Source organism: Bacillus cereus group sp. MYBK220-1, assembly GCF_051916445.1.
In the GTDB taxonomy this organism is placed as follows: Bacteria; Bacillota; Bacilli; order Bacillales; family Bacillaceae_G; genus Bacillus_A; species Bacillus_A cereus.
The window spans coordinates 576,715-692,057 of sequence record NZ_JBQAGQ010000001.1 but is presented as its reverse complement, the minus strand read 5'-3'; the positions used below and the strand labels follow the sequence as shown (position 1 = coordinate 692,057).

Genomic DNA, 115,343 nt, shown 5'->3' with positions numbered 1-115,343 from the left:
CAACTAATCCGGAAATTGCAGATGCAATTGCAAAGGCAATTTATCATATAAATCCAAGTCTATTACTTTATGGATTAGCAAATAGCGGGGCGTTTATACAGGCTGCAGAAAAATACAAAGTAACTCTTGTACAAGAGGCTTTTGCGGATCGTACATATAAGCAAGATGGTACATTAACGAGCCGTACAGAAGAAAATGCGCTTATAAAAGATGAAGACGAAGCGATAAAGCAAGTACTTCAAATGGTGAAAGAAGGCTATGTAAATTCGGTGAATGGTGAGAAAGTAGCAGTTCAGGCGCAGACGATTTGTTTACACGGTGATGGGGAAAAAGCAGTACAATTTGCAGAAAGAATATACAGAACATTCAAACTCAATGGTATTTCTATTTGTGCACCGAAATAAAAAATAGGGGGAAGTGCTAGAAATGATTAAATTAATCGGAATACTACTTGTTGCAGTGGGCTTTTTATTTAGATTAAATACACTTTTAGTAGTTATGGTTGCAGGTATTGTTACTGGTATGGTTTCAGGATTAAGTTTTTATGATGTGATTAGCATGTTCGGTAAATTTTTCATAGAGAATAGATATATGTCTATGCCAATTATATTAACTTTACCGGTAATCGGAATTTTAGAGCGTTACGGTTTAAAAGAAAGAGCCGAAGCACTTATAACGAAATCAAAAGGAGCAACAACTGGAAGAGTATTAATGTCATATTTTACGATAAGAGAATCATCAGCAGCACTAGGGCTTAATATTGGTGGGCATGCGCAAACAGTAAGGCCGCTCGTTGCACCGATGGCAGAAGGGGCCGCGCAAGGTAAATACGGTAAACTTCCTGAAAAATTAAGAGAAAAGATTAAAGCAAACGCAGCGGCTGCGGAAAATACAGCTTGGTTTTTCGGAGAAGATATTTTCATCGCAACTGGTGCTATTTTATTAATGAAAGGATTCTTCGATTCAGTAGGTATGCATGTCGGTGTATGGGATATGGCACTTTGGGGCATTCCGACAGCAATATCTGCACTTATTGTAAGCTGGATTAGATTTAGAAGGTTTGATAAATATATAGAGAAAACAATGAAGGCAGAAGGAAAAGAAGAGAAGGAGGCAATCTAATATGAACATCATCACAATGGATACAATCTATTATGTATTAGGGATAATCGTTGCTTTTATCGCTGTTCGTATCGCATTCGATCGTAAACATCCAAACAGATTCGGTTCTAGTTTATTTTGGGCATTGTTTGCAGTTACATTTTTATTTGGAAATGTAATTCCTTCGTTTTACGTTGGCTGTATCGTGCTCGCTATGGTCGTTTTAGCCTCGCTAAATAAAGTAACAAAATCAGAGGAAAAAGAAGTTCCAGTACAAGAACGTGTGAAACATGCTGAGAAATTAAAAAATAAAATTTTTATGCCTGCACTATTAATTCCTATTTTTACAATTATCGGTACGTTGACCTTAGGGAAAATTAAATGGGGAAATGTCTCTCTTGTTGATCCAGATAAAGTAACATTAGTTGCACTAGCGTTTGGTGCATTACTCGCATTTGTTGCGGCGATGCGTATTACAAAATCAAAAATAACAACACCTGTACAAGAAGGAAGCAGGCTATTACAAGCTGTTGGCTGGGCTGTAATTTTACCACAAATGTTAGCAGCACTTGGCGGTATATTCGCGAAGTCTGGCGTTGGACAAGTTGTTTCAGACTTAGTCGGACAAGTGCTACCGACAGAGTATCCGTTCGTTGCCGTTATGGCGTACTGTTTAGGCATGATGCTATTTACAGTCGTAATGGGAAATGCATTCGCAGCGTTTGCTGTTATTACTGGCGGAATTGGATTACCTTTAATAGTTCAAATGCACGGCGGAAACCCAGCAATTATGGCAGCGCTCGGTATGTTTGCTGGATATTGCGGAACGCTGCTTACACCAATGGCAGCAAACTTTAATATCGTACCTGCGATGCTTTTAGAGCTAAAGGATAAAAATGCGGTTATTAAAGCGCAAGTACCAATTGCTCTTTCCATTTTCATTATTAATATGTTTATTATGTACGGCCTTGTATATCGTTTCTAATTAGGAGGAGAAAACTATGAAAACAGTATTATTAACAGGGTTTGATCCGTTTGGCGGAGAAAATATCAATCCAGCTTGGGAAGTAGCAAAAGGTTTGCATGAAAAAACAATTGGAGAATACAAGATAATAAGCAAACAAGTACCAACTGTATTTCATAAATCAATAAGCGTATTAAAAGAGTATATAGAAGAACTAGCGCCGGAAATTATTATATGCATTGGACAAGCTGGGGGCAGACCAGATATTACGATAGAACGTATCGCAATTAATATTGATGATGCAAGAATCGCTGACAATGAAGGGAATCAGCCGGTAGATGTACCGGTTGTAGAAGAAGGAGCGATTGCGTATTGGTCTACACTTCCGATGAAAGCAATCGTAAAAAAACTTCGCGAAGAGGGTATACCGTCATCTGTTTCACAGACGGCAGGCACATTCGTTTGTAATCACTTATTCTATGGACTTATGCATGAACTAGAGAAACATGATAAGAAAATAAAAGGCGGATTCATTCATATTCCGTTTTTACCAGAACAAGCGAGTAATTATCCAGGGCAACCGAGTATGTCACTTTCTACTATTCGTAAGGGGATAGAATTGGCAATCGAAGTAACGACGACAGTTAAAGTAGATATTGTAGAGGTTGGGGGCGCAACGCATTAAGTAAAATGAATTGTACAACACCTCCTGTAAACAACTGGTATAATAAGAATAGGAAAATACATAGAGGTGATTTTTGTGCAACAATTTGAAGAAGTACGTTCAATTTTAGAAAAAGCGAAGAAAATTACAGTATTAACAGGCGCTGGTGCAAGTACGGAAAGTGGTATTCCAGATTTTCGTTCAGCAAATGGATTGTATGCTGATGCGAATGTGGAGATGTACTTATCAAGAGGGTACTATAACCGAAGTCCGAAAGAATTTTGGAAGCATTATAAAGAAATCTTTCAAATTAATACGTTCCATCAATATAAACCAAATCGTGGCCATCGCTTTTTAGCTGAGCTAGAAGAACAAGGGAAAGATATTACGATTTTAACGCAAAATATTGACGGTTTACATCAATTAGGTGGTAGTAAACATGTTATTGATTTACATGGAACGCTTCAAACAGCACATTGTCCGAAGTGTAAAACGGGATATGATTTGCAGTATATGATTGATCATGAAGTACCGCGTTGTGAGAAGTGTAATTTCATTTTAAATCCAGATGTTGTTTTATACGGAGATACACTGCCGCAATATCAAAATGCGATGAAACGTTTATATGAAACAGGTGTACTTCTCGTTATGGGAACGTCATTAAAAGTACAACCTGTCGCTTCATTCCCGGAAATCGCAAAGAGGGAAGTAGGAGCAACAACTATTTTAGTAAATGAAGAGTTAACAGGACAGGAATATAACTTTGATTTTGTTTTTCAAAATAAGATTGGTGAGTTTGTTGAAGGGTTATCTTCAATGAAATAAGTTATCGAAAAAACTGAGGTATCTGCCTCAGTTTTTTATTTGAGTAATCACTGTTTTAAGCCATATGAAAACATTTTGATAATGTAGTAACAACATCTCTATAATTTATAAAAATCAATTTGCCCCATTTTTCTTTTAGAATAATATTCATGTTATTGTGCATTAAGGGAATGGTAATAAATAGGATATAAAAAACAAAAAACTGAAAATTAAATCTTTTATTTCTTTTATAATTAATATAAAATTCTATATATATCATATAAATAAATTTGATACATAATGATTTTGCGTAGAAATGTTAATAGAATGAAGCGAGGGAGCGAAATGAGACAGAAAAAGGAGCAGAAAAAACAATCGAAAAAGAAAAAGACTCATATTCCATTTCGGTTAAATGTACTATTTTTTATTGTCTTTCTTTTATTTTCAGCTATTATAATTCAATTAGGTAAAGTACAAATCATTGATGGAGAAACGTATAGAAATGAAGTAAATAAAAAGGAAGATGTAACGGTAAGCACTCCCGTTCCTAGAGGGAAAATGTTTGATCGGCAAGGTCATGTTATTGTAAATAATAAACCATTACGAACCGTTACATATACGAAAATGAGAGGAGTAGACTCGAAAGAAGTTTTACAAGTAGCAAGAGATTTAGCCAAGCTAATTGAAATGTCGCAAGAGGACATGGATAAGTTAACAGAGACAGATAAGAAAGATTTTTGGATGCAGTTAAATGAAAAACGGGCAGCGGCGAAAGTAACGAAAGAAGATGAGAGTAAATTTAGAAAGCAAGAAATAGAAGGAAAAGAGTTAGATAAAAAAGTAGAAGAACTGCGCCGGGAAAGAATTACACAAGAAGAATTGAATGAGCTTTCAAAGGAAGATATAGAAGTATTAGTAATTAAAAGCAAAATGAATGCGGGATATAAAATGACGCCGCAAATCGTTAAAAAAGATGTAAGTCAAAATGAATATGCTGTCGTTAGTGAAAGGTTGGCAAGCTTACCAGGGGTAGATACGACAGTAGATTGGGAACGTGAATACCCAAATGATAAAATACTGCGCTCTATACTAGGTAGCGTTTCTAATGAAAATGAAGGGTTGCCAAGAGAACACTTAGATTATTATTTAGTTCGTGATTATAATCGAAACGACCGTATTGGTAAAAGTTACATCGAAAAACAATACGAAGATGCACTACATGGAACGAAAGAACAGTCTAAAAATATTATGGATAAAGCAGGGAAGATTGTTCGAACAGAAAAAGTGACTGAAGGAAAAAGTGGAAATAACTTGATGTTAACAGTCGATATGGATTTACAGAAAAGAGTAGAGGGAAGCCTTGAAAAGAATTTACGAGCCTTTCATGCTGCAGAGCCGATGATGGATCGTGCGTTCGTAGTAATGATGAATCCGAAAAACGGTCAAATTTTATCAATGGCAGGAAAGAAAATTGTAAATAAAGATGGCGGTATGCAAATAGAAGATTATGCATTAGGAACGATGACAAGTTCTTATGAGTTAGGGTCAACTGTAAAAGGGGCTACTTTATTAACTGGATATCAAACAGAAGCGATTAAGCCGTATACACATTTCTTTGATGCGCCAATGTATTTTAAAGGAAGTTCTAAGCCGAAGAAATCGTGGAAAGAATTTGGGGATATTGATGATTTAAGAGCTTTGCAAGTGTCATCGAACGTTTATATGTTTAATACGGCTTTAAAAATGGCAGGCATTAATTATGTCCCAAACAATCCATTAGACATTAAACAAGAAACATTTAATAAAATGCGCTACTATTTTAGACAATTTGGCCTAGGTGTGTCGACTGGTATTGACCTGCCAAATGAATCAATTGGTCAAGTAGGTAGAACTGATAACATACCCGGATTTTTACTTGATTACGCGATTGGACAGTATGATACATATACGCCGCTTCAGCTTGCACAATATATTTCCACAATTGCAAATGGCGGTTACCGAATGAAACCACAAATTGTACAGGAAGTGAGAGAGCAACCGAATAGACCAGAGGATGTAGGAAAAGTCGTTCGGTCGATTGAACCAGTTGTATTAAATCGAGTGGATATGGACACTTCGTACATTAATCATGTAAAAGAAGGATTTAGAAGAGTTTTTCAAGAAGCTGACGGAACAGGTACCGGAACGTTTAAAGGTCTACCATATAAACCAGCGGGAAAAACAGGAACAGCTGAGACAGTATATGGTGGAGAAAGTGATATTGGAAGAGATGAGAACAACAACCGAAAAAAATGTTATAATTTAACTCTTGCCGGTTATGCACCATATGATGCTGATCCGGAAGTAGCTTTTTCAGTTGTTGTACCATGGGTGAATGATGATAAATCAGGAATTAATTCTGCGATTGGTAAAGAGATTTTGGATGCGTATTTTGAATTAAAAACAAATAGATCAAATACAAATTCAATTCCAGTAGAACAACCGAACAAGGCACAGTAAAAATAGTATCACTGCATGGAAACATATTGTGCAGTGATATATTTTTTGAGTTAAAAAGCGCTTTATAAGGTGGGAATGGATATGAAAAAGGAGATTAAGAGAGGCTGGGGAAAGTACATACTATTTATATTGGTGATAGTCATAGGCTACCATTCTTTTACTTTATGTAAGGTGGAAGGGGAATCGATGCAGCCGACTTTATATGAAGAAGACTACGTATTTGTAAATAAAGCGGTAGTACGTCTTTCTAATTTACAACATGGAGAAATTGTCATTATAAAAGAAGAGGATGAATCGAAATATTATGTGAAACGTGTAATAGGGCTTCCTGGTGATGTAATTAACATAACGAACGGAAAGGTATATGTAAACGATAAAAAGCAAGAAGAACCATATACAAACAAAGATTTATTTAACAACACACAAGTGTTTTATAATTTTCAAAAGACAAAAATTCCGCCAAATAAGTTATTTGTAATGGGAGATAACCGCGAAGTAAGTAGAGATAGTCGAAATGGCTTAGGATATATTGAAGAAGATAACATAATAGGCAAGGTGGAATTTGTATATTATCCTTTTTCAAAAATGAAAATGATAGAATAAGTGGGGGATGAGCAAAACCCCACTTATTAAAGTTTCACTTTATTTTCTTTAAAAAACCTTTTGGATTAAATGATATGAAAAATTTATGTTTAGACTCGTCGATTATGAAGTTATTGTTTTTAGTTAAAAACTCTTTCACAGCTTCCATCGGGCCAGGACCCCAATCGGGAAGAAGCGGATTTCCATTAATGGAGGTATCTTCTACAATTATATAACTGCCAGTAGTGACGATAGATTTATATAGTAAGAGTTCTTTGGATACATGTTCTTTACTATGATCAGAATCTAAAATAACTAAAATCACATCATCAGGTTTGCGCATGCTTACTATTGTTTGGATGGCCTGCACAGAAACAGAAGATGCTGTTAAATACGTAATCCGATTATGTGATGGCCGATTTGGCTGCGGAGTTATATCGATAGTAAGTACGTGACCTTTTCCAATTAAATCTAACATAGAAGCTAAATACAGTGCACTACCACCGTGAAAAGTCCCGCATTCAATAATTAAATCGGGCTTTAATTCATAAATGATTTCTTGATACAAAAAGAGATCAGAGGGAAGTTTACAGATTGGAACCCCGAACCAGTGTGTATCGTTTAACCATACGAGGCTGTTGTAATATTGGTTTAGAAATTCATTGCTTATAGTATCGATTTTAAATTCTCCTTTCTAAAAAGGATTCTCTCGTTTGACGTAAAGTGTTTACGCATGAAAGTTGTACTATATATTATGTAGTAAGGAATTGTAAGGCGAGTGTTTTTACTTGAAAATAAGCCAAATAACTCATGTGGAAAATGAAAGGAAATGATCGTATGTACAAATACACAATTTGCTTTATTAGAAAAAGCGATAAAATACTGCTATTAAATAGAAATAAAAAGCCGAATATGGGGATGTGGAATGGTGTTGGAGGAAAAATAGAAGAGAATGAAACGCCATACGAAGGAATAATTAGAGAAACGTTTGAGGAAACGGGTATAGAACTTTCAAGTGTAATGTATAAAGGGACTGTTGTTTTTAAAGGTAAAGATGAGCCCCAGGCTAGTGAAGGAATGTATGTGTTCGTTGCTGATTTGCCAGATGGAATGCAAATGAATACACCATTACGTACGGCTGAAGGATTATTAGAATGGAAAGAAATTGATTGGATATTAGATGGTGATAATAGAGGTGTAGTTAGCAACTTACCAAAATACTTACCGACAGTAATAACAGAAGAAAATAAGTTAAAACATATATTCACGTACGATAACCGGAATATTATTCATTACACAACTGCATGTTTGACAGAAGATGATGCGAACAAGCGATATGAAAAACAACTCATTTCTCAATAGAAGAGGATAGTGAAAAATCACGTTTTGTTCTCATTATATATACGAAGTGATTATATGTTTCAGAAATACAATTTATTGGTCAGAATTGTAATATGTATGATATAACCTTTCTTATGGTGAAAGCGTAGAGAACATACGTAAACGGAACAAAAAAGAGGTGGCTTTGCCGCCTCCTTTTTGTTAGCTGTGAATCGCCTTAATCATAAATCGATGTTGCTTCACATCAAAATATCCTTTTTGTAAGATAATTTCATGTATACGATATAAATCCTCATAATACCTTTCGACAGTAAAATCAGGAATTTGCCACGGAATCGCTTTTAAATAGTAGACGATAGCGCCAATATCATAAAAGCGTTGGAAAGGGAATTCTTCCTTTGCTTCTAAAATAGTAAATCCATTTTGCTTTAACTCACTGCATGCGATTTCGAGAGACCAACTTGCAAATTCGCTATTTAGTGGTGAGTCAAACTGCTCATTAAGTTCCGCACAATCGAGACCACCAACTTGTTGTGTAAGGAAAATCCCATTTGGAGAAAGGATTCTGTTTACCTCAGAGGCAGCATATGATTCATGTTGATTTATGATTAAATCAAACTGACCATCTTCAAATGGTAAAGCGGTATCATCCGTTACCTCTATAACTGTAACCCCTAAAGGTTCTAATTGCTTTCGAGCGATTGGCACGTTTGGAGCATAACCTTCAGTCGCAAAAATAGTTGGTGGGAATGGTTGTAACATAGATAAAAACTCTCCACCGCCAGTACCCATATCGAGCATTGATTTAGCGCGTTGCATAAGCTGGAAAGCAGTACTGCCGTACGACCATGATAAAGGCTCGCTCTTCATTCGGCCCGTTTCTGAAATGAAAGAAAAATCCCAACCGCTAAAATGTGTATTTGCACTTTCTAATAAAGTTACAAATAATGGATCACGTTTCATAATTGTATCCTCCTATTTTGTAAGTAAATGATATGGTGAGAAAAGAAAAAAGGAGGACCTCTTATGAAAGTGAAGCGGTTTTACGTTTCGTGCTCGAATAGATTCATATAAATTTGCTCCTTGTGAGAATGGTAATTTATATATTCGGGATAACCGAGTGGAAATCCTTTGAAGTTATGGGAGAATGTAGTTGTTTAATGAAAGATTGGATGGAGTGTACAGAAAAAGGGTGCACTCAAACTTTAGAAAAGGTATTTAATAAACTTAAATTTCCGCCCAGCCCTTTTATGAAATATGTGATATTTCTCACTACTATTAAGTAACAATAAAGTCGTACTGTTTATAAAAGAAGTGACGTTTTTGTATCCCTTTGGATTTACTTATCTATGGGATAAGTAAAGAAGTAGACATATAAACTGAATATAAAAACGTTTTAATTCTTTGAAAACATTCTATAATTTAGTATTGTTATATATGGAATAATTTATTTGTACGAAAAGAGGAATAAGATGTTTATACAAAATTATAAGGGTTTGATGCTAGGGGTAGTTGGTGCTGTATTAGGAGTAATATCCTTTGTTTATTTTAAAGATTTAGATTATATATAAGACGGGCCTTAAGTTATTATCTGTAACATTAATCATTATAGGTCGGGTTATTGCCTGTGATTCGACCCGTTTCAATAAAAAAAGAGAATAATAACGTATAAGATTATTATTATATAAATTTAGCTTGTTGAGCATGAGGAATACTAATCTTACAAAATTGTAAGATTAGAAGTCACATAGTTAGATAGAAGTCATTAACTTATGAAAAAAACTCATCTATAATCCAGATATAAATCATTTACTAAAGGAGTATTCTAATGAAAAAAATTATAAGTTATACGGTTGTTATTGCTATTTTTATAGGAATAGGATTAGGAGTAAAACGTTATGTGCAAGGTCCAGGACAACCAGTCGATGGGATTCTAGTTAGTGGTACTGCAACTGACGTAGAAAAAGTTAAACAGGAGTTTAAAGATGACACTAAACAATCAATAGACTATAAGGTAAAGTACGTCACAACAACAAAAAGGATTCCATTATCAGAAGAAGATAAGAAACAAAATGATACAAATGAAGAATTTGAAATCAACACTACAGAATATGCAGTTATTAATAGTTCTACCGCGGTAAAATTATTTAATAAGGGACTTCTAAGAGCTAGAAAAGATCCAAATTTAGCATCTATTATTTCTGAGAGGGTGAAAGATAAAAATAAAGTATCTAGTGATCAGAATCTATTATTTTCTTATGCGGGTGATAATTCAACGGTTGATAATTTTGAAAATAACCAGTTGAATTTGAACGGTAAGATGGTATCTGCCCAGTATGTTAAACAGCAAATTTGGATTGGGTATGCCCCAATGAACCTTGTTATTCTAAAAGACCAAGACTATAATGCAATTTCTGAATCAGAGTCAATAATGAAATTAATTCAATTTAAAAAACGTGATTTTGATTATAAAAACAAACAAGAAGTAGATAAAGTTTTACAACAGATTGATAAGGTCTCATCGAATAATCAGTATAAAATAAACTTTGTAGAGGTACAAGACTAACTTAAAATGATAAGAAGGTGATATAAATGGAAATCGTAAGAATAGAAAATGTAGTCAAAAGTTATGGTGAAGGAAATAGTAGGGTAGATGCTTTGAAGGGCATAAATCTTTCTATACAGCAAGGGGAATTTGTATCAATCGTAGGAGCTTCTGGCTCAGGTAAAAGTACATTGTTACATATTTTGGGAGGGTTGGACCGTCCGAGTTCAGGACAAGTATTTATCGGAGAGAACAATATTTATAATTATTTAGATAATGAACTTTCGATATTTAGAAGAAGAAAAGTTGGTTTTATATTTCAGTTCTTTAATTTAATTCCTGTATTGAATGTGCAAGAGAATATAGCTTTGCCCACTTTACTAGATAATGAACCTGTAGATAATCCTTATATGGACGAAATTATTGAAATTCTGGGACTTCATGAAAGACGAAATCATTTACCATCTGAATTATCAGGAGGTCAGCAACAACGGGTTTCGATTGGGAGGGCACTTATAAATCGCCCACATTTAATCTTAGCTGATGAACCTACAGGAAATCTGGATACTCAAAATACAAAAGAAGTCATGGATTTATTAAGATTGACAGCAAAAAAATATAATCAAACTATTGTATTGATTACTCACGATTTAAAAATTGCATCAACTTCTGACCGTATTATTACAATTGAAGATGGCCAAATCATTTCCGATCAGTGGCTATCCACGAATAAGCCTAAGACGGGAGGAAACTAATCTTGATTGGTAATTATAAACAATTAAGCAGGAGATACTTAAAGGGAAATAAGAAACGAACAATTTTAACTTTGATAGGAATCGTACTCTCTGTATCGTTAATTTCTACAATCGGCCTATTTATGAACGGTACTCAGATTTCTCAAATCGAGAATACGAAAAAGAGGCAAGGGTATTCTTTTCATGCCGTTGTATTAAATTACGATGAATCGATATTGAAAAAAATTAAATATAACCCGCAAATTGAATCATTTGGTTTAATGTCACAGGGAGAAACAGTCCAAGTTGGAGAGGCTGCTGTACAAATGAATTTTGCTGATGATAACGCCTTGGAATTTTTAAAATACAGTATTATTAAGGGCAGATTGCCATCTAATGATCAAGAAGTTGCTGTTGATCCCTGGGTATTACCTTATATAAAAGAAAATATTCAAATAGGTGATTCATTCGAATTAAATGAAAAAAAATACAAATTGGTTGGTTTTCTAAGTGATAGTACATATACACAGGAAAATAAGGTGGGACGGTTACTAACCTATAAGAGTAAGTTTAGCGCTGGTGAAGGAAAAATATTAGTTGGAATTAGCTCAAAAGCAAACTTTAATGAGGTTTTAGAGGGACTCAAGACCATTTCCGGAGAAAATAATATTAATATAAGTAATGAATTAATTCAATTAGAGAAACCAGGTTACAATAATTCGATTATGGCTACGCTAATTATTACAATCAGCATTGTTGTGATAGCGACAATTGTTGTGATTTACAACGCTTTTCAAATCAGTGTCGTAGAACGAACGAGGCAGTTTGGCTTGTTGAGAAGCATTGGTGCAACACGAAAACAAATTAGACAAATCGTGCTGAGAGAAGCTACTTTTCTAGCTGTTATCGCTATACCTATTGGAATTATATGCAGCCTAATAGCGCTTACCTCTCTTCAGTTCACTTTTTCACTTTTAATGGAAAATAGTAAAGCGGTCTCGATATTCCATGTTGATTGGAATATTTTACTAATCAGTTCGATTATTACCTTGCTTTCTGTAATAGCGTCAAGCTTGTACCCAGCTTATTTTGCAGGGAAAATCTCCCCTTTGTTGGCAATTAGTAGCAGGTTGTCAATTAAAAAGGAACAAATCAAAAAACAAAAGAATTCCATGGTGAAAAAACCTTTATCTATTCCTTTGAGCATGGCTATGAAAAATGTTAAGCGAAATAAAAATCGCTATACCATTACAATCTTATCAATTATTATAAGTAGTGTGTTATTTATTACTTTCTCGTATTTAATGAGTGTTGCATTTGCATCTAAATCTTTTGATAAGTTATCTGTTAAATCGGATATTACAATTAAGATAGTGGATAATAATCCAGATCATTTAGCTGAAAGTGAACAAGTTTTGCATCAATTGAAATCACTTGAAAATATATCTAAAGTATACGAAAAAAAGGAGAATAGCTTTGAAACTAAATTAAAGGATGTAACTCAATCTTCCGCGACAGTAAAGGAAATAGAAAACACGATTGGAAAAAGCTATTCCATTACAATCGTAAATAATTATCAAGAAAATAAAACAAAAAAAGAAGAAAAACTTACTTTACAAGTGCTTGCATATGGTTTCATCACAGTCATTTCTTTAATTAGTAGCGTTAATATCCTCAATACTATAACTATAAGTATCATGACTAGACGAAAAGAATTGGCCGCTTTGAAATCCATTGGTATGTCACAAAAGGATTTGAAAAAAATGATTACCTATGAAGCTTTGATTTACGGTTTTTCTGGAAGTTTACAAGGAATCTTTTTTGGCTGTATATTGTCTTATATTATATATTTAGCTATATCTGATATGTTGAAAATGACATGGACGATTCCCTATGAGGCTTGTATCATTACGTTTGTTTCAGCTTTAATAATTAGTTATTTATCAGTCTTAAATCCATTGAAAAAAATTCAACAAGATAATATTATTGATAATATCAGAGAACAATAATATTATAAGCCTGGCTAGATTATAGCCAGGCTATTGTAATTGGAGTATAAGCTAGGGGAAAAAAGGAGAGGGCATACTTGAATAAAAAAATATTACTAGTTGAAGATGATGAAGCTCTTGGCATAGCCATCGAATTTTCATTGAGAAATGAAGGTTATGAGGTGATTAGAGCGTCCAGTGTAAAAGAAGCTAAACACCAGTTTGTTCACAATACATTTGATTTGTCCATCCTTGATATCGGCCTACCAGATGGTAATGGTTATGACTTATGTTTGTATTTTAAAAAGAAAAACGAGAATTCGATTATTATTTTCTTAACTGCACTAGACGAAGAAGCAAATGTGGTAATGGGGCTGGATATAGGCGGTGATGATTATATAACCAAACCTTTTCGGGTTAGGGAACTCATGGCCAGAGTGAAAGTACAATTGCGTAAACAAGCGTCGCTAGAAACGCCATCTCAAATTTTAAGATCTGAGAATATAAGAATCGATACGAACCTAGTCAAGGTTTATAAAAATTGTGAAAGTATTACATTGACGAATTTAGAATACAAGCTGCTATTGAATTTCATGAAGAATTCTCACAAAGCATTAAAAAGAGATGAACTCCTACAACAAATAACAGAAGGAGAAAATGTTTTTTTTGATGAAAACACGTTATCTGTATACATAAAGCGTTTAAGAGCTAAAGTTGAAGACAATCCTCAAAAACCACAGTTTATCGTTACCGAAAGAGGATATGGTTATCGTTGGAGCAAGGACGTGATTGGGTGAGCAAGATAATGAAAAATACCGAGTTAAAAAGCTATATGACGATACTAGCCGTCCTTTTATCTATATTTGTGATTTACCAATTTATTATTCAACAATTATTTTATGATCATTTGAAAAGAGACTCTATTGCAACATGGGGGGAAATTACAGCTAGGTTGGTAGAGCAGAATCCAGAAAATGAAGCGGAAATTATGAAAGTCTTATCAAGTCATTCGTCTCACTCAAGTAAATATCAGGAAAAAGGGACAGAGATCCTAAAGCAATATGGATTATATGAAGACTTGGATTCAAAATTTTTTCCGCACTTAAATAATCTAATTATTAATCACAATCAATTTATGATGTGGGGATTAATTGCTTTTGGATTTTTACTTTTTGTTGCAAACTACATGCAACAAAAAATTATTTTCAATAAGATTAGCCAGCTTACTAGAGCTGCAAAAAAGATAATCGAGGGAGATTACTCGGTTGTCATCAATGAAAATAAAGAGGGGGATTTCGCGAAACTGGCGATTTCATTTCGTTCAATGAGGGATATCATTAGAAAAAATATGCATGATTTGCTTGAAGAGAAACGGTTTTTAGGAGAAATGTTGCAGGATATATCTCATCAGTTAAAAACGCCGCTTTCAACTATTTCTATCTATAATGAAATGTTGTTAAATGAGAAACTATCCCGAGAGCAACAAGCTCAATTACTACAAAATAATGATATTCAGATTTCTAGAATGAATGTCTTAATTCAGAATTTGTTAAAAGTAGCAAAAATTGATGCAAAAGCGATTTCGTTTGATAAAGAGCCAGGGAATTTAGTAGATACGACTGAGGAAGTACTAAATCGCTTGCAAAGCATGATAAGTGATAAAAATATTTTGATTGATTGGAATGCACCAAGAGAAATAGTCGTTATTCACGACAAATTATGGATGCAGGAAGCTTTGTTAAACCTGTTGAAGAATGCAATCGAACATTCTAAACCCGGTGGTAAAATAATGATTCAGGCCAAAAATTCTCCAATCTATACAGAACTAGTAATCCAAGACTTTGGAGAGGGAATTTCAGCTGAAGAATTACCTCATATTTTTGAACGATTCTATAAATCAAGTAGTTCTAAAAAGCACGGATCGACCGGAATTGGATTGGCACTTGTCAAAGCTATTATAGAGGCACATCACGCCTTAATTACAGTTGAAAGTGAAAAAAATGCTTATACAAAATTTACAATTATTTTTATGAAATTTTAATAACAGTTTGGTATATATTTTAATCTTTTTAATATAAAGGGGTTTTTTTATGTTTAATAGATTGAAGTGTTTTCTTTTATCTGAGAAAGAAATAGTTGATACTGTGAAAAAATACAAGGAGGAAAAAATACACGTTTCCATAATAAAAGATTTTTTAGGGGATTTAATCTTAATAAGAACTTTTACATTTTTAATGTTTGTTCCAGTATCAACTTTTATTTTTTCAGTTATAATTTATGGAGCTGTTTTCTTTTTATCAGGCATTAAGATTACTGTTTGGGGCATCACTATAATGTTATTAGTTCCAATAACATTACTTTTCTATATGAATATAACTAATACATCAATTATTATTACTGATTTAGTGAGAAAATTTTTATTAACCATAAAATATCTAAATCCATTTTACTCAATCATAAATAAACCTTGGCTCTTTATTTTTGAATTATTAATTGGTTTTTTATATGTATTTCTGCTATCTTTATTTTCTATTTGGATAGTATTACATTCATTAGAAATAGATTTTTCTGAATTTAGTTCGGAGGATAATCGAAGTTTTCAATTTTCAATTATTATTTTACATACAGCAATTTATTTGTTTATAAGAGTTCATGGCCAGTATTGTAAGACAACTAAGCAAAAAATTAAAAAGCTGAAAATGAAGTTTTATTTATGGTTTTGTTCTATGATTGCAAGTATTGTATATATATTTGAATCACTCTTTAATTATATGAATGGAATCCAAGCAATTTATTTTATTTTTGTTTTAATGATTGCTTTAGAAAGAACAGTGACACATTATAAGAAATTTATAGATTTTTTAGAATGTGAAAATTTGTATGAAAAATATTTTTAGAGAGAAAAGTCTTTTGAAATATAAAAAGTTATACCTACTAAATACTGGACGAGTAAAAAAACGCTATTCTTTTTCTAGAATCATAGGAAAAGATAGCGTTTTTGTTTAATATACTCAAAAACAAAAATCTTTTGGTAAAGTACCATTTTTAATAACTGTTCTTAACCCATGTTTTATAATCCAAGGATTAATAGGATGCTGTTTATCACGTAATTGCTGTAACCACTGAAAAACGAGTTCTTTATCTTCTTTCGTAATATCGTTAATATGATTGGCTACAGATTTTTGAACATATTTAGAAGAGTCATTCATTAATGGTTCAAGAAGCTGTAAATTGTACTTAAAATCATCTTTTAGAGCTCCTATTTTTTTAGCCCAAGGAAGCCTTGGTCTTGTACCTTCAGAAACTAATCTTCTAATGTGGCTGTTTTCGTCATAAATCCACTGTTGTAATATATTTAGTGTGTCTTCATGGTATGTTTCAAGAAAAGGCCGAATGGCATATTCAGCAGTATTTCATTTCGTTATTTCATACATGGCGTTGAATGAGGTTTCAAAGTCGTTAAGTCCATATTTTTCAACGTATTTTGCAAGAGGTATGTACATATATCCGTTTGTAAATGTGCCTACTTCTGTTGTATTTTCTGGGCCTAATGTTTTTAGTAATATATGTATTGCTGCATTAAAATCTTTTTGTAAAGCATTGTGTAATTCATCTGCTATTACTTCAATACGTTGTTTTAACTCTAAATTTTCAACTTTACAAGCTACAGAATCTACAAAGATGCTTTTAGAGAAACAAGGATCGTGTTTGCAAATAGAATCAGCTATTTTTTCTGCTAATTCTTCATTAAATAAAAATTTTAACGGAACATATTTACCCATTTTTTTCACCTCGGTGGTCAAATGAAAACAATTTTTATTTTTTAATCGACAATCCATAAACTAACGTCTCACTCGGAGTCGTAATACTAAAACCTGTCGTCTTATAATCAAGCTTCACTGTATCACCAGTGTAGTCTTTCGTAAATGAATCCATTTGTACGATAAGCTCTGCATCTTCATATACAACATCATCTGCGTTATATGTATCCCAAATTAAATCGACATCAACGAAAATACTACAAGAGTTCGTCATTGTTCCTCTAATGCGAACGATCTTTTTATCTTCAAGTTCTAATCTATGTATAGCTGCTTTTGCTTCATCAGTAATGCGAATGTTCATTGTATCCCAACCTTTATTTATATTTCTTTTATTATTGCAAAAACAGGAGCAATAGGGAAGTAAAGAGGTTTGCAACAAAAAACGAGCAAACAAATTTGTTTGCTCGTTTCACTTTATTTTAGTTCACATTTATCAAGTGGAATCACTTTTGTTTTTTTCGTAAATTTATATCCTAACCATAGTACTAAGAAGAGTGGTAAACCGATGTAAGAAACGAGTACGCCATTCCAATCGATTGATTCACCCATAAATGCGCCGTAGTTTTGTCCTAAAATTACGATGATACAAAGTGTAAATGCGAAGATTGGACCAAATGGGAACCATTTTGCTCTATATGGTAAGTCTTTCAAATCTTTTCCTTGTGCAATATATGCTTTACGGAAACGGTAATGACTAATTGCAATGCCGACCCAAGCGATAAAGCCAGACATTCCTGATGCATTTAATAACCAAATGTATACAACACCGTCACCGAATAAAGAAGCAATGAAAGCGATACTACCGACAATTGATGTTACGATTAATGCGTTAACAGGTACACCGCGGCTATCTAATTTACCAAGAAACTTTGGTGCTTTTCCTTGGCGAGCTAAATCCCAAAGCATACGAGTTGATGCATACATACCAGAGTTACCAGCAGATAGTACTGCCGTTAAAATAACAGCGTTCATAACAGAAGCAGCAAAGGCAACGCCCGCTTTTTCAAAAATAAGTGTAAACGGACTTACTGTAACATCACTTGCAGCAAGGCTTTCAGTTGTATAAGGAATTAATAAACCGATAACGAGAATTGCAAGGATATAGAATAAAAGAATACGCCAAAAGATTGAACGAATCGCTTTCGGAATATTACGCTCTGGATCAGAAGTTTCACCAGCAGCTACTCCTAATAGTTCAGTACCTTGGAATGAGAAACCAGCTGCCATAAACACACCGATAATTGCCATGATACCGCCGTTAAATGGTGCATCTGCAACAGTGAAGTTTTTAAATCCAACCGTTTCACCGCCCATAATTCCAAAAATCATCATAAAACCAACAATTAAAAAGATAATAATCGTAACTACTTTAATAAGTGCGAACCAATATTCAGATTCACCAAACCCTTTAACAGATAAATAGTTTAAAAGGAAAATAATAGCTAAACATAATCCACTCCAAATAAGAGAAGGGGTATCTGGGAACCAAAATTTCATAATTAATGTTACAGCAGCTAGTTCAGCAGCAATCGTAATTGCCCAGTTATACCAATAGTTCCATCCAAGTGCAAAGCCAAGTGATGGATCAACAAATTTTGTTGCGTACGTGCTAAAAGATCCAGTAACAGGCATGTAAGCTGCGAGTTCAGCTAAGCTTGTCATTAAGAAGTAAACCATAATTCCAATTGCGGCGTATGCAATTAATGCACCACCAGGTCCAGCTGAATGGATGACACCACCGCTGGCAAGAAATAGTCCGGTACCAATTGTACCACCGAGAGAAATCATCGTAAGGTGCCTTGATTTTAGACCGCGTCTTAATTCACCTTTTCCTTGTGTAGTTTCTGTTTTAGAGGTAGCTTGATTTGTTGCGCTATTCATGTTCAACACTCCTTTTCTTGTAGGTTAGGAAGGAGCGGGGGAGAAAAATACAAAAAACCGCCAAAGGAATTTGGCGGAACGTTTCACAAATAACCACCCCATCATACCCTTCCGTTAAGATAGCACCCCACGTTTACACGGTAATTTTGTAAACGTGACAGTTCTGTTCCTTTCGGAGACAGCCCCAGCTCATATTTCCAGAGAAGAAATATAAACTTCGGCAACTTTTCCTTTCAAACGGATTCGGTGACATTCTCTGTGTCTCGTCCGTCGTACTCTTAAAAGTCGCAACCTCTACCTCATCGGATTGATGAGGATTTATATATTGCTAAGATTTTTAATATATGGCAATTGTAATGACTTTCTGAATATATTGCAAGATATTTTGTTAGGAAAAGTCAAAAAATATCGGTTATTGTATAGGAAACGCTTGCAAAACTCCACCCGAACCTACTATTATGTAGCAATAAGCAAAGAAAAAATTGTTATACAAATGTTTCGCAAAAAATATTGAAAAACCCTCTAAATTAAAAGAAAATTCAGAAAAATATAATTCGACATTCATAATAAAGTCATATTATTTGTTATAATTAGAGTAACGTTTAAGCAAAAAGGGGAAATCAAAATGAAATTAGAAACAGAAAGGCTCTATATAGTGCCGTGTACAGAAGAGAGGATTCAAGTCGCTAACGAGCAAGGATATAATAGCGGTCCGCATATTGTAGGGCATGTAGAGAATGTGAAACAAGATGAGGCTTTATTACCATGGGGGGCGTGGTATGTTCTTCGAAAAGAAGACGATAGCGTTTTAGGTGATATTGGGTTTAAAGGGAAACCAAACGAGAATCAAACAGTAGAAATTGGCTATGGATTCATTGAGAAATATTGGAATCAGGGCTATGCAACAGAAGCTGTAAAAGAACTAATCGATTGGGCTTTCAAAACAGGTGAGGTAGAAACAATAATTGCAGAGACACTTCTAGATAATTATAGTTCGATGCGTGTTTTAGAAAAGTTACATATGAAGAGAGTAAATGCTACAGAAATGATGATTAATTGGAAAATAGAAAAATAAAAAATACCGCTCTAAATTGAGCGGTATTTTTTATAGTTATGGTAGCATTTGCTTCTGATCATTCGGATACTCAGCCGTTGACGTATTAGGACGATTGGAATGATTACGAACAGCAATGAAAATAGAAATAATAACGACAAGACCAACTGCAACGTAAGAAAGTGAAATAATAGTTGGATCCACTTTAAATGTAGTAAGCAGTGTACGAATGTTTGTAAAGATAATAAGACCACCAACTAATACGCCAAGTAAATGAGAAGGAACGATGCGAACTAGCCATGCCGCGATTGGTGCCGCTACGATACCACCGAGCATGAGAGAAAATACCCAAACCCAGCTTACTTGTTCCCAGCCAAGTGAGATGAAGAAGCCGATTGTTGCAGCGAGTGAAACAGGAAATTCACTCGTATCTACAGATCCAATAACTTTTCTAGCTTCATTTCCTCTTGCTAGAAGAACAGGTGTCGTAATCGGCCCCCAACCACCGCCACCAGTTGAATCAACGAATCCAGCGAATAAACCAAGCGGCACAAGTTGTTTTGCAGACATACGCTTATTTGAAGTGACAATTTGTTTTTGAATGATGAATCGTAATAAAATATAAACCCCTAAAGTAAATAAAAATACGGAAATGTACGGTTTGATTACATCTCCAGGCAAATTACTTAAAAAACATGCCCCAACAAATGCGCCGATTGCCCCAGGTAATGTAAGCCTGGAAACTGTATATTTATCAACGTTTCCAAATTTGATATGAGATGCGCCAGAAGCTGCAGTTGTAACGACTTCAGCTAAATGAACCGATGCGGAAGCTACAGCCGGTGCAATACCAAACATTAATAATAGTGAAGTAGACGTTACCCCATACGCCATTCCGAGTGCTCCATCGATCAGTTGAGCGAAAAATCCAATAATAGCAAAGACAATTAATTTCTGCATAAATAATCCCCCTGTAATAATAAATGAAAAAGACACTTTTCCCGTATGAGAAAAGTGCCTTTGGTTTTTCCAATCAGCAATAATTAAATTTGTTTCATTATAATACATATTAATCGTATAAATCAACTAGGTTTTAAAGTTTTTGAATTGAATGAAATAAAAATAAAATATACAATAAAAGGATGGAGAGAAAGGGGAGAAAGACATGTTACGATTTGATCATCTTGTTCACGCAGTTCATGGTACACCGGAGGAAGCGGCAAAACAAATGCAGGAACTTGGATTTCATACTGTATTAGGCGGAGAGCATACGAATTGGGGTACTTGGAATAGTTTAAGTTATTTTGATTTATCATATATAGAATTTTTAGCAGTTCAACATGAAGAAAAAGCGAAAGAAGCAGAAAATCCATTAGTACAAGAAACAGTGGTGAAACTACAAAATGGAGAAGGAATGCTACAAATCGCGATCCGAACAGATGCAATTGAGGAGCTAGCAGTTAACTTTAATAAGTACGGCTTACATACGATAGGGCCATTTGAAGGGAAACGCATGAGAAAAGATGGCCGGCTTTTAGAATGGAAAATGTTATTTGTTAGGCAAGAAGAGAACGGACCGAAATTACCTTTCTTTATACAGTGGAATGAAACGGACGAAGAAAGAAGAAACGATTTACGTAACAGTGGGACGATTACTGAACATAAAAACAAAGTGCAACAAATTGAAACGATTCATTATGCAGTAAAAAATGTTCGAGAAACAGTACGGAAATGGAAAGAAGTAATGGAGCTATCTACAAGTTCAGTTGTGAAAAATGAAAAATGGAATGCTGAGAGTCAAAGTGTAGTGTTTGGAAATATTCATGTGCAGTTTTGTGAACCGATTGGAGAAGGGCTAGTACTAGAACATTTGAATAAGAATGGCGAATATCCATTTGCAGTAGAGTTTAAAGGTGGAAATAAACGAGAGCATGAAGTGCTAGGTAGTTTGTACATATATTAATAGAGGTGAACGTTGTGGAAGAAATGCTTAGGGAGATAGAGAGAATACTAGAATGGCCTCGTATTGTAAAGTGTACAGCTATTTCAAAAGGTTTCTCACATGAAGAGAAACATAAAATAGAATTAGAAAACAAAGTAACATATTTTGTAAAAGTATGTGATACAGTTCATTTTGAACGTAAACAAGAAGAATATACGTATATGAAACAATTAGAGTCATTACATATTCCAACGCCTAAGTTAATTCATTTCATAAAACTTGAGGAATTAAATAAATGTGTTCAAGTATTTGAATGGACCCGAGGTATAAATGGTGAAGAAGGTTTAACGAAGTTATCGGTGGAAGAACAGTATAATGCAGGAAGAAAAGCAGGGGAAGTATTAAAGAGGATTCACTCAATTGAAAGAGAAAGTGCAAGTAATAAATGGGAAACATCTAGATGGAATAAATACGAAAGATACATAGAGGCACTAACAGATTACGAGGTGAATTTTCTGGATTTGAATCCAATATTAACCTTTGTAGAAAATCATAAAGATTTATTGAAAAATCGTCCAATAAGATTTTTACATGATGACTTCCATCCAGCAAATAGTATGATTCATAATAAGGAGTTTATCGTTATTGATTTTGGTGGATATGATTTTGGCGATCCAATACACGATTTTTATAATGTAGCGATTTTTACTACAAGAATAAGTAAACCATTTGCGGTTGGACAAGTTCACGGTTATTGCGGAGGCGAACCATCGCTTCATTTTTGGAAACTCTATACATTGTACGCCGCGATGACATTCCCAGCGGATATCGTTTGGACGAATCGAAGTACGCCGCATTTAGTAGATGATATGAAGGAAAGATTAAATGGAATAGTAGAAGATCATAATCATTTTTCATCTTATATTCCAAAATGGTACCAATCAAGTGAATGTAATAAATAGAGGAGGAATTCATATGGACAAAATAGCGGTAATTTCAGATATACATGGTAATATTCAAGCATTAGAATCCGTGTTGAATGATATTAAATTAAGAGGAATCGAGCGCATTATTTGTCTTGGAGATTTAGTAGGAAAAGGACCTCATTCCAGTGAAGCAATTGAAATCATTCGTAAAGAATGTGAAGTAGTCGTAATGGGAAACTGGGATGATTTTATTACAAAGCCGACTGAATTTGAAGCATTAAAATGGCATCAAAAACAATTATCGGAAGAACAAAATGATTATTTAAGAAGTTTACCATTTTCAATCGAATTTTTTATGAGTGGAAAACTCATTCGTATGTTTCACGCTTCACCGAGAAGTTTATATGAAAGAATTCAACCACACGCTTCAAGAGAAGAACGTATTAGTATGTTCGAAAATAGTGATCTGACAGAAAATATAGAAGGAGAAAGAAAACCAGATGTCGTTTGTTACGGCGATGTTCACCAAGCGTTCGTTCAAAATTTCAGAGGGAAAACGTTATGTAATGCCGGTAGCGTAGGAAACCCACTTGAAATAACGCAAGCTTCCTATTTAATATTTGAAGGAACATATAATGAAAAAGAAGCGGCGAGCTTTTCTATTCAACTTGTACGAGTACCGTATGATATTGAATTAGCTATCAGATTAGCAGAAGAACTCGAAATGCCAGAAATTGAAGAATACAAACAAGAATTACGGACTGCTTTATATCGAGGGTTTAAGGGGAAGTAAGCTAATAATATATCAACGATTTTTCAAATATATCTATCATAACTTAAAATATATCAACGATTCGACAAAGGATATCGATTTACCGACAAATAATGACATGAATTGTTACTTATAATTGCATTATGTAAACTAATTATAAAGGGAGATATCATGAACCGAAAACAACGAATCAAAGAAATTGCAGATCATATTGTAAAGCTAAACTTAACCTATCCAACAAGAGTTGGAGTAAGTGGTATTACAGCATCAGGAAAAACAACATTTGCAAACGAACTAGCGGAAGAAATAAAAAAACGAGGATTACCAGTAACACGCGCCAGCATTGATGATTTTCATAATCCAAGAGTGATTCGCTATGCAAAAGGAAAAGAATCTGCAAGAGGGTATTATGAAGATGCACACGATTATACAGCTTTCAAAGAAAGATTATTAATGCCTTTAGGACCTAACGGGAATTTACAATATGAAATGATTTCTCATAACTTAATAACGGATATGTCTGTACATAATGAGCCGCTATTGGCCACGCAAAATATGATATTAATAGTAGATGGAACGTTTCTATTGAAAAAAGACGTTGCGTATTTATTTGATTACAAAATCTTTGTAGATACAAATTTTGAGATTGCGAGAAAACGTGGTGCTAAGCGGGAAACTGAAGCTTTTGGAAGTTATGAAGAAGCAGAGAAGATGTTTTTGAACAGATATCATGCGGCCTGTAAGTTGTATATAGATGAGCATAATCCGAAAGAAATTGCAGATGTTTTATTTGAAAATAGTAAATTTGATGATCCAGTAGTTCTATTTAAAAGACATTAATACAGTTTATATAGGGGGAATGAACATTTGTTTAGATGGTTTCAAAAAAATAATAAAGTGAATGAAGAGAAGGATGGACAATATTTAGAAATCAAAAATGAACAGTTAAAACAAAAAATAATGGAACTAGAGAGTATAAGTGAAGACATTTGCAGTAAGTATCAAAAAATATATGAAGAACGTTTTGCGCAAAATGGTAAATTAAATTTGAAGCTGTCAATTAAAAGAGATATAGACGGTGATGAATTAGAAGAACTAACATCTAAGAATTGTTTAGAGTATGAATATAGATCAGAAATTAATTTTGAATATGATGCTTCAAAATCATGGGAAGTCTGTACTATTTCGCTTTGGTATTATTACCAAGGATATCGAAAAAGTAGTAGCATAGGAACACTTTATAGCGGAACGATTAATGAATTAGAAGAAGAAGTTAAAGCAACATTGGAAGAACTGTTACATAGTGAAGATAATTAATGATTCCATTTTATATTGCGTTAAGAATGGGTTTAATTTTATGATACTAATAGGGAATAATTTAGGAAGAGAAATTTAAAGGGGATAAAAAAATGACAGAAGTACTAGAACTAAAAGAAGAACTACTACAAATTAAAAATAATAATTATGCTGTACCAGAAGACGTAGATGCATATCCATATGCGCAGTGGATGCTAGATTATATCGGATCACCAGATGCTGAATTACGTGATGATTTAATTTATAGTACGCTTCATACATGGATTACAAATGATGTGTTTAGACAAAAAGAATTACGAGGGTTAATGCTACAAGCAATTAGTCCTGATTATTTATTTTATAAAATTGGTGAAAAGGGAACAGACTCTGTATTTAAACGTGCATTCTCCGTATTAATTCCACCACTTATTTTATCTGTTCATGAAAGAGAACCGTTGTTATCGGAAGAACAATTGTACAGTGTGGCAGAACAAGTGTTGGAATATGTATATTTAGAAGAAGATGTAAGGGGCTACGTAGAAGGAAAAGGCTGGGCACACTCTACTGCACATGCAGCAGATGCGCTCGATGCGTTAGCACGTACAATTCAAAATCGTGAGTTTTCATATGCGATTCTTGCGGCTGTTCGTCAGAAGGTTCGATTGAGTGATTACGTATATGTACACTTTGAGGATGAGAGATTAGTAAAGCCAATTATGTCGTTACATAACCAAAAGCTTTTAACTGAAGAAGAGTGGAACAATTGGCTACATAGTATAGCAACTGTTGAAGACATCCGACATCCGCAGCATGCTATTTTAGTACAAAATATTAGAGCTTTCTTAAGAAGTTTATATTTTAGAGTTTTAGAGACAGAGGGTAATACAGCCTTTACAGATGATGTATTGGAGACTTTGAAAGGGTTGCGTAGGTATTAAAATAATCCATAATTAGAAACAAAGAATACATGTTCATTTTGAAAAATTTATTAGAAATTTATTTTTACATTGTACCCTTTTAGTATAGGCTGAAAGGGGTGTCAAATGAAAAAATTATTAAAGTCAGTGAAAATAATATTTTTAATATGTATTAGTATGATTTTCTTTGGAACAGGAGCTGTATTTATATATCATAACTATCAATTAAAAATGGAATCGGAATTAATGAACAATGAAGGCGAACTTGTTAATTTCGATAATAAAAAATTGAATGTTTATAATGAGGGGAGCGGGGAGGATACGTTTGTATTTATGGCCGGATCTGGAATTGCCGCTCCTGTTTATGAATTGAAAGGCTTATATAGTAAATTTTCGAAAGAAAACAAGATTTCTGTAATTGAGAGAGCTGGTTATGGATACAGTGATGTTTTTCAAGATGAGAGAGATATTGATACGATATTAGAACAAACAAGAGAAGCGCTTATTCGAAGTGGAAATAAACCACCATACATCTTAGTACCACACTCTCTATCGGGTATAGAGGCTATTTATTGGGCACAAAAATATCCGGGTGAAGTAAAAGGGATTATTGCATTAGATATTGGTTTACCTAAACAGTACGTAACTCATAAAATAGGCATGGTGGATTCATTAAAAATAAAAGGGATGAATATTTTAACGAAAATTGGTTTTCAGAGATTAGCTCCCTCTATTACTTATAATCCCCAGGTCATTAAGCAATCCTTTTTAAACGAACAAGAAAAAGAAATTTATAAAGCGCTTACATACAAAAGGGCTTTTAATGATGATATGAAGCAAGAACTTTTACAAAGCTATAATAACAGTAAAAAATCAAATTCCTTATCAATCCCAAAAGAAACACCTATTTTATTTATAGATGCAATTGCTAGGCAAAATAAAGATTCAAAATATACAAAGCAAAAAAATAAAGATTATAAGGAGTTTGCTAGCGAGTTATTAAGAGCTGATGTGAAAATAATTGAAGGCACACATAGTATTTATTTATACGCTCCTGATGAAATATACAAATTTGCTATGGATTTTATTAATAATAAAGTAGTTAAGAACTAAGCTATTGCTATTATAGCGATGAAAGGTCTACATAATGAAAGTATATAACATATTAATTGTTGAAGACGATTTAATTATAGGGGATTTATTACAAAAAATTTTGCAGCGCGAGAAGTATAATGTGTATTGGGAGAAAGAGGGAAGGAAAGTTCTTGATGTAATTCATGAAATTGATTTAGTCATAATGGATGTTATGTTACCAGGCGAAGATGGTTATCAAATTACAAAGAAAATAAAAAATCTAGGATTAAATATTCCGATTATATTTCTATCAGCTCGGAGTGATATGGATAGTAAACTAAAAGGTTTGACTATTGGGGAAGAATACATGGTAAAACCTTTTGACCCTAGAGAGCTGTTGTTAAGGATTCAGAAAATGTTAGATAATCAATATGGTACCTTCACGCAAATTAACCATTTATTTATAGATGCAGAATATAAAAGAGTTTTTATAAATGGTTTGCGTAATGAAGTTGCTTTTACAGCAATTGAACGTAAAATATTCTTCTATTTATATGAAAATAGAGATAGAATTTTATCGAAAGAACATTTCTATGATTACCTATGGCAACTCGAAGATAGAAATCAAAATATCATGAACGTACATATAAAGAAAATTAGGACAAAAATTGATGATAAAACAGGTGATATTATACAGAACATATATGGAGAAGGGTATAGACTAAATACCTACATGAAGAAATGAACTTAAAGAAAAAATATCAGTTACTACTTTTCTCTGCTATTATTAGCGTACCACTGTTATTGTTGTCGATTAGTATCTTTGTATCAGTTATTTATAATGTTGTCTTTAAAACTAAAAATAAGAACATTCCTTTTCACGAATCCTATGCATATCCTACTATGTTAATCATATTTTTATTATCACTATTAGTATTAGCTTTTGTATTTTCAAAGTCGATTAACACCGTATTAAACAAAATTAATATATTAAATCAAACAATTCGAGATTTAGCTAGTGATAAAAAAATCCCTAATATAATAGATGTTAAAAGCGATGATGAAATGGGAGAACTGATTAAATCAGTAAACTTGCTTATAGAAAGAACAACTTATCGAGAATTGGAACTACAGCAACAGGAACAAATAAAAAAGGAACTATTAAATAAATTACGGCATGATATTAATACACCCTTAACAGCGGTCAGATTACAATTATATTATTTAGAAGGTGAGTACAAGGAACAAGTACCAGTAATTGAATCACTTTATGATCAGATACAATATATAAGTGATTTAACTAACGAATTTAATATTCAATCTACAGAAACCTTAGAGAATACTTATATTGTGCATGATGAAGTAAATATACACAATTTAATAGAAAATATGATTAAAAAATGGAGCTATTTGTATAGCATTCATAAAATTGAATTAGTATATAATCCACAAGATAAAGAGTTGATATGGAATAGTAATGAGTTATGGATTCAAAGGCTATTTGATAATATTTTTCAAAATGTCCTTAAACATTCAGAAGCTAAAAAACTCAAAATCATTATAGATGAAGATGTTGTTTCTTTTAGAGATAATGGGATTGGGTTTGATATAAATAGTAAAGGAACGGGACTTGGTTTGAAAAATATTAAAGATATATCAAAGATGTTCGATATAAAATACACTTTACAATCAAATAGTGAGGGGACAATGTTTTCATTTGAAAATACTAAAGTTTAGAGCAAATTACATAAAATCAACATCTCCCAACCATACTAATAAAATGTGTTGGAGGTGAGTTTAATGGACAAAAAAGACTTTGAAAAAGTATATAATGATTATTTACATCAAGGGGAAGAGCAAGCTCAATTTGAAATAGGCCATGAAGTCAATTCAGGAGCAGAACAAATTGTTGCTGTTCGTAAAAATGATGAAGGTGATTTAATTGCTTTTAAAACAAGTAGCGGGAGAGAGTTAGATTATATGACTGCTCTTAATGAAGCAAAATCAGGGAAGTTAGCTCATGTGGACGTATTTCATAAGTATGGCAGAGATATTATACGTAGTGAACCGGATGGTATAAAGGAAAATAACTTAGATAATTTACCTTCATTTTAAACGGGTAAACCTCAAGAAGAGAATGTTCATTTGGATATTCTCTTCCTTTCTTCCTCTACAAATAGACGATTCATTTTTAAAGTGCAATCATACTTTTAAAGAGCGCTCTAAATTTCTCTTTATCTTCTGCTGTAAATGGTTTCGGTCCCTTTGTACGTTTACCACTTTTTCGAACCATTGCACTTAAATATCGTGTTTGTAACAATTGTTCAATGTTATCATTCGTATACTTGTACCCTTTATGATGAAGAACGATACAGCCTTTTGCTAAAGCGAGCGAAGCAAGACCGTAATCTTGTGTTACGATTAAATCTTCTTTTTTTGCTAACTGCATAATTCGGTAATCTGCAGCATCTGCTCCAGAATCAACATAAATTGTTTCGACACCTTTTGGCTGCTCTGCATTAGAATAATGTGAAAAACTAGTAACGAGGGTAACAGGAATTTCCACATTCGTAGCCTCAAAAATAATCACATCTTTTACAGGACAAGCATCTGCATCAACGTAAATCTTCATTTTATCACTCCTATAAATAGGTTCGAGTTGATAATAATGGTAGATTTAGGTTTTGTCAAACGAGAAAGCTTTATTTAAAGTTATTTTCACATACCAAAATAGCCTGGCGTAAACGAGAAATACCTTCCGCAATTTGATCAATATCCACTTTTCCATAAGATAAACGTATATAACCATCTTTTGCGCCGAAAATACTACCTGGCATAAAAGCAATTTCTTGTTTTAAACTTTGCATAATAAGTTGTTTTTCGTTTATCGGTTCTTTTAATTTTCCCCATATGTATATTCCACCGGTCGGATTTGAAAAAGAGATTTTATCATGAAGTTGCTCGTTTAGAGCGTGGACGATAACGTCTCTTTTTTCTGCTAGTTGTTTTCGTAACGGTACGATATGCGACTGAAATGGTACAGTTTCAAAAAATTGTTGCATAAGCCACTGCGGGAAAATACTCATTCCTAATTCCATTTGGTGCCTTGCGTCGGATAACCTTTCTACTACAGACTGCGGGGCAACGAGCCAACCAACTCGTAAGCCTGGTGCAATCATTTTTGATAAAGAATGTACATAAATGACAGTTCCGTTTTCATCTATTGATTTCAAAGTAGGACAAGGTTGTTTCTTTTCTAGCGTCAGCAAACTAGATGGATCATCTTCAACGATTGCAATTCGTAAATCTGCGCAAAGTGATAATAGTTTTTTTCTACGGTTTGGATGAAGCATCGTCCCCGTAGGGTTTTGGAAATTTGGATTTAAAAAAATCATTTTAATGCGGTGCTTTCTGTATAGCTCTTGTACATCGTCTGGATTAATGCCGTGTTCATCGACAGGTAATGGGAAAATACGAATACCTGCTGATTGGAATAACGGCAAGGAATAACAGTGTGAAGGACTTTCGAAAGCAACAGCATCACCTGGATTTAATAAACATTGCACGATAAGGTGAAGTGCTTGCTGTGCGCCAGATGTAATCATAATGGATTGTTCAGTCGCCTCAACTTTTAAATATTCCTTCATATATTTTACGACCGCTTGTCTTAGCGGGAGATAGCCTTGCGGATGATCGTAACTTAATGAATGCGTTAAAGGTTGTTCACGTAAAATCGCTTGCAGTTGATCATGAGGATAGAGATTACAACCGAGTTCTCCGTTTGCAAAATCAATAATGTTTTCATTTTGTTGTACTTCTGCCCGAATATGGCGAAGTAACGGTAAGTTTGGTAAAAACGTACCACCTTCTACGAAATTTCTCCAGTTGGGTGTTAATGTTGGAGAAACGCCCCACATATGTGTACTCACACGTGTACCTTTACCAGTCGTACTTTCTACAATTCCCATAGCACGTAGTTCATTATAAGCAGTCGTTACTGTACTTCTGTTTACATTTAATTGCGTAGCTAATTTCCGTTCTGAAGGTAGGAAGCTTCCTGGAGGAAGTTCTCCGTATGTAATGCGTTTTTCAATAAAGTCAACAACTTGCTGATAAATAGGGATTTTACTGTCACTATCTAGTTTCCATTCCATAAAAAACGCCTCCGTATCTCTTATATACATCAAGTATAGCAGATTGGCTGGGTAAAAAAACAGCCAATTGGACGGTGTTATATCCAGCCAATTTTACTATGCTAAATAGGGAAGGGGAGATTCGGATGAAACGATGGCAAATGGAATGGCTCCTAGTATCAGTTGCATTAGTATGGGGAGCAAATTATACAATAGGAAAGTATGGAGTGGCATTTATGTCATCCATTCAATTTAATAGTTTACGATTTTTAGTAGCATCACCGGTATTATTACTTATCACTTTTATGATGGAACGCTCATTACGTATTGAAAGAAAAGATTGGCTACGATTAGTAGCAGTCGGTATCGTTGGTACGACAATGTATCAAACGATGTTTATGTTATCTGTAAAATATACTTCAGCAACGAACGCCTCATTATTAATTGCAATGTCACCTATTTTTACAGGGATATTAGCAGTATTGCACAAACAAGAACGTTTTTCGATGAAAGTACAAATTGGTTCAATCGTAGCGTTTATTGGTGCAGCATTCGTTTTACTAACAGGACATACAGGAGGAACTACTTACGAATATGCGTGGCTCGGAAACATAATTGGATTAGTCGCAGCGATTGCGTGGGGATGGTATCCAATATTAGCGCAACCTCTTATAACAAAATATTCCGCAATGAGAGTCACATCATGGTCTACTTTAATTGGAATTGTACCTCTCGTTATATACTGTTTATTCAACGTAAACACATTAACGTGGCCAGTAGACATGCCAAGTTGGGGTTCACTAGCATATTCAATTATTTTTGCGACAATCTTTGGGCTAGCAATGTGGTATGTCGGTATTAGTCAAATAGGCTCAACGAAAGTAATGGTTTATATGTATCTTGTACCGTTGTTCGCAGTTATTTTTGCGGCAGTAACAATAGGGGAGCAAATCAATATGATGCAACTGGTTGGCGGACTTATTATCTTTGTGGGTCTATATGTTGTAAAAAAAGGTGGAATCAAAAAGCCAGCTCTCAATTTGAAAAAGGTAAGCTAACAGTAAAAATGATTTCTTTCATATAGAAGGAGATCATTTTTTGTTTCGTAATAAAAGCGCTTGTTCAACAGCCCATTTTTGATGATCATGAAGTAAATATTCTATAGCAAGTAAAGGAGACATCCACCGCAAAACATGATCTTCCTCACAGTTTTCAGTTTGTGTCTGCACCATGTTCGCAATATAAAAGAACCCATCGTTTAAATAATATGTATCTTCTTTTTCCGCATAAAAATATCGCATTGCATTACCGATATATTGATTAATTTCAATTGCCCATCCTAATTCCTCTAGTAGTTCACGATGTAAGCATTCATCTTTTGTTTCGGTACCTTCCATACCGCCACCAGGTAAAAAATAACGGTCTCCTTTTTGGATAATAGCAATGTTTGAAGAAATTGAGTTAAAAATAATTGCATAACAACTAGGTCGTAATACATATTGCTCAGTAGGCTTTTTATAACCAAAAATAAGTTTAGATATCATAAAATACGTCACCTCTCTATAAAATACACAAAAGGAATAATAAGGTAAAAATAGAATTGTATAAGTATAATCTTACGAGATTGGAGTGATAACAAAATGATAAATCGAAAGTGTTCGCGCTGTAAAGAAATTACAGGTACATTGCACGGTGGTAAAAAAATTAAGGAAGAATTTCTATGTGAGGACTGTTTACAAAAAGGAATTGCGAGCGGTGAAATCGAATTATCACAAATGGAGCAAGAACAAACTTCGTATCTTTCTATAAAAATATTAAAAATAATGAGTGTGATTTATTTAATAGCATCTATTTTAATGGCTTTTTCAACCGGTCCATTTATACATAATATAGGATTTGATGAAATGTCCATTTCAGGCCCAGAATTAGGTTTAATAAGTGTTGTTATGCTAGGTTCTTTATTCCAGTCTGTTCTTGTATTTTGCGGGATATGGGTATTAATCCTTTTAGTAGAAACAGTCATTAAAATTTATGAAAAAATGAAGTGAGTGAGAGGGAGAAACATATGCGAGTAAGAAACATCCAAGGGGAAGATTATGTAAAGATTCATTCTGTTTTAAATGATTGGTGGGGCGGGAGAGACATGGCTGCCATGTTGCCAAAATTGTTTTTCGTTCACTTTCAAGAAACGAGTTTTATCATTGAAGAAGATGGCGAAACGTTAGGTTTCTTATGCGGATTCTTTTCGCAAACGCATAAAGAGGAAGCGTACGTTCATTTTATCGGGGTAAATCCGAAGTATAGAAGAAGAGGAATTGCATCGACATTGTATTCGTATTTCTTTGATGTCGCACGTGCAAATAATTGTAAAGTTGTAAAAGCAATTACGTCACCAGTTAATAAAAAATCGATACAGTTTCATCAAGAAATCGGTTTTCGAATTGAGGCTGGGGATGATGAGATAGAGGGTGTATCGGTACATACAAATTATGATGGGAACGGCGGTAGTAGAGTTTTATTTTTGAAAAATGTGTAAATAAAAGGGGAATGATTGCATGGATATGCAGCAACGGAGAATGTTAGTAGCAGGAATCGTTTTAGCAGTAGTGTTAGGGGTAGGCTATTTTTCGACAAACGTATTACAAACTTTCTCAATCGTATGTTTAGCAGTAGCGATTGTATTTGGAGTTATAGGGAGCATACAAAAGAAACGTCAAAACAAGAATTAAAAATTTGAAAATTTTTATGATACCTCAAAATTTCTCGTTTTAGAGTATTTGTTTTTCTTAGCTTAATGAAGATGGGATTGTATCACAAATTCTATTCAATTAAGTTTATATTAAAACACCATTCTTGCCCCGTTGTTGCAGACATAATGATATCCTTTTTTGTTTTGTTAATTTGATAGAAGTGAGGGGGATGTCAAAAGCAATTTCTGTAAAATAATTTCATCAAAAGAAGGGGATTTATATGCATTTTGAAAGAGATAGATATTTTTTGGAGATGGCATTGGAAGAAGCAGAAAAGGCATTAAAAGAAAACACATATCCAGTAGGAGCAGTTATTGTTGATGGAAATAATAATGTCATTGCAAGAGGAAGAAATAGAGTGCATCCACAAAAAGACATAACAGCTCACGCAGAGATAGACGCTATTCGCAATGCAGGGGAAGCAATGTTTGATGCAAAAATAAAAAATGAGAAGTTTACTATTTATAGCACGTTGGAACCGTGTCCAATGTGTACAGGTGGTATTTTATTCGCAAAAATACAGAGAGTAGTCTGGTTACTAAATGATGACTTAGGTTTTGGTGGATATAAAAAGATAAAAAATGCTTTAGTTTTCGAAGGGAAATTTAATAAAATCGACATAGTGGAAGAACCATTTGAAGACTTAAAAACAAGACAAAGAGAACTTATGAGACAATGGGAGCTAAATCCCAATAATATTACTAATTTGCGTAGGGCTATAAAAAAATAGTTGTTTCTTTCAATTAAATCGGGAGACCGCCACATTACCATCAATTTAAAAAATATAGTGAAATTATATCGATTTAACAATAGAATATGGAAGAATCTATTACGAATAGAAAGCCGTCCTAAAAGTATTCTGGGATGGTTCTTTTTGTTGTGAGGAGATAAAGAGTATGGAGAATAAACAGAGTAGAAATGAGTATGTAAGACGCATACATAAGGTTCAAGATTATATAGAATCAAACATAGACAGTTCACTATCAATTGAAGAGCTAGCCGAGGTAGCTGGATTTTCAAAGTTTCATTTTCATCGAATTTTTAAAGGAATAGTAGACGAGCCGTTATCACGATATGTAAACCGATTGAAGTTAGAAAGGGCAACAAACCTTCTTACATATCGATTGGATATGACGATTACGGATATCGCTTACCATTTTGGTTTCACAGATTCAGCAGTTTTCTCCCGTACATTTAAAAATTATTACGGAGTAAGTCCGTCTCAATATCGAAACTATAATAGCAAGAATTGCAAAGACGTAAGGGGAATTTCTCAATACAATGAATGTAAGAAGGTTCGAGGAAATGTTGAAATTGTAACAGCGGACGATATAAACGTCGCATACATAAGACATATCGGTACATATGAGGAGTTAACTATAGCTTTTCCAGAAATGATAGAAAAACTATTTCATTACGCAGCTAAGCAAAACTATCATGTATTTGATGATACGAAAGTATTAACCATTTACCACGATCATCATGAATTTACTGAGGAATATCATTTAAGAACAAGTTTATGTGTAACAATTTCAGATGAATCCACAGTAGAAACGAACGACGTTGGAATAATGGTAATACCTTCTGGAAAGTATGCAGTAGGACATTTTGAAATATGCCAAGATGAATATAAAGGAGCATGGGACTTTATATACGGTGAGTGGCTTCCAAATAGCGGATATAAACCGAGAGATTCGTATCCTTTTGAAGTATATAGAAATGACCCAAAGCAGCATCCAAAGCATAAACATATAGTTGATATATATGTACCTATCGAACCTTTTTAATTATAGGTTAAAGGGGAAGGAATAATGAAAACTGCTGAAAAGTTAGATCAGATTATAAAAGAAGAATATGAAAATATGAATGGTATGTTAGTAGTGCAGAAAGGTAATGTTATTTTTGGAAAATATTATAACGGTTACGGTCCAGATGATGCATTTCACATAGCGTCAGTCACAAAAACGATAATCTCTGCGCTAATTGGGATATGTATAGATAAGGGCTATATAAAAAGCGTTGATCAAAGAGTAATAGAATTTTTCCCGGAATATAACGTTAATTCATCTGAAATAACAGTACGACATCTGTTGACAATGACAGCTCCACATCCTTTCGTAGACTGGCAGGAGCCGTTAGAAGAACTATGTATGCAACGAGATTGGGTAAAGTATACGTTAAATAGGATAGGAAACGGCGGAGAAATTGGATATTTTAAATACTCATCTGCAGGAGCGCATGTACTATCAGCAATTATTACGAATGCAACAGGGAAAAGTGCACGTGAATTTGCGAATGAGTACTTATTTCAACCACTGGGCATGAGCGAAATTCCAAACTACAATATGAAAGCATTTGGATTCGATGACTTATTCGGAAAAGATGTGAAAGGATGGGTTCACGATCCAAATGGTATTTCGACGGGCGGCTGGGGAGTAACGTTAACGGTTAGGGATATGGCTAAGTTTGGACAGATGTATTTGAATGAAGGTATTCATAATGGAAAACAAGTTCTATCAAAATCATGGATAAAAGAATCGACAGAAATGAACCAAAATCAATATGGTTACTTATGGTGGTTACGAGAAGAAGAGGGTGTCTATTCGTATTGTGCAATGGGTGATGGTGGGAATATGATTTGTTGTATTCCGAAGCAGGATTTGGTTGTAGTAATTGCTTCTGAAATTATGCCGAATGCACGGGATAGATGGGAATTAATTAAAGGGTGCATACTTCCTTATTTAAAAGATTAATATGGTTATTTTTATAAAAATAAGAATGAAAGGTTTAGTTAAACTTGTTTTGTTCTCCATGATAGAAAAAAGTGTTGTGTTAACAAAGTTATGTAACTAAGATTATAAAACTTCAACACCTATACCATTATTAAATAATTGCAAGGTGTTGAAGTACTTTTTAATCTATTAAAGCTGCTTTCAACTAAAAGAAGAAACATCTTTTTTCTTAGCTGTTTAACTATTTTTTAACTTTGTGAAGTATGAGATACATCGTGCCCAGCACAATTGCTAGTAAGGTAAATTTAATTAATTCTATTAAGCTGGCATCCCACTTGTTTTGTACTATATCTGTTAAATAAAATACATTAAACATACCATGTGAAAATGCGGGTGATATTACAGAACCGCCATATTCTCTCGTGTACGTTAAAATTATAGATAATATAAATAATAAAGAGAGATAACTTAATATTCCTACAAACTGAAACTCATAATTTTTATAAAAGATTGCTATTGGTAAATGCCATGAAGACCAAATTGAAGCTATAATAATAGCTGTTTGTATGAATGTATATTTTTTTCGTAAATAGTAATGAAAATTCCCTCGCCATATAATCTCTTCTAATAATGCAGATAAAGATCCAACTGTAAGACCAACGAGCAAGAGAAATCCTACTTCATTCCAATGATGATATAAGAACTTTATATCATAAATATAAAAATAAAAATGGAGACATAGCCCTAGAAGTAGTGGAAATAATATGGAGAAAATTAGTGTTTTTATTTTTGAACGTGAAATTCCTAGTGTATGAACTATTTTTTGTTTCTTATATAATGTTTGATATGAAGTAACTGCTAAAAGCGGAACAACCATTGTAAACCCTAAATAATTACGACCATTTTCTATGTTCAGCAAGATGATATATACAAGTGATGTAAGAAAATAAATACATAATGTTGAATGATAAACTATGTGTTTATTAATATTTTTCACCTGCCTAAGTATGTATAAGTGGTTAATCGAATATCCGATATTTTAATTATATATGAAATGGAAATCGACAGAATGAATATTTCCATATTATTGTTTTTTAGATAGAAAAAGTGTCGAAATTGCATATATTGAACTTGTAGAAAAAATTTAATTATCCCCGTAACTTTTCACAACAAAAAATCGTTAAACAAAAGAATAGATTTTTTATCACGAATGGGGGAGAACCATGAAAATGTTAATACTAGGTGGTACACGATTTTTGGGAAGAGCTGTGGTAGAAGAGGCTTTGAAAAGAGGGCATGAAGTTACATTATTTAACCGCGGAACAAACAAAGAAGTTTTTCCTGAATTGGAGCAGTTAATCGGTGATAGAAATAACGATGTATCAAGTTTAAAAAATCGAAAGTGGGATGTTGTCATAGACACGTGTGGATTTTCTCCACATCATATTAGGAATGTTGGAGAAGTGCTCAAAGATAATATTGAACACTATGTATTCATCTCAAGCCTTTCCGTATATAAAGATTGGATTCCGCATGACATAAAAGAAGATTATATATTACAGCCCGAACCGACGGATGATCAAATAAAGGCTATAGAGAATGGTGAAGTTTCACCTTATGAGTATTATGGTGCACTGAAAGTATTATGTGAAAAAGAAACAGAGAAGTATTGGCCGGGGCGTGTGTTACATGTAAGAGCAGGTCTTCTTTCAGGAATGTTTGATTATACAGATCGACTTCCATACTGGATTCAGCGTGTAGCAAAGGGTGGGAAAGTATTAGTACCAGGAAGAAAAATTCGTCCCGTGCAATTAGTTGATATAAAAGATGTCGCGAGATGGGGGCTAAATATGGCAGAACATCATAAAGCAGGAACATTTAATATAACAGGTCCGAATGATGAATTGACGATGGAAGAGCTATTAAATACGTGTAAAAAGGTTACGAATAGCGATGCTGAATTTGTTTGGGTAGACGAAGCGTTTATGAGTGAACATAATGTGCAGCCTTGGACAGAAATGCCTTTGTGGATTCCAGAAACTTTCCCATTAGATGGTGAGACGAAGCCGTGGAGAGGCGGGTTTTCTATTTGTATCGAAAGTGCGGTTAATGAAGGGCTTACTTTTAGAAGAATAGAAGAGACAGTTACAGATGTGTATGAGTGGATGGAGAGTACGGAAGAATGGGAATTAAAAGCAGGTATTTCAGGCGAGAGGGAGAAGGAATTGTTAGAAAGATGGTATCAATAAATTTAGCGGAGTTCTTTGAATATGCTTGATTGCACATAAGGGGGAAAAGGTGATGTGGAAAGACACCATTCACAGTATCTCATCAAATGGAGTTACCGAATGATTTATATCAATTATTACAGGAAACAAACGGTATAGAAGGTGAATACGGTGACTTTATATGGTCTGCTTCAAAAATTAAAACTGAAAATATGAGTATGAGAAATATAGTTGATTTTAAGGATTTATACATGCCTTTTGACTGTTTATTATTTTTTGCTGATGGGGGAAATGGTGATTTGTTTGGCTATTCCATTTTGAATGGAAAAGTACAAAGAGATGACATATATGTATGGAACCATGAAAATGATAGTAGAACGTGGGTTGCTCCTTCTTTAAAGACTTTTATGGAGTGGTGGGAGAGGGAAAGATGATAATTTAAATATAGTATCAAAAAAAGTGCCTTGTTACTAAAGAAACAAGGCATTTTTTCACGAATAATTAATCTACCACTCAATCGGTTCTTCCCCGTACATCTCCCATAGCTTAGGAAACATCTTTTTTAAACCTTCTTTATCGTCTTCATCCCAATCTAACTCGATATCAACTTCCTCAAACTCTTCATTTGTTAAGACATGGTATAGTGTAAAGTATGTATCATCTTCATCCCCAGTCTTCTCCATGTAAACTTCTTGCCCGAAATATAGAGTAAGTTCTTCAATCTCTGGGACGTCATACTCACTCAAATTTTCTAATACAGGAATTAATCGTTCTGGATCTTCAATACAAGCTTCGTATGTCTCTTTTCCTTGATATAATAACCATCCGCGGAAGTAATCGAAAGTATCATCTGAACAGCCACCCATAATAATATAGGCTGCTGCCCATAAACGGGAGGTATAGGAGTCTTTCAAAAGGCGATGCATATGCGTATCAAAAGCTACAATTTCATGTACTGTACGTTTAGCAAGGTGAGAAGTAAGCCATTCTATTTGTTCTTCTTGGTCCTCACCTTTCGTTTTTGCACGATGAAGTAGCTCCCAAAATTCTTCTTCGGTTATCGTTTTTTCTTTTATGTAATCTTCCCCAGGCAACGGGTCTGTATATCCTTTTTTACGTTTGGAAGCAACTAGTTTATTAGCTTCATTCATACATTCTTCTTCTGTTTCAAACTCTTTCGCTTTCACACTGCCAGCTGTGCCAATTTTTCCGTAAAACACAACATAGTCTTTTTCTTTCACAACGATTTTCCAAAACTTATTTGATTTCTCAGTTTGCTGGATTAATAACGTTTCCATCCGTACCCCCATAATGTTTTCTAGTGTGCAATATGATTGTAACATATGTATATACACTTGTAATGATGAAAAATAATAGTTTAGAAAATTCAAAAACCATTGAATGGAGTGGATAAATTTAGTAACCTTATTTGTACAGTAATTACATAATTGTTTTGTAATAATTCGATATTTATATAAGGGGCGTTACGGATGGATCTTACGTTTAAAGTTGAGGAAACATGTTTTAATTACCGCGTCGGAGCAATTTGTAAACAGGATAATAAAATACTTATTCTGCAAGGTGACGGTGAAGATTTTTGGTACGTACCGGGCGGAAGAGTGAAAATGTTAGAAAACAGTGAGGATGCGTTACAACGGGAACTTGCAGAAGAACTAGCTGCTCCTATTAAAGGGAAGAGATTAATATGGTCAGTAGAAAATTTCTTTACACTTTCTGAGCAAAAGTTTCATGAGATTAGTTTTTATTATGAAGTAGAGCTACATGAATTACCTGCAAATGGAGCGGATCAATATATTTTGGAAGAAGAGGATAGAACATATTTGTTTAAGTGGGTGCCGGTAGAAGAGTTACATGCATATAATTTACAGCCGGCATTTATAAAAGAGAAAGTAAAGAATATAGCAGTTCATACAGAACATATCATTTTACAAGATTAAATGTATTCGGAGGAGAAAAGGATGAAGGGGATTAAAAAAGAGATACATATAAATGACAAAGTAATTTATTACACACATATCGAAAAAGGTTCTAGTACGGTTTGCTTTATGTTTTCAGGTTCAGGATACAATTATGATAAGCCGTTATTTTATTACGCGACGATGCTTATGCTTGAACATAAAATTGATGTTGTACATATTCATTATTCTTACGACGAACAAGTAATGAATAAACCAATGGAAGAAGTAACAAAAATAATGATGGATGATATGAATCCTGTAATGAAGGAAGTATTAAAAGCTGAGCAATACAACGATACTATATTTTTAGGGAAGTCACTCGGAACAATTCCAATTGCGAATGATTTAATGAAGAGAGAAGAGTTTTTACAGTCGAAAATGATATTACTGACACCGTTACTGACGTTTGATACGATTTTTGATTCTATCTTGCATAGTAATCACGAAGGGTTTTTAGTTATGGGGGATAAAGATCATCAATACAATGCAGATCAAGTTGATCAGCTACATAAAACAAATTTACAGATTGAAGTTGTCAAAAATGTAAATCATTCTGTAAATGTTGGGGGATATGAAACGGAAAATTCAATTGAGGCTATAGCGAAAATAATAGGAAAACTTAAAGAAGTTGTTAGGACAAACTAACCTATTAATACATGCAAAAGAGGTGCGAATTGCACCTCTTTTACTTTAATAAGCCTTCAAAACATGCAGTAAATAATCCTTACGATTCAGCGGATTATAATCAACACGTTTTCGAGTAGGGAAGGGAGCCATAAGTTTTGTGAAACCAGCTGGCTTCGTTGTAAATATGCCTTCTCCTTCTGTAAATGAATGAAGCATGCGTTTAAAATGCTCTGTTTTCGCAACAGGTAATGATCCTGTTAATTGGTAAGAATCATTATATAATATAGGTTCTGCAAAAGTTGCTGGAATGGCAGCGAGCTTATACATTGCGGTACTAATTGCCTGCTCCGGTACAGTTAATTCAAACTTATTTACTGGTTCATATACATATGTTTCAGCTTGTTTTAAAGCATCCATTAATACGATCGGTGTCAAATTTCTAAAGTCACTCGCTGTTGTAACAGGACTAGCATAACCAGTATGTGTTAACGTGACCATAACATCTGTAACTTCCCAACCATATAAACCTTGTTTTAACGTTTGAAATACTGTATCTTCAATTGCTTTGTGAAATGCTAAAGGCAATGAACCAAGCTCAACACCTAATTTATACGTTATGCCAGAGTTAAGTTCACCACGTTCAATTTTAAAACCAATTGTTGCGTAAAATGGATTCGCTTTTTCACCCATGACTTCAACGGAATTCCCAATGCCAATTGGCTTTTCAATACATACAACTCGCGTATTTGAGAAAGTAACCTGTAAGTTATATTTATCATAAAGTGTTGTTTCGATAACCTCTTTTTGTACTTCACCGAAAAGGCGAATATAAAGTTCATTATGAACATCATCTTTCCACACTTTAATGAGTGGATCTTCTTCACAGAGTTCCATAAGTGCAGCGTATAAATCATGAATTCGCTCTTTAGGTACCGCATCAATCGCTGCTTCCATTTGTGGTTCGGCAAAGTGAATATCTTTTATATAATCCGTACGTTCACCGATAATATCACCAATTTTTATATCATTCAGTCCCCACACTTTGCAAAATTCTCCGCTAGGAACGATAGTAGATTGAACAGCATTTCCGCTATGAAACATACACATTTTTTTAATCTTTTCTTTATGTGGTAGAGACTCATCGCGCTGTATATCAACATATTTTCTAACATGTAAGCTACCTGAAAAAACTCTTATATACGCAACCTTTTCTCCAGAAGGTTCACGTTCAATTTTAAAAACAACACCAGATAATGGTTCCTCTTGTGCCGATGTAAGAGCTGGCATTAGGGCCGGAAGTTTTTCAAGTATTTCAGTTACTCCTATACCTGTCATTGCTGAACCGAAAAAGATTGGATACACATTTGCTTGCTGTATTTGCTGTTCTAGTTTTTCTCTTAATAGTGCGTCCGGTATTATTTCGTTATTTACATATGATTCAAGTAACGATTCATTAAATGGTGCTAACAATTCCATACAATCGTCATATGATTTGTATTCAATGATCCGGGCTTCTTTCGTTCCTTCGTTTAGAACAGAGTAGAAGGGGAATGCTTCATTTGAAAGAACCTCTTTTATTTGTTTCATAACTTTTTCAGTGTTTGCGCCACTACGATCAATTTTATTAACGAATAAAATAGTCGGTATGTTTAGTTTCTGTAATGTTCGCATTAAAATTTTTGTTTGTGCTTGCACACCTTCAACGGCAGAGATAACTAAAATCGCACCGTCTAGAACGCGGAATGATCGCTCCACTTCAGCGATAAAATCAGCGTGTCCAGGTGTATCAATGACATTTACTTTTACATCATCAATAAAGAAAGAAACGACAGATGCTTTAATCGTAATGCCGCGTTGTCTTTCTAATTCCATTGAGTCAGTTTGTGTATTACCACTATCTACTCGGCCAATTTCTTTAATCACATTCGTTTCATAAAGAATACGCTCAGTCAAACTCGTCTTGCCAGCGTCTACGTGCGCGACAATCCCTATATTTATTGTTGTCATTTATGAATATCCTCATTTCATTTTCCATTTTCATTTCCTCATTTCTATTTGTGTATTGCCGCATTATCAATCACTCTCCAGTCATTTAAATTATTACTATTATAGTGCAATTAACATTATTTGTAACGCTACAAAGCGCCTTAATTTGGAAAAAATAAAATGAAAACAAAATGCTTGCATTCTAAATCGATATAGATTATATTAATTGACATATCAACTATTGATACATCAAATGTTTTTATTTTGATTGTAAAGGAGGGTTAATTTGACAAGTTCATGCTCAAAAGAAGCGATTATTTTATATAAATTACACTTTCTAAATAAAGAAGTAAGTTCGAAATTTGAAGGGTGTACGGGTATGAGCCAGTCTCGATTAGAGCTTATACTTCAATTATTTGAAGTAGGTGAAATTAGTCAAAAAGCACTTCAGCAAGAAGTGAATATTGATAATGCTGCGATAACAAGGCATTTAAAGCAGCTTGAGGCCAATGAAATGATTGTAAGACGTAAAAATCCAGATGATAACAGAATTACGTTAGTTTCTCTTACTGAAGAGGGGCGAAATAAAATTCAGGCGTTTCAAGAAGAAAAAGAACGTTTTGCAGCATCTGCATTTAAAGGATTAAGTGAGGAAGAACGCGATAATCTTTTAAATATGTTAAATCACATTCAAGAAAATATAAAAGAATTATAAAAAAGGGAGAATACAACTATGACTAACTCAGTAAAAACAAATGATTTTAACGAAATTTTAACAGGACGTCGTTCAATTCGTAAGTACGACCCTTCAGTGAAAATTAGCAAAGAAGAAATGACAGAAATTCTTACAGAAGCAACACTTGCACCATCTTCAGTAAACATGCAACCATGGAGATTCGTAGTGATTGAAAGTGACGAAGCGAAAGCAACACTTGCGCCACTTGCGAAATTCAATCAATCTCAAGTAGAAACATCTTCAGCAATGATTGCTTTATTTGGTGATTTAAACAATTTTGATAACGCAGAGGAAATTTACGGTACAGCAGTAGAGCGTGGCTTAATGCCAGCAGAAGTAAAAGAAGACCAAATGAAAAAACTTTCAGCTTACTTCTCAATGGTTACACCAGAAGTAATGAAAGATACGGTATTAATTGACGGTGGTCTTGTAGCAATGCAATTTATGCTAGCAGCTCGTGCGCACGGTTATGATACTTGTCCAATTGGTGGTTTTGAGAAAGATCAAATCGCAGAAGCTTTCGGACTAGATAAAGACCGTCACGTACCAGTTATGTTAATTTCAATCGGAAAAGCTGCTGACAGTGGTTACCAATCAGTACGTCTTCCAATTGAAAAAGTTGCAGAGTGGAAGTAATTTTAAAGAAATAAGTGGAATATGAAAGGGGAAACACCATGATTATTATTCACGCAATATTTCAAGTAGATCCAGCGAAACAACAAGCATTTTTAGAAGAAATTCAGCCACTCATTCATGGTTCAAGAGAAGAAAGTGGAAATGTATCTTATGACTTATATAAAGATACAGAAAAAGAAAGTGTTTATACGATGGTAGAAGTATGGAAAGATGAAGCAGCAGTTGCGAGCCATAATACGAGTGAACACTTCACATCTTTCGTTAGTAAAGCAGCACAATTTTTAACTGCTCCTCTTGATATAAAAGCTTATAATGGAGAGTTAGTAAAATAATAAGGTAGAAAAAGATGACTTTAGCATATGGCTGAAGTCATCTTTTTTGTATAAGTAGAATCCATTTTGGACTCAGTTATGTTGATTGATAAGTGTTGCTCGTATCCTCAGTAACTGTGGTGAATTGTATGTTAAATTCGAACATTTGGTTTATTGGGATATTTTTCCGTGTTATAATTTTCTTGTAAATAAAAGGTAGAGGGGAGTAAGTAATGGGAGAATTTCAAAGTAATTTGCATACGGCAACGCAACTTGCAACGAAAATGAGAAATGCTTCAGATAGAATGCAAAGTGCTACTAGTCGCTCTATAAATAAGGCAACGCGTACGACACTATCTGTGAACTTCCAAGCACAAGAGGCAAATCAACAAAATTTACAGATCACGAAACAATTTTGTACTGCTTTTCAACAAACAATTGATAATATCCATTCCGTAGCAAATGAATTTGAGAAAATGGATACAGGACTTCAAAAGACTTTTCAATAATGTAACAACCTACGTAAAGGGGAAAAGGTAGGGAGAAAAGATGAGTCAAGAAATTGAAACGAGAATCAGTCAATGTAATCAAAAATTACGAATTATATTTGAAGAACAAAATGAAAACCGAATTGCGCTGCAAAATCAAGAACGAGCTGAGGTTAGTTTTCATGAATGGAAAAATAGAAGTAATCGTTTATTTAACCGAATACTAGAAACTTGGCACGGCGACAAAGAAGTGTTTCACCTTTTTACGAATATGCGGCAAGAAATCGGACAGTATGAAAGAAAACTTACATTCGAATTAGAAAATGAAAAAGAGACGTTGCTTAAAGAAAAACGGCATCTCAGTGAGAAAGAAAACGATCTTTCCTATGAACAGCAGCAACTACAAAGGGAGGCAAATACATGAGTTTAAACATGTATTTGGGAGAAGTACAAAGTCAAACTCAAAGTATGAACGCTATATGTAATGCTACGATTCAAAGTATGGAACAAGCCATTCAATCTATTGATGCCTTTGCGATAGACACAGTATTACAAGGACGAACATACAGTAGTGCAAAAGCCTACCTTGTCCAAACATTTCGGTCATTAGCGCAAGGAATCATATGCTTATGTGAAGAATTAATTCGCCAAAACGAAGCATTTCCAAATGAGTTCCAAGCGAAAGTTGCTTCGACAGATGTGATTGAAGAAGAAATAAGAGAACAAATAAGGGGAATTAATCAATCGATTACAAGTATAGAAGCAATAGAAGTACTTACACCAATGCCCGGAGTAGGTGCAATTGTAACGGTATTAGGTGCAATGAGAAAAAAACTGGAAGAAAAACTAGAGCATTTATATGAATTCAATCATTCATCCAGCAACAACTACAGCACCGCTCTCCAATTAGCAGCTAGCATCACAGCCGGACTCGCTGAAGTGCAAAGTGGGAAAGGATTTAGTCCTGTGAGTGGTACGTTTCATAGTGAAAAGTTAAATATGGAATGGGCAAAGCAAATTCAAATAATTATAGAAGAGAAAATACGGAAATCTGACAATGGTATTGGAAAAAGTGTAGATTTAGAGCACAATGTGTATAACGACATTGAAGGAATAAGCAGCGAAAATCAATCTATCAATAATAGATTTACAAAAGAAGAGATACAAGCGACACAAAAATACCTCGAAGGAATTAAAAATGGTACAATAAAAGGGAATATAGGTGAGGATTTCCAAGTTGAAACCGATGATTATGAAATGGAGCATAACATTTTTGGCCATCCAGTCGGTGGTAGAAGGCCAGTACTCGATCCTTTTTTAATCGGTGTGGCGAAGTTTGGATTCGATTTTCTCTTTGGTGATCTTTTCACACTCTTTGACCCAGAAGCTACCTATGGTGAAAAACTCCTAGCAGTTGGGATGATGACTCCATATGGGAAAGGTGTAAAAATAGTTGATAAACTTCATGATTTAAAAAAGGTTGGAGATGTGAAGAAAGCAACGTCTGGGAGTGCGGGGGTTGCTAAAGGTACGGGTAAAACTGGTGTTGGTAAAACGGGTGAGGGAATACCTTTAGAAAAAGTAAAGCCCGATGTACTTAAACAGATACATGCTGATGATAATGGAGCATATGGATATTTACCAAAAGAGGGTACTGCATATAATAAACCAGAATATGACTTTACAAATGTTGAATGGACAAAAGAAATGCAAAATGTAAGAAAAGATTATCTTGAAGCATCTAAACAATTAGAAAATGATATCGAAAAAATGATATCTGAAGGATTTTCTAAAGAAAAAATAGCTGAACATGTTGTAGAAGCACGTAATCGGCAAAAAAATGCAGCGAGGGAAAATATGACTGCTGAGGAGAGAGCCGGTTTAGAGGAAAGAAATATAAAAAAATATGGTAATCCAATAGGACCGACAGCTGAGAGTATGTTTAATAAGATAAGAGATTCGTACATTGATAAAGGAATTTATGAATCAGATGAACAAGTATGGAAAATTATAATTCAAAAATCAATGCAAAAAGATGATGTAATAAACACACTATTAGGATTAGAGCATTAGGAGGGACAGGATAACTTATGATAATAATGAATAATTACTCTAAGACAGGAACGTATATTATATTAGAACCTAGCGGATATTCAGTAGTTGAAAAAAATAAAGTAAAGTTGGTTAGACAAGGCGTCGGAGGATTTAGTGAAGATGGACAGGTAGTTGGTATTTATGTTAAAGATAACAAACTATTTTTTTTCTATAATGGAAAATCATTTGAAACATCTATAGAAGATCTAATTTGTACAAATAGTTATGTTTCAAAATTGAAAAGATGTTTTAGTGTAACAATAGGAGGACAAAATATCTGTAATATAGTTTATGAGCCTTTTATTGATCCAGGAATGATTTATTATGATGCAGACCCTGAAGAGTTTGATGTATTGTTATACTTAAGTGAATTATTGAAGAATGAGGATTCTATTAAGAGATTTATGAATGGGATGGAAATGATTAAAAAGCAGAATAAAGGTTAGTGTTTTAGGGAAAGAAATAAGTGTTTGAAATTACGTACTTCATGATGGTTGGCCCATCATTGGGTACTGTGTCCAATGATAGAATAGAAAAAAAGTACGAGTTTAGGTAAGATGACATTTTACAACATATGATCTTAAAGCACTTGATTGTCTATGGAAGGCAATAAGTGCTTTTTTCATCTCAGTATAGAAATAAGATATAATAAATAAAAAATTAATATTTTGTTAGATTGAGAAAATAAAAAGATCTACTAAAAAGCAGCTGTCGATGGCATAAAAACAGCCAGTCACAAAGTAAAAGAGGGAGTAAACTTTGTAGCCTCCACAGCAAAAGGATTTGCCGACAAAATCGGAAGTCTATGGAACAAAGGTGCTACAACCGTAAAAACAACCTTTTTGCAGGGGAATGAAAAAATCCAGCACGCAATAAAAACATTACTGGAGTACAAATGGATTCTAGGTGAGGGAAACGGCTTCGTCATAGCTGAAGTAGGAAATGTCACAGAGGGAGGGTAGCATTCTCCGAAAGAGGATTATCAGTATACGACAAGTAGGAGTGTTAAGAGTACAGGTGTTGATGGTCAGGGAGCCAGTGTAGCAGGGAACATTGGAAAAAATGATAAACTAGCAAGTCAAGGGCATGTTGATGCTGGCGTTTCAGGTGCTCCAAAAGTTGATGCAGGAAAACAGGGTAAACATGTTCCTGGTCATGGGAATAATGTCTCAACCAAATCGCAGTGGGGAGCAGGGAAAAATGGAGTAGTAGAGACACAAGAAGCATGGGTGAAAGGAACACCAGTAAAGCCAGACGGAAGTGTTAGAGTGCATGATTTTGGAAAGTCAATAGGTCCAAATGGAGAAACGAGGGTAAAGGTTCATATGGATGGTAAAGGAAATATACATGGGTATCCTGTACAATAAAGGAGAATAATTATGAGTGATGAGATACTAAAAGTTGTTAATAAATTATATAAACAAGGTGATTTCCAATATGTTTTGGGGAAATTTGTTGATAAACATTTTTGGGATGGAGAAATTAATAAAATATCAAATATAAACGTTGATAATATTACTGATTTTAGTTATTCAACATGTTTTTCTTACATTCTTCTACCACTAGATGTGAAATTTCGTTTTGGTAGTGTAGAATTCAGTGAGTACGTTCGGAAGCAATCAGAAATTAATTGTGTAATGCTAATGATTTCGGCAATCGCGCCATATGCAGTGGTTAAATATTTAAGATATAGATACACTAATGGTACAATCGAGCTAGTTGAAGAGTCCTCGCCATACAATGATGAATCTAAGAAAATAGGAAGTAGTATTTTAAAATTATTAGATAGTAACGGAATAAAGAATCTTGATAAAGAAACGTTAAGTATTGAAGTGGAGGATGTTTCGTTAGAGTTAAAGGAAACAGGTGTTACTATATATAATTGTTTATTTGAAGATGAGTATTAAAAAGAAGCATTAATGATTGTCCAGAAACCAAAGAAGGGATACAAATAATAGAGGTAGATTAGTAGTTGTTAAGAAGTGAGTACAGTTCGAAAATGTAGTCTCATTAAAAAGAGTGACCCTCTTTAGAAAACTTTTATGAGTGTACTCCATAGGGTAAATGTCCGAATATTTGTTAAAAAGCGTTACGAAAATTACAATTTATGTAATAGGAAGATGAAAGTTAAAAATTTCTAGGGATAAACCAGTTTCAACACTAGGGCAAGTTAATGGTGGATGTAGCTTCAGATATTAAAAAGATGAAATTAAAGTATACTGTGAAGAACAAGGAATGTACTCGATGTATATTTTTAGAGATAAAGAAATTAATTGCGCAAAAATGAATGAAGAAGCATCAGAAATAGACAGGGTGGGCTTGCGAGAAATGTGGGCTCACCTTTCGTCTGTTCAAATTGATTATGTGGTGGTGCTAAACTAAGTAAAACTAAAGATGGACGACAAATGTCAAATGATTGGTTGAATGGTGCGAAGACGCGAAAAAGTAGGGTATTGAAGGCTGTTGATGGAGATGAAGTATTAGCAGAAGAGATTAAGGATGCATTGGAAAACGGTGCAGTAGAAAGAGTACTATCAAAAGTCGATAGTAGTGGGAATGTGAAAACATTTAGAATAGATACAAAGGGAGACATAATTGGAGAATGGCCATAATTTTAAAAACTAGGGGGAATTGAATGATATGAGAGATCATTTATGTATAGAAGAAAAATGTAAAAAAGGAATAGAATATCATAAAAAGTTTATTGAAAAAAATAGAGTTAAAATTAAAAGTTTAAAAGAAGATGAAAAAAATGGTATTCAAAGGTATCCTAATGACAATAATAGTATTATAGAAGGAACCTATCTATCAAATTTTAATTATGCGTTGGATGATATTATTGCGAAATACTCTTTAGGAGAAAATATCCATACAATGGAAGCAGATTTTGAGAATGCCCTCATTGATTTGGGGCATATAGGGGAAAGAGAAGTTGGATATTTAAATCTAATTTGGATGATATCTCTAGGGATTTTATTAGAGACGGAGAAAAAGAATCTTGTAAGTTTAGCTAAACTAGTTGAGAAGGAAAATATGAACGACGCAGTAATCGATTTCCTCTTATGCGCTAGTGATATCGGATACACAAAAGTGACGAATAGATATTATAAAGAAAATCCATATGCAAAAACAAGAGAGATTATAGAATTTGCACAAACAGATAAAAAAGAAGCATCTAAAAGATTACAAACGTACATGGAGAAAGAATGGTTTAAAGGCCATTATGATTATGAATGGAAAAATGCCCACAAAGAACCTGGATATGTAGGGTATTGGAGCTTTGAGACAGCTGCAATAGTAAAGATACTCGGACTTGATGATACAAGTTTAAAAGATAATAATCACTATCCATATGATTTGGCACATTATAAAAATGAAATGAAATTTAAACATATAGACCTAAGTGAATATCACTATGAAGATGAGACAGAAGAAATCGAGGATATACTAGAAGGAATTGAACATAATCCTGCATTGGAAAATATTATTCCGCCAAAATGGCATTCATTGGTCAAAGAATTGATTCATGACTATGAGAATATGGATGATAGTAGTTTTTATGCAAAATACAAAAAAACGATAGGAATAGGTCAAGTGTGGTTCTTACCACAAGAGTATGAAGAAGAAAATGAGCAAAAGGATTTATTAGGAAGTTTAATTGTGTTTGCCCTGACGGTAAGAGATTACATATTACAATTGGACTATAAAGAAGATTTAGAGGACTACATTGATAATCTTAAAAATTTCTGGAATGGATCAGAAACAAAATTAGTTCAATTTATTTTAGAAAATGATCAAAATTATTATGCATGGGTACCGAGAGAGGCGAATATCCCAAATATGTATGAAGTGAAGATTGAGAGTGTCGATGTAGAGGAAGTTCTATAACGAACAAATCGAAATGGTTTTTATTATATGTAATATTAGAATGCATTTTACTAGTTAATTGAAAACAATGTATGCGTGGGAGTAAAAAGGATGTATTGTTACTAAAAATTAGAGGGAAAGAAGGCTGTTGGATTGAGTTAAGCACCTCATTGTCAATATACGACAATAGGTGCTTTTTTGCGTGCAATGAAGAAAAAATAAAAGATTCATTTTCACTCTATTTCATCTTCGAATTACATGTTATAATTTGGAAAAAATATATTCTTAATTTTTAGATAATTAAAAGGTGGTAGATAATATATGAGTACATTAAAGAAAATTACTAATAATATTTCGAAGGTTATTATAGGAAAAGACGAATCGATTGAACTGGCAGCTATAGCTCTTATAGCAAGAGGACACATTTTATTAGAGGATGTACCTGGGACAGGAAAAACAACATTAGCGAAAAGTTTGGCTAAAAGTGTGGACGCCAAATTTCAAAGAATACAATTTACAGCGGATACTTTGCCTGGAGATGTTATTGGCCTTGAATACTTTGATGTGAAGGAATCGGATTTTAAAACAAGGTTAGGACCCATTTTTGCAAATATCGTATTAGTGGATGAAATTAATCGAGCTGTACCGAGAACACAATCTTCGTTACTTGAGGTTATGGAAGAGCGTACGGTTACAATTGCGAAACAGACACATTCATTACCAGAACCTTTTTTAGTTATAGCAACGCAAAATCCACTCGAATCAGCGGGCACATTTCCTTTACCAGATGCTCAATTAGACCGATTTTTACTTACGATTCGCCAAGGTTATCCTACGAGAGAAGCTGAAAAGGAAATGATGAATCGGTTTCAAATGAATGGTCCGTTAGAAACATTACACTCTATTATTTCAAGTGAAGAAATTATTACGATGCAAAAGCGTGCAAGAGAAGTGTTAGTAGGGAATGATGTGCAAGATTATCTTCTTGAAATTATTGAAGCAACTCGTAACCATGAGTTAATTGAAATTGGTGTAAGCCCTCGGGGAACGTTGGCATTTATGAGAGCGATTCAAGCACGGGCAATATTAAATGAAAGAGATTACTGTACGCCAGATGATATTAAGACGCTCACTGCATCCGTTTGTGCTCATCGTTTAACGTTAACAATTGAGGGAGAGATGAAAACGACGAAAGAACAAATTATGAAAGAAATTCTTCATACGATTAGTGTGCCAGTGGAGAATGTACGATGAATCAACAGCTTGTGTATACACCTTTAGCGGAGCCTTTCGTAATGGGGGTTATGTCAGTTGTAGCCGTTATTTTAAGTGTATTTTCAAGTAATCTACTGTTTTTATCTCTCGTATTTTTATATGTAATTTTAATAGGTGCTATGCATGTATATATACGTAAAGTATCTCGTGTTGAATGGGAATACAGTCAAGGGAATTCGAATGTTTTTATAGGTGAAACGAATATGTGCAAAATGAAAATTTCAAACAAGTCGATATTTCCTATTCTTAATATCGTATTTCGATTTAAATGTGAAAATAAGCTAACTTGGAATCATGATGAAATAAACAAAAATCATAGTACAGGTTCAAATTATTATATGAATTTTAATTTAAAAGGAAGGGAGTCAGTTTCATTTGATTTGCAAGCTGTAGCGTTAAAAAGAGGCATCGCGAAATGGGAAGAAGTTGAAATTGTTATTACTGATCTCTTTGGATTTATAACGAACCATATAACATATAAACAAGTTGATACGCCCTCTTATTTAGTTTTACCAGCTGTTCCGAAAATACAAGTTCCTGAATTACAAGAATGGTCACGAGGATTTCGAAAAGCGATGTCTTCACCCTTATATGATGAAACGAAAGTAATGGGAGTAAAGTCTTATGAAAATGAAGATTTTCGTTCCATCCACTGGAGTGCAACAGCGAAAACAGGGACGATAATTGCGAAAAAGTATGAGCGAACACAATGTGATAAATACGCGATTTATCTCAACTTGCAAAATAAAAGTGGTGTTTCTTTGCGAAATGATATAGAGGAACTAATTGAATTAACAGCAGGTATATGCAAACAACTTCTTATGCAAAACTGTTCGTTTGAAGTATGGATCAATAGTGTAAAAGATAACGGTTTGCTACATATAAAAAATGGGGATAATCGGAAACATTTGCAAAATGTATTAAGGATACTTGCCTCGATATCAGACCAAGATACGCCTATATCTTCTTCTTACTTTTACACAGCAGGCTTTCGTCGAAAGGAACTGGATGCGGTTCCTTTAATTATTGGTACTTCACCAAAGAAATACAGTAGAACGAATAAATGGATTGTAATGAAAGAATAAGAAGGGGCTTATGTCATGGTGAATAAAAAGCGACATATGAAAGTGAAGTTATGGAGTGTGAGAACTTTAATCATACTTTTCTTTGCGATTAGTGCGATAACGTTATCACAAGGTATTGTGTATGTACAAGACATAGTAAAAGAGCGTTTTTTCAGTAAGACTAAGACAATATCGGAAAGAAATTATGACTTTACTAGTATAGGTGAAAATTTTGATGATTCCAAAATAGATGAAGATGAATATGAAGAAGTAAAAGATACGAGTATAAGAACGAAAACGGGTAAAAAATTTCAACCTTTCGAAAGAGAAAGTCTATGGAGTGACGTGCTTTCTGTTCTTTCAAATGTATGGATTACTATAGTTTTTTATGTGATAATCGCAATATTAATTATATATGCCATCTACAAGTATATTAGGAACAAATTGATGAGAACAGAAATAGTACAGGAGAAAGAATCGATCACAAAGCAAACTGCGGTAAGAAGCATAAAGAATGAAAAAGTCATTCATCAGTTAGAACGGCCGTTACCGACAGATAAGATAAGAAAAACGTTAGTTGAATGGGAAAGAACATTACCATTTCATGAACAGAGAAGGTCCTATGAAACGATACAACAATGGTTAAAAAGAATTTGTAGAACAAGGGATATTATCTCGTTATATGAGTCTGTTCGTTATGGTGAAAAGACGTATACGGATTTAGATGTGGAAGAAATAATGAAGTGGGTAGAGGGAGACGGGAAGGTGGATACATAAATATCCACCTTTTCTATTTTTATACGGAAATTTGATTAACATGAATTATTTTCTTATATGAAACCGTCTTCAAATAGGTAAACAAAATTAACTTTATTTACTTATACTTCATTACATGTTAACCTATACTTAATTTTTATAAATTATAATTAATTTTTGGTTTTTTAAGGGTGTGAAAATGTAATGAAATCGGTATTAAAAAGCATACTTATTTCCTTTGTTTTTTCAGCAGTAGGTATGTGTTGGTTACTGTACGTATTATTCAAAGGAGACGGAGACTGGTTATTGTCTTGGATAGGTGTATTAATGGCATATTTATCTTTATATACTTTAATAGATTTATATTGTAAAAATACATACGATAAAAAAATAAATAAATGGCTTATAAAAACATCGGTGACTAGTTTTAGTTTTGCTGTATTAGGAATCTCATTTTGTATCATACATGAGCTATTAACACCGTGGAGTCTTAGTTTAATGGTGTGGTATTGGTTGCTAATGTTAGTATTATTTTTAACAACTATAATATCATTAATCAGTTTAGTATTTGTTAATCGTAAAAATCACAATTTCACCGTTGGATATAGAATGCTCATACTTCTAAATATATTTCTTACACTAGGACCAGTATTATGGCCGCTATTACTTTCTATTATTGGAAATGGTATGAATGCTAGTGCGGGCTGGTAAAAAGGAATATAAATTAGTTGTGTAAAGAATAGGATGAAAAGTTGATATAGAATTTTAAATGTTTAAGAGAACATGTTTACATAAAAAATGAAAACATGTTCTCTTTTTATTTGCATGCATAACTCTTCCTCAGTTTACCGTATTTAAATTTAAACGTAAGTATTTCGTAAGGAATGGATAAGAAAAAAGAGAGATTTATCATATAGGATGAAAGTATAGCTTGAATCAATCCGATATTAATGGAGGAGAGAAAGCCTTATGAAAAAATGTAATTCAATTAAGTTAGCAAGTTTTGCAGTTTTATTAGCGGGTACTGTTCTATTCACACCTGGTTTTACTGTGACTGCAGAGTCAACTCAAAATATTTCTAGTTCGTCACAAGTACATGATCAAAAGAATCGTAATGGCTGGAAACAAGTAATGCAGGAAACAGTACAGCTTGGTGCTGTAGGAATATTAGCTAAGGCGTCTAACAACGGAAAAACTAGTAGTTTTACTGCTGGCGTGGCGGACTTAAGTACAAAGAAACCGGTGAATTCGGATTATCGCTTTCGGATTGGTAGTGTGACGAAGACGTTTACTGCCACGACTATTCTTCAATTAGTAGGAGAAAATCGCTTACAACTTGACGATCCAATTGAAAAGTGGCTACCGGGTCTCGTGCAAGGAAATGGGTATGATGGTAATCAAATTACGATACGACAACTTTTGAATCATACGAGTGGTATCGCTGAATACTTAAAGTCAAAAGACGCGGACATAATGAATTCGAAAAAAACGTATACAGCAGAAGAAATAGTGAAAATAGGCCTTTCGCTGCCTCCAGATTTCTCGCCGGGTAAAGACTGGTTGTATTCAAACACAGGATACGTAATACTAGGAATGCTTATTGAAAAAATAACTGGAAATAGTTATGCGGAAGAAATCGAAAAGCGAATTATTGAACCTTTGGACCTATCAAATACGTTTTTACCAGGAAATTCACCCGTCATCCCAGGAAAGAATCATGCTCGTGGATATGTGAAAATGGAAGGAACAGGCGAGTTGAAAGACATTACGTATTATAATCCGAGTTTAGCTAATGCAGCTGGAGATATGATTTCTAATGCGGATGATTTAAATAAGTTCTTTTCATCTTTACTCGGTGGTAAGTTACTGAAGGAACGCGAGCTAAAAGAAATGCTTACTACAGTTCCTATAGAAGGAAAAGGGGTTGGTGACGCATACGGTCTTGGAATCTATGAGACTAAACTTCCAAACGGTGTTTCAGTTTGGGGGCATGGAGGAGGAATTCCTGGATTTACAACTTTTGCTGGGGGAGTAATTGGAGGCAAACATACATTGGCTATCAGTCTCAACTCTATAGGTGGGGTCGATATTGTTCCGCAGTTTAATAAAATGATGCAAATTGAATTTAATAAATAGATGAAAAGAAAGTGAATGGAATTTTGTTATAGTTATATTTAAAAGAGGTGCTTTTTTAAGTTCGCAACTATGGACAGTAGTTGCATTTATGATATGACATCAAGTGTATTCCAAAGTGAAAGTCAATCTTAATGCTTACGACAAAATAAAAAAGGATGTCAGTTACATGACATTCTTTTTATTATGGATAAAAGAGGTATGCATATAGTTCTGAAAATTGTTATTTTTTAAATTTTTACATATAATGAAGGATATAGGGGCACCAATAGGGGAGTTATGAATGGAAAATACTTTAGTTAGTTAAATATTACTCGTTTTAATCAAAATAATTATGAGTTGATTTGGAGTTGAATACAATGGGGAAAAATCATTATAAATGGAGTAATAAACAATTACGAGAACATGTTGAAGTACTAGATGGTAAGAGAAGCACACACATATTATTAAAGAATGCAACATATTTAAATTCTTATATGCGCGAGTGGATGACAGCGAACATTTGGATATATAATGATCGAATTGTATACGTAGGGGAGCAGCTGCCAGAGCAATTAACGGAGTGTGAAGTTGTTGATTGCGAAGGAAAGTATGTCGTACCCGGTTACATAGAACCACATGCACATCCGTATCAGTTGTATAACCCAGAGACGCTAGCGAATCATGCGATGCAGTTTGGGACAACAACTTTTATTAATGATAATTTAACTTTATTTTTCACATTAAAGCGTGAAGAAGCATTTCGTTTATTAGATGAATTCAATAAGATTCCAGCAAGTATGTATTGGTGGTGCCGTTTTGACGGACAGACTGAATTGCAAAACGGGGAATCTTTGTTTAATAGTGAAGAAATAATAGAGTGGCTGCAGCATGAAGCGGTTCTTCAAGGTGGCGAGCTAACAGCATGGCCAAAACTATTACATGGCGATGATGAAATGTTAACTTGGGTGCAGGAAACGAAGCGATTGCAAAAGAAAGTAGAAGGACATTTTCCGGGTGCATCTGAAACGACTTTAGCGAAGTTAAAACTGTTAGGTACAGATTGTGATCATGAAGCGATGACAGGGCAGGAAGCTTTCACTCGTCTTATGCAAGGTTACACTGTTTCCTTAAGAAATTCTTCAATCCGCCCAGATTTAGAAGTTTTACTGAAAGAATTGTTGGAACTAGGCGTAAAGCAGTTTGATAGATTCTTTTTTACAACAGACGGCTCACATCCTTCGTTTTATGAGAATGGAATGACAAACGTTATGATTTCTACCGCGATAAAACAAGGAGTACCAGTAATAGATGCATACGATATGGCAAGTTATAATATTGCTCGCTATTATAATATGGAACATGTACATGGTTCGATTGCGACAGGTAGAATTGCTAATATCAATATTTTAGAAAGTAAAGAAAACCCAGTACCAATCAGTGTCCTTGCAAAGGGGAAATGGGTGAAGCGTGACGGTGTAAATACACATGAAGCATTACATATAGACTGGAGTAAACATAAAGTAACTCCATTATCATTAGATTGGTCCATAGAAAAAGAGGATATGATTTTCTCTAATAAAACGGGGATACACTTATTAAATAACGTTATTACAAAACCATACACTAGTGAAATCAATATAGACTGTGATGAATTGTCCACAGATCATGATGAATGTTTCTTTATGATGATTGCTCGTGATGGCAGTTGGCAAGTGAATATAGCTGTGAAAGGTTTTGCGAAAGAACTAGGTGGGCTTGCTAGCTCTTATTCTGGTACAGGTGACATCATTCTTATCGGAAAAAGAAAAGAAGATATGCTTACAGCTTTTCGTAGAGTAAAAGAGCTTGGCGGGGGAATGGTAATAGCTGAAAAGAATGAAGTATTACACGAAATAGCATTACCATTGCTCGGGATTATGTCTAATTTAAAAATGAGAGAATTAATACAGGAAGAGAAACAGATGGTGAAATTACTACAAGAGCGTGGCTACGCGCATGATGATCCAGCATTTACAATTTTATTCTTTTCTGCGACGCACTTGCCTTTTATACGAGTAACACCTATAGGATTATATGATGTGAAAAGTAGTAAGGTAGTTGCCCCGCCCGTGAATTTGATAAAGCAATATTAAAAGGAAAGATCCTATAAAAATTTTAATTTATAGGATCTTTCTTATTATTAGCATAAGAATATTGTAAGCCTCAAATGATATAGTATCTAAATCATTTGAGGTGATATGTAAATATGAAAAAAATATTTTACATTTTAAGCGTATTTATTCTGTGTGTATCGATACAACACGTTGTACATTCCCAATCAGATGCACCAGAATTATCTTCGGATTGTCTCGAAGAAAGAAAAGTTAGAGATGAAAAGCATGTGAAGAATATAATACAGGACATTAAATCCACATTTAATTTAAATATTGATGAACATAGTTTTTGGGAAGTAAGTAAAAGAGATCTGGAGGCTGCTCATTTGATGTATGGTGGAAAGGAAAATGATTCTTATTATAATTCGCTAACTAAAATTTATGATAGTGGTGGATTTAGCGAACAGCCCAGCTTATTTGTGAGGGCACAAGAAGCATTTTTACTTTATAAAGAAAAAGATAATATCAATGTAATGAAACGCCTAAAACTAGACGTTGAAAAAGGGGAATGGCTCGTTATAAAAACGAAAAAGAAGAAAGGGAAAAAAGTGAAATTTAAGCCGTTGCAATGTGAAAAAGATTATATGAAAAAGAGAAATGAATAACAAAATACTTATTCATGCTGTTTTTATTCAACGATATTTTGCTGTTGATTTGAAATAGAAAAAGGTAAACGAACATATTAGCTTTATGGAATATGTTTGTTTACCTTTTTTTGAGAGATTTAATAATTGGGGATTATTTACTGCCTAATGAATTTATAACATTCAATGAATTCGTTCTTCATAAACATTAGATTTTGTGTCAAATGATTTATACATTGCCGAAACACCTATGTATATTTTATTCTACAGTATTTATAAAAGAATGTTGGCTATTCATAAGAAATATGATTGGCACGGTTTTTGCTTGTATTACATGTAAGGAAGGGAGATTGTATGTAAGGAATCTGTACTCGTAATAGTATAAAACAAGCTACTATTGCATTATTAATCATAGTTGTATTTATAGGGGAACTGTAAATACATACAAATAAGTGGTTTTTTGATTTTAAAATTATGAATTTTCATTTAAATCACTAGGGGGCAATGGTATGGTTAAATATTCGAAAATTTCTAAGTGGATTCTTGGTGTTGGACTAGTGACAATAACATGTAATGGTTTGCAAATTCAAGCAGAGACAAAAGAGAAAAATGTGAAGAACGTATTACAAATGGAGCCGGTAGGAATACAGAAATCTGTTGATGAATTGGCGCACCCTTCAAAAGTACAAGAAAATGAATCTTTTACAAAACGGTTAAAATTAGCGGATTTATCGCAGCGTCCACTAGCACCAACCGATAATATTAAGCCGTTAGCTGAAGAAAAAAAGTATTCGATGGCTGAGTTAAATCAATTAAATAATAAACAATTAACTGATCTTCTTGTGACAATTAAATGGTATCAAATTCCGGAATTATTTCAGTTTAATAGTGATAGTCTTAAATTCTATCAAGATGATAGCCGAATGCAAGCGATTATTAATAAACTAGCAGAACAAGGACAAGCTTATACGCAAGATGATTCAAAAGGGATTGAAACATTAGTAGAAGCTCTACGTGCAGCGTTTTATTTAGGTTTTTACCATGATGAATTAAGCAAACTAAATGAGCGTAGCTACCATGATAAATGTTTACCAGCTTTAAAAACAATTGCAAAAAATCCAAATTTCAAACTTGGTACATCAGAACAAAATAAAGTAATTGCATCATATGGAAAATTAATTGGAAATGCATCAGCAGATGTTGAAACGGTTTTATATGCAGGTGAAATTTTTAAACAATATAATGATAATCTTGCAACTCTCATTGAAGACCGAACAAAAGGAGACGCTATATATGAGTTGATGAAGGGAATTGACTTTGATATTCAGACGGATATGTACACGACTGGAAAAGAGCCAAAAGATACGATGTGGTTTCGGAATATCGATAACTTTATTAATGAAGTAAATCGTTTTGCACTACTTGGTACAGTAACAAATAAAAACGGATGGTTAATTAATAATGGAATTTATTATGCTGGCCGATTGGGCAAGCTTCATAGCACGCCGACAAAAGGACAACAAGTTGTTACAGATGCAATGCGAATTTATCCATATTTAGGAGAGCAATACTTTGTTGCGGCAGAACAAATTACTACAAATTATGGAGGAATAGATGCGAATGGAAAAACTGTAAATTTAGATCAAATTCGGGAAGAGGGTAAAAAGAAATATTTACCGAAAACGTATACGTTTGATGATGGAGCAATTGTCTTTAAAGCTGGGGATAAAGTTAGCGAAGAGAAAATTAAACGTCTATACTGGGCGGCAAAAGAAGTGCGTTCTCAATTTTATCGTACAGTTGGTAGCGATAAACCACTTGAAAGTGGACATGCTGATGATGTGTTAACGATGGTTATTTATAATAGCCCAGATGAGTATCAATTTAATCGTCAACTGTACGGATATGAAACGAATAATGGTGGGATTTATATTGAAGGGACAGGGACTTTCTTTACATATGAACGTACACCAGAGCAAAGTATTTATAGTCTGGAAGAATTGTTCCGCCATGAATTTACGCACTACTTACAGGGAAGGTACGAAGTTCAGGGATTATGGGGCCAAGGGGAAATGTATCAAAATGAACGTTTAACATGGTTTGAAGAAGGGAATGCAGAGTTCTTTGCAGGTGCAACGCGATTAGATAGTGTAGTACCGCGAAAAAGTATAATTGGTGGGTTATCTAATGATCCTGCAAAACGTTATACAGCATCACAAACATTAAATGCGAAATATGGAACGTGGGATTTTTATAATTATTCGTTTGCACTGCAATCATATATGTATAATAAGCGTCCAGAAATGTTCGATAAAGTACATGATTTAATTCGTGCAAATGATGTTTCAAGTTACGATGCATACCGTGCTACATTAAGCAAAGATAATAAGTTAAATGAAGAATATCAATCTTATATGCAAATGCTTATTGATAATCGCGATAAGTATACAATTCCACAAGTATCAGATGAGTATTTAACTCAGCATGATCCAAAATCGCTTTCGGACGTTACTTCAGATATTACGAATGAAGCGAAATTAAAAGATGTGAAAGTAACAAAGAATACATCACAATTCTTTAATACATTTACACTACAGGGGACATATACAGGAAGTGTGGCTAAAGGAGAAGTTGAGGACTGGAAAGTGATGAATGAAGCAACAAATGATATGTTGAAACGTCTTTCAGGAAAAGAGTGGACTGGATATAAAACATTGACTGCTTATTTTGTAAATTACCGTGTAAATAATGCTGGGCAATTTGAATATGATGTTGTGTTTAGCGGAGTGAATACGGAAGAAGGTACGGCTGTAGAAAAAGAACCAAATAATTCATTTGAAACAGCAAACCCACTATCTTTGAATATTTTGTTAAGAGGAACCTTGAGCGATCAAGATCAGGGGGATAAATTTGTTATTGATGTAAAGGATCAAAAAGATTTACAAATTTCTGTTACGAACGAACAAAATCTTGGACTGAACTGGGTATTATATTCTGAATCAGATTTAAATAATTATGTAGCTTATGCAACAAAACGTGATGGAAACAAATTGCTTGGAAATTATAATGCAAAGCCAGGGAAATATTACTTAAGTGTATATAAGTATGGTGGTGGAACAGGGAATTATACGGTACAAGTAAAATAGTTTACTATAGTTTGTTTTGAAAGGCTACTTATCGCATTTTTTAGCGAAATAAAGTATGTAATGTTAAACATTAAACTAAGCCAACATATCCCTGTTCTAATTATAGAACAGGGATATGTTGGCTTTATATTTTCAAATTAAATAACCTCATTGGATTTTGACAAGAAAATAATTAATATAGATTTGAATTCTCATTCGTAAAGCATGTTTTAATCTTCTTAATGCTCTTTCATTTTTGTCTCAATACTTGTTTTCAAATCAGTTGATACTTGATTGAAATACCCCAAAACGATCTCCCTAATATCATCGGATATAACTTTCAAATCACTAGCTAAGTTTTCAGCGAGATGTTCTTTTTCTATTGGCTGTAACTTCGTATAAAATTCACCAGCCTGCGTAAAGTCATCCTGTTTCATTATAGAAGTTCTTTCAAGTTTACCTTCAACGTACCTTCCTTCACCGGTTGTAATTTGATTAGCAGGTGTCCAATCTTGCTGCTGGTTAATCGTTAATTTGCGAAATTCTGGACCAATTCTTCTTCTTTGTGAATCACTGTAAATGTTAGCGCGCCCTTGCAGCATTTTATCATCTGATAGTTCTGCACCATCCAGTAAATTAGAAGGAGAGAATGCGACCTTTTCTACTTGTTCCATAAAATTTTCAGGATTTTTATTTAATACCATTTTCCCGACTGGTATGAGAGGATACGTCTGTTCATCCCATACTTTTGTGTCATCTAAAGGATCATAAGAAAGATGCACTTCATCTTTCGGATCCATGAGCTGGACGTATAAACCATACTCCACTGGTTTACCATTTTCAATAGCATCATATAAATCTTTCCCGCTATAATCAGGATTTTCGGCAGCTAGTTTAATTGCTTCTTTACTAGTAATGTACTGTACACCTTCAAACGGGTACCAATGATACTTTACATACTTTCGATTACCTTCCGCATTTCTCCATACATATGTATTAACACTATGTCCTGGAATGTGGCGAAGACTTTTGGCCGTACCATTATTAGAGTATAAACGGACAACAAAATGAATAGATTCAGGTGCTTTAGCGACAAAACTCCAAAATCTATTGGGGTCTATTAAGTTATTTTTAGGTGAAGGCAATAATGCTTGAATCGTTTCAGGGAAACGCATTGGATCACGGACAGAAAAAACAGGAATGTGATTACATAAAAGGTCAAAAATGCCTTCTTTTGAATAAAATTTTGTGGAAAAACCGCGTACATTTCTAGCAGTATCCGGTGTTCCTTTCGTACTAACAGCTAACGAAAATCGAACCATAACAGGAACTTTCTCATTAGAATTTTGTAAAAAACTTAATTTAGTATGTTCAGACATCGAATATATCGTTTGAAAATAACCGAACGCACCAAATCCTTTTACATGAACAGGTCTTTCTAAAATTTTTTCATGAATAAATTGTTGTAATGACTCATGCAGTACACTATCTTGCTCTAGTACGGGTCCACGTGAACCAACTGTTTGAGAGTGGAATTTAGCTGGTTCAGTAAGTTCTCGATGTTTATTAAAGTCTTCTTCTAATAATTCTTTCCTATGTTTATCATATTTTTCATTCATCGATATAGCCTCCAAATTTTTTCGTCGATTGTTACTAAATATGATTTTATAGTCTCGATTATGTATGACATACAAAGTTCAAAGCAGTAACATACCGCTAGATGAAAAAAACACATATGTAGTGGACCTGTTGAAATAGAAGAAATTATGGAAAAATGAATATCGGGAAGAGAAAGCACACGTTTTAATAAAAAATGTGGAAGAAAACCACTATTAAAATTTCAATCTTAAAACTTAATTTATAAACGATTATATAGAGAATAAACGTTAAAAAAGGAAAAATAACTAGGAGGAATTTAACATGTCGGATTGGTTTCAATTAGATAAAGAATATATGATGTCTACATATTGTCGGACAGAGGTTGCAATGGAAAGAGGAGAAGGATGTAAACTATATGATGTAGATGGTAAAGAGTATTTAGATTTATTTTCTGGCGTAGGAGTAAATGTACTAGGATACAATCATCCTAAAATTGTACAAACGACAATGGAGCAAGTTGTGAAATCGTTGCATTTACCGTTTCATTTCTTAAACCCAGTTGCAATTGAGTATGCAAAGAAATTAGTAGAGTGTACTTTAAAAAGCGGAAAAGTCTTTTTTACAAACTCTGGTACGGAAGCAACAGAAACGACATTAAAATTAATTGATAAATATAGATCTATTGCGAATGAGGAGCGTGACGGAGTAGTTGTGTTAAAAGATAGTTTTCACGGGAGGACGTTAGGGGCACTACATTTTACGAGACAAGAAAAGGTATATCAAAATTTCCCTAAAACATCTATTCCTGTATACGAAGTAGAGCGTGAGAATATAGACCAATTAGAGGAGACCATTATTAAAGAAAAACCAATTGCGATTATGCTAGAGCCTGTTTTAGGAAGTGGGGGAATTTATCCTTTATCAAGTAAATATTTGCATGGTGTTCAAAATTTATGTGAAAAATATAATGTACTTCTTGTCGTTGATGAAGTTCAAAGTGGTATGGGTCGAACGGGAAAACTATTTGCTTATCAAAATTTTAATATCACACCGGACATTATTCAAATTGGTAAAGGAGCAGGAGGCGGGATACCGCTAGGAGGAATTATTGTAGGTGAAAAGTTATGTGATGTATTTTCACCAGGAGATCACGGGACAACGTTTGCTCATTCATCAATGGGAACAGCTTTAGGTTTAACGGTATTAAATACATTACTTGATGATGGGTTAATGCAAGAAGCTTATGAAACGTCACTATATTTGAATGACAAACTGCAAGACATTCAGAAAGAAAATTCTTATTATATACAGGAAGTGCGTCATGCTGGCATGATGTTTGGAATTAGTCTGAATGATACGAATGAAAATGTGAAGAAATTACAGGTTGAGCTAATGAATAAAGGAATGTTAGTCGATGTAACACAAGGGAATATTATTCGATTACTTCCGCCGTATATTATTACGAAAGAGGAAATTGACGCATTTATGAATCAGTTTATTATTTGTTTAGATAAAGTTGCTGCTGTAGTAAGTGCTTAAAAATTAAAGCTATATTTTATATAAAGTGCACTCTAATTGTTGGGGATAGTTTACAATTGGGGTGCATTTTTTATAGTTGAATTTTGTAAAATACAGTCGTTTGTATATGATAACGGAAAAATAGAAGGAATTTCGTTATATTTGAGTGGTGAAGAAAAGGGAAAGTAAGTATAAAGATAGTAGATAAAGCGGGTGGTTTAAATAACTAATGATAGAACGTTTTGAAAATAATAGCATACGAATATATAAATAATAAGAATGAGGTGATATATTGGAAAATAATGATATTCAATTTACTTCTTTACAAATGAGAACGGATAAATATGGTTGGGCTAGTATTCAATATACAAATAAAAAGCAGGCTATCTTATATACTCAAAATAGAGGAGTAGAATGGGATGTTGTCAATCCTCTTAATTCAATTGTATTATTTGGGTATCCAATAAACGCTCGAAGCTCTTGGGCATATGGTTTAACAAAAAAGAATGACGATTTATTGCCAGCTATATTTTATACAGTTAATAGAGGAGAAAGGTGGAGTGAGTTTATTTTACCGGTTGAAGAAGATTGGGAGAAATCGACTGATGTTCAAGTACAATTGCATGCTACGAATATGGATAGTATATGGATTGTATTATCTAGAAAGCTTGCATCAAATAAATTTGAACATAATTTATACTATTTGAAAACGAAAGGGAAAGTTTGGAAAGTAATAAAAAATATAAGTATTAGTGATAGTATTTCAGGGATAACATTTATAAACGATCTAATTGGGTTTATTTCATTACAAAAACATTATGAAACATCAACGGTATTTAAAACAATAAATGGTGGGGAAAGTTGGCATCCTGTAAAAGATATTCCAAGTCTTGAAGGAATTAACAATGGGACTACTATGGCTTATAAAGCAATCTATAAAAATAACTTATTAGTAATACCAACTAAAAAGAATGATGATGTATTTTTAATGAATTACTCATTTGATAAGGGGAATTCGTGGCATATTTCAAATAAAACAATAAATACTAGTAAAGTGGCTGTTTCGTTTTTTAGTTCCTATTATGGCTGGGTTATAAATAGTGAAAATGGAAGTGTGTATCAAATAATAAAAAAAGGAGCAAAATGGATTAAAGTATCAAGTAATCCATTGTTAAAAAATGTATTTTGTTTGCATTTTTTTAATCGGCGTAAAGGTTGGGCGTGTAATAAAAAAGAAATATTTACTACAAAAGATCGCGGTATAACATGGAAAAAGGTAGTATATAAAATTAATAATATTGATAAATTTATTTAAAAAAGTCCTAAAGAAATTAGGACTTTTTTTGTTTTTTATGGTGAGAGTTGTAACAAACAATGATAAGAGAAAGGAGGTAAGTGCAGAATTATATTTTTAAAAATAGACGTTTGTTTTCACACAGTATAATTCACTTTTGAATATGTTAATAAAGTAGCAAATTCATAGGAAATGGTAATACTTAATATTTTATGTCACATGATGTGTAAAGGGGGCGTGTAATGAAATCGTTAACGGTTATTATTTTGTACAGTGAAAGAGAGCAAATATTAGAAGAGTCAATTCAATCTATATGGAAGCTAAATCCTCTTGAAATTATAATTTTAGTTCCTAACGATAGAAGTAATTTGTATGAAATAGCAAAGAAACATAAATGTCATATTGTTTTTATGGACAAATATAATAAGCATTATGATGGATATGGAGCTTGTATAAAGGCAGCAAAAGGAGAAGTTTTATTATTTTTAGATGGAAATTTTTCGTTATCCACAAATGAAATGCAGAGATTTATTGAGCCAATTGTTACAAATCAAGCCGATGTAGTTTTAAATAAAATAGATAAATTGATAGAAATAGGTAAATTTCCAAATATGGATATTGTATGGAGAAAAATGTTAAATGAAATTTTAAGTCGACCAGATTTAAAAAGCAATTCAATACTTTCGTTACCATATGCGCTTACGAAGGAAGTAGTGGAAAATATCGGCTTTAATTATATGGAAGATATCGTTCTATCTCATATGAAGATTGTGAATCAAGGGTGGCGGATTAACGATCAATATGCAATCAATACGTTATCTAAAGATGAGACTATAGAGGAAGGAGGATATTTAATAAAAAAAGAGTTATCCAAAAATGAAAAAGAGAAAGTAGAAAGATATTTACGCGGTATAGCTAAATGGATAGAGAAAAAAGGAAGAAGAGTAGGGTTTACTGATGCAGGAAAAAGAAGAGATATTGTTCAAAAACTAGGTGAATGTAAGCGATACCCTTCCTATCATCAAGGGTGGGGAATGCATTCTTCAATTTATAACGGGAAACAACTTTCTGTCATTATACCGGTACAAAATGAAGAAGAGACTATAGAACAAGTAATACTTGAGGCGAGAAAAATAGAACCACTAGAAATCATCGTCGTTGTAAATGGTTCGACAGATCAAACGGCTAATATTGCTAAAAGACTTGGTGTTACTATTATTGAATATAACGAACGACTTGGTCATAATGTTGGACGTGCTATTGGAGCGCTTGAAGCTACAGGAGATATTCTTTTATTTATTGATGGTGATTTTAGTGTTTCAGGAAGTAATTTGCATCATTTTACAAAAGCAGTTTCAGCTGGTGTAGACATAGCATTAAATGATTTGAATCCGATGTTACACCCTCCGTTTTATGTTGTAGACGTCGTAAAATATATGCTTAATTTAGCATATAATCGTCCAGAATTAAGCAATGGCTCATTAGTAGCAATTCCACATGCTATGAGTAGATCATGTTTAGATGCAATAGGCTGGGAAAGCTTACTATGCCCTAGTCTTGCACAAGTAAAAGCAATATTACAAGGGTATAGAGTAGAATGTGTACATTACGTTGATGTTGTAAAACCGAATAGAATTCGTTTAAAGGAAAATGTAAGTCACAATGGGCATCCTCCAGCAGTATTAAGAATCATTGGTGATCACGTTGAAGCTCTCTCTTACTTGATAGAACAACTCGAAATGGATGGAAAGGGTGATTAAACTGTTAGACCAGTATAAAATAATTAACATTTCATATGAACAATTATGGCAAATGGATTTTCAAATTACAGAACCATTTATACTCAAGGTTGATTGGGATAAAGTAATCTATGAATTTTTAATTCGTATTAAGCCCGATGCTTCTAACACTATTGTTTTTGGATCCGGAGCAGGTGGGTTTCAAGAACAGCCAATTGGTCCACCTATTTTTCATCGACATTCTTGGATGGATGAATTTGAAGATACTGTTATATATTATAATGACCCTACGTTATATCTTGGAAAATTATCTTTAGGTTGGGGACAGGGAGAGTTAAATAGATTTTATTTACAAGATATAGCAAATATTTTAGAAATAGTATTTGTAAAGTTAAAAGTTGATTCGAAAAATGTGTTGTTTTATGGCAGTTCTGGGGGAGGATTTATGTCTTTAATTTTAGCTGGATTCGTTAAGGGCTCCACAGCTTTCATTAATAATCCTCAAACAAATTTATTAAAATGGATACCTGTACCAATAAATCTAGTTTTCGATTTGTCTTATCCAAATTTATCAAGAGAAGAAGTTGAAGAGAAATTTGGCGAAAGAATTAATGTTGTGAAATTTTTTAATCACATTAAATATGTACCGAATATTTATTTTTTGCAAAATTTCGCGTGTGAATTTGATGTGCAAAATCATTTGCTACCATTTATTTCCGAATTAGAGCAACTTGATAAAGACACGGAAGTAAATCAAATTATAATTGACTTATATTTTGATAAAAAAGCAGGGCATGCAGCTGTAGGGAAGAGTGAAACAATTGAATATATAAAAAAAGTAAAACCTAATCAGACTGTAAAAGAAGAACAAAAAGAAGTGGACCTATCAGTTGTTATAGTTTTAGGAGAAGAAAAATCAAAATTGAATCAAATTTTAAATAAAGTGCAGCATATAAAACCACTAGAAATTATTATTGTAGCTGATGATAGAATGAGTGCGATACAATCTATACCAACATTTGTTGAAAGTAACGTTGTTGTGATTGAGGAGAAAAGTAAATGGAAAGCACCAGTTCATGGGGCAAAAGTCGCCAATGGTGATGTAGTCTTATTTTTAAATGGAGAAGATGTTATTTTTTCGGTAGAATTAGAACGATTTATAGAACCGATACTAAAAAAGGAACAGGATGTAATTTTAAATAATATAGACTCGGTTTGTTTTGAAAAGATGAGAGTAGAATGGCCAAGCATTGCTATGGTGTATAGAAAAATAGTAAACGATGTATTGGGGCGTATGGATTTAAAATATGATTCGATGTTATCCATGCCATATGCTATTACTAAAAAAGCAATTGAAGACATTGGATATGATATCTTGCAGAACCCTATTCTGTCCCAAGTAACTCTTATTGAGAAAGGGTGGCGACTACAATCCTCGTCAGCCATCACTAACACCTCCTTGAATAATATGCCTGCAAACAAAACCTCTTTCTATAAAAATGGATTAACTAAATTAGAAGTATATGAGATTAAAGAAAATATAAAAGCTTTGGAGAGTTGGTTACAACGAAAAGATGATAGAGGCAATTATACAGATGGAGGAAGAAAAAGAGAAATTATAGAGCAGTTAAAAAACCAAAAGAATTATTCACGTTTCCATAAAGGATGGGGAATGAATTCCTCTATTTATAATGGAAAACAGTTATCAATTATTATACCAGCACAAAATGAAGAATCAACGATTAAAGAAGTTATTCTTGAGGCAAGAAAAATTGAACCGAAAGAAATAATTGTTGTCATTAATGGGTCAACAGATCAAACAGAAGCAATTGCTAAGCAATCAGGGGCAACAGTAATTGTTTATGAAGAAAGATTAGGGCATGATGTAGGACGGGCAATTGGTGCACAAGAAGCGACAGGAGATATACTTCTCTTTATTGATGCTGATTTTGCTATTCCAGCAAAAGATCTTCATCCGTTAACGCAAGCTGTTGCGGATGGTGTTGATATGGTTTTAAATGATTTAAATTTAAATCTTAGATTTCCTCTATATATTGTAAGTTTATATAAATATATGTTGAATATTGCTTGTAACCGTAAAGATTTAGGGGTAGGATCTACAATTGCTGTTCCCCATGCTATTAGTAAAAAATGTTTAGAGGGAATTGGCTGGGACACTCTTCACACAGCGTGTGTTGCACAAGTAAAGGCAATATTAGAAGGGTATAAAGTCGAATGTGTCCATTTTGTAGATGTAATGAAACCAAATCGTATTCGGCCACAAGAGCATTTTGCGACGATAGGACATCCACCAGCTGTATTGAGAATTACTGGGGATCATTTAGAAGGACTTTCATATTTATTGAAGAATAAGGATTTTAAAGATTTATTTTAAAAGGTAAATTTGTCTATTGAATGAGTAACTTGAACATTTCATTTATGCAACTTGACGATATTTAGTATTGCAATGAAACTAAAATCAAAAATTTTTATTATTTTTAGCTCAGGTACAAGTGCAGAGCATGTTTCACTGACTGATAGTAAATGAACAAGTAACTAAAAGGTAAAGGCTTCTTTATATATATGAAGAAGCTTTTATTTTTTTTATTTTAAGTATGGAAGGTAAAGAGTAAATAAAGTTGTAACGGTATTTTTATTTTTGGATAAATTGATATTAGATATAAGAAAGGAGGGGATATCTTGTCTTGCATCAATAAAAGTTGTTTTCATATTTCTTTAGAAACTAAAGTCAATCCAAATGGTGGGGCAGAAATATTCGTAAGGTGCAATGATGAATGTTTATCTAATTTTAATGTAATACCGTTTATTGCATGTGTTTCTATTTCAGTAAAGGATGATTTGAGTTTTTTAGTTGATTTAGATAGTTTAATAAAACGTTAATTTTCTATGCAGTTAATAATAAAATAACATCTAATTTATAAGACTTAGTAAGAGAGTCGTGTCCGAATTTAATTAACTGCATATATTGTTAAAAGAAAGGAGGGAGAGTTATGGCATGTACTACGAATAATGTTTGTTTAGATGTGTGTCTTAAAATTACAATTACCCCTGGTAGTGGAATTGATGCAGTAGTCGATTGTGGAGGCACATGTGGGACAAGTCCTACTATTGTAATTAGTCCTAGTGGATCAATTGTTATTACTTTACCATTAGTTGCATGTTTCTCAATTGCACTAAAAGATGATTTAAGTGTTGACTCTTCATTAACAAGCCTCTATTTTCAAACTTCTTAAGAAAGATACAGAAATGAAAAGCCTGCCTGCTACTTTTCTTTTGATCTAATGTAAAAATAAAAAAGATGGTTACAACCATCTTTTTTTATTTTGCTATATATTTAAAATGAATTTATATATTATTTGGTGGTAAGAATATACAATTAAAAGTATTCAGTGTTTCTTTTTTGTTCAATGAGGTAAGAAATTGCTTCTATATGATCACCAATGATTTGTTGCGTTGCTAATGAAAGGTAGCCTTCCTGCGAGAAGTGTTTTTCTGGTCGAACTCGATTTATCTTGTCAACGTCGATAGAATGAACATTTTGTACATGCAATCCTGCTAAAATTGTTTTAACTTGACTTAAGGTTGGTGAAAGAAGAGAATCAAACCCAATTGTATCAATGCATTTTCGACTAAAAGCATGAGGGACAGCAGTTGTGGAGCCCATACCTAAATCTTTTCGATTACATGCTAAATTAACAACATGCTTACATGCAGTTACGATAGTATAAGGAACACGATACATGTAGTAGTGCTCTAATTTATTTAAAGCTAAATCGGTTCCATTTTGAACAGATTGTACAAATGGTAATAAATCAGAACTAGGAATTAAGAAATCACCATCAATAAATAATAATATATCACCTTTTGCAAAATATGCACCAACGGCACGTCCGGTATCAATGCCGAGTGCTTCTTTGTAAGTAATAACTGTTGCACCGCAATTCTTCGCCAATTCCTCTGTTTTATCTGTTGATCCATTAACAATAATGATGATTTCTAAAGGTTTTAATTTCTGCACCTCAAAAATGATAGATTCTATCGTTTTTTCTTCATTTTGAACAGGGATAATGATGGATAATTGTTTATTTCCATAAGTATTTGAATAAAACTTTTTACCTGTAATTATTTTGGGTATAGCTCTTTGTTCGCCGTTTTGAAGTTCTAAAATAATATCTCGCCTTCGATTATTATCAGTATAGTTTCCTCTTGAATTTTGTAATATATTTACCCAATTTTCAATTGCTTCTAGGTGATAACGAATGAGTTGTTTTGAGGGGAAGGAGGGAATTTGCGGTATAGAAATTTTAAAATGATTGCTAATGCGAAATTTATTTTTAATAATTTTCATTTGTGCCAATATCGGATTTAATAAACTTTCTGGAGTAATTGCATCAAGAATCTCTTTTGTTATTGCATAGGGAGGAAATAATAGTGAGTTAACATGTAAATCTGGACGATGAAAAAAATGATTCGTAACCTGCTGCCAAATCATTTCTATAGTTGGCTTTTGCTTTTGATAAAAAAAGTCATCTAAATTGTTTAATACTATGTCAGCTGATTCGTCTAGTAATGGTTGAAGAAATTGTGTAAGTAAGGAAGATTGGATAATGTAATTTGCATCTAAAAATAAGAGGTACTTACCCTTTGCTTTTGTGGCACCAATTACATAACAATTATTTAATTCTGACGGTTCTTCTAATGTGATAATTTTACAATTGTAAGATTGTGCAATATCAATGGAATCATCGATATATCCGTTAATAGTAAGGATGATTTCTAAAGGGTGTAGTTGTTCACAGGCTTTCAAAATTTCAGGTAAAACTTTTATGTTATGCTGTATACGAATAATAATAGAAATCGGATTTTTACACATAAGTAGTCTCCTTTTTAATCAGAGGTAGTTATTAATAAGATTAGATAAAATAGGAGATATATATTTTATTAAATACGTAACGACTATTTAGTTTTCTCAGACTTAGAATTTTCATTACCTGAATTAGTACCTTTATTTATTCCAGAAGCGAGTAAATTATTGAGAACGCTCAGGTCTAATTGCATAGGGATTGAGTTTTCGGATGTAGTTTTCTCATTTTCTTTTTTGGTAGTTAATATAGTCTTTATATTTTTTATTTCTTTATATTGTTTTAAGGTAATGAAAAATCCAGAAATAATGAAGAGAAAAGAAATAGTAGCAAGTAAAAGTATTATTTCCAACATAAAACACCCTCCTTTAAATCTATAATAATACTATATTTGAATGTAATAAGACAAAATTCGAGCTAATGAGTTCACTTTTTAAATATATGCAAATCTTTAGTAAAAGTTACTAATTTCTAGGTTAAAGGAAGCAATTACAGAAACGTATAGATATAAATAAATTAAAATTTCATTTGTAGTGTAAAGGTATGTGTTATATAAGCTGAACGTCATTCTATAACAAGTTAAACAGGGTTTAATTTTATATAAAAAGAGCATTTAATTGGACAAATAATTAATTATGTGAAATAATAATAACAGATAAGGAGACGTTGCTTTTCCTTAAGTGCTTCGAATTAATTTTATTCAATAAGAGAAGGTGTGCTTAAAGAAGTTAAATTAAATAAGGAGCTGTTTTATTATATGCAACAAAATAATGATTTAAATTTTGAACCTCAAGACGTTAATATTGTTAATCCTAAACAAGCCAGGAAAGCAGTAATTGCTACTGGTATAGGGAACGCAATGGAGTGGTTTGACTTCGGATTATACGCGTATTTAGCGGTAATTTTAAGTCAATTATTCTTCTCTGGTGTTGATAATAGTGGATTGCAACTTGTACTTACATTCGGTACATTTGCAGCAGCCTTTCTCGTTCGACCAATCGGAGGTGTATTCTTTGGTAGAATAGGAGATAAGTACGGCCGAAAAATCGTGTTAAGTACTACTATTATTTTAATGGCACTTTCTACATTATTCATCGCATTACTACCAACCTATGAACAAATTGGTGTATGGGCACCAATACTACTTTTAGTTGCCCGAATGATTCAAGGCTTCTCTACAGGCGGCGAATATTCAGGAGCAATGGTTTATATCGCAGAATCTTCTCCAGATAAAAAGCGTGGTATACTCGGTAGTGGTCTTGAAATTGGAACACTCTCAGGTTACATTGCTGCATCGGTAATTGTTACCATTTTGACGTTATTGTTAACAGATGAGCAAATGCTCAGCTGGGGATGGCGTATTCCTTTCTTAATAGCTGCACCAATTGGTTTGGTCGGTTTATACTTACGCCGTCATCTAGATGAATCTCCAATCTTTGAAGAGATGGAAAAAGCACAAGAGGAATCTGAAGACAATGAACAATTTTCATTCATGGATATTATTAAATATCACAAAAAAGACTTCTTATTAAGCACAGTAATTGTCGCCTTCTTTAATATTACAAATTATATGATTCTTTCGTATATTCCTTCTTATCTAACTCAAGTACTTAAAGTCGAAGAAACAACAGGCTTATTAATTATTTCTATTACGATGGCACTTATGATTCCACTAGCACTATATTTCGGTAAATTAAGTGATAAAATTGGTAATAAACGCGTTGTGCAAATTGGTTTACTTGGTTTAACTGTATTTGCAATTCCAGCATTTTTACTAATAGGTAACGGACATATTGCAGCTATATTTGCAGGTATTTTCGTACTAGGTTTCTTCTTAAGTGTATATGAAGGAACATTACCTTCATTATTACCATCACTCTTTTTCACTGATGTACGTTATCGAGCACTTTCGATCTCATTTAATATTTCTGTATCGATATTCGGTGGAACAACACCGCTTGTATGTTCATACTTAGTTCATGCAACTGGTAACCCGCTCGCACCGGCATTTTATTTAGCAGGTGTAAGTATTATTGGATTAGTTGTATTTAGTGTACTATTCGTTACAACTTCAGGGCGTGCGCTAAAAGGTTCATATCCTACAGTAGAAACGAAAAAAGAAGCACACCAAATCGCTAAAGAAGACCCTGAAGAAACACTTTGGTGGCATGAAGAGTCATTAGAAATTGAAGCAGGGAAGAATGCTTCCATTTAAAAAGCAACGTAGAAGTACAAAAAGACTCCTATGAATATAGGAGTCTTTTTGTTACGTTATTTCTTTCGTTTCTTCAAACTTTTTTGATATGCATAAAGCTTATGAATCTCTTCCTTAAATTCATGTAGAAGTACAGTGTTTGCACTATTTGAATAACGCACCGTATTATAAGCATCTATAATAATATCACTTTGAATATTTACATCTTCTTCATCGTTTATTCTTTCTAGCCAAGTTTCAACAGTTTCTCCCCGTTTTCTATTTAAAGGAGGGGTTAACTTACTCTCTAGCTTGAAAATTTCCTTCCGAATTTCGTTATGTGGCGGTTTATTTCGTTTAAAACGATTTTGGTTCATTCCTTCTTTATCAGTAATGATAGTAGATTCGAAGGCGGGCATATTTGGTAAACTTAAATGTTTTCGTTTTTTTACTATTTTCCAAACGACGTAAATAGCGATAGCTGTACAGACTATTATTGTAGTGCTATTTATGAGTATTGGATCAAAATCAGGAATTTTTTTTCCGTCTTCAATTTTTGGTTTTAAGAGATGTCCTTTATTTGCCCAAACATCTTCAGTATCTTTTAATTCCGCTGCTTTAATTAATGGCATTAAAGCATAGCCGACGCCTAATGCGACTACTTCCGTTATAAAACCAAAAATAAGTCGAATGAAAGGAAATACTTGAACAATTAATATACTCATTAAGCCAATCGTAATGATAGAAGAAAAACGTAATAGTTGTTGTTTGCGATTGGCCCCGGTTAACCAAAATGTAATTATAAGATGCAAGGCTAACATTAATAGTTTCCACAACGGTGGAAAGGGTGCATAAAATATAGCTGAAACGAAAAACCATACAATACCACCTAAAGATTTTTGAACTGGATATCCAGGTCCGACCACATGTACGATAAAGAAAAATAGTGGTAATATGATTGTGCCAAATAGAGAAAAAGGTAAAAATAAAGAGAAAAGAACGATTTGAAGAACTAAAAGTATTACAAATCCTGTTGTTTTTTTTTGCATAAATTTATGAATAAGAAATACTCCAATATAGCCTGTTGTTAAAAATATTGCAATACTAATTAGTTCATCTCTTTCTGTTAATAATGAAAGCAGAAGGAGCAGAATGAAATCATGAATGTGATATAGCCAAGTTTTCAACTGGTTCCACCATCCCTTCACTAGTAATGAGAAACGTTGGCTGCGAGAGAAGAGGGAGTTCATTTCTTTGTAAACCAATGTATATCATTGTAGACGATCGTTCTCTTTTTCTCTTTACATAATGAAGGAATCCTTGTTTCGGAAGTAACGTACTATCATCTGAAATACGGGCTAATTCTTCTAAAGCTTTTGCATATTGTGTTTGTCCTTCATTTAACGGTACATGTAATGCACCGCCTTCTGCTAATACACTAATAAACAATTCAAACGGAATGTGGTGCTTCGTTGCATACTGGAAAATGTATGTTGCATATGAAATAAGTTCTTCTACATTATCTTTCCAACCAAATCCACGATCGGCAGCTAAAGAAAGACAAATCGTCCAACTATAATTTTTTACAGGTTCATATTGCTTCGCCTGTAATTGTTGCATTTTAGCAGATGCCTTCCAATGAATAGAGCGGAAAGACTCACGCTCATATCGCTTTACACCGATAATAGATGTTTCATCATTGTAAAAAGAAAAATTCGTTCGATAAGATCCATTCAAAAGTTGCTGAAGTTCTTGCAAACCTGCTACTTCTTTAGGAGAAGGATACACAATAATTTCAGTCCTTAATTTATCAAAAACAGGTAAATGTACAGTTAATAGATGAAATGGATCTTTTAATACACATTCAAATTGTTCAATTTGAAACACACCACGCTTCGTGGCGGTTAATGTTAACCCCCATTTTTGTGCCGAATGTGCAGGTTGTGAAAATGGGAAAGAGAATAACGTTTTTGATATTTGTTCAATGCCTTGCTCTTTATGCGGTATAAGGGACGAATTTAAATGAAAGTAACAAACACCATTAACGATTGGTATGCTGGCTCCATTTTTTAAATGAATAAAAAACTGTCCAGATTCCTCAGGGAAAATCCGTGTAGTTTGTTTCTCATTTATGATTTGAAACTTCTTCTCTATGAAAGCGACATATTTATAAATAAAAATCGCAAATAAATAATAGAAGAAAAAGAGAAACATAAGCATTCGTTGCGGGAAAAAGAATGTGAAAAGTAATGCGATTGGAACGGTCAGTTGAATAATATGGAGTTGAAAAAATAAAGGCACAGTTACAACACGCTGTCCATTCATGCTTGTTCAATCTCCACAGGTACGTCAACTTCTTTTAAAATACTTTGCATAATATCATTCTTTGTCGTACGCAGGGCACCTTCCATTGATAAGACGATACGGTGATTCCAAACAGAAGGAACTAACAATTGTATATCTTCTGGTGTGCAATATTCTCTCCCGCGTAAAAAGGCTAAAGCTTGAACAGCACGTACTAAAGCTAATGTGGCACGTGGGCTTACACCGTTAGCGATATAATCATGATTTCTTGTAGCATGAGCAAGTTTAATAATGTAATGTTCTAACGGTTCCGAAACAAATATTTCTTTTACTCGTTTTTGAGCTTCTAAAATATCTTCTAATGAGATGACAGATGTGACACTTTCTAATGGTAAATCGTTCCGAAAACGTCGCATCATTTGTAACTCATCTTTAGGAGTTGGATGACCGATTGAAATCGTCATTAAAAAGCGATCAAGCTGTGCATCTGGAAGAGGGAAAGTCCCTTGTGATTCAATTGGGTTTTGCGTCGCAATAACAAAGAACGGTTTCGGAAGAGGAGTTGACTGCTTCTCCAGCGTCACTTGTCGTTCTTCCATCGCTTCTAACAAACTCGACTGCGTTCTCGGCATTGCACGGTTAATTTCATCTGCTAGCAAAATGTTTGTCATAACTGGTCCAATTCTTAATTCGAATTCGCTTGTTTTTGGGTTGAAGTATTCAATACCTGTTACATCACTTGGAAGTACATCAGGGGTAAATTGAACGCGAGAAAAACTACCACCAATACTTTTTGAAATGGTTTTTGCCAGTAACGTTTTCCCAGTACCAGGCACGTCTTCGAGTAGTACATGTCCATCAGCAAGAAGTGAAACGAGCAGTAGATCAATAACATTTTCTTTACCAACAAACACAGATCCGATGTTTTCTTTCAATTTATTTATCATATGTACCATTCCTTTCATTATAAAAGAGCTAATATTTCTATATTTTAACAAATTATTCAGAAAATTGGTATGATTTTTTAATTCAAAGAAATGGATATTTAATTATTAAATTACTCTTGCATATTTTGGAATATAATTATACAATATCGATATACGATGTATCGTGAGTCGATATATCATATATCGATGTATCGGAGGTAGTTATAATGAATGCGAAGGCGCAAAAATATATTCCGTTAACTGAGGCGACATATTACATATTATTGTCACTCGTGAAGCCGTTGCATGGCTACGGAATTATGCAAATGGTAGAAGAGATGACAAATGGGGAAGTAAAGCTCGGCCCTGGTACTTTATATGGAAATACGACGAAATTACTAAAAGAGAAGTTAATTGTTGAAGTTGCCTCTACAGACAGAAAGAAGTGCTATGAGTTAACGCCGTTTGGGAGAGAAGTGTTAGAGCTCGAGTATAACAGATTGCAGAGATCTGTAAGGAATGGAAATAGTATATTAGGGGAGTGAATGAGAGATGGAGACAAAGAAGATATTCAAACCTTTCGCAGTATGGAGCTTAGAAAAAGAAGAAGCGTATTTACGTAAAATGCATCAACAAGGCTGGGCGTTACAAAAGTATAACGTAATGTATACGTTTAAGAAAACTGAGCCGAAAGATGTAGTATATAAAGCAGACTTTAGATTAGAGTATAAAGATTCGACAGAAAAACAAAAAGAATATATCCAAATATATGAAATGTGTGGCTGGAAACATGTAACGAGTTTTGCGAAGTGGAATTACTTTTGTAAAGAAGTAGAAGAGGCAAATGAGTTACCTGATATATATTCAGAGAAGGAAACGAGGATACAAAAACTTACTGAGTTGTTACAGTTTTTTGTAATTATGTTTGTAACAATAATGCCAGCGCTTTACTTATGTTTTCTTGGACCATCAGAATCTAGAATTCCTTATATATTTAAAGGCATGATAGGATTTATAGGTTGTATGTATTTGTATATATTTATTAATGTATATTGGAAGATTAAAAAGTTAAAAAATGAAATATTGTAACAAAGATTGGGTTTATTAAAGAAGATGGTTGTATATTGAATGGAAATCATCTTCTTTAATTTCTATATATCCTTGTTTTGTTGGGTATTTTTTATATAATAAAATATTGTATATTTAAGGCATAGAACTAACAGTTACAAAGATGATACCAGTAACAATACCTAAAAAAATCATAAATGAAGAAGTAATTAATAATAACGAACTAGCAATGAATATCACTTTATTAGATTTTTGTTTTTTATAAAGGAAATAAAGTAAAAGACCACAAATAGTAGAAAGTATCCATATAGCTAAACCGTAAGAACTCGAGATTTTCTTCCAATCGGAAATCCAAAAGTAAAAGATGACTATGTGACAAGTTAATAGTAGAAATGTTGATGGAAGCATTATCTTTTTATTTAAAATCATTTGTTTCACCTCCCTTATATAAATATTACTAAAATGGTGTGGAATTTAACATATAATAAGGAAGAAATACATTTTTAATTAACGTATTAAACGAAAAAATCCCTTATAGAAAAATCTATTTCTACAAGGGATAATCATATTTTTATTAGAAAGACTGATTTTGCGCAGGTTTAATAAATTGTTCAGGGTTTTCAACAAGTCCGCATACAGCACATTGGACACGGTATGTAGGTCCTTGATAAGCCATATGAAAAGCATTCATCGTTTCATTTGTGTATTCTTCTTCCACTTGACCAGTTTGTGGATTTATTTTGACTGGTTTTACTTGTTGCTCAAGAATATTAAAGCGAGTACGGTTCGTTTTACAACTTGGACATAGCATTGGTTCCATATGTATACACCTCCATTTGTATCATTTCTTAAAATCTTTAATTTTATGCAAGCAAAAAACTTTCTCAATATAAATAGGTGTTTAATGTATTTAAAATTCAGAAAAAATAAAATATAATAAAAGTACGAACTGGTTATGTCCAAACCAAATCTCCTGTTTTATGCCAATAAGCTGGGGGGCCGAGAAATCGGCCTCATTTTTTTTGCTCATTACTACAAGGAACAAGGTTTTTATGAGACTTTTGTCGAAATTTTAGGGATAGATACAAAGGGGGATGTAAAATGAATTTGAAAATGAAGTACATCATTTTATATGTAGAAAAGTTTGAGGAATGTTTAAAGTTCTATAAAGATATTTTACAGTTACCTATAAAAGCAGAGCACGGCACATATATTGAATTTAATACTGGAACTACCATTTTAGCGATGAATACGCGGCAAGATGTGAAAGAATTAACAGGACTACCGCTTACAGAAGGTGAATTACAGTCTTCTCATTTCGAGTTAGGATTCGTTGTTGAGAATGTACAAGAAACGATTGAGCAATTTAGAGAGCAAGGTATTAAAATTTTAGTGGAGCCAATTGTAAAACCGTGGGGACAAACAATTGCCTACATTGCTGATCCAGATGGAAATTATATTGAAATTTGCAGTGCATTAGAATAGAGGGAGAAAGAGAGATGGGATTTCCGAAACTAGAAACAGAACGTTTATTCTTAAGAGAACTTACACTATTAGATGCAGAAACGATGTTCCAATATTTTTCGAAAGAATCAGTTATACGTTATTTCGGAATGGATTCTTTCCAAAATATTGAGCAAGCGAAAACAACGATTCAAACGTTCAAAAATCGTTATGAAGAGGGCAGTGTATTTCGCTGGGGAGTCGAGAAAAAAGGGACGGGCCAATTAATCGGAACGTGCGGATTTCATTTAATTAATAATCATCATAAACGAGCTGAAATTGGTTATGAATTAGATGATACATATTGGGGACAAGGATATGCATTGGAAGCATTACAAGCAATTTTAGCTTACGGATTTGAAATACTGCAACTAATAAGAATTGCAGCGATTGTATATGTAGAAAATAATGCTTCTCAAAAGTTATTAATAAAAGCAGGATTTCAAGAAGAAGGATTCCTTCGAAAACATATGATTCAAAATGGAGTTGCTCATGATACCATTTTATATTCTTTATTAAAAGAAGAGTGGAAGAAGTAATGAGTACAAACGAACTTATAACGATTATGAAGAAGCATAGGGAAAATAGATTCATTTTAGGTATAGATGGTTTAAGTCGATCTGGAAAAACAACATTCGTAGCCAATTTAAAAGAAAATATGAAACAAGAAGGCATTCCGTTTCGTATTTTCCATATTGATGATCATATAGTGGAGCGTAATAAACGATATCATACTGGATATGAAGAATGGTATGAGTATTATTATTTACAATGGGACATTGAATGGCTAAGGCGGAAATTTTTTCAAAAGCTACAACATGAAACAAAATTGAAATTACCTTTCTTTCATGAAGAAACAGATATATGTGAAATGGAAAAAGTACAGATTCCTATTGTAGGCGTAATTGTTATTGAAGGAGTTTTTCTGCAGCGAAAAGAATGGAGAGATTTTTTTCATTATATGGTCTATTTGGACTGTCCAAGAGAGACAAGGTTTCTACGTGAGAGTGAAAAAACGCAGAAAAACCTTTCAAAGTTTGAAAATAGGTATTGGAAAGCAGAGGATTATTACTTAAAAACGGAATTGCCGAGGGATAGGGCGGATTTAGTCATTGAATGATTTGAAAATAGAAGGTGAATAGAATGAATATTTTATGGGATTTTGATGGGACGTTATTTGATACGTATCCTGCATATACAATGATGCTTTCTGAAATATTAGGTGATTCAGTAGAAAAACAAGAAATATACAAAAACTTAAAAATATCATACTCTCATGCAATTCAGTATTATAATATTTCATGTGAGCAGGAAGAAAAGATTAAAGTTTTGAAGGGGAAATTCACGCCAAAAGATATGAAACCTTTTGCAGGTGTCGAAGAGGTTTTGAAATTTGCAGATAAAAATGTGATTATGACCCATAAACATAGGGCTGGGGTTATGGACATTTTAAAATATTACGGCTGGGAAAAGTACTTTGTAGATATGGTTACAATTGACGATGGCTTTCCCCGAAAGCCCAACTCTTTAGCTTATAATCATTTACATAAAAAACATAATATTGATTTAGCTATTGGAGATAGAGAGTTAGATTTAATACCCGCAAAAGAATTAGGTATTTCAACATGTATGTTTCAAGGTAATTGTGATGTAGCGGATTATTCTTTATTACAATACTCGGAGTTTTTTAAGGTAGTGATTGATAGAGAGTTTTCTTTATAAAAAAAGTTATTAATAAAGACTGTATCTTTCATTTTAAAGGTACAGTCTTTATTTTTTAGAACTCTTTCATTTTATTCCGCATTAACGGGTAGCCCGATTGGTTCAACTAATAATCAATGGAGGGTGAACAAAACCTCCACTGATTAAAGTTTCACTTTATTTTCTGTATATAATAATTACTAGAGGTTAAAGAATGATTGTCCATCTTTATTAAGGAAGTAGCCAGGTTAATTGTTAGATAGAAATAAACCGAAAGATAAAGTGATAGCGTCTACTTTATCTTTTTTATATTTTAACCAAATTATGGTTATTCATGTTAATATGAATTCATAGCTATATAGAAGGGGTGGGGTTAGTATGAAAACTGAAATAGTTCCTAAAAAGAAGTACAGTATAATAAGCTATGTATCTTTACTCATCGGCATTTTGTGTTTTCTATTCGTTTTTATAACGCCAACAAGGATAGCCAATGCAGGTAATATAGTTGGAGATTATATTACAATTGCCCTGACAGGTGTAGGTATCATACTTTCAATAATCACAATGACGAAAAGAACAGAGAAGAAGGGAATTGCTATTCTTTCATTAATACTGTCCTCATCATTTTTTATATTTTGGATCATAGCAATTATCCTATTGTTTACTGGTCAAATTAGTTTTGCACCGTAATGTGTAATAAAAAGAGTCCTTCTCGTATGAAGGACTCTTTTTACTCGGTATCTTCAGGTTGATATTCTAAAATATCCCCCGGTTGGCATTCTAATGCTTTACATATTGCTTCTAAAGTTGAAAAACGGACTGCTTTTGCTTTTCCATTTTTCAAGATAGAAAGGTTAGCCATTGTAATTCCAACCTTCTCCGAAAGCTCTGTTACACTCATTTTTCTTTTCGCTAACATTACATCAATATTAATAATAATTGCCATATTATTCACCTCAGACCGTTAAATCATTTTCTGATTTTATATCTATAGCATCTTTTAATAGTCTTTGGAGAACGGCAGCAAAGACCGCGATTACCATTGAAGCAAAAATCATAATCATTCCGATAATAATAATGCCAGGGGCGTCATCTCTCTCTGCCACGAGATAGAAAAGTGGCATACCTAATACATATAATACACTAATTGCCAATGCGCTGTACTTAATATTTTTTAAAGCTTGAACAGATAACTCTGAGAATGCGTTATTTTTATCAATATAGTTTAAAAGCTTAAATGCTTGGTACAGTGCGAAGTAATAAGGTATTGCTGTTGCATATAAATTGATAAATACAAGATATTTAATATATGCAATATCTGGATATAATTCTGCAACGAAAGCTCCTATTTTAGGGACTAAAAAAATGCACATAGCAAGAACGGGGATTCCGATCAGAATCACAACGGTCTTTAAAAAGAGTGTGGATCCTTGTTTCATAAAAAGCACCTCATTTATTTAATATCTTATTAATTTAACACGGAATTTATTGTTTAACAATAAATTTTTATTTCTTTTGATCGAGGATTTATTGTTAAACAAGTAATTAATGAAAAGGATGTTAAATCTTTTTTATAAGATAGATGATACATACCGATATTTAATAAAGGAAAGAAAGGGAAAGTAACTATTGTTAGCTTTATGAGAATTGGGAACTAATAAAACATATGTAGGTTTTGGTATGGAAAAGGAAATAGTGTGTATTTAAATGAATGCAAAGTTTATGGAGGAACAATCATGTTGAATTATGGTGTGAAGATGAAAAAGTTGCTATTAGTGGCAGCTATAATAGTAAGCGTATTAAGTACGGAAAGTATGATGAATTATCATGCAGCCAAAGCTAAGGTGAAAAAAGTAGAACATCAGCCTAAAAATATAATTATGATGGTTATGGACGGAACGAGTTCAACGGCGACAACATTGGCTCGCTGGTATAAAGGGGCACCGCTTACGTTAGATCAAATTGTAACAGGAGGAGTGCGTACGTTTTCGGCGGAATCAGCTATTACAGACTCAGCGCCAGCAGCAACAGCATTAGCAACTGGAAATAAATCAAATTCAGGATATGTAGGTGTATTACCTTCTATTGTAAGTTCGCCTAGCTTAGAGCCAATAAAAGAAGAGGACAAGTTACGGCCGGTCGCAAACGTATTAGAAGGTGCAAAACGTACTGGTCGTGCAACTGGAATTGTTGCTACATCTGAAATTCAGCATGCTACTCCGGCGGGATTCTCGGCTCACCATGTCAATCGCAAGCAATTTGACGTAATTGCGAAGCAGCAAGTATATCAAAATATAGATGTCGTATTAGGCGGGGGAAAAGCGGCGCTGTTACCTATGCAAAGTAATGGAATCCGAAAAGATGGTGAAAATTTAGTAAAGGTGATTCAAAACAAAGGATACGATTTTGTTGAAACGAAAGATGCGTTATTGAACTCCAAATCTAATAAAATTTGGGGCTCTTTCTCACATCATGCTCTTGCGTTTGATACGGATCGTATAGCAACAAACCCAGAACAACCAACACTTTCTCAAATGACAGAAAAAGCAATTCAAACATTATCAAAAGATAAAGATGGCTTCTTTTTATTCATAGAAGGTAGTAAGCCTGATTGGGCAGCCCATGCGAATGATCCAATTGGGATGATTAGTGATATATTGGCATTTGATGAAGCGGTAGCAAAGGCGTTACAATTTGCGAAGAAAGATGGGGATACGATGCTCATCGCTTTAACTGATCATGGTAACAGCGGCATCTCTATAGGGAATAGGAATACGACAAAAGGATACAATACTACACCGGTTTCTGCATACATTGATCCATTGAAAAAGGCGAAAATGACACTTGAAGGAACTATAAATAAACTGAAATCTGATTTATCAAATGTAGAAGATGTAGCTAAACTATACGGTTTGGATAATCTAACTCATGATGAAAAAGAAAAATTAAAAGCGGCAAAAAAGAAAATGGATGTAGGACGAATTCTTACTACATTATTGGCTAATCGTGCAAATATCGGCTTTACGACAGGAGGACATACAGGTGAGGATGTATTCTTACATTCTTATGGACCTCAAAAACCAGAAGGCTTAATCCAAAATACAGACATTGCGAAGACGATGGCGAAAGCGATGGGCTTTAACTTAGAAGAAGTAACGAATAAAATATTTTTAGAGAGTGAACAAGCCTTTAAGAAGATTGGTGCAACTGTAACAGCCAACAAAACCGAAGGAGCAAACCCGTTACTGGTAGTAAAACATAATAAAGTAGAAGCACAATTATTTGGTAACAAAAATATAATTCGTATCAATGGTAAAGGGTATGAATTAAGAAGTATTATTGTAGAGAGTAATGGAAAGTGCTATGTACCAGAAGAAGCAATTCAACTATTTGTAAAGCATTCTCGTTAAAAAATTGCCAACCAGTTAAGCTAACTGGTGGCAATTTTTTGTGTTTATTCTAAATGTAAGTGTTCGAATTGTTTTGTAAAGTTTTCCATATGAGACTGGTATCAATGTTAAAGGGAAAGTATAGTTTTTTCTTACATTAAAAAATTTCGTTTTGTAGAATAAGAAGTTATACATATAGTAAAGTCTAATGGGTTATCAATTAATATTTACGAAAAATATATTAATACTTTAGAATTTCTTTAATGTTCATTATTTTTTATTTAAGGTTATCCGTTATATTTATAATGTGTTTATTTCAATTTATTGTATTGAAGCTCAGTTTTATATAATTATAAAGCAATCATCAAAATAAAATCTCCACTAGAGTAAATTTATTATTTTTTTGCGAAAATTATTATGCAGTTAAGAAAACTGTAATTTATTGAATTAGAAATATATTAGAATTTAGTTGAAGAAAGAGAGAGGGAATAAAATGAATATAGTGCACTTACGTCCTAAACAGCGGTCTAAGTATCGCATTATGCTAGGGAAGTGGTATTACTCTACAAAGAGGCACATTCAGTGGTTAGCAGACGGAAAAACATATGCAAAAAGGTTCCAACAAGAAAAGCTACCTTGTACAGCAATTCAGCACCAAACAATATTACTTCGTAAGCTCAAAGATGTAGATATGTGGTATCAACAGAATAAGGTTGTTAATTTGAAAATTGCTGTTAAAAAACTAAATGGTATCGTCATTAGACCGGGAGAAACATTTTCTTACTGGCGTTTAATAGGTAAGCCAACGAGGAAAAAAGGGTATGTAGAAGGTATGGTATTACACTACGGATCTTTTCAATCAGGTATTGGAGGAGGTCTTTGTCAGCTTTCAAATTTAATATATTGGATGACTCTACATACACCACTGACAGTAACCGAACGATATCGTCATAGCTTTGATGTCTTTCCTGATTCTAGGCGAACTCAACCGTTTGGGAGTGGGGCAACTTGTTCCTATAACTATTTGGATTTACAAATTAAAAATGAAACGGATCAACCGTATCAACTTCACCTTTATATGACAGATGAACATTTAGTTGGTGAATGGAGAACAGTCTATCCGCAACTTTATCAATATGAAGTGTATGAGAAAGAACACTCAATTCAACCTGCATACTGGGGCGGTTATATACGACATAATGTGATTCAACGTAAAGTATATAATCTACAGAAACAGTTAATAGAAGATCAATATGTAACAGAGAATCACGCTATAATGATGTACGAACCACTATTAGCTTGTAATAATGAGATTAGTGAGTAATATGGTAAACCATAGATTAAGTAGTATAGAAAATATTTAATTCTTATTTTTACTAAAAAAGTTCACTGTTATTTATAGGTGAGTTTGTTTTTCTATCTTATGTATTTCACCCTGCATAAAAAATATTTCTCAACATTTTATTTGTTGAAAAAGATTGAATATTCGTATTATAACGAATATTATGTTGTTATCGGCAAAAAACGATAATTTGCAGACACTGGGGAGGAAATACATTGAAAAAGAAAAAGAAATTAAAACCATTAGCGGTATTAACAACAGCAGCAGTACTAAGTAGTACGTTTGCTTTTGGAGGTCACGCAGCGTATGCTGAGACACCAACATCATCTCTACCAATAGATGAGCACTTAATACCGGAGGAGCGTTTGGCTGAAGCGCTAAAACAACGGGGGGTAATTGATCAATCTGCATCGCAAGCTGAGACGTCAAAGGCTGTCGAAAAATATGTTGAGAAAAAGAAAGGGGAAAACCCTGGGAAAGAAATCTTAACAGGAGATAGTCTTACGCAAGAAGCTTCTGATTTTATGAAAAAAGTAAAAGATGCAAAAATGAAGGAAAATGAACAGGCGCAGCAGCCTGAAGTAGGCCCAGTAGCTGGACAAAGTGCAGCATTGAACCCTGGGAAATTAAATGGAAAAGTACCTACTACATCAGCGAAGCAAGAAGAATACAATGGAGCTGTTCGAAAAGATAAAGTACTTGTTTTACTTGTAGAATTTAGCGATTTTAAGCATAACAATATTGATCAAGAGCCAGGATACATGTATTCTAAAGACTTTAATCGTGAACATTATCAAAAAATGTTATTTGGTGATGAACCATTTACTTTATTTGATGGATCGAAGATTAACACATTTAAGCAATATTATGAAGAACAATCTGGTGGTAGCTACACAGTTGATGGGACTGTAACAGAATGGCTTACTGTTCCAGGAAAAGCATCAGATTATGGTGCTGATGCGGGTACTGGGCATGATAACAAGGGGCCTTTAGGACCAAAAGATTTTGTGAAAGAAGCATTAAAAGCAGCGGTAGCAAAAGGAATCAATTTAGCAGACTATGACCAATTTGATCAATACGATCAAGATGGTGATGGAAATAAAAATGAGCCAGATGGCATTATTGATCATTTAATGGTTGTACATGCTGGCGTTGGTCAAGAAGCTGGCGGCGGTAAATTGAAAGATGATGCGATTTGGTCACATCGTTCAAAACTAGGTTCAAAACCATATGCAATTGATGGCACGAAATCTTCTGTTTCGAACTGGGGCGGAAAGATGGCTGCATATGATTATACAATCGAGCCTGAAGACGGGGCAGTGGGTGTGTTTGCACATGAGTATGGCCATGATTTAGGCTTACCAGATGAATATGATACAAAGTACTCAGGACAAGGTGAACCTGTTGAGTCATGGTCTATTATGAGTGGTGGTAGCTGGGCTGGAAAAATTGCAGGAACAGAGCCAACGAGTTTCTCACCACAAAATAAAGAGTTTTTCCAAAAGAATATGAAGGGGAACTGGGCGAATATCCTTGAAGTAGATTATGACAAACTTAGCAAAGGAATCGGTGTTGCGACATATGTAGATCAAAGTACTACAAAATCTAAACGACCTGGAATCGTTCGTGTTAACTTGCCGGACAAAGATATAAAAAATATCGAATCAGCGTTTGGTAAGAAGTTCTATTACAGTACAAAAGGAAATGACATTCATACAACACTTGAGACACCAGTATTTGACTTAACAAATGCAAAGGATGCTAAGTTCGATTATAAGGCATTTTACGAACTTGAAGCGAAGTATGATTTCCTTGACGTATATGCGATTGCAGAAGATGGAACGAAGACACGCATTGATAGAATGGGCGAAAAAGATGTAAAAGGCGGCGCGGATACAACTGATGGTAAGTGGGTTGATAAATCATACGATTTAAGCCAATTCAAAGGAAAAAAAGTAAAACTGCAATTTGAGTACTTAACAGATATTGCAGTAGCTTATAAAGGGTTTGCGTTAGATAATGCAGCATTAACTGTAGATGGAAAAGTTGTTTTCTCTGATGATGCAGAAGGTCAGCCAGCAATGACGTTAAAAGGCTTTACTGTGTCTAACGGATTTGAACAGAAAAAACATAATTACTATGTAGAGTGGAGAAATTACGCTGGTTCTGACACTGCGTTACAACATGCACGTGGCCCAGTATTTAATACAGGAATGGTTGTATGGTATGCGGATCAAAGCTTTACAGATAACTGGGTAGGCGTTCATCCAGGTGAAGGGTTCTTAGGAGTAGTAGATTCTCATCCAGAGGCAATTGTAGGGACATTAAACGGACAACCTACTGTGAAGAGCAGTACGCGTTACCAAATTGCCGATGCGGCATTCTCATTTGATCAAACACCAGCATGGAAAGTAAATTCACCAACTCGCGGTATCTTCGATTATAAAGGATTACCAGGAGTGGCAAAATTTGATGATTCTAAGCAATACATCAACAGTATTATTCCTGATGCAGGACGTAAGTTACCGAAACTAGGACTGAAGTTTGAAGTGGTAGGCCAAGCTGAAGACAAGTCTGCAGGTGCAGTGTGGCTTCATCGATAAAATAAGGTAAAACGAAGAGGAGCTGCGATAAGTCGGTGAAACTGACTTATCGCAGCTTTTTTCTTCTTGTGAAAAAACTTGCTGTTTTTTTTATGTACTTATTGGGAAAATTCGAAGTTTCTTTTATAAATAAAATACTCCGCCTGTCCAATTATAGAAGCTATTTTGGGCGTAAGTAATTTGTAAGTAATGAGTAAGAAAAAAGAGATTTTCATAGTATATAATATTTATTATAGCTACTTTTAACACCTGATACTAATAGTGTGCTATAATATGAATTAGCAACAAAAAGGAAAGGAATTAGAACAATGACCTTAGAAAATACTAAAAATTTAAAAAAACAAGTTGCTCCTTTTGAAAAATCAACGATTAAAAAAAGTGTTTGGCAACTGATCAACACAATCGTGCCATTTATTATTTTATGGTACCTTGCTTATAAAAGTTTGTCAGTTTCTTATTGGTTAACATTAGTTCCAGCACTGTTAGCCGCTGGATTTATGACAAGAATTTTCATTATTTTTCATGATTGCACCCATTATTCGTTCTTTAAAAGTCGACGTGCAAATAGAATAGTTGGAACGTGTATGGGTGTTTTAACATTATTCCCATTTGATCAGTGGGGGCATGAACATTCTATTCACCACGCTACAAGTGGTAATTTGGATAAGAGGGGTACAGGGGATATTTGGACGCTTACAGTTGATGAATATGTAGCTGCACCATTTAGACTTCGTTTAGCATATCGCTTATATCGCAATCCATTCGTTATGTTTGGATTAGGTCCGATTTATGTTTTCTTGCTTAAAAATAGATTTAACCGAAAAGGTGCAAGGCAGAAAGAACGTATGAATACTTATTTGACGAATATTATAATTGTTGCTGTAGTAGCTATACTTTGCTGGGCAATTGGGTGGCAATCGTTTCTGTTAGTACATGGTACTATATTCTTAATAGCAGGTTCAGTAGGGATTTGGCTGTTTTACGTACAGCACACATTTGAGGATTCTTATTTTGAAGAGGATAAAGATTGGGAATATGTGAAAGCGGCAGTGGAAGGAAGTTCTTTTTATAAGCTTCCTAAAATTTTGCAATTCTTAACTGGTAATATTGGATTCCATCATGTTCACCATTTAAGCCCAAGGGTACCTAACTATAAACTAGAAGAGGCACACAATAATACGCTTCCGTTAAAAAATGTACCAACGATTACGCTTGCTACAAGCTTACAATCACTACGTTTCCGTCTTTGGGATGAGAAAAGTAACAATTTTGTTAGCTTTAAAGATGTCAAAAATATAATTAAAAATAATGTTTCTGTTCGAGTGAAATCTGAACTATAATTGCATCGTATATAAAACTCCCCTTAATCATTTTCGATTTAAGGGGAGTTTGTGTTTAAAGAGTAGATGCCAGATAAGAGGAAAATTTACATAATTCAAATTGTAATGGAAGCAGATTAGGAATTGCTCGTACGTAAGTACAAATATAAGATGACAGTAAATGCATTATGTTAACAAATTCATAGTAAAAGGGGGGATCGTACAACATTATATCCAAAAATAAGAAAAGACTTGAACGAAAATTCCATTCATTTTTCTTGGTGTTCCGCATTCCATACACTTAAATAGGACGCATATTCTAATTCATCTGGATTCTCATGTAACATAGAAATGAATTCTAATTTGTTTCCATCACAATCTAGAAAGTATACACTTGCAGCAGGCATCTACCTTTGGACAATTGGCTCTTGATTTCCTTTTCCTTGACTTCCTATCACTGCTATTCCACGTTCCTCTAACCACGCTTTAGAAGTCATTAAAAACTCTAAATTTACACCAAAAGCAAAATGTCTCGGCTCAAAGTCTTCAATGTTATGTACTTCCCATAGTCCAAGCATTTGTTGTTTATTTTCTCCGACCCAAAAGAAAGCCACTCTTCTTTTGGAGAGTTTTCTTGCTAACGTTAATCCTAGCTTGTTTTGATAGAAATTTATTGCCTTCTCTAAATTTCTTACATGTAAATGAGTTTCGTATATGTTCTGTATTATTATGATCATTCCTTTCTTTATTGGTAACTACCAATTGAATAGTGAATATAATTCTAAAGTTGAAATATGTATAAGCCTAGTAATGTACATCTATATCCGATATACCTATTTACTATTATATTGAAATTGGAATGTGATAAATCCCACTGAGGTAGTAAGTGTTTAAATGAACACTCTACTACTTTTGTAGGAAAGGGGATATATTCATTAAATTCAGATGAAATCATATTAAAATAATGAAAAAAGACCACACATGAAGTGAAACGCCATGTGTGGTCTTTTATGTATAGTCAAATATTACGAAGTCTCGCTAATTTTAGTTTCACTATGAGTGTTAGTAGAATTTCTTTTCTTAACTTTAAAGTGATAGTAAGTGTAGCAAAAGATGATAAATGGGACAGTGCAATAGATTCCAAGTCGTTGTTCTGGGATAAAAATAAGACTGATTAATATAATGCCATACAATCCAAAACCAAGAATTGGTACGAGTGGATAAAGTGGCGTTTTAAATTTTAAGTCTTCTAATTTTCCGCCGTCTGCTAAATAATGTTTGCGGAAAAAGAATTGAGAAACACAAATTGACATCCAAACAATAATGGTAATGACTCCGGAAATTGAAATGAGCCACAAGTAAACAGTTTCAGCAGCTACTACACTTGTCAAAAGAGAAAAAGCAGAAATAGCTATTGTCATGATTAAAGCGTTGAGAGGAATCCCACGTGATGATAATTTCTTTAAAAATGCTGGAGCCATTTCGTTTTTTGATAAAGACCAAAGCATTCGAGTAGCAGCGTATAGTCCTGAGTTTGCGACAGAAAGAACAGCAGTAAGAATAACAAAGTTCATAATATCAGCTGCATATGGAATACCGATATTATCAAAAACAGCAACGAATGGACTCTTTGTTAATCCAGCTTCTTCCCAAGGAATTAAAGCAACAAGAACAAAGATTGCTAAGACGAAGAAAAACATTGTGCGCCATATAATATTTCTAATAGAACGAGGTAAAGTTTTTGCTGGATCTTCACTTTCACCTGCTGCGATTCCGACAAGCTCTGTACCTTGGAAGGAATAATTGACTGTAACCATTGTTAATAGAATAGCTGCAAGCCCATTCGGAAATAAACCACCATGATTTACGAAATTTGAAAGAAGTGGAGCTGGTTCATCGCCTTTTAAATCAATAAAACCGAACATAGCGGCGCCACCAAGAATTATAAAAGCTATAATGGCAGATACTTTTATACTTGAAAACCAAAATTCTGTTTCTGCATAACTACGAGCAGATAATGCGTTAATAGTGAAGATGGTAACGCCAAATATTAAACACCAAACCCAAACAGGAATATCAGGAAACCAGCGCTGCATTGTAATACCGGCAGTTGTAAATTCAAGACCGGTCGTATTCGCCCAGCTTAACCAATACAACCATCCGATTGTAAAGCCAGTTGCAGGATTGATGAATTTAGTAGCATATTCCTGAAAAGAACCTGAAACCGGCATGGCTACAGCAAGTTCACCAAGACATAGCATAACGAAATACATTAATAATCCACCAGCAATAAAGGCAAGTACGGATCCACCAGGTCCAGCCTGACTTATAATAAAGCCAGATCCGTTAAATAACCCGGTTCCAATCACACCACCGAGTGCAATCATGAATAAGTGTCTACTTTTCATCGTACGTTTTAATTCATTGTTTGTATTGCTTACTTGCGCCATTGTTTTCCTCACTTTCGTAGTTGATAGAATAATGTTTGATGTTTTTCCGTATTATGGAATGTATTCCGTGATGTGAAATCTTGTTATAATTTTCAGATAATTAAAAAGAAAAGTCAATATTTTTTTGTTTGCGTTTTCAATTCGTTGTTAGTGATATGTTTTTATTGTTAGAAAATTAAATAAATAGATTGATTTCATTTCGAATGTTTGCTAAATTGATAGTTAATTAAGCGTACTAACATATTACGAGTAAAGTTGAGGCGAGTTATGGTACAGTCCATTGATCGAGCGATAAGTATTATTAAATTATTGAATTCTACAAATGAAAAAGAGTATTGGGCTATTTCTGATATAGCTGATGGAACACATCTCCCGGTTAGTACAGTACATAGATTACTTAACTCTCTAATGGAGCATGGGTTAGTTACACAAATTACAGAGACAAAACAGTACAAAATTGGACCAATGTGGATGGAAATAGGGTTGCGTCAATTGGAGAAGGTAGACTATAGATCTGTTGCAAGAGAAGTGATGAAACGTTTGGCTTCTGAAGTGGAAGAAAGTGTCTATTTGAATATTCCAAACGGAACACATTCTATTATCATTGAAAGAATTGATAGTCCTTTAAAAATTCGAGTTATCGATAATCTAGGAGAACAAATTCCACTTTCAATTGGTGCTGCAAATAAAACGATGCTTGCCAATATGAAAACGAATGAAATGGAACATATTGTAGAGTATTTACTTCCTTCATTACCAGAACAAAAGCAAATTCTTCTTAATCAAATAAAGCAAATAAAAAATGAAGGATATGCTGTCAGTTATGGTGAAAAAACAGAAGGGACAGCTTCAGTAGCTGCACCTATTATCGGATTTAATCATAAAGTAGTAGGAGCATTAAGTGTTGGGTTAATTAGTCATCGTATTAATGATGATCGACTATCTTTTCTTATTAGCAAGGTAAAACAAGCGGCTCATGAAATATCAATAAAAATCGGCAGTACATCAGAACTATAATTTTGATAGCTGTCGTCATTTTTTATTCATATAATGGAATTAGTTTTCATAATGCGGAAAATAGGGGGATTTATATGTCAAAGTGGCAATCAAAAGAACAATTGGTTCAATTATTAAGCAGTCTTGTTGAAATTCCTAGTATTACCGGTTCAGAGGCTGAAGTAATATTGCCAGACTTTGTTGTGGAACAATTATCTGACTTACAGTATTTCAAACAAAAACCGCACCATTTGCAAAAAAATCCGACAGGGGACGGACGATATTTTGTTACAGCACTAGTAAAGAAAAGCGATAGTACAAAAAATACTGTAATTCTAGTAAGTCACTTTGATGTTGTAGATGTACAAGATTACGGAATGTGGAAAGAAGATGCATTTAATCCTAAAAAATTAACATCTATGTTTTATTCTCATAAAGATGAACTTCCAGACCATGTACGTGAAGATATAGAACATGGAGAATGGCTGTTTGGTAGAGGAACAATGGATATGAAATGCGGCCTCGCATTACAAATGGCAATGATTGAGCAAGCTTGCGAAGAAAGATTTGATGGGAATGTTCTTTTATTGGCTGTACCAGATGAAGAAGTAAATTCTGTAGGGATGAGGGCCGCTGTTCCGAGACTGTTAGATTTAGCAAGAGAGCATAACTTAGATTATAAAACGGTCTTAAACTCAGAGCCTATGTTTTCAAGACATCCTGGTGACCAAAATAAGTATATTTACACTGGCTCTATTGGTAAAGTGTTACCTGGTTTTCTTTGCTACGGAAAAGAGACACATGTAGGTGAACCTTTTGCAGGGTTAAATGGGAGTTATATGGCTTCATTAATAACAGCAGAATTAGAGTTAAACACAGACCTTTGTGATATTGTAGAAGGGGAAGCGAGTCCTCCGCCAACTAACTTACTTCAAAGGGACTTAAAAGAGGATTATTCTGTACAAATTCCGCATCGTGCAGTTACATTATTTAATTTGTTTTTATTAGAAAAATCAATGACAGATGTAGTTGCATTGTTACGTCAAAAAGTAACGAAAGTAGCAGAGAAAATAGAAGAGTCATATGAAAAACATGCATATCGTTTTTCTAAATATAATTCATTTATACCACCTAATCTCAAAGTAAATGTATTAACTTATGAAGAGCTTATCACATATGCAATTGAGCAACATGGACGAGAAAAAATAAATCATATTCAATCTAATATTATAAAAAATAGAGGAGATAAAGATGATCGTGCGGTAACCATTGATTTAGTAGATAAATTAGCGATTTTATGTAAAGAAAAGGCACCGATGATTGTACTTTTCTTCGCTCCGCCGTACTATCCAGCTGTGAGTTCACGCAACAATCCTTTAATAAAAGAGGTAGTTGTAGAAATGGAAAAGTATGCACACTACAATCATAAAATTACATTTGAAAACCAAAATTATTTTGGGGGGATTTCAGATTTAAGTTATGTAGGCTTGCAGTATCCACTGGATTCAATGAGTTCGCTTGTAGACAATATGCCATTATGGGATAAAGGTTATTCAATTCCGCTTCAGGAATTAGAGGAGTTTGATGTTCCAGTATTAAATATGGGGCCGGTAGGAAAAGATGCACATCAATGGACAGAACGTCTAGATGTAAACTACGCATTCGAAACGCTATTAGATATGTTACCGAAATGCATTGAAAAATTATTAGTTTCTAATAAAATTACACAATCATAGTAGGGAATAGGTAAGGGATAAAACAGAACCTGTAAAGAAGATTCGAATGAAATTATTTTAATATAATTAAAACTGAAACGGCCAAACTCAAGTATATATGAGTTTGGCCGTTTATCATGTAGTGAATTTCTAATTAAATTCATATGAATTCATAGCTAACGCGATCTCTTTTACAGTTTTACTTTTTAGTTTGACCAGATAGTTCAACAGACTTTTGCGTACAACGCTGCATTGCTGAAATAATCGCTGTTCTCAGTCCTTTTTCCTCTAATGTTGCTACAGCTTCTATTGTCGTTCCGCCAGGAGAACAAACCATATCTTTCAATTCACCCGGATGTATTCCTGTTTCTAGTACCATTTTTGCAGAGCCTAACACAGCTTGAGCAGCGAATTTATATGCTTGATTTCTTGGCATACCATCTAGTACAGCAGCATCTGCCATCGCTTCTATAATCATATATACATAAGCTGGTGAAGAACCACTTACGGATGTGACAACATCCATTAATTTTTCACTTACGATCTCTGTTTGACCAAAACTATTGAAAATGTTTAGTACATCTTCTAAATCTTTTTCTGTCACCATTTCATTCGGGCATAATGCAGACATTCCTTCTCCAACAAGAGCAGGAGTATTAGGCATTACCCTTACAACCTTTACTTTTTTATTAAAGGCATTTTCAGTACTTTCAATACTTTTCCCAGCAGCGATCGTAACGATGATAGCATCGTTTTTGATTACTTCTTTTATTTCATTAATTATTGACGCGTATAGGTCTGGTTTGATTGATAAAATTAAAATATCAGCATTTTTAGCTACTTCATTGTTGTCGGTAGTTGTAGTTAGCCCATATTTTTCACTAGCATTTTTTAAATTAGCAGTGTTTAAATCTGAACAAATAATTTGATTTGAAGACACTATATTTTTGTTTATCATTCCGCCAATCATAGCCATTCCCATATTTCCGCAACCGATGAATCCAATTTGTTTATCCATAATAACTCAATTTTGCTCCTTTTATAATCAATTATATCGGTTTGATATTATTTTCTTAGAATAAGAATAACATCCCTGTGCAATATAAAGAAACATTCTAAGAGAATATATTCCTTTTTGCAACACTAAAAGATAAAAATTAATTATATTCGACATTATGTAAATATATACACTATAATGTAAGGTTTTATGTTTATGAATATGAGTTAAACTTATATCATTTTGTATTTTCATTCAGTAGGGAGATAATTTCATACAAATAACTTGCGGCTCTATTTATTTTTAAAAATACCTCTTGACACCGAATCGAACTATATCGCATAATATAAAAAAATTAGATTGAAAATCGTTGAAGGGAACTAGTACATATGTCTTCTTGCGAAAGAGAGTGGAATTCACCGGCTGAAAGATTCCTCGTATAGAATATATCGAACCTATCCCTGAGTCTTAAATGAAAGTTTAGGCGTTCGCCTGCGTTATAGGCACCAAGTGGATATCTATGTATATCAATTAAGGTGGTACCGCGGAACAATGACCGTTTCGTCCTTTTTATTTTATTAAGGGCGAAGCGGTCATTTTTATTTTGCTCTTAAATACTTCATTGCAGCATTGATGAGAATAGATATAGTTACAAAGTGAATGAAGTGTAATTTATAAAAAACTTTGATTTTAGACTTGGGGGATAAAAAAGTGAAAAAACAACGAGTTGTTGTAAAGATTGGGAGTAGTTCCTTGGCAGATAGTCACGGAGGCATCTCTACAGAACAGCTTTCAGATCACGTTGCCGCATTGGCTCGGTTGAAAGAAGATGGGCACGAGGTTGTGTTAATTACATCTGGAGCCGTCGCTGCAGGTTTTTCAGCGCTAGGATATCCTAGCAGACCTGTAACGATTAAAGGGAAACAGGCTGCAGCAGCTGTCGGACAAAGTTTGTTAATGCAGGCGTACACCGAGGAATTCCGTAAATATGGCATCGTTACTGCGCAACTTTTGCTGACGAGAAGTGATTTTTCTAGAAAAGAACAATATAGTAATGCTTACGCTACGTTAGGAGAATTATTAAACCGCTCCGCTCTTCCAATTATTAATGAAAATGATTCCATCTCCTTAGAGGAGCTGACGTTTGGTGATAATGATATGCTGTCAGCTTTAGTAAGCGGGCTTGTTTCGGCGGATATGCTTATGATCTTTACGGATGTGAACGGGTTATATGACAAAAATCCTCAGAAAAATGCGGATGCAAAAAAATATTATTTTCTTCCTGAAGTTACGGAAGAAATTTCTTCTCTTGCAGGAGATGCTGGCTCAAAACTTGGGACTGGCGGTATGAAATCAAAAATCGATGCTGCAAAGACAGCGCTCTCTCTTGGTGTGAGTGTATTTATCGGAACAGGACGTGGACAGGAAAAGTTTGTAGATGTTTTGAAGGGTAAGGGTGATGGAACGTATGTTGGTAATGCTCCTCAAAAAGAAATGAAGATGAACAAGCAATGGATTGCCTTACATTCGCTTGTTAGCGGACAAATTGAAGTAGATGCTGGGGCAGCTACTGCCATCATTCAGCATGGTAAGAGTTTACTTCCAGCTGGTGTTACGAATGTATCAGGATTTTTCCAAGTGGGTGAAGTTGTAGAGGTTGTAACGCAACAAGGGCGCGTAATAGGAAAAGGACAATGCACATATAGTGCAGAGGAACTAAGAGATGTAAAAGGTATGCAAAGCCAAGATATTCAAGTAAGAGGCGAGAGACATAGTTATGAAGTCATCCATAGGGATCATTGGGTTTCACTTTAAAAAGGAGGAAATAAAAATGAATGAAGTGTTGGCAAAGGGGATAAAAGCAAAAGAGGTTGCTAGAGAGCTTGTGCTTAAATCTACAGAGCAAAAAAACGAAGCACTTTCCGCAATAGCTGATCAGTTAATATTAGAAACAGCTTATATTTTAGAAGAAAACAAGAGGGATATTGAAGAAGGTAAGGCAAAAGGATTTTCTGATTCACTCCTTGATCGTCTTCTGCTAACTGAAAATCGTATTATTGATATGACAGAGGGGATTAAGCAGCTAATTGAATTACGTGATCCTGTAGGAGAATGTGTAAGTGCATGGGAAAGGCCAAATGGACTATCTATTCAGGAGATGCGCGTACCACTTGGTGTTATAGGCATGATTTATGAGGCAAGACCGAATGTAACAGTGGATGCAGCTACAATTTGTTTGAAGACAGGAAACGCAGTCATATTACGTGGTAGTTCTTCTGCTATTCATTCTAATAAGGCCATCGTTGCCGTTATTCACAGAGCGCTCAAACTAACAAGCTTACCTCAAGAAAGCGTACAGCTTATAGAAGATACAACGCGAAATAGCGCGAAGCAGTTGTTTACAATGAAGGATTATCTAGACGTTCTTATTCCAAGAGGTGGCAAACAATTAATCGATACTGTTGTGAGAGAAGCGTCTGTTCCAGTACTTGAAACAGGTGCGGGAAATTGTCATATATTCATTGATGAAACAGCAGATAAACAAATGGCGTTTAATATTATTATAAATGCAAAAACACAGCGTCCATCTGTATGTAATGCAATTGAGACGATTGTACTTCATGAGAATTGGGCAGAGCAATATGGTAGCGAGTTGTTTTCTTCCTTGAAGGAAAGAGGAGTGGAGCTACGTGGTGATAATAAAGCAGTGGCGATTGATTCTTCTATCTTACTTGCGACAGAAGAAGACTGGGAAACTGAGTTTTTATCTCTCACACTAGCAGTGAAAGTGGTTTCCACTGTTGAAGAAGCGATTCATCATATAAATACGTATGGATCTATGCATTCTGAAGCAATTATTACTGAAAACGAGGAAAACGTCAGCAAGTTTTTTACTTCTGTAGATGCCGCGGCACTTTATCATAATGCATCGACTCGTTTTACAGATGGATCCGAATTTGGATTCGGAGCGGAAATTGGTATCAGTACACAAAAGTTACACGTAAGAGGACCAATGGGGCTTCCAGCATTAACTTCTACAAAATATGTGATTCGTGGAAATGGGCAAATTCGAAAATAATAATAAAAGACACTCAATTGGCTTGGGTGTCTTTTATTATAAAAATTAATTACCATACAAATAGCCCAACGAGCATAGCACTTAATAAAGAAACAGCCATCCCGCTAACAAGAAGCTTCCAAACATTTTTACCGATGACTGATGATTTTTCTCCGCCAAATAATGAATTGTAAGTTCCGTAAATCATACCTACTGTACTAAAGTTAGCAAAAGAAGCTAGAAATGTCGTTGCAACCGCAACCGTATGCGGTTGTAGCGACTTTAAGTTTGATTTTAAATCCATCATTGCAACAAATTCATTCGTCGTTATTTTGATCCCCATTAATTCAGCTACATACATAGCATCACTGCCTGATAAACCGAGTAAAAATGCAAAAGGACTAAAGATAATGGAGAAGATTTTTTGAATTGTTAACCCCGTTACAAAAAATCCTAAAATCCCATTTAAACATGCTGTTAAAGCTACATAACCAATTACCATAGCTAAAATAACGATAACCATATTCATCCCAACTAACATACTGTTTGAAATAGTAGAAAAGAAATCCTTTTTTTCATGTTTTGAAGGTGTGTAAACAACGTCTTCTTCTTTCGAAACTTCCACAGGATTTAATACATTGGCTAAAATTAATGCGTTAATACAGTTTAATGGGATTGCGCTGAAAATATATGTTGCTGGAACCATTGATAAATAAGCACCAAGAATGGATCCGCTAACGCTACTCATACTCATAATTCCAAAAGTTAATAATCGATTTTCTTTTAAAACAGATAATTGATCCCGAACAACCGCAAGTGCTTCGGTGTTTCCTAAAAACATCATTTGAATCGAAAAGAAACTTTCTAACTTTGGTAAACGAGAAATCTTTGAAATAACTGCACCTACTTTATCAATAATCCAAGTTAAGATTCCGAAATAAGAAAGAATATCGAAAAAAGTAATAACAAAAATGATAGGAAGTAACGCACTAAAGAAGAAATCAATGTGCTGACTTTCCATAGCTGAAGGAAATGCAAATCGAATACCTTCATTCGCACATGCTAGTAGCCAACTGAAAAATGACGCAATTTTATTAATGATAATACTGCCGAGCTTTGTGCCTAACATAAACCACGTAATAAAAAGCTCCAATAGGATGAGAATTACAATTGGTCTCCATTTTATATGTTTTTTATTAGGCGAACATAAGAAAATGATTAATATGACAACGAAAATCCCTAACATATTCAATATGAAATACATGTCAACAACTCCTTGAGAGTTATTATTTGTATATAAAAAAGCATCTATTCTTCCAAATTTGGATTATGATTAGAAGTTATGAAGCATGTAAGTTATGTTAGGAATCAATGTATTTTAATTTGCTTTATTTTGAGCAATCGTAGTAATTATCGAACAATTAGCTGTTTTCAATTGTTTTGTTGGATATTAAACGTATGCGATTTTAAACATCGTTTATTCCGGATTAACGGGCAGTAAGATTTTTACCTCAAAATTCAAGGAAAGCAAAGAAGTGAGGTGGGGGTGGGCTGCCCGCAAAATCCCGATTGGTAAGAGCTGATTAAAATTTCACTTTATAAATAAGAACGGTGAGTTGGCCATGAACCTTGAAGTTTCCGAAGCTGTATAATTTGTCCTGTATGATAAGCATCATGCAAAAGGATATTCATATATTGTTGCCAAACTGGTAGAGAAGGACTTAGTTGATCTAGTTCTGCTTCTTGAAGGGCGGTTAATGAAGATTGTAAGGCATCATGTACTTGAAGCGTTCGCTTTACGGTTTGCTGCCAAGCGGCATCATCATTAGGTCCACCTTGGATAAATGTCTCATCATTATTTTGTGGAGCAACAAATCTGTCGTCTTCATGTAAGCGGGAAAGTAGGCGTTCTTTAAAGATTAATAAATGGTTCACATTTTCCCAAATCGTATTACTGGCAGCACCTTCTGGTTGCCAACATGCTTGTTCAACCGTAAGATTCTTTAACGCTTCTGATATTGGTGGGTACCATTCTTCTTCGTAAAAAACTTGTTGGACTCCATTTTGCAACATTTCTTTTCTTCCCATTCGTATAGCCTCCTGTTCATTTTTCTTCATAAAACCAATTCTCTTTTCTCTTCAATAAACCTTTTCTATAGTTGCACAAGAGGGTGAAAGACAACTTATAACAGAGCCATTAAAAAAATTCTTTTTAATATGATACTTAATAATCAAGGCTTTAATTAAGTCAGAATGAAAAAGAGTATAAACCTTTCTCTATTTGCTCATTGATTAGAGTTTTTTTGAAGTCGCAAAATAATTCTAAAAATATAGAAGGTTAAATTCGATAAAAATAGAATTTAATATATAGCAAACAAGGAGGGGATAAAAATGGAGGTCTATCACATAACGAGCAGAAAAAGGGAAACATACAACGTTCAGGTGAAATATTCGATACTTTTCGAATGTGCACTTGGCATTGCTGCGATTACTCATAAAAGGTTAATTGATACTCTTGAAAAGAGTCAAAATGAATGGGAAGAAATTAAGGAAGCATTAACAGAAGAAATGAGAGAACACTTACAGTTTGTAGAAGAACATAATACGTGGAAAGCATTACTCCAGTTATTGTATGAAGAGGATTTTCAAGATTTATCGCAGTTTAATTTTAAAATTGATTCATTTTCAGAAGAAGATTTGAAATTTATATGTTTACCGTTTTTAGGAGAGAAGTATGAAGAGAAAAGACGTTTAGCTGCGACGGGAGTTGTATGTGCAATACATGAATTAAAGGAATTAACACATGATCATCAGTTTTTCTCTACGTACATTCGCTTTATATGTGATGTAGATGTACAAGTGCTGAAATCTCATTTAATCGCTGTAATGACAGGGTGGTATGAGAGTGTAATTAAGAGTGAGGAAGAAGAAATACTTTCTATATTAAAACGAGATTATGAAGCAAAAAATGAAATGAATAAAAAGATGAAGCCGGAAGAGTTTGTCGAGTGGGCGACTGGCGGAGTGAACTATATGCCAGAGCCAAGTGTTCATCACGTACTTCTTATTCCGCAAATGACGTACAGACCGTGGAATATTGAAGCAGATATTGATGATACGAAAGTATTTCATTATCCAGTTGCAAACGAAAGTATCCATCCTGAAGATCCATATGAACCGAATTATTTTTTAGTTCAAAAACATAAAGCTCTTGGAGATGAAGCGAGGTTACGCATTGTAAAAATGTTGTTCGAAAAAGAACGAACATTGCAGGAAATTACAGAAAGATTGCAACTTGGTAAATCGACTGTACACCACCATTTGAAATTGTTACGTGCAGCGAAGTTAGTGGATATACACGATGGAAAATATGTATTAAGAAAGAAAGCAGTACAGTCTTTAGCGAAAGAATTAGATATGTTTTTGAATAGATAATTAACAACGAGAATGTACATAAAGGGAGGAATATAAAAGAAAAGTTGGTGTATGAAATTGAAAAATGTATTGAAAAATCGTTCGTTTTTTTTTATGTGGATTGGTAGTGCAATCTCTGAATTAGGAGGGGCTTTCGGAACGTTATGTAATTCAATTCTAGTATATGAGTTAACAGGATCGGAAATGGCTTTAAGTAGTATGTGGCTATTATATTTCATCCCATCACTCATACTGCAATTAATAAGTGGCCCATTTATTGATAAATGGAGCCGGAAGTGGATTATGATTTTTTCACAATGGATACGGGCGTCCGTATTTTTATTACCTTTGGTGATGCTAGTTTCGGGTAGTATAGAAGTTTGGCACATTTATGTTGTTCAAATTGTAGTGGGACTTATTACACCTCTTTATACACCTGCAAGTCAAGCAATTACACCGAGCATTGTAGGGAAAGAACAACTTCAAGATGCAAATGCGTACATTGATGGAATGACTCGCCTTATGATGTTTCTTGCGCCAGTATTAGGCGGAGTAGTCATTCATTTCATTGGAACAGAACTTACATTATCTTTCGTATGCATTTGTTTATTTGTTAGTGGTGCTTTCTTACTTTATATAAAAGAAAATAGAACGTCGCAACCTATTCGGAAAACGTGGCTTGGACAGTTTCTTCACGGTTTTACATATTTTTTTACAAAACCAATCATCGTTTGGCTCGGTATATTTCTTACTTTCGTGCAATTTGGAGTTGGGGTAACGATGGTTACAAATCTTCCTTATATAAAAGACGAGCTGTCAGCGGGATATGCGGAATTTGGTTATTTTATGGCCGGATTCCCACTTGGCTATGTAGTTGGATCTATACTAGTCGGAAAAGTAACATATAAAAGCAGGCGTATACTTATGCTTGGAGGATTGTTTATCGGGGGACTCACATACATTTCGCTAGGTTTTAACCACAGTATTGTAATGGCGGTAATAATTGAAATAGTTGCAGGTGTTTGTATTGCATTTTTCAATGTTTATAACACAACGATATGCCAACAATCAGTTCCGAACAATATGATAGGACAAATATTTTCGGTGCGATTATTTTTCATACGATCCGCTATGCCGTTAGGTGTGTTAGTAGGGGGCATATTGAGTGAAATGTGGGGAGTAAGAGCACTATACTTTATTATCGGTTCAATTATATGTGTCACTTCTTTAATCGGAATCTTACTCCCATATTTCAAATTTTTAGATGAGGCGATAGAAGAGAAAACAGCATAATTCGAAAAATTTAAACTTTATAATTGAAAATAATTATCATAATCAACTATAATAGTAGTATTCGTATTACAATGAAGGAGTGGGATATATGTTTATCGAAACGAAAACATTTACAGTAAAAGAAGGTACATCAAATATAGTTGTAGAACGTTTTACTGGAGAAGGTATTATTGAAAAATTTGAAGGCTTTATTGACTTAAGTGTTCTTGTGAAAAAAGTAAGACGCGGCGACGAAGAAGTAGTCGTTATGATTCGCTGGGAATCTGAAGAAGCATGGAAAAACTGGGAAACAAGTGAAGAACACTTAGCTGGACATAGAGCGGGCCGTGGTAAACCAAAACCAGATCATATCATTAATGTGGATCACGCAGTTTATTATGTGAAATCATCAAAAGCGGCTTATCAGCAGTCGTAATATACAAGCAGAGGATACATGTTGTAGAAGCAATCATGTATCCTCTTTTTTATTACTGGGGGGATGGGAATGATAGAAAAACTTGCATTCATTACATATGAACAACATAAAAAATTAGTGCAAACAATAGTAGCGGAAGTCTTATCTATGGAAAAGGTAAATGGATTCATGCTAATTGGATCTGTTGCAAGAGGCGATGCATATCCTGAATCTGATTTAGACTTCTATATTCTTTTAGAAGACGGACAAAAGAAGAAATTTCATTCTGAAATGAGAGAAGATATTTTAGTTGAATATAAGGGTGCAGATTTTAATCAAATTCAAGTAAACTTTAAAAACAATCCGATGGAACTATACTCATTTCTAGAAGGGAAAATTTTGTTTGATAAAAGCGGTGAGTTAAAAAAGTTAAAGGAAATAGCTACATATGAATTTGAAAACTATCGTGTTTCAAGTGACAAAATGAAGGGCATTTCTCATTGGTTGCATAGTTCGCTTATTAAAATTCAATCTGCTTTAAAAGCAAATGATGAGTTAAAAGCTTCATACTTAGTTCATACGTCAACTTGGACATTGTTAGAAGGGATATGGGCTATTAATAATAAGCCAGTACCGCCAGCGGGATCTGCTTTAAGGTATATTCAAACGTTGCCGAATAAGCCAATTCATTTAGATGAGTTACTTAATAAGCTATTTTTAGGTGATACAACAGAGCGCATCCCTTCAGCAATTTTCCTGGTTGAGTGGGTTCTACACAATCTGGAAAATAAATAATGAGACTATTTTATATAGGTACATTAATATTTCACGTCGAACGGTTTATATAATTGCAGTCATAAAAAACGTTCTAGGCTATGGAGAAAAGTATTAGACTTATAAAGCATAGTCTTAGACGGAACGCTTGAATATCTTACCTTGCATATTTAAGTGTTATGAAAATGAGTCTACATACCCTCTGCTTAAAAGGAGATGAGTGAATGAAGTTAAATCATTTGAATTTATGTGTTGATGATTTATCAGAAGCGAGACATTTCTTTGAAACATTTTTTGATTTTCAATTTTTGGAGCAAAAGGGAAAGGCACTAGTAGTGATGAGTGATGAAAGTGGATTTATACTTGTGCTGAGCGATCCAAAAGCATTTAAGGGAAATAAGGAAGTTATGTATCCTGAAGCTTTTCATATTGGTTTTTTAGTGGATACTTCAAATGAAGTTGATCAAGCGTATAATCGTTTAGTAGCAGGCGGCATTGAAATAGATAAGGAACCTTATTCGATGCGAGGTAGTAGTTATGGTTTTTATTTTACAGTATTTAATGGCTTATTAATTGAAGTGTCTTGTCTTGATTATAGAGAAGGTAAGAAAGTTTCAAAGCTTAATAGTAATCATCAAGAGTAATCATTTGAAGGTGTATAGAATTTAAGTATGTATCATATTAGAAGACGGATTAAGAAAGTTTCACTGTAAAGTAAAAAAGACAGACTAATAAATAGTCTGTCTTTTCACATTAATTCTTCACATCATCATAAAGTTCAAGCGCCTCTTTCACATTCAATCCATTCTTCACAATGCCATGTATCGCTTGAATCATCGCAGCTGGGTGCTCGGATTGCCATATGTTTCGGCCCATGTCTACTCCAATTGCGCCTTCTTGCAGCGCATTGTACGTAATGTTTAATGCGTCTTCAATTGAATCTAGTTTTGGGCCACCTGCGATGACGACTGGGGCAGGGCATGTGCTCGTTATTTTTTCGAATCCTTCGCAGTAATACGTTTTAATAATATCAGCACCCATTTCAACACATACGCGGGAAGCAAGTGCTAGAAAGCGAGCTTCACGTTTTTGTAATTCCTTTGCGACTGCGGTAATGCCGAGTACTGGTAGGCCGTAATCATGAGCTTCAGAAACTACATTTGCGAGATTTGTAACAGTTTGTGTTTCATAGTCTGATCCGACAAAAACAGAAACGCCAACGCCAATTGCGTTTTGCTTCACTGCTTCTTTTACAGGTGTAACAATTGTTTCATTCGCTAAATCTTTACCGACGACAGTAGCGCCACCAGATACACGCATAACCATCGGTGTGCTGCAGTTTTCAGGAATGCAGGAACTAAGTACACCGCGTGTTAAAAAGAGGGAGTCTGTATACGGAAGTAAGTTTTTAACTGTTTCAAGTGGTTGTTCTAGTCCGTGAATTGGTCCTAAGAAATAACCGTGATCTATTGCTAACATAACCGCTCTACCATCAGGTAAAATTGTATTTAATCGATTTTTAAATCCCCAAGTCATTCCAAATCACTCCTTCGTTAATGTTGGATTTTCCGTTTGTACAGTATCTTTATTTGGTAAATGTGGTGACTTAATAAAAACAGCTTTAAAAGGTTTGTCAGAATGGTTAATAAGATAGTGAGATTCATGAGGACGAACTTGCAGGACATCACCTTGTTTAATTGGAACTCTTTCATTATTCACATAGAAATCTATTTCACCTTCTAATGCATAAAAGACCTCTTCGCACGTCGTATGATAATGGTTTTGAAACTCCTGGCCCGGTTGAATGACAACAAGGCCAAGATCAATATTTGGACCTTGTATTAAATATTTCGGCCCGTTATCACCGAAGCGATAGGAGAAGTCATTTTCATTCGCTTTTAACATACAGTTCACTCCTTTATGTAATGTGTTACAGTGCACCAGGCGCAATCCACATATGTGAGGTGAGCCCTTTATCAGCTAAAGCGAGCTGACTGTCATATACAGTTTTCCATGTTTCATAGAACTCTTTATATAGTTCGTGATTTTCAGTAACTGGTTCGAATGTTTGCTCCCACTGTACAAACTCTTCGGCAGTTTCTTCCATAGATGAATATATGCCAGCACCAACTCCAGCAGCAATCGCAGTTCCTAAAGCAGCTGCTTCTTTCACAACAGGTACTTTTACAGGAATACCGAGTACGTCTGATAGAATTTGTGGCCATAGTTTTCCTTTAGCGGCACCGCCAGCAAAAATGACTTCAGAAGGGAATGTGCCAGTTAGATTTTTTATTAATTTTAAGTTTCCAAGTGTAATGAAGGCTGCATTTTCTTCAATAGCACGAAACAGTTCTTTTTTTCCGCATTTGTCAGCGTCTAAACTTAAATTTAAGAATGAAGGTGCGGCATGACGCCAAGAAATGTAGTTCATAACGTTTGAAAAAGTAGGGATAATGCCATGTGAACCGACAGGTACGTCTTTCGCTTGTTCTTCTAGTAATTCATAAGCATCTACACCAAGTTTATCAGCAAGTTTCTTTTCTTCTTGGCAAAAAGCGTCTCGAAACCAGCGCATAACGAGACCTGGGAAAAAGGCGATTGTTTCATATTGCCATAGGTTCGGAACGACGTGACAATTTACTCGAATCGCAGCATGTGGATCTGTTATTGGCTCAGTAACATTCACTTCTTGTTGCCAAAAGCTACCCCCGCATATTAACGTTTGATTTGGTTTCACGATTCCTGTTCCGAGCGATGCCATTTGAGCATCTCCACCCCCTGCGACGACAGGAATCCCTTCACGTAATCCAGTTAATGCTGCACACTCTTTTGTAACGTTGCCAATTACTGTACCAGCTTCATTTACTGTTGGTGAAAATGGCAAAGATAGACCGCACTCCTTAGCGACATCGTTATCCCACACTCTATTTTGTAAGTCAAAAATACCTGACGTGCATCCGTTTGAGGGATCAATTTGTAGTACGCCGCTTAGTTTATATAAAATCCAATCGTTTAACATTGTAAAAGAGTAAATATTATTATAGACGTCGGGTTCATGTTTTTTTATCCAGAGTAGGCGTGGTAAAGCACCTAATGAAAAAGTTTGACCAGACTTTGTATATAAATCTTTTTCAAGATGTGACCGAATTTCTTTTAATTCACTAACTTCGACGGATGCGCGCCCATCAACATTTGCACACGCCCATATTTCTTGCCCATCTTGATCATATAAAACAAATCCTTCTCGCATACTTGTAGCGCTAATAGCAAGAATAGAAGAGGCAGGAGTGTTGCTTTTTTGAAGCACCTCTTTCGTACATTCTTGTACTAGCTTCCAATTTTCTACTACATCAAAGTTCATAGAGCCTGGATAACGAAGGTCAGATTTGTGAATCCATTCTTTTTGACTTACTGCAATTTGATTACCATGTAAATCAAAAAGAACTGCTCGAATGCTCCCTGTACCAGCATCGAAAGCTAATAAATGGGACATTAACAATCACCATCCTTTCGTAATAAGGAGAGGGCAGTTTCCTCATCGGTAATTAATGAATGAATAAACTTTCCTTTTAAGGCACCATAAATTGCATCTATCTTTTCAGTACCTCCAGCAACACCGACGACATGCTTCATATTGCGCAAAATAGAGAGGGGCGTGCCAATTAGACGATTGTGATGCGAGAGTTCTAATAAATCGCCATTTGTATTATAAAACTGTCCTAAAATATCGCCAGCACCGTTTTGACTACGAATATATGTCATCTCACGTAGTGTTAATTTTTCTTCTTTTACAATCGTAGCGTCTTGAGATAATCCCCCAATACCGACAACAGCCGTATGAGCAAGTGAAGCGACTTGAAGCATATCTTTTACACTCGGTTCTGATAGAATACTTTGTGCCATTTCGGTTGTAGACGCTAGAAACGGCGTAGGGATAATGTGAAGTTCGCCTTGCATGTAGTGTAAATAGTTTTGTTTTCTCGGGAGATAGTGATTTACCCCGCCTGTGAGCGTTACGATTGAAAGGTTGATAGAACTTTCAAAATGAATGTTTTCTAGCATTTTGCTAATTGTTTCTCCCCAGCCAATACCGAGTAAATCGCCTTGCTGGAGATGAGTTTCTAAATATTGTGCAGCAGCTTTTCCGAGAGAAGCGTGATAATTGTTTACTGGGGTAGGGATAATAAAAGCATCTTTTAAGTGGAATTTTTTCATTAGGTCACGCTCAATACTTAAACAGTGCAAACCAGTCCCTTTTACGTGAAATGTAACGATACCTTCACTCCGCGCTTTATCTAATAACCGGACGACTTTATTTCTTGAAATATGAAGAAGTGACGCGATCTCCTGTTGTGTTAATTGGTCTTTATAATAGTACCAAGCTACTTTAGTTAATAAATTTTCTTCAAAGTTCAGCTGAGTCATACTCTTCATCCCTTTCAACAATTGACCACAGCTTAAACATATGTACCATATATTTTGTTTATTCCAGTTGAAACGATTAATAGTATGTAGAAAAAAGTGTTCTAGATATAAAAAAAGGAATATACAATGCTACAAAACAAGTAGAACAAATAATCATTTTCTCAAAAAATGTTCTGGATAAAGGCAGGTGACATCATGTGGAGAACGTACCTTTATTACAAGTAAAGAAAATGAGTAAGGCGTTTTTAAATCAACTTGTATTAAAAGAAGTGAACTTACAAGTAGAGCGCGGAGATATATACGCTTTAGTGGGGGGAAATGGCGCCGGGAAATCAACATTAATGAAAATATTAACGGGGTTATATTCGTATGATGATGGAGAGATGTATGTAAAAGGAAGGAAGCAACAGTTTTCAAATCCATCAGAAGCACACCGAAAAGGTATTTATTTAATACCGCAAGAACCACTCATTTTTCCGCATATGACTATTGAAGAAAATATATGTATCGGGTTAAAAGAAAAGAAAAAGAAACTAAAAGTACAGATTCAGCAATTGATTAGCAGCTTAGGATGGGATATTGACCTTAATAAACTAGGAGGAACATTATCGATTGCGCAACAACAGTTAGTAGAAATCGTTAGAGGATTAATAAGAGAAGCTGAGATTCTTATTCTAGATGAGCCAACATCGACATTAACAACACACGAAATTAAGAGTCTTTTTGTGTTGATGAAAAGTTTACAAGAAAAAGGAATTGGGATGATTTATATTACGCATCGTTTTCCAGAAATCTTTGAAATTGCCAACAAAGTAGCAATACTACGTGATGGAATGGTTGTAAGCCAAGGTGATGTATGTGACTATACATATGACATGCTGATGGAGGGACTATTGCCAAAAGGATATAAACAGAAAGAGAAAATAGAAGTAGTTCAAGAGACAGTAAAGACGAAAAAAATATTAGAAGTGGTTGATATAAATGGTCACGCATTCGAAAATATATCATTCACTGTACATGCGGGTGAGGTTGTAGGTGTTGCTGGCATTATAGGATCTGGCAGAACGGAATTAGCAGAAGCGATATTTGGATTGAAAACTATAAAATCAGGGTCTATCTTATTGGGTGGAAAATCAATTGATACGTGTTCTTTGCATAAAAGGCTAGACGAAGGACTAGTTTATGTGCCAGAGGATAGGGCGAGGAATGGAATTTTCTCAATTGCTTCTGTTAAAGAAAATATTGCAGCAGCAAGTTTATATCAAAATAATCGCTTTTTTATAAATCAAGAAAAAGAAAGCGCTTTAGTTAATTCGTTTATAGAACAGTTCCGAATTGTTGTACAGAATATGAATAAAGAACTGGCATCTTTATCAGGAGGTAATCAGCAGAAGGTCGTGCTTGCGAAGTATCTTGCATGTAATCCTAAAATTATTATTCTTGATGAGCCGACTCGCGGAATTGATGCGAAAGCAAGGCTTGAAGTGTATGAGACGATAAAAAAAATGAAAAGGGAAGGACTCGCAATTTTATTAATCTCTTCAGATGTTGAAGAAATTGTCCAATTAGTAAACCGTGTATATGTAATGAGAAATGGGCGATTTGTTTCTCATATGGAAAAAGAACAACTGAGTGTGAATGAAGTTACACGCCTTGCATACGGAGGTGTAGCGGAATGAAACATATGTTAAAAATGCATGAAACGTCTATCATACTGTTACTACTAATTTATATAGCTATTGTAGGAATGATAAACCCTAGTTTTATTCAATTTAACTCGTTATCTTTACTGATGAAATCAAGCGTTATTTTAGTCGTGCTAGCAATCGGTCAATCGTTCGTCTTATTTACGAAAAATATAGATGTATCAGTTGGTTCAAGCATGGGGTTAAGTGCAGCAGTTTGCGGAATGATGTTAACGAATGGGTATAGTGCATTCTTGTCGATATTTGTAGCTATTATACTTGGGGCCATTATTGGTTTCGTAAATGGTATTGGAGTTGCGAAGTTTCGGGTACCAGCCATTATTATGACATTAGGCATGTTAGGAATTATTAGAGGTACAATGTTAATTTTCACAGGCGGGAAGTGGATTGAAGATATTCCAAACAATTTTAAGCAGCTGCCATCTATCATCATTCTTGGTTTACCTATAACTGTATGGTTCGTTCTTATTATTTTACTACTACTATACTTCTTTTTAAGAAAAGTGCCATTGGGAAGATACTTTTATGCGGTAGGTGATAATGAAGATGGCGCGAGGCTTATTGGTATACCTGTTAATAAAGTGAAGATATATGCGTTTATGATTTCAGGCATAAGCGCTGCGATCGCTGGTTGCATATTTGTTATGAATATCGGTTTCGTGCCAAATCAAACAGGTACAGGATTAGAATTACAAGTAATCGCAGCCGCTGTACTAGGAGGAATTCACTTAAAAGGAGGAACAGGATCTTTATTTGGAGCTGCATTAGGAGCGTTATTTTTAGAAACAATAAGTAGCTCACTCGTCTTTTTAAAAATACCAGCATTTTGGAATAATGCTATTTCAGGTTTTTTATTATTACTTATCATCATATTAGATAGTGTTATGAAAAAGTGGAAGGCAGAAAGGAGGATGAATCTATGAAGTATGTATATAGATGGGAAGGGGTTCTAATTGTATTACTTCTTGTAGAATTCATCCTTTTTAGTTTAATAAATAGTGATTTCTTAAATATTAGTAATCTCCTTTTTAGTACAAATGATTTCTTATTTATCGCAATTGCGGCGATACCAATGACTTTTGTTATAGTAACAGGAGGAATTGATGTATCGATCGGCTCAATAATGGGGCTCACTTCGATCTTAATCGGTGTACTTTGGATGAACGGAATACCTATTTTGTTTGCTGTTATAATCGCCCTAATAATTAGTTGTTTAGCAGGCGCTTTAAACGGACTGATTATAAAAATGACGGATGTAGAACCACTCGTCGTTACACTCGGAACGATGTTTTTATACGGGGGAATTGCCCTCGTCATTTCAGGAGGGGCAGGTGCTTCTGGGTATGAAGGAATAAGCGGTTTACCAGACGTATTTGTACAACTGGCAAATGGTAGTTTTATAGGAATACCGAATTTATTATGGCTACTGATCGTATTAACAGTTTTATGTACTGTATTATTTCATCGAACTATATACGGGCGCCATGTAAAATTAACAGGTGCGAACGAAAATGCAGCAAAATACACTGGGATTAAAACGAAAAAAGTAGTCATTATTGCTTACATACTTTCAGGGTTAGGAGGTGGATTAGGAGGCGCTTTCTTAACTGCCTACTTCGGTTCCGCACGTGCTGATATGGGAAGTGAAACAATTTTACCAATCATTACAGCAGTCGTCTTAGGCGGTACACTTATTACAGGCGGAAAAGGAAGCATTATTGGTACTGTACTGGCGAGTATTTTCATTGGGCTCATGCAGTATGGCTTGCAAATGACGGGTTTAACAAATGAACAATCCAATGTAGTAATAGGTATTATCCTTATTCTTTCAGTTATTATGAGACATTTCAAATTACATCAATTCTTAGCGGAGAAAAGAAAGAATTTGCATAAGGGGGAAATGTCATGAAGAGAAAACTGGGGATTGTATTGATTGTATGTATTTGTTTAATCGGTTTAATTGCGTGTTCTAGCCAAACGGCAGATAAGAAAAAGGTTGATGATGTGAAATTTGCATTTATTCCGAAATTAACAGGAGTTGGTTTCTTCACATCGGGTGGTGAAGGGGCAAAAGAGATGGGAGATAAGTTAGGCGTGCAAGTGAAGTATGATGGACCGTCTGAAGCGAGTGTTTCAGGGCAAGTTAAATATATAAACAATTTCATTAATCAAAACTATGATGCGATTATGGTTTC

114 protein-coding genes, 4 pseudogenes, 1 riboswitch and 1 other annotated feature (2 of these 120 only partly in view) are annotated in these 115,343 nt (G+C 34.1%); of the genes and pseudogenes, 87 read left to right on the top strand and 31 right to left on the bottom strand.

Features of this window, described 5'->3' with window-relative positions; translation table 11 throughout:
* From pxpA to lepB, 7 genes are all read left to right on the top strand, one after another.
* Positions 1–404: the 3' portion of a 5-oxoprolinase subunit PxpA gene (gene pxpA / locus ACTFRU_RS03585; RefSeq protein ID WP_440037468.1), read on the top strand. It extends 358 nt beyond the left edge of the window; 404 of the gene's 762 nt are visible here — the last part of the coding sequence; its start codon lies off the left edge, out of view; it ends in the stop codon at positions 402–404.
* 22 nt (positions 405–426) lie between these two features.
* Positions 427–1,122 carry a DUF969 domain-containing protein gene (locus ACTFRU_RS03580; RefSeq protein ID WP_000593392.1) on the top strand — a complete coding sequence of 232 codons (696 nt, stop codon included), beginning with the start codon at positions 427–429 and terminating at the stop codon, positions 1,120–1,122.
* Between the two features lies 1 nt (position 1,123).
* Positions 1,124–2,086 (top strand): DUF979 domain-containing protein, encoded by a 963-nt coding sequence (locus tag ACTFRU_RS03575; RefSeq protein WP_001021677.1) that lies wholly within the window; start codon positions 1,124–1,126, stop codon positions 2,084–2,086.
* Positions 2,087–2,102: 16 nt separating this feature from the next.
* Positions 2,103–2,750 (top strand): pyroglutamyl-peptidase I, encoded by a 648-nt coding sequence (pcp, locus tag ACTFRU_RS03570; protein WP_000859708.1) that lies wholly within the window; start codon positions 2,103–2,105, stop codon positions 2,748–2,750.
* Between the two features lie 75 nt (positions 2,751–2,825).
* Positions 2,826–3,554 (top strand): NAD-dependent protein deacylase, encoded by a 729-nt coding sequence (locus ACTFRU_RS03565; protein WP_440037467.1) that lies wholly within the window; start codon positions 2,826–2,828, stop codon positions 3,552–3,554.
* 324 nt (positions 3,555–3,878) lie between these two features.
* Complete coding sequence (locus ACTFRU_RS03560; RefSeq protein ID WP_001249188.1) at positions 3,879–6,032, top strand: peptidoglycan D,D-transpeptidase FtsI family protein; 2,154 nt, start codon at positions 3,879–3,881, stop codon at positions 6,030–6,032.
* A gap of 81 nt (positions 6,033–6,113) precedes the next feature.
* Positions 6,114–6,635, top strand: a complete 522-nt coding sequence (gene lepB / locus ACTFRU_RS03555; protein WP_002094069.1) for a signal peptidase I — start codon at positions 6,114–6,116, stop codon at positions 6,633–6,635.
* 34 nt (positions 6,636–6,669) lie between these two features.
* Here the strand turns inward: lepB and ACTFRU_RS03550 are convergent, their stop codons facing one another.
* On the bottom strand, positions 6,670–7,293 hold the full coding sequence (locus tag ACTFRU_RS03550; RefSeq protein ID WP_080353321.1) for a cephalosporin hydroxylase family protein: 624 nt from the start codon (positions 7,291–7,293) through the stop codon (positions 6,670–6,672).
* A 158-nt stretch (positions 7,294–7,451) separates the two neighbouring features.
* Between ACTFRU_RS03550 and ACTFRU_RS03545 the strand changes: the two genes are divergently transcribed.
* Complete coding sequence (locus tag ACTFRU_RS03545; protein ID WP_016122759.1) at positions 7,452–7,976, top strand: NUDIX hydrolase; 525 nt, start codon at positions 7,452–7,454, stop codon at positions 7,974–7,976.
* Positions 7,977–8,156: 180 nt separating this feature from the next.
* On the opposite strand, the gene ACTFRU_RS03540 is transcribed toward ACTFRU_RS03545, so the two are convergent.
* Complete coding sequence (locus tag ACTFRU_RS03540; protein WP_016122758.1) at positions 8,157–8,918, bottom strand: class I SAM-dependent methyltransferase; 762 nt, start codon at positions 8,916–8,918, stop codon at positions 8,157–8,159.
* A gap of 865 nt (positions 8,919–9,783) precedes the next feature.
* Between ACTFRU_RS03540 and ACTFRU_RS03535 the strand changes: the two genes are divergently transcribed.
* From ACTFRU_RS03535 to ACTFRU_RS03510, 6 genes are all read left to right on the top strand, one after another.
* Complete coding sequence (locus ACTFRU_RS03535) at positions 9,784–10,521, top strand: lipoprotein BA_5634 family protein (protein ID WP_113303714.1); 738 nt, start codon at positions 9,784–9,786, stop codon at positions 10,519–10,521.
* Between the two features lie 26 nt (positions 10,522–10,547).
* Positions 10,548–11,255 carry an ABC transporter ATP-binding protein gene (locus ACTFRU_RS03530; RefSeq protein WP_023522344.1) on the top strand — a complete coding sequence of 236 codons (708 nt, stop codon included), beginning with the start codon at positions 10,548–10,550 and terminating at the stop codon, positions 11,253–11,255.
* A gap of 2 nt (positions 11,256–11,257) precedes the next feature.
* A complete protein-coding gene (locus ACTFRU_RS03525) occupies positions 11,258–13,243 on the top strand; it encodes an ABC transporter permease (protein ID WP_048535698.1) in 1,986 nt (661 codons plus the stop codon).
* A gap of 77 nt (positions 13,244–13,320) precedes the next feature.
* Entirely contained in the window at positions 13,321–14,019 is a 699-nt protein-coding gene (locus ACTFRU_RS03520; RefSeq protein WP_001035094.1) for a response regulator transcription factor, read from the top strand.
* 8 nt (positions 14,020–14,027) lie between these two features.
* Positions 14,028–15,263 (top strand): HAMP domain-containing sensor histidine kinase, encoded by a 1,236-nt coding sequence (locus ACTFRU_RS03515; RefSeq protein WP_000798888.1) that lies wholly within the window; start codon positions 14,028–14,030, stop codon positions 15,261–15,263.
* A 49-nt stretch (positions 15,264–15,312) separates the two neighbouring features.
* Positions 15,313–16,119 carry a hypothetical protein gene (locus ACTFRU_RS03510; protein ID WP_000483294.1) on the top strand — a complete coding sequence of 269 codons (807 nt, stop codon included), beginning with the start codon at positions 15,313–15,315 and terminating at the stop codon, positions 16,117–16,119.
* 114 nt (positions 16,120–16,233) lie between these two features.
* Here ACTFRU_RS03510 and ACTFRU_RS03505 read toward each other — a convergent pair.
* The 3 genes and pseudogenes from ACTFRU_RS03505 to ACTFRU_RS03495 all read right to left on the bottom strand — a co-directional run bounded on the left by ACTFRU_RS03505 (position 16,234) and on the right by ACTFRU_RS03495 (position 18,924).
* Positions 16,234–17,004 (bottom strand): annotated as a pseudogene (locus tag ACTFRU_RS03505) (DNA alkylation repair protein).
* Positions 17,005–17,038: 34 nt separating this feature from the next.
* A complete protein-coding gene (locus tag ACTFRU_RS03500) occupies positions 17,039–17,344 on the bottom strand; it encodes an iron-sulfur cluster biosynthesis family protein (RefSeq protein WP_001026167.1) in 306 nt (101 codons plus the stop codon).
* A gap of 113 nt (positions 17,345–17,457) precedes the next feature.
* Positions 17,458–18,924 carry an amino acid permease gene (locus ACTFRU_RS03495; RefSeq protein WP_098771498.1) on the bottom strand — a complete coding sequence of 489 codons (1,467 nt, stop codon included), beginning with the start codon at positions 18,922–18,924 and terminating at the stop codon, positions 17,458–17,460.
* A 112-nt stretch (positions 18,925–19,036) separates the two neighbouring features.
* Positions 19,037–19,229, bottom strand: a riboswitch (Lysine riboswitch).
* 320 nt (positions 19,230–19,549) lie between these two features.
* Here ACTFRU_RS03495 and ACTFRU_RS03490 point away from each other — a divergent pair.
* Positions 19,550–19,999, top strand: coding sequence for a GNAT family N-acetyltransferase (locus ACTFRU_RS03490; RefSeq protein WP_000764601.1), 450 nt, complete (start codon positions 19,550–19,552; stop codon positions 19,997–19,999).
* Positions 20,000–20,035: 36 nt separating this feature from the next.
* Here the strand turns inward: ACTFRU_RS03490 and ACTFRU_RS03485 are convergent, their stop codons facing one another.
* Positions 20,036–21,046, bottom strand: coding sequence for a sulfite exporter TauE/SafE family protein (locus tag ACTFRU_RS03485; RefSeq protein WP_002024365.1), 1,011 nt, complete (start codon positions 21,044–21,046; stop codon positions 20,036–20,038).
* Positions 21,047–21,143: 97 nt separating this feature from the next.
* On the opposite strand from ACTFRU_RS03485, the gene ACTFRU_RS03480 reads away from it, so the two are divergent.
* From ACTFRU_RS03480 to ACTFRU_RS03435, 10 genes are all read left to right on the top strand, one after another.
* Entirely contained in the window at positions 21,144–21,941 is a 798-nt protein-coding gene (locus ACTFRU_RS03480) for a VOC family protein (RefSeq protein ID WP_440037466.1), read from the top strand.
* Positions 21,942–21,955: 14 nt separating this feature from the next.
* Positions 21,956–22,882 carry an aminoglycoside phosphotransferase family protein gene (locus ACTFRU_RS03475; protein ID WP_000392076.1) on the top strand — a complete coding sequence of 309 codons (927 nt, stop codon included), beginning with the start codon at positions 21,956–21,958 and terminating at the stop codon, positions 22,880–22,882.
* A gap of 13 nt (positions 22,883–22,895) precedes the next feature.
* Positions 22,896–23,639 (top strand): metallophosphoesterase family protein, encoded by a 744-nt coding sequence (locus ACTFRU_RS03470; RefSeq protein WP_000357656.1) that lies wholly within the window; start codon positions 22,896–22,898, stop codon positions 23,637–23,639.
* 150 nt (positions 23,640–23,789) lie between these two features.
* On the top strand, positions 23,790–24,458 hold the full coding sequence (locus ACTFRU_RS03465; protein WP_048656368.1) for a uridine kinase: 669 nt from the start codon (positions 23,790–23,792) through the stop codon (positions 24,456–24,458).
* Positions 24,459–24,485: 27 nt separating this feature from the next.
* Positions 24,486–24,935: a hypothetical protein gene (locus ACTFRU_RS03460; protein ID WP_284994026.1), complete on the top strand. Its 450-nt coding sequence runs from the start codon at positions 24,486–24,488 to the stop codon at positions 24,933–24,935.
* Between the two features lie 92 nt (positions 24,936–25,027).
* Positions 25,028–25,852, top strand: coding sequence for a DUF2785 domain-containing protein (locus ACTFRU_RS03455; RefSeq protein ID WP_071739209.1), 825 nt, complete (start codon positions 25,028–25,030; stop codon positions 25,850–25,852).
* A gap of 105 nt (positions 25,853–25,957) precedes the next feature.
* Positions 25,958–26,944: an alpha/beta fold hydrolase gene (locus ACTFRU_RS03450; protein WP_071739208.1), complete on the top strand. Its 987-nt coding sequence runs from the start codon at positions 25,958–25,960 to the stop codon at positions 26,942–26,944.
* Positions 26,945–26,978: 34 nt separating this feature from the next.
* Positions 26,979–27,650, top strand: coding sequence for a response regulator transcription factor (locus ACTFRU_RS03445; protein ID WP_071739207.1), 672 nt, complete (start codon positions 26,979–26,981; stop codon positions 27,648–27,650).
* On the top strand, positions 27,647–28,642 hold the full coding sequence (locus tag ACTFRU_RS03440) for a sensor histidine kinase (RefSeq protein ID WP_440022527.1): 996 nt from the start codon (positions 27,647–27,649) through the stop codon (positions 28,640–28,642). The genes ACTFRU_RS03445 and ACTFRU_RS03440 overlap by 4 nt, the downstream gene beginning before the upstream one ends.
* A gap of 63 nt (positions 28,643–28,705) precedes the next feature.
* A complete protein-coding gene (locus tag ACTFRU_RS03435) occupies positions 28,706–29,020 on the top strand; it encodes a DUF3892 domain-containing protein (protein WP_071739205.1) in 315 nt (104 codons plus the stop codon).
* A 76-nt stretch (positions 29,021–29,096) separates the two neighbouring features.
* Here the strand turns inward: ACTFRU_RS03435 and ACTFRU_RS03430 are convergent, their stop codons facing one another.
* The gene (locus ACTFRU_RS03430) at positions 29,097–29,537 is read right to left on the bottom strand and encodes a YaiI/YqxD family protein (RefSeq protein ID WP_069355843.1); all 441 of its coding nucleotides are present in this window, start codon (positions 29,535–29,537) and stop codon (positions 29,097–29,099) included.
* Between the two features lie 70 nt (positions 29,538–29,607).
* Positions 29,608–31,059 (bottom strand): MocR-like pyridoxine biosynthesis transcription factor PdxR, encoded by a 1,452-nt coding sequence (pdxR, locus tag ACTFRU_RS03425; protein ID WP_440037465.1) that lies wholly within the window; start codon positions 31,057–31,059, stop codon positions 29,608–29,610.
* A 125-nt stretch (positions 31,060–31,184) separates the two neighbouring features.
* Here pdxR and ACTFRU_RS03420 point away from each other — a divergent pair, with 125 nt between their 5' ends.
* Positions 31,185–32,096, top strand: a complete 912-nt coding sequence (locus ACTFRU_RS03420) for a DMT family transporter (RefSeq protein ID WP_149149746.1) — start codon at positions 31,185–31,187, stop codon at positions 32,094–32,096.
* Positions 32,097–32,129: 33 nt separating this feature from the next.
* Here the strand turns inward: ACTFRU_RS03420 and ACTFRU_RS03415 are convergent, their stop codons facing one another.
* Positions 32,130–32,582 (bottom strand): NUDIX hydrolase, encoded by a 453-nt coding sequence (locus ACTFRU_RS03415; protein ID WP_440037464.1) that lies wholly within the window; start codon positions 32,580–32,582, stop codon positions 32,130–32,132.
* A 96-nt stretch (positions 32,583–32,678) separates the two neighbouring features.
* On the opposite strand from ACTFRU_RS03415, the gene ACTFRU_RS03410 reads away from it, so the two are divergent.
* The 6 genes from ACTFRU_RS03410 to ACTFRU_RS03385 all read left to right on the top strand — a co-directional run bounded on the left by ACTFRU_RS03410 (position 32,679) and on the right by ACTFRU_RS03385 (position 36,541).
* On the top strand, positions 32,679–33,086 hold the full coding sequence (locus tag ACTFRU_RS03410; protein WP_048535723.1) for a DUF3980 domain-containing protein: 408 nt from the start codon (positions 32,679–32,681) through the stop codon (positions 33,084–33,086).
* Positions 33,087–33,103: 17 nt separating this feature from the next.
* Positions 33,104–33,574, top strand: a complete 471-nt coding sequence (locus ACTFRU_RS03405; RefSeq protein ID WP_001266044.1) for a GNAT family N-acetyltransferase — start codon at positions 33,104–33,106, stop codon at positions 33,572–33,574.
* A 19-nt stretch (positions 33,575–33,593) separates the two neighbouring features.
* Entirely contained in the window at positions 33,594–33,767 is a 174-nt protein-coding gene (locus ACTFRU_RS03400; RefSeq protein ID WP_000367555.1) for a hypothetical protein, read from the top strand.
* Between the two features lie 241 nt (positions 33,768–34,008).
* Positions 34,009–34,518 (top strand): nucleoside deaminase, encoded by a 510-nt coding sequence (locus tag ACTFRU_RS03395; protein WP_000545360.1) that lies wholly within the window; start codon positions 34,009–34,011, stop codon positions 34,516–34,518.
* A 166-nt stretch (positions 34,519–34,684) separates the two neighbouring features.
* Complete coding sequence (locus tag ACTFRU_RS03390) at positions 34,685–35,575, top strand: AraC family transcriptional regulator (RefSeq protein WP_102956535.1); 891 nt, start codon at positions 34,685–34,687, stop codon at positions 35,573–35,575.
* Between the two features lie 24 nt (positions 35,576–35,599).
* The gene (locus ACTFRU_RS03385) at positions 35,600–36,541 is read left to right on the top strand and encodes a serine hydrolase domain-containing protein (RefSeq protein WP_102956534.1); all 942 of its coding nucleotides are present in this window, start codon (positions 35,600–35,602) and stop codon (positions 36,539–36,541) included.
* A gap of 220 nt (positions 36,542–36,761) precedes the next feature.
* On the opposite strand, the gene ACTFRU_RS03380 is transcribed toward ACTFRU_RS03385, so the two are convergent.
* Positions 36,762–37,517, bottom strand: a complete 756-nt coding sequence (locus ACTFRU_RS03380; protein ID WP_071739202.1) for a CPBP family intramembrane glutamic endopeptidase — start codon at positions 37,515–37,517, stop codon at positions 36,762–36,764.
* Between the two features lie 226 nt (positions 37,518–37,743).
* Between ACTFRU_RS03380 and ACTFRU_RS03375 the strand changes: the two genes are divergently transcribed.
* Positions 37,744–38,769: an SDR family oxidoreductase gene (locus ACTFRU_RS03375; protein WP_102956533.1), complete on the top strand. Its 1,026-nt coding sequence runs from the start codon at positions 37,744–37,746 to the stop codon at positions 38,767–38,769.
* A 52-nt stretch (positions 38,770–38,821) separates the two neighbouring features.
* Positions 38,822–39,190 (top strand): annotated as a pseudogene (locus ACTFRU_RS03370) (SMI1/KNR4 family protein).
* Between the two features lie 64 nt (positions 39,191–39,254).
* On the opposite strand, the gene ACTFRU_RS03365 reads toward ACTFRU_RS03370, so the two are convergent.
* Positions 39,255–40,046 (bottom strand): DUF4240 domain-containing protein, encoded by a 792-nt coding sequence (locus ACTFRU_RS03365; protein ID WP_440037463.1) that lies wholly within the window; start codon positions 40,044–40,046, stop codon positions 39,255–39,257.
* Positions 40,047–40,238: 192 nt separating this feature from the next.
* Between ACTFRU_RS03365 and ACTFRU_RS03360 the strand changes: the two genes are divergently transcribed.
* Positions 40,239–40,706 carry an NUDIX hydrolase gene (locus ACTFRU_RS03360; protein WP_000366244.1) on the top strand — a complete coding sequence of 156 codons (468 nt, stop codon included), beginning with the start codon at positions 40,239–40,241 and terminating at the stop codon, positions 40,704–40,706.
* A gap of 21 nt (positions 40,707–40,727) precedes the next feature.
* A complete protein-coding gene (locus tag ACTFRU_RS03355) occupies positions 40,728–41,372 on the top strand; it encodes an alpha/beta hydrolase (RefSeq protein WP_440037462.1) in 645 nt (214 codons plus the stop codon).
* A gap of 45 nt (positions 41,373–41,417) precedes the next feature.
* On the opposite strand, the gene ACTFRU_RS03350 is transcribed toward ACTFRU_RS03355, so the two are convergent.
* Positions 41,418–43,361 carry a GTP-binding protein gene (locus tag ACTFRU_RS03350; protein ID WP_197323814.1) on the bottom strand — a complete coding sequence of 648 codons (1,944 nt, stop codon included), beginning with the start codon at positions 43,359–43,361 and terminating at the stop codon, positions 41,418–41,420.
* A gap of 265 nt (positions 43,362–43,626) precedes the next feature.
* Here ACTFRU_RS03350 and ACTFRU_RS03345 point away from each other — a divergent pair, with 265 nt between their 5' ends.
* From ACTFRU_RS03345 to colA, 20 genes and pseudogenes are all read left to right on the top strand, one after another.
* On the top strand, positions 43,627–44,055 hold the full coding sequence (locus ACTFRU_RS03345) for a MarR family winged helix-turn-helix transcriptional regulator (RefSeq protein WP_000204162.1): 429 nt from the start codon (positions 43,627–43,629) through the stop codon (positions 44,053–44,055).
* Between the two features lie 18 nt (positions 44,056–44,073).
* The gene (locus tag ACTFRU_RS03340) at positions 44,074–44,712 is read left to right on the top strand and encodes a nitroreductase family protein (protein ID WP_016122744.1); all 639 of its coding nucleotides are present in this window, start codon (positions 44,074–44,076) and stop codon (positions 44,710–44,712) included.
* A 38-nt stretch (positions 44,713–44,750) separates the two neighbouring features.
* A complete protein-coding gene (locus ACTFRU_RS03335; protein WP_000583804.1) occupies positions 44,751–45,044 on the top strand; it encodes a putative quinol monooxygenase in 294 nt (97 codons plus the stop codon).
* 212 nt (positions 45,045–45,256) lie between these two features.
* Positions 45,257–45,532, top strand: coding sequence for a TIGR04197 family type VII secretion effector (locus ACTFRU_RS03330; protein WP_000503641.1), 276 nt, complete (start codon positions 45,257–45,259; stop codon positions 45,530–45,532).
* A gap of 40 nt (positions 45,533–45,572) precedes the next feature.
* Positions 45,573–45,935: a DUF3958 family protein gene (locus ACTFRU_RS03325; protein WP_000076595.1), complete on the top strand. Its 363-nt coding sequence runs from the start codon at positions 45,573–45,575 to the stop codon at positions 45,933–45,935.
* Positions 45,932–47,584 (top strand): hypothetical protein, encoded by a 1,653-nt coding sequence (locus ACTFRU_RS03320; RefSeq protein ID WP_290101110.1) that lies wholly within the window; start codon positions 45,932–45,934, stop codon positions 47,582–47,584. Before ACTFRU_RS03325 ends, ACTFRU_RS03320 begins: the two co-directional genes overlap by 4 nt.
* A 17-nt stretch (positions 47,585–47,601) precedes the next feature.
* Positions 47,602–48,051 (top strand): hypothetical protein, encoded by a 450-nt coding sequence (locus tag ACTFRU_RS03315; RefSeq protein ID WP_000585090.1) that lies wholly within the window; start codon positions 47,602–47,604, stop codon positions 48,049–48,051.
* A 255-nt stretch (positions 48,052–48,306) separates the two neighbouring features.
* A pseudogene (locus ACTFRU_RS03310) lies at positions 48,307–48,684 on the top strand (WXG100 family type VII secretion target); the annotation flags it as partial.
* A 150-nt stretch (positions 48,685–48,834) separates the two neighbouring features.
* Positions 48,835–48,972, top strand: a complete 138-nt coding sequence (locus ACTFRU_RS03305) for a hypothetical protein (RefSeq protein WP_000679168.1) — start codon at positions 48,835–48,837, stop codon at positions 48,970–48,972.
* Between the two features lie 12 nt (positions 48,973–48,984).
* Positions 48,985–49,512 carry a hypothetical protein gene (locus ACTFRU_RS03300; RefSeq protein ID WP_001278748.1) on the top strand — a complete coding sequence of 176 codons (528 nt, stop codon included), beginning with the start codon at positions 48,985–48,987 and terminating at the stop codon, positions 49,510–49,512.
* Between the two features lie 498 nt (positions 49,513–50,010).
* Positions 50,011–50,217, top strand: a complete 207-nt coding sequence (locus tag ACTFRU_RS03295; RefSeq protein ID WP_290101109.1) for a hypothetical protein — start codon at positions 50,011–50,013, stop codon at positions 50,215–50,217.
* A gap of 28 nt (positions 50,218–50,245) precedes the next feature.
* Positions 50,246–51,493, top strand: a complete 1,248-nt coding sequence (locus ACTFRU_RS03290) for a PoNi-like cognate immunity protein (protein WP_290101108.1) — start codon at positions 50,246–50,248, stop codon at positions 51,491–51,493.
* A 300-nt stretch (positions 51,494–51,793) separates the two neighbouring features.
* Positions 51,794–52,726, top strand: a complete 933-nt coding sequence (locus ACTFRU_RS03285; RefSeq protein WP_163093347.1) for an AAA family ATPase — start codon at positions 51,794–51,796, stop codon at positions 52,724–52,726.
* A complete protein-coding gene (locus ACTFRU_RS03280) occupies positions 52,723–53,832 on the top strand; it encodes a DUF58 domain-containing protein (protein ID WP_001075940.1) in 1,110 nt (369 codons plus the stop codon). The genes ACTFRU_RS03285 and ACTFRU_RS03280 overlap by 4 nt, the downstream gene beginning before the upstream one ends.
* A 15-nt stretch (positions 53,833–53,847) precedes the next feature.
* Entirely contained in the window at positions 53,848–54,588 is a 741-nt protein-coding gene (locus tag ACTFRU_RS03275) for a signal peptidase II (protein ID WP_163093348.1), read from the top strand.
* Positions 54,589–54,771: 183 nt separating this feature from the next.
* The gene (locus tag ACTFRU_RS03270) at positions 54,772–55,278 is read left to right on the top strand and encodes a DUF3902 family protein (RefSeq protein WP_000843838.1); all 507 of its coding nucleotides are present in this window, start codon (positions 54,772–54,774) and stop codon (positions 55,276–55,278) included.
* Between the two features lie 258 nt (positions 55,279–55,536).
* Complete coding sequence (locus ACTFRU_RS03265; protein ID WP_290101107.1) at positions 55,537–56,703, top strand: serine hydrolase domain-containing protein; 1,167 nt, start codon at positions 55,537–55,539, stop codon at positions 56,701–56,703.
* 356 nt (positions 56,704–57,059) lie between these two features.
* Positions 57,060–58,814: an adenine deaminase gene (locus ACTFRU_RS03260; RefSeq protein ID WP_006917936.1), complete on the top strand. Its 1,755-nt coding sequence runs from the start codon at positions 57,060–57,062 to the stop codon at positions 58,812–58,814.
* Between the two features lie 113 nt (positions 58,815–58,927).
* The gene (locus ACTFRU_RS03255) at positions 58,928–59,440 is read left to right on the top strand and encodes a hypothetical protein (protein ID WP_000719373.1); all 513 of its coding nucleotides are present in this window, start codon (positions 58,928–58,930) and stop codon (positions 59,438–59,440) included.
* A gap of 488 nt (positions 59,441–59,928) precedes the next feature.
* On the top strand, positions 59,929–62,565 hold the full coding sequence (gene colA, locus ACTFRU_RS03250) for a collagenase ColA (protein ID WP_440037461.1): 2,637 nt from the start codon (positions 59,929–59,931) through the stop codon (positions 62,563–62,565).
* A gap of 218 nt (positions 62,566–62,783) precedes the next feature.
* Here colA and ACTFRU_RS03245 read toward each other — a convergent pair whose 3' ends face one another.
* Positions 62,784–64,163: a catalase gene (locus tag ACTFRU_RS03245; RefSeq protein ID WP_001003612.1), complete on the bottom strand. Its 1,380-nt coding sequence runs from the start codon at positions 64,161–64,163 to the stop codon at positions 62,784–62,786.
* A gap of 301 nt (positions 64,164–64,464) precedes the next feature.
* On the opposite strand from ACTFRU_RS03245, the gene ACTFRU_RS03240 reads away from it, so the two are divergent.
* From ACTFRU_RS03240 to ACTFRU_RS03215, 6 genes are all read left to right on the top strand, one after another.
* Positions 64,465–65,682: an aspartate aminotransferase family protein gene (locus ACTFRU_RS03240; protein ID WP_001286474.1), complete on the top strand. Its 1,218-nt coding sequence runs from the start codon at positions 64,465–64,467 to the stop codon at positions 65,680–65,682.
* Between the two features lie 271 nt (positions 65,683–65,953).
* Positions 65,954–66,976: a hypothetical protein gene (locus ACTFRU_RS03235; protein WP_440037460.1), complete on the top strand. Its 1,023-nt coding sequence runs from the start codon at positions 65,954–65,956 to the stop codon at positions 66,974–66,976.
* Between the two features lie 221 nt (positions 66,977–67,197).
* The gene (locus tag ACTFRU_RS03230; RefSeq protein ID WP_440037459.1) at positions 67,198–68,715 is read left to right on the top strand and encodes a glycosyltransferase family 2 protein; all 1,518 of its coding nucleotides are present in this window, start codon (positions 67,198–67,200) and stop codon (positions 68,713–68,715) included.
* 52 nt (positions 68,716–68,767) lie between these two features.
* Complete coding sequence (locus ACTFRU_RS03225) at positions 68,768–71,089, top strand: glycosyltransferase (protein ID WP_440037546.1); 2,322 nt, start codon at positions 68,768–68,770, stop codon at positions 71,087–71,089.
* A 305-nt stretch (positions 71,090–71,394) separates the two neighbouring features.
* On the top strand, positions 71,395–71,595 hold the full coding sequence (locus ACTFRU_RS03220) for a hypothetical protein (protein ID WP_001277646.1): 201 nt from the start codon (positions 71,395–71,397) through the stop codon (positions 71,593–71,595).
* Positions 71,596–71,705: 110 nt separating this feature from the next.
* Entirely contained in the window at positions 71,706–71,948 is a 243-nt protein-coding gene (locus tag ACTFRU_RS03215; protein ID WP_000752474.1) for a hypothetical protein, read from the top strand.
* A 143-nt stretch (positions 71,949–72,091) separates the two neighbouring features.
* Here the strand turns inward: ACTFRU_RS03215 and ACTFRU_RS03210 are convergent, their stop codons facing one another.
* Complete coding sequence (locus ACTFRU_RS03210) at positions 72,092–73,588, bottom strand: glycosyltransferase (protein ID WP_000335242.1); 1,497 nt, start codon at positions 73,586–73,588, stop codon at positions 72,092–72,094.
* An 83-nt stretch (positions 73,589–73,671) separates the two neighbouring features.
* Complete coding sequence (locus ACTFRU_RS03205) at positions 73,672–73,932, bottom strand: hypothetical protein (protein ID WP_000889737.1); 261 nt, start codon at positions 73,930–73,932, stop codon at positions 73,672–73,674.
* A 402-nt stretch (positions 73,933–74,334) separates the two neighbouring features.
* Here ACTFRU_RS03205 and ACTFRU_RS03200 point away from each other — a divergent pair, with 402 nt between their 5' ends.
* Positions 74,335–75,792, top strand: a complete 1,458-nt coding sequence (locus ACTFRU_RS03200) for an MFS transporter (protein ID WP_001186926.1) — start codon at positions 74,335–74,337, stop codon at positions 75,790–75,792.
* Positions 75,793–75,848: 56 nt separating this feature from the next.
* Here ACTFRU_RS03200 and ACTFRU_RS03195 read toward each other — a convergent pair whose 3' ends face one another.
* The 3 genes from ACTFRU_RS03195 to ACTFRU_RS03185 are packed head-to-tail and all read right to left on the bottom strand — an operon-like array spanning position 75,849 to position 79,022.
* On the bottom strand, positions 75,849–76,958 hold the full coding sequence (locus ACTFRU_RS03195) for a DUF4018 domain-containing protein (protein ID WP_440037458.1): 1,110 nt from the start codon (positions 76,956–76,958) through the stop codon (positions 75,849–75,851).
* Positions 76,930–78,096: a DUF58 domain-containing protein gene (locus ACTFRU_RS03190; RefSeq protein WP_001014398.1), complete on the bottom strand. Its 1,167-nt coding sequence runs from the start codon at positions 78,094–78,096 to the stop codon at positions 76,930–76,932. Before ACTFRU_RS03190 ends, ACTFRU_RS03195 begins: the two co-directional genes overlap by 29 nt.
* The gene (locus ACTFRU_RS03185; protein ID WP_000608784.1) at positions 78,093–79,022 is read right to left on the bottom strand and encodes an AAA family ATPase; all 930 of its coding nucleotides are present in this window, start codon (positions 79,020–79,022) and stop codon (positions 78,093–78,095) included. The genes ACTFRU_RS03190 and ACTFRU_RS03185 overlap by 4 nt, the downstream gene beginning before the upstream one ends.
* A 206-nt stretch (positions 79,023–79,228) precedes the next feature.
* On the opposite strand from ACTFRU_RS03185, the gene ACTFRU_RS03180 reads away from it, so the two are divergent.
* Both ACTFRU_RS03180 and ACTFRU_RS03175 read left to right on the top strand, forming a co-directional pair.
* Positions 79,229–79,546 carry a PadR family transcriptional regulator gene (locus ACTFRU_RS03180; RefSeq protein WP_000991882.1) on the top strand — a complete coding sequence of 106 codons (318 nt, stop codon included), beginning with the start codon at positions 79,229–79,231 and terminating at the stop codon, positions 79,544–79,546.
* Positions 79,547–79,553: 7 nt separating this feature from the next.
* Positions 79,554–80,090, top strand: coding sequence for a DUF2812 domain-containing protein (locus ACTFRU_RS03175; protein ID WP_000448310.1), 537 nt, complete (start codon positions 79,554–79,556; stop codon positions 80,088–80,090).
* 114 nt (positions 80,091–80,204) lie between these two features.
* On the opposite strand, the gene ACTFRU_RS03170 is transcribed toward ACTFRU_RS03175, so the two are convergent.
* Together ACTFRU_RS03170 and ACTFRU_RS03165 are read right to left on the bottom strand one after the other, a co-directional pair.
* Positions 80,205–80,498 carry a hypothetical protein gene (locus ACTFRU_RS03170; RefSeq protein WP_440037457.1) on the bottom strand — a complete coding sequence of 98 codons (294 nt, stop codon included), beginning with the start codon at positions 80,496–80,498 and terminating at the stop codon, positions 80,205–80,207.
* A gap of 145 nt (positions 80,499–80,643) precedes the next feature.
* Complete coding sequence (locus tag ACTFRU_RS03165) at positions 80,644–80,889, bottom strand: hypothetical protein (protein WP_000433602.1); 246 nt, start codon at positions 80,887–80,889, stop codon at positions 80,644–80,646.
* A gap of 281 nt (positions 80,890–81,170) precedes the next feature.
* On the opposite strand from ACTFRU_RS03165, the gene ACTFRU_RS03160 reads away from it, so the two are divergent.
* The 5 genes from ACTFRU_RS03160 to ACTFRU_RS03140 all read left to right on the top strand — a co-directional run bounded on the left by ACTFRU_RS03160 (position 81,171) and on the right by ACTFRU_RS03140 (position 83,963).
* On the top strand, positions 81,171–81,554 hold the full coding sequence (locus ACTFRU_RS03160; protein ID WP_440037456.1) for a VOC family protein: 384 nt from the start codon (positions 81,171–81,173) through the stop codon (positions 81,552–81,554).
* A gap of 14 nt (positions 81,555–81,568) precedes the next feature.
* Positions 81,569–82,111: a GNAT family N-acetyltransferase gene (locus ACTFRU_RS03155; RefSeq protein ID WP_000506640.1), complete on the top strand. Its 543-nt coding sequence runs from the start codon at positions 81,569–81,571 to the stop codon at positions 82,109–82,111.
* Entirely contained in the window at positions 82,111–82,692 is a 582-nt protein-coding gene (locus tag ACTFRU_RS03150) for a kinase (RefSeq protein WP_000106114.1), read from the top strand. The genes ACTFRU_RS03155 and ACTFRU_RS03150 overlap by 1 nt, the downstream gene beginning before the upstream one ends.
* A gap of 23 nt (positions 82,693–82,715) precedes the next feature.
* Positions 82,716–83,294 (top strand): HAD-IA family hydrolase, encoded by a 579-nt coding sequence (locus ACTFRU_RS03145; RefSeq protein WP_075677220.1) that lies wholly within the window; start codon positions 82,716–82,718, stop codon positions 83,292–83,294.
* Positions 83,295–83,651: 357 nt separating this feature from the next.
* Positions 83,652–83,963, top strand: a complete 312-nt coding sequence (locus ACTFRU_RS03140; protein WP_000845558.1) for a hypothetical protein — start codon at positions 83,652–83,654, stop codon at positions 83,961–83,963.
* A gap of 40 nt (positions 83,964–84,003) precedes the next feature.
* Here the strand turns inward: ACTFRU_RS03140 and ACTFRU_RS03135 are convergent, their stop codons facing one another.
* Positions 84,004–84,219, bottom strand: a complete 216-nt coding sequence (locus ACTFRU_RS03135; protein ID WP_000974619.1) for a helix-turn-helix domain-containing protein — start codon at positions 84,217–84,219, stop codon at positions 84,004–84,006.
* A 10-nt stretch (positions 84,220–84,229) separates the two neighbouring features.
* Positions 84,230–84,712, bottom strand: coding sequence for a DUF2975 domain-containing protein (locus ACTFRU_RS03130; protein WP_049108109.1), 483 nt, complete (start codon positions 84,710–84,712; stop codon positions 84,230–84,232).
* A 297-nt stretch (positions 84,713–85,009) separates the two neighbouring features.
* Here ACTFRU_RS03130 and ACTFRU_RS03125 point away from each other — a divergent pair, with 297 nt between their 5' ends.
* The 4 genes from ACTFRU_RS03125 (at position 85,010) to ACTFRU_RS03110 (ending at position 91,947) form a co-directional block, all read left to right on the top strand.
* A complete protein-coding gene (locus tag ACTFRU_RS03125; RefSeq protein ID WP_000935918.1) occupies positions 85,010–86,683 on the top strand; it encodes an alkaline phosphatase in 1,674 nt (557 codons plus the stop codon).
* Positions 86,684–87,155: 472 nt separating this feature from the next.
* Positions 87,156–87,986, top strand: coding sequence for a VanW family protein (locus tag ACTFRU_RS03120; RefSeq protein WP_001028236.1), 831 nt, complete (start codon positions 87,156–87,158; stop codon positions 87,984–87,986).
* 233 nt (positions 87,987–88,219) lie between these two features.
* The gene (locus tag ACTFRU_RS03115; protein ID WP_440037455.1) at positions 88,220–90,607 is read left to right on the top strand and encodes an immune inhibitor A domain-containing protein; all 2,388 of its coding nucleotides are present in this window, start codon (positions 88,220–88,222) and stop codon (positions 90,605–90,607) included.
* Between the two features lie 308 nt (positions 90,608–90,915).
* Positions 90,916–91,947 carry a fatty acid desaturase gene (locus ACTFRU_RS03110; RefSeq protein WP_000171504.1) on the top strand — a complete coding sequence of 344 codons (1,032 nt, stop codon included), beginning with the start codon at positions 90,916–90,918 and terminating at the stop codon, positions 91,945–91,947.
* Positions 91,948–92,195: 248 nt separating this feature from the next.
* Here the strand turns inward: ACTFRU_RS03110 and ACTFRU_RS03105 are convergent.
* Both ACTFRU_RS03105 and ACTFRU_RS03100 read right to left on the bottom strand, forming a co-directional pair.
* Positions 92,196–92,654: pseudogene (locus ACTFRU_RS03105) on the bottom strand (VOC family protein).
* A 297-nt stretch (positions 92,655–92,951) separates the two neighbouring features.
* The gene (locus ACTFRU_RS03100; protein WP_000079991.1) at positions 92,952–94,376 is read right to left on the bottom strand and encodes an amino acid permease; all 1,425 of its coding nucleotides are present in this window, start codon (positions 94,374–94,376) and stop codon (positions 92,952–92,954) included.
* Between the two features lie 267 nt (positions 94,377–94,643).
* On the opposite strand from ACTFRU_RS03100, the gene ACTFRU_RS03095 reads away from it, so the two are divergent.
* Entirely contained in the window at positions 94,644–95,393 is a 750-nt protein-coding gene (locus tag ACTFRU_RS03095) for an IclR family transcriptional regulator (protein ID WP_000250758.1), read from the top strand.
* 74 nt (positions 95,394–95,467) lie between these two features.
* Complete coding sequence (locus tag ACTFRU_RS03090) at positions 95,468–97,108, top strand: M20/M25/M40 family metallo-hydrolase (protein WP_006924532.1); 1,641 nt, start codon at positions 95,468–95,470, stop codon at positions 97,106–97,108.
* Between the two features lie 178 nt (positions 97,109–97,286).
* Here ACTFRU_RS03090 and proC read toward each other — a convergent pair whose 3' ends face one another.
* Positions 97,287–98,105: a pyrroline-5-carboxylate reductase gene (proC, locus tag ACTFRU_RS03085; RefSeq protein WP_000360725.1), complete on the bottom strand. Its 819-nt coding sequence runs from the start codon at positions 98,103–98,105 to the stop codon at positions 97,287–97,289.
* A 340-nt stretch (positions 98,106–98,445) separates the two neighbouring features.
* Positions 98,446–98,656 (top strand) — a binding site (T-box leader).
* Positions 98,657–98,795: 139 nt separating this feature from the next.
* Between proC and proB the strand changes: the two genes are divergently transcribed.
* Both proB and ACTFRU_RS03075 read left to right on the top strand, forming a co-directional pair.
* Positions 98,796–99,899, top strand: coding sequence for a glutamate 5-kinase (gene proB, locus ACTFRU_RS03080; RefSeq protein WP_006924529.1), 1,104 nt, complete (start codon positions 98,796–98,798; stop codon positions 99,897–99,899).
* Positions 99,900–99,915: 16 nt separating this feature from the next.
* Entirely contained in the window at positions 99,916–101,163 is a 1,248-nt protein-coding gene (locus tag ACTFRU_RS03075; RefSeq protein WP_001006609.1) for a glutamate-5-semialdehyde dehydrogenase, read from the top strand.
* 49 nt (positions 101,164–101,212) lie between these two features.
* On the opposite strand, the gene ACTFRU_RS03070 is transcribed toward ACTFRU_RS03075, so the two are convergent.
* Complete coding sequence (locus ACTFRU_RS03070; RefSeq protein ID WP_000273596.1) at positions 101,213–102,406, bottom strand: NupC/NupG family nucleoside CNT transporter; 1,194 nt, start codon at positions 102,404–102,406, stop codon at positions 101,213–101,215.
* 332 nt (positions 102,407–102,738) lie between these two features.
* On the bottom strand, positions 102,739–103,230 hold the full coding sequence (locus tag ACTFRU_RS03065) for a DinB family protein (RefSeq protein WP_440037454.1): 492 nt from the start codon (positions 103,228–103,230) through the stop codon (positions 102,739–102,741).
* 303 nt (positions 103,231–103,533) lie between these two features.
* On the opposite strand from ACTFRU_RS03065, the gene ACTFRU_RS03060 reads away from it, so the two are divergent.
* The 5 genes from ACTFRU_RS03060 (at position 103,534) to ACTFRU_RS03040 (ending at position 107,661) form a co-directional block, all read left to right on the top strand.
* Positions 103,534–104,577: an ArsR/SmtB family transcription factor gene (locus ACTFRU_RS03060; RefSeq protein ID WP_440037453.1), complete on the top strand. Its 1,044-nt coding sequence runs from the start codon at positions 103,534–103,536 to the stop codon at positions 104,575–104,577.
* Between the two features lie 51 nt (positions 104,578–104,628).
* Entirely contained in the window at positions 104,629–105,849 is a 1,221-nt protein-coding gene (locus tag ACTFRU_RS03055; RefSeq protein WP_440037452.1) for an MFS transporter, read from the top strand.
* Positions 105,850–105,937: 88 nt separating this feature from the next.
* Positions 105,938–106,264 (top strand): heme-degrading monooxygenase HmoA, encoded by a 327-nt coding sequence (gene hmoA, locus ACTFRU_RS03050; protein WP_000469496.1) that lies wholly within the window; start codon positions 105,938–105,940, stop codon positions 106,262–106,264.
* 69 nt (positions 106,265–106,333) lie between these two features.
* Positions 106,334–107,038, top strand: a complete 705-nt coding sequence (locus ACTFRU_RS03045; RefSeq protein ID WP_000570640.1) for a nucleotidyltransferase family protein — start codon at positions 106,334–106,336, stop codon at positions 107,036–107,038.
* A gap of 203 nt (positions 107,039–107,241) precedes the next feature.
* A complete protein-coding gene (locus tag ACTFRU_RS03040; RefSeq protein ID WP_000773081.1) occupies positions 107,242–107,661 on the top strand; it encodes a VOC family protein in 420 nt (139 codons plus the stop codon).
* A 109-nt stretch (positions 107,662–107,770) separates the two neighbouring features.
* On the opposite strand, the gene lsrF is transcribed toward ACTFRU_RS03040, so the two are convergent.
* Genes lsrF through ACTFRU_RS03020 form a run of 4 tightly spaced genes read right to left on the bottom strand, consistent with a single transcriptional unit; the run spans position 107,771 to position 111,442 of the window.
* The gene (gene lsrF / locus ACTFRU_RS03035) at positions 107,771–108,553 is read right to left on the bottom strand and encodes a 3-hydroxy-5-phosphonooxypentane-2,4-dione thiolase (RefSeq protein WP_000219782.1); all 783 of its coding nucleotides are present in this window, start codon (positions 108,551–108,553) and stop codon (positions 107,771–107,773) included.
* A 6-nt stretch (positions 108,554–108,559) separates the two neighbouring features.
* Positions 108,560–108,922 carry a cupin domain-containing protein gene (locus ACTFRU_RS03030; RefSeq protein ID WP_000909986.1) on the bottom strand — a complete coding sequence of 121 codons (363 nt, stop codon included), beginning with the start codon at positions 108,920–108,922 and terminating at the stop codon, positions 108,560–108,562.
* A gap of 25 nt (positions 108,923–108,947) precedes the next feature.
* On the bottom strand, positions 108,948–110,510 hold the full coding sequence (lsrK, locus tag ACTFRU_RS03025) for an autoinducer-2 kinase (RefSeq protein ID WP_000018815.1): 1,563 nt from the start codon (positions 110,508–110,510) through the stop codon (positions 108,948–108,950).
* On the bottom strand, positions 110,510–111,442 hold the full coding sequence (locus ACTFRU_RS03020; RefSeq protein ID WP_000192709.1) for a sugar-binding transcriptional regulator: 933 nt from the start codon (positions 111,440–111,442) through the stop codon (positions 110,510–110,512). Before ACTFRU_RS03020 ends, lsrK begins: the two co-directional genes overlap by 1 nt.
* Positions 111,443–111,639: 197 nt before the next feature.
* On the opposite strand from ACTFRU_RS03020, the gene ACTFRU_RS03015 reads away from it, so the two are divergent.
* The 4 genes in view from ACTFRU_RS03015 to lsrB are tightly spaced (each overlapping or abutting the next) and all read left to right on the top strand, a layout consistent with a single transcriptional unit that may run on beyond the window.
* On the top strand, positions 111,640–113,121 hold the full coding sequence (locus ACTFRU_RS03015; RefSeq protein WP_000432617.1) for a sugar ABC transporter ATP-binding protein: 1,482 nt from the start codon (positions 111,640–111,642) through the stop codon (positions 113,119–113,121).
* Positions 113,118–114,071, top strand: a complete 954-nt coding sequence (locus ACTFRU_RS03010) for an ABC transporter permease subunit (protein WP_088363751.1) — start codon at positions 113,118–113,120, stop codon at positions 114,069–114,071. The genes ACTFRU_RS03015 and ACTFRU_RS03010 overlap by 4 nt, the downstream gene beginning before the upstream one ends.
* The gene (locus tag ACTFRU_RS03005; protein WP_000878526.1) at positions 114,068–115,057 is read left to right on the top strand and encodes an ABC transporter permease; all 990 of its coding nucleotides are present in this window, start codon (positions 114,068–114,070) and stop codon (positions 115,055–115,057) included. Before ACTFRU_RS03010 ends, ACTFRU_RS03005 begins: the two co-directional genes overlap by 4 nt.
* Positions 115,054–115,343, top strand: the 5' portion of a protein-coding gene (gene lsrB / locus ACTFRU_RS03000) for an autoinducer 2 ABC transporter substrate-binding protein LsrB (protein WP_000823660.1). It continues 754 nt past the right edge of the window; only the first 290 of its 1,044 coding nucleotides appear in the window; it begins with the start codon at positions 115,054–115,056; the stop codon falls past the right edge of the window. The genes ACTFRU_RS03005 and lsrB overlap by 4 nt, the downstream gene beginning before the upstream one ends.

Coding starts and splice junctions, on each gene's coding strand:
- ACTFRU_RS03580 (WP_000593392.1), top strand. CDS start 427: ATGATTAAATTAATCGGAATACTACTTGTTGCAGTGGGCTTTTTATTT.
- ACTFRU_RS03575 (WP_001021677.1), top strand. CDS start 1,124: ATGAACATCATCACAATGGATACAATCTATTATGTATTAGGGATAATC.
- pcp (WP_000859708.1), top strand. CDS start 2,103: ATGAAAACAGTATTATTAACAGGGTTTGATCCGTTTGGCGGAGAAAAT.
- ACTFRU_RS03560 (WP_001249188.1), top strand. CDS start 3,879: ATGAGACAGAAAAAGGAGCAGAAAAAACAATCGAAAAAGAAAAAGACT.
- lepB (WP_002094069.1), top strand. CDS start 6,114: ATGAAAAAGGAGATTAAGAGAGGCTGGGGAAAGTACATACTATTTATA.
- ACTFRU_RS03545 (WP_016122759.1), top strand. CDS start 7,452: ATGTACAAATACACAATTTGCTTTATTAGAAAAAGCGATAAAATACTG.
- ACTFRU_RS03540 (WP_016122758.1), bottom strand. CDS start 8,918: ATGAAACGTGATCCATTATTTGTAACTTTATTAGAAAGTGCAAATACA.
- ACTFRU_RS03535 (WP_113303714.1), top strand. CDS start 9,784: ATGAAAAAAATTATAAGTTATACGGTTGTTATTGCTATTTTTATAGGA.
- ACTFRU_RS03530 (WP_023522344.1), top strand. CDS start 10,548: ATGGAAATCGTAAGAATAGAAAATGTAGTCAAAAGTTATGGTGAAGGA.
- ACTFRU_RS03515 (WP_000798888.1), top strand. CDS start 14,028: ATGAAAAATACCGAGTTAAAAAGCTATATGACGATACTAGCCGTCCTT.
- ACTFRU_RS03510 (WP_000483294.1), top strand. CDS start 15,313: ATGTTTAATAGATTGAAGTGTTTTCTTTTATCTGAGAAAGAAATAGTT.
- ACTFRU_RS03500 (WP_001026167.1), bottom strand. CDS start 17,344: ATGAACATTCGCATTACTGATGAAGCAAAAGCAGCTATACATAGATTA.
- ACTFRU_RS03495 (WP_098771498.1), bottom strand. CDS start 18,924: ATGAATAGCGCAACAAATCAAGCTACCTCTAAAACAGAAACTACACAA.
- ACTFRU_RS03490 (WP_000764601.1), top strand. CDS start 19,550: ATGAAATTAGAAACAGAAAGGCTCTATATAGTGCCGTGTACAGAAGAG.
- ACTFRU_RS03485 (WP_002024365.1), bottom strand. CDS start 21,046: ATGTATTATAATGAAACAAATTTAATTATTGCTGATTGGAAAAACCAA.
- ACTFRU_RS03480 (WP_440037466.1), top strand. CDS start 21,144: ATGTTACGATTTGATCATCTTGTTCACGCAGTTCATGGTACACCGGAG.
- ACTFRU_RS03470 (WP_000357656.1), top strand. CDS start 22,896: ATGGACAAAATAGCGGTAATTTCAGATATACATGGTAATATTCAAGCA.
- ACTFRU_RS03465 (WP_048656368.1), top strand. CDS start 23,790: ATGAACCGAAAACAACGAATCAAAGAAATTGCAGATCATATTGTAAAG.
- ACTFRU_RS03455 (WP_071739209.1), top strand. CDS start 25,028: ATGACAGAAGTACTAGAACTAAAAGAAGAACTACTACAAATTAAAAAT.
- ACTFRU_RS03450 (WP_071739208.1), top strand. CDS start 25,958: ATGAAAAAATTATTAAAGTCAGTGAAAATAATATTTTTAATATGTATT.
- ACTFRU_RS03445 (WP_071739207.1), top strand. CDS start 26,979: ATGAAAGTATATAACATATTAATTGTTGAAGACGATTTAATTATAGGG.
- ACTFRU_RS03440 (WP_440022527.1), top strand. CDS start 27,647: ATGAACTTAAAGAAAAAATATCAGTTACTACTTTTCTCTGCTATTATT.
- ACTFRU_RS03435 (WP_071739205.1), top strand. CDS start 28,706: ATGGACAAAAAAGACTTTGAAAAAGTATATAATGATTATTTACATCAA.
- ACTFRU_RS03430 (WP_069355843.1), bottom strand. CDS start 29,537: ATGAAGATTTACGTTGATGCAGATGCTTGTCCTGTAAAAGATGTGATT.
- pdxR (WP_440037465.1), bottom strand. CDS start 31,059: ATGGAATGGAAACTAGATAGTGACAGTAAAATCCCTATTTATCAGCAA.
- ACTFRU_RS03420 (WP_149149746.1), top strand. CDS start 31,185: ATGAAACGATGGCAAATGGAATGGCTCCTAGTATCAGTTGCATTAGTA.
- ACTFRU_RS03415 (WP_440037464.1), bottom strand. CDS start 32,582: ATGATATCTAAACTTATTTTTGGTTATAAAAAGCCTACTGAGCAATAT.
- ACTFRU_RS03410 (WP_048535723.1), top strand. CDS start 32,679: ATGATAAATCGAAAGTGTTCGCGCTGTAAAGAAATTACAGGTACATTG.
- ACTFRU_RS03405 (WP_001266044.1), top strand. CDS start 33,104: ATGCGAGTAAGAAACATCCAAGGGGAAGATTATGTAAAGATTCATTCT.
- ACTFRU_RS03400 (WP_000367555.1), top strand. CDS start 33,594: ATGGATATGCAGCAACGGAGAATGTTAGTAGCAGGAATCGTTTTAGCA.
- ACTFRU_RS03395 (WP_000545360.1), top strand. CDS start 34,009: ATGCATTTTGAAAGAGATAGATATTTTTTGGAGATGGCATTGGAAGAA.
- ACTFRU_RS03390 (WP_102956535.1), top strand. CDS start 34,685: ATGGAGAATAAACAGAGTAGAAATGAGTATGTAAGACGCATACATAAG.
- ACTFRU_RS03385 (WP_102956534.1), top strand. CDS start 35,600: ATGAAAACTGCTGAAAAGTTAGATCAGATTATAAAAGAAGAATATGAA.
- ACTFRU_RS03375 (WP_102956533.1), top strand. CDS start 37,744: ATGAAAATGTTAATACTAGGTGGTACACGATTTTTGGGAAGAGCTGTG.
- ACTFRU_RS03365 (WP_440037463.1), bottom strand. CDS start 40,046: ATGGAAACGTTATTAATCCAGCAAACTGAGAAATCAAATAAGTTTTGG.
- ACTFRU_RS03360 (WP_000366244.1), top strand. CDS start 40,239: ATGGATCTTACGTTTAAAGTTGAGGAAACATGTTTTAATTACCGCGTC.
- ACTFRU_RS03355 (WP_440037462.1), top strand. CDS start 40,728: ATGAAGGGGATTAAAAAAGAGATACATATAAATGACAAAGTAATTTAT.
- ACTFRU_RS03350 (WP_197323814.1), bottom strand. CDS start 43,361: ATGACAACAATAAATATAGGGATTGTCGCGCACGTAGACGCTGGCAAG.
- ACTFRU_RS03340 (WP_016122744.1), top strand. CDS start 44,074: ATGACTAACTCAGTAAAAACAAATGATTTTAACGAAATTTTAACAGGA.
- ACTFRU_RS03335 (WP_000583804.1), top strand. CDS start 44,751: ATGATTATTATTCACGCAATATTTCAAGTAGATCCAGCGAAACAACAA.
- ACTFRU_RS03330 (WP_000503641.1), top strand. CDS start 45,257: ATGGGAGAATTTCAAAGTAATTTGCATACGGCAACGCAACTTGCAACG.
- ACTFRU_RS03325 (WP_000076595.1), top strand. CDS start 45,573: ATGAGTCAAGAAATTGAAACGAGAATCAGTCAATGTAATCAAAAATTA.
- ACTFRU_RS03320 (WP_290101110.1), top strand. CDS start 45,932: ATGAGTTTAAACATGTATTTGGGAGAAGTACAAAGTCAAACTCAAAGT.
- ACTFRU_RS03315 (WP_000585090.1), top strand. CDS start 47,602: ATGATAATAATGAATAATTACTCTAAGACAGGAACGTATATTATATTA.
- ACTFRU_RS03300 (WP_001278748.1), top strand. CDS start 48,985: ATGAGTGATGAGATACTAAAAGTTGTTAATAAATTATATAAACAAGGT.
- ACTFRU_RS03295 (WP_290101109.1), top strand. CDS start 50,011: ATGTCAAATGATTGGTTGAATGGTGCGAAGACGCGAAAAAGTAGGGTA.
- ACTFRU_RS03290 (WP_290101108.1), top strand. CDS start 50,246: ATGAGAGATCATTTATGTATAGAAGAAAAATGTAAAAAAGGAATAGAA.
- ACTFRU_RS03285 (WP_163093347.1), top strand. CDS start 51,794: ATGAGTACATTAAAGAAAATTACTAATAATATTTCGAAGGTTATTATA.
- ACTFRU_RS03280 (WP_001075940.1), top strand. CDS start 52,723: ATGAATCAACAGCTTGTGTATACACCTTTAGCGGAGCCTTTCGTAATG.
- ACTFRU_RS03275 (WP_163093348.1), top strand. CDS start 53,848: ATGGTGAATAAAAAGCGACATATGAAAGTGAAGTTATGGAGTGTGAGA.
- ACTFRU_RS03270 (WP_000843838.1), top strand. CDS start 54,772: ATGAAATCGGTATTAAAAAGCATACTTATTTCCTTTGTTTTTTCAGCA.
- ACTFRU_RS03265 (WP_290101107.1), top strand. CDS start 55,537: ATGAAAAAATGTAATTCAATTAAGTTAGCAAGTTTTGCAGTTTTATTA.
- ACTFRU_RS03260 (WP_006917936.1), top strand. CDS start 57,060: ATGGGGAAAAATCATTATAAATGGAGTAATAAACAATTACGAGAACAT.
- ACTFRU_RS03255 (WP_000719373.1), top strand. CDS start 58,928: ATGAAAAAAATATTTTACATTTTAAGCGTATTTATTCTGTGTGTATCG.
- colA (WP_440037461.1), top strand. CDS start 59,929: ATGGTTAAATATTCGAAAATTTCTAAGTGGATTCTTGGTGTTGGACTA.
- ACTFRU_RS03245 (WP_001003612.1), bottom strand. CDS start 64,163: ATGAATGAAAAATATGATAAACATAGGAAAGAATTATTAGAAGAAGAC.
- ACTFRU_RS03240 (WP_001286474.1), top strand. CDS start 64,465: ATGTCGGATTGGTTTCAATTAGATAAAGAATATATGATGTCTACATAT.
- ACTFRU_RS03230 (WP_440037459.1), top strand. CDS start 67,198: ATGAAATCGTTAACGGTTATTATTTTGTACAGTGAAAGAGAGCAAATA.
- ACTFRU_RS03225 (WP_440037546.1), top strand. CDS start 68,768: ATGGATTTTCAAATTACAGAACCATTTATACTCAAGGTTGATTGGGAT.
- ACTFRU_RS03215 (WP_000752474.1), top strand. CDS start 71,706: ATGGCATGTACTACGAATAATGTTTGTTTAGATGTGTGTCTTAAAATT.
- ACTFRU_RS03210 (WP_000335242.1), bottom strand. CDS start 73,588: ATGTGTAAAAATCCGATTTCTATTATTATTCGTATACAGCATAACATA.
- ACTFRU_RS03205 (WP_000889737.1), bottom strand. CDS start 73,932: ATGTTGGAAATAATACTTTTACTTGCTACTATTTCTTTTCTCTTCATT.
- ACTFRU_RS03200 (WP_001186926.1), top strand. CDS start 74,335: ATGCAACAAAATAATGATTTAAATTTTGAACCTCAAGACGTTAATATT.
- ACTFRU_RS03190 (WP_001014398.1), bottom strand. CDS start 78,096: ATGAATGGACAGCGTGTTGTAACTGTGCCTTTATTTTTTCAACTCCAT.
- ACTFRU_RS03185 (WP_000608784.1), bottom strand. CDS start 79,022: ATGATAAATAAATTGAAAGAAAACATCGGATCTGTGTTTGTTGGTAAA.
- ACTFRU_RS03180 (WP_000991882.1), top strand. CDS start 79,229: ATGAATGCGAAGGCGCAAAAATATATTCCGTTAACTGAGGCGACATAT.
- ACTFRU_RS03175 (WP_000448310.1), top strand. CDS start 79,554: ATGGAGACAAAGAAGATATTCAAACCTTTCGCAGTATGGAGCTTAGAA.
- ACTFRU_RS03170 (WP_440037457.1), bottom strand. CDS start 80,498: ATGATTTTAAATAAAAAGATAATGCTTCCATCAACATTTCTACTATTA.
- ACTFRU_RS03165 (WP_000433602.1), bottom strand. CDS start 80,889: ATGGAACCAATGCTATGTCCAAGTTGTAAAACGAACCGTACTCGCTTT.
- ACTFRU_RS03160 (WP_440037456.1), top strand. CDS start 81,171: ATGAATTTGAAAATGAAGTACATCATTTTATATGTAGAAAAGTTTGAG.
- ACTFRU_RS03155 (WP_000506640.1), top strand. CDS start 81,569: ATGGGATTTCCGAAACTAGAAACAGAACGTTTATTCTTAAGAGAACTT.
- ACTFRU_RS03150 (WP_000106114.1), top strand. CDS start 82,111: ATGAGTACAAACGAACTTATAACGATTATGAAGAAGCATAGGGAAAAT.
- ACTFRU_RS03145 (WP_075677220.1), top strand. CDS start 82,716: ATGAATATTTTATGGGATTTTGATGGGACGTTATTTGATACGTATCCT.
- ACTFRU_RS03140 (WP_000845558.1), top strand. CDS start 83,652: ATGAAAACTGAAATAGTTCCTAAAAAGAAGTACAGTATAATAAGCTAT.
- ACTFRU_RS03135 (WP_000974619.1), bottom strand. CDS start 84,219: ATGGCAATTATTATTAATATTGATGTAATGTTAGCGAAAAGAAAAATG.
- ACTFRU_RS03130 (WP_049108109.1), bottom strand. CDS start 84,712: ATGAAACAAGGATCCACACTCTTTTTAAAGACCGTTGTGATTCTGATC.
- ACTFRU_RS03125 (WP_000935918.1), top strand. CDS start 85,010: ATGTTGAATTATGGTGTGAAGATGAAAAAGTTGCTATTAGTGGCAGCT.
- ACTFRU_RS03120 (WP_001028236.1), top strand. CDS start 87,156: ATGAATATAGTGCACTTACGTCCTAAACAGCGGTCTAAGTATCGCATT.
- ACTFRU_RS03110 (WP_000171504.1), top strand. CDS start 90,916: ATGACCTTAGAAAATACTAAAAATTTAAAAAAACAAGTTGCTCCTTTT.
- ACTFRU_RS03100 (WP_000079991.1), bottom strand. CDS start 94,376: ATGGCGCAAGTAAGCAATACAAACAATGAATTAAAACGTACGATGAAA.
- ACTFRU_RS03095 (WP_000250758.1), top strand. CDS start 94,644: ATGGTACAGTCCATTGATCGAGCGATAAGTATTATTAAATTATTGAAT.
- ACTFRU_RS03090 (WP_006924532.1), top strand. CDS start 95,468: ATGTCAAAGTGGCAATCAAAAGAACAATTGGTTCAATTATTAAGCAGT.
- proC (WP_000360725.1), bottom strand. CDS start 98,105: ATGGATAAACAAATTGGATTCATCGGTTGCGGAAATATGGGAATGGCT.
- ACTFRU_RS03075 (WP_001006609.1), top strand. CDS start 99,916: ATGAATGAAGTGTTGGCAAAGGGGATAAAAGCAAAAGAGGTTGCTAGA.
- ACTFRU_RS03070 (WP_000273596.1), bottom strand. CDS start 102,406: ATGTATTTCATATTGAATATGTTAGGGATTTTCGTTGTCATATTAATC.
- ACTFRU_RS03065 (WP_440037454.1), bottom strand. CDS start 103,230: ATGGGAAGAAAAGAAATGTTGCAAAATGGAGTCCAACAAGTTTTTTAC.
- ACTFRU_RS03060 (WP_440037453.1), top strand. CDS start 103,534: ATGGAGGTCTATCACATAACGAGCAGAAAAAGGGAAACATACAACGTT.
- ACTFRU_RS03055 (WP_440037452.1), top strand. CDS start 104,629: ATGAAATTGAAAAATGTATTGAAAAATCGTTCGTTTTTTTTTATGTGG.
- hmoA (WP_000469496.1), top strand. CDS start 105,938: ATGTTTATCGAAACGAAAACATTTACAGTAAAAGAAGGTACATCAAAT.
- ACTFRU_RS03045 (WP_000570640.1), top strand. CDS start 106,334: ATGATAGAAAAACTTGCATTCATTACATATGAACAACATAAAAAATTA.
- ACTFRU_RS03040 (WP_000773081.1), top strand. CDS start 107,242: ATGAAGTTAAATCATTTGAATTTATGTGTTGATGATTTATCAGAAGCG.
- lsrF (WP_000219782.1), bottom strand. CDS start 108,553: ATGACTTGGGGATTTAAAAATCGATTAAATACAATTTTACCTGATGGT.
- ACTFRU_RS03030 (WP_000909986.1), bottom strand. CDS start 108,922: ATGTTAAAAGCGAATGAAAATGACTTCTCCTATCGCTTCGGTGATAAC.
- lsrK (WP_000018815.1), bottom strand. CDS start 110,510: ATGTCCCATTTATTAGCTTTCGATGCTGGTACAGGGAGCATTCGAGCA.
- ACTFRU_RS03020 (WP_000192709.1), bottom strand. CDS start 111,442: ATGACTCAGCTGAACTTTGAAGAAAATTTATTAACTAAAGTAGCTTGG.
- ACTFRU_RS03010 (WP_088363751.1), top strand. CDS start 113,118: ATGAAACATATGTTAAAAATGCATGAAACGTCTATCATACTGTTACTA.
- ACTFRU_RS03005 (WP_000878526.1), top strand. CDS start 114,068: ATGAAGTATGTATATAGATGGGAAGGGGTTCTAATTGTATTACTTCTT.